This window comes from Streptomyces sp. PA03-1a (assembly GCF_033792805.1).
Classification (GTDB): domain Bacteria; phylum Actinomycetota; class Actinomycetes; order Streptomycetales; family Streptomycetaceae; genus Actinacidiphila.
This window is the reverse complement of sequence record NZ_JARAVO010000005.1, coordinates 1-82,727: the sequence shown is the minus strand read 5'-3', so window position 1 is coordinate 82,727 and position 82,727 is coordinate 1. Positions and strand designations below refer to the sequence as shown.

Genomic DNA, 82,727 nt, shown 5'->3' with positions numbered 1-82,727 from the left:
GCCCCAGCAGATGTCCGGCGGCGAACAGCAGCGCACCGCGATCGCCGTCGCGCTGGCCAACCACCCCTCGCTGGTACTGGCCGACGAACCCACCGGCCAACTGGACTCCGCCACCGGCGAGCAGGTCTTCAACTCCTTCCGCACCGCGAACAAGGAACTCGGCACCACCATCGTCGTCGTCACCCACGACCAGGCCGTGGCCACCGCCGTCGACCGCACCGTCGCCATCCGCGACGGCCGCACCGCCTCCGAAGTCGTCCGCCGCACCAGCGTCGACGACGAAGGCCGCACCACCGTCCACGCCAGCGAGTACGCCACCGTCGACCGCTCCGGACGCCTCCAGCTCCCCCGCGACTACACCCACGCCCTCGACATCCGCAACCGCGTCATGCTCGAACTCGAACCCGACCACATCGCCGTCCGCCCCGACCACGCTGCGGAGGAACAGTCCTAGTACGTCGGCTGGACGTCATGATCTGGCGGTTGGTTGTGCGACGGGTGCGCAGCGATGGCGGTGGTCGTGCCAACGGGCGCCGGCTTGGTGGCGTCGGCGCTGCAGCTTTCCTCGCTGCCAGAGCTCCCGCGACCACGTGAGTAGCGTGGCCTCGGCGCAGACGAGCGCCGAGGACGCCCCCCATCGCCTCGTAACGAGGCAGGTCACGCAGTCCGGCTGGAGTACTCGGTACTCCAGCCCAACTTGCCTCCTCGCGAGTAACCGCCTGCGGGATCGGTGATTGATGTCAGCGAGTCTTGATGTCGCTCGTCCGCCGGTCGAGCCCAGGGGACAGTCGAACTTCCCGGGCCTGCCACCGCCGGCGCAGCCAGCGGTCGTGGCTGGCGACCACGATGGCGCCAGGTCCGGTGCCGAGTGCCTCCTCCAGTTCGTCACACAGGCGGGGGGAGAGGTGGTTCGTGGGCTCGTCGAGCAGCAGCAGGTGGGGCGGGCGGGCCACCAACAGTGCCAGGGCCAGCCGCCGGCGCTGTCCCACCGACAGTTCCCCGACCGGTCTGTTCAGGTCGGCCGCGTGCATCAGGCCGAGCGAGCCGAGCGGCACCTTCACTGACCGGGCTTGGCCCACCGCCACTTCATAGGTGTCGCGGACGGTGCGCGCGGGCCGTTCGAAGACGGTGTCCTGGGTGAGCAGCCCCACCGTCACGTGGCGCCGCTTGCGCACCTCGCCCTCGGCCGGGAGCTGTCCGGCGAGGACGGCGAGCAGCGTCGACTTGCCGGCCCCGTTGCCGCCGGTGACCAGCAGCCGGTCGGTCGCCGCCACCTCCAGGCAGTCCAGTGCCAGCCGGCCCGGCACCCGCACGTCGCGTAGCCTCACCAGCGGCTCCGCGCTCTCCTCGGCCCCCCTGGCCAGGTCCCCGGCGGCGAAGCGCAGGGGGCGCGGTGGCTCGGCGACCTGGGTGCGCTCCAGCTCCTCCAGCCGCCGGGTGGCGTTGCGCACCCGGCGGGAGACGGAGTGCTGTACCCGGCCGGCCCGATGGCCGTAGCCCATCTTTTCGTTGTCGACGCGGCCGCGGTCCGGGGCGACCCGGTGTGCGGTCACACCCACCGACTCGCGCAGTTCTTCCAGTTCCTCCTGCTCCTCGGCGTACCGCCGCTCCCAGCGCTGCCGCTCCGCGTGCTTCGCAGAGAGGTAGGCGCTGTAGTTGCCGCCGTAGCGGACGGGTCCGTTGAGTGCCGGGTCGAGGTCGATCAGGTCGGTGCAGACGGCGTCGAGGAACGCCCGGTCGTGGCTGGCGACCACCACGGTTCCGGGCAGGGACCGGACCTGCGCCTCGAGGAAAGCGGCGGCGTCGTCGTCGAGGTGGTTGGTCGGTTCGTCAAGGAGCAGCGCGGAGGGCCGCCGGACCAGCAGCGCGGCCAGGGCCAGCCGGCCGCGCTGCCCGCCGGAGAGCGAGCGAAGGCTCCGGTCGTGGCCGAGGGCGCCCAGACCGAGGCCGTCCAGGACCAGCGCGGCGCGGCGGTCGGCGTCCCAGGACTCCCGGTCCTGGGCCTGTTCGAGACGTCTGCCGTAGGTGGCGAGGAGTTCCCGGTGGCCGGGGTCGTCCTCGGGGACGCGGGCCAGCTCCTCGCCGAGCCGGTCCAATTCGGCGAGGTCCTCACGGGCCTCGCGCAGCGCCTCGTCCAGTACGGCGCCGAGGGTGGAGTCCGCGTCGAACGGCATCTCCTGCTGGAGGAAACCGACGTCGCGGGGGCGGGAGACGCTTCCCGCGTCGGGTTCGTCCGCCCCTGCGAGCAGCCGCAGCAGGGTGGACTTGCCGACGCCGTTCTCCCCGATCAGGCCGATGCGGTGACCGGGGGAGGCGGTGAGGCAGACGCCGTCGAGGACGCGACGTCCGCCGAGGTCACGGACGAGGTCGTGGGCGAGCAGAGCGGGCTGGGGCACGGGGGATACCGTCCTGGCGTGATCGGTTCTCGGTCCGCCGGGCGCACGGCCTCGGACGCGGACCACGTCACACGTCGGCGGCTCACACCGCCGGTGCCCCCGTCTCCTTCAGCACCCCGTCGGCCAGCCGCAGCCAGCGGTTGATCCCGATCTCGGCGAGGAACCGCTCGTCATGGCTGACCACCATGAAGGCACCCTGGTAGGAGTTGAGCGCGCTCTCCAACTGGCCCGCGCTGACCAGGTCGAGGTTGTTGGTGGGCTCGTCGAGCAGCAGCAGGTGCGGGGCCGGCTCCGCGCACAGCACGCAGGCCAGGGTGGCGCGCAGCCGCTCGCCGCCGGAGAGCACACCCACCGGCAGATGGGCCCGCGCGCCCCGGAAGAGGAACCGTGCGAGCAGGTTCATCCGCTCCGCCTCGGGCCGCTCGGGCGCGAACGCGGCGAAGTTCTCCGCCACAGTGCGGTCCAGGTCCAGCAGATCCAGACGTTGCGACAGGTAGGCGATCCTCCCGTCGTTGCGCTTGATCTCCCCGCTGTCCGGGGCGAGACCACCGGTGACCAGCCGCATCAACGTGGTCTTTCCGGCGCCGTTGGGCCCGGTCAGCGCGATGCGCTCGGGGCCCCGGACGCTCAGGTCAACGCCGCCCGCCGCGAATACCTCCTGGTCGCCCAGGCGGACCTGCATGCCCTCGCCGAGGAACAGGTTCCGGCCGGCGGGCACTTGGGTGTCGGGCAGCTCCAGCGTGAGCCGTTGCTCCTCGCGCAGGGCCCGCCCGGCCTCGTCGAGGCGAGCCTTGGCATCGCTGACCCGGGAGGCGTGCATCGTGCCGGACCTGCCCGCGGCCTCCTGCGCGCCGCGCTTCATGTTGCCGGCGAAGATCTTGGGCAGCCCGGCGTTCTTCAGGTTCTTGGCGGCGTTGCTCGCCCGGCGCTCGGCGCGCTCGCGGGCCTGCTGAAGTTCCCGCTTCTCCCGCTTCAGTTCCTGCTCGGCGTTGCGGACGTTCTTCTCGGCGACCTCCTGCTCGGCACGGACGGTCTCCTCGTACTCGGTGAAAGTACCGCCGTACAGGCGCAGTTCGCCGCTGCCGAGTTCGGCGATGCGCTCCATGCGGTCCAGCAGCGCGCGGTCGTGGCTGACCAGGAGCAGACAGCCATTGAACTCCGACAGCACGTCGTAGAGCTTGTGCCGGGCCTGGAGGTCGAGGTTGTTGGTCGGCTCGTCGAGCAGGAGGACGTCGGGACGCTTGAGCAACTGTGCGGCGAGCCCGAGGGAGACCACCTGGCCTCCGCTGAGCGTGCTCAGGCTGCGGTCCAAGGTGAGGTCGGCCAGGCCCAGCCGGTCGAGCTGGGAGCGGGTGCGCTCCTCGATGTCCCAGTCGTCACCGATGGTGGCGAAGTGCTTCTCGTCGACGTCCCCGGACTCCACAGCGTCCAGGGCGCGGATCACCGCGGCGACGCCGAGCACCTCGGCGACGGTGAGGTCGCTGGTCAGGGGCAGGGTCTGCGGGAGGTAGCCGAGCGTACCGTGCACCGACACCGAGCCCGTGGCGGGCTTCAGCTCACCGGCGATCAGCTTGAGCAGGGTGCTCTTGCCGGAGCCGTTGGGCGCCACCAGGCCCGTACGGCCCGGGGTCACGGAGAAGGACAGCTCGTGGAAGACGGGGGTGTCGTCGGGCCAGGCGAAGGAGACGTTCGAGCAGACGACAGCGGCGTCGGACATGAAAATGACCTCGGAGGTACAAGGGCAGAGCGTAGACCTCTGCCCTGGGCAGACGTGGGAGAAGGAGGTACGACGAAACGGACCACCTCGGCAGCGCTCTTGAGCGCCGGCCGGTGGCCGTCAGATCCGGATCTCACCCGGAGATGTCGTCGTCACCCACCACGTCTGACTCCTCATTGCCGTCCTATGTCAGCCACCAGCATAACAACACGTCCCGGTCTCCGGCCCTTCCCATGATCGCGATCGGCGGCTCCCGCTGCCGACATGCCTTGCCGGCCGGTGACCCGTACTCCGTACCACTGCGGCACCACGGCAGGAGTCCATGCCCCAAGCCCCATCGGACGGAATGAGGAGCAGCGACCGCGGCGGGCAGATCTCCGCCGAACAGGAGCCCTCACCTACGAACGCTGCGCCCAGGCACTGCCCGCCTATGAGCCGTCCAAGCCGAAGAACAACCGGCTCGGTCCTGCCGCTGCCGAAGGCGGACGACGGAGCAGCCGGCACCCTGCTGTGCGCCTCTGCAGCGCGCCGCGATGCTTTGGGAAGCACCCACGGTGCCCCCTGCCAGCTGCTGCAGGCCGCTCAGCCGCGCCGTGCCGCCTGGACGGCGTGGCGCAGCATGTCCTTGAACGAGGCGCCGGCGGGGTCATCGCCCGGCGCGACGTGCATCGACTCGGCCTCGGACCGGTTGGACCAGCGGGTGAAGACCGATACCCCGGGGTCAACGGCCAGTCGCTGATCGACCTCTGTGACGGTCATGTCAGCCAGCCGCCCGGAGTGTGCTGTGGTCTTCCCTGTGTACGTATCGGCGACCGCGACCAAGAGATGCCGCGGCAGCAACACGGCCGCAGTCAGCCTTGCGCGCTGTGGGTCGCCCCCGAGCAAGCGCGCGAAGACGCCGGGACGGCGCCGGGGCACACTGCGGGTCTCCACGCCGGCGACCGCGGTCGACGCGGCATCACCAAGCAGTTCGGTCTCGGCGACGGCCAGAATCGCCGTACGCAACCGGGAGTCCAGATCCTCAAACGTGCAACCGCGGCTCGTGCGGTCGAACAACTGCTCAGGCATGGGCGCATCGTAGCGGGGGCACCGATGGCCGGCTCGCGGCCTGGCCGACGCTCTTTTACAGCCGGTCGGCGGGAGGGTCCACCGGGTGTACTCGTTCTCGTGACCATCGACCACAGCTCGGGTGGGACGCCTGCTGGAGTCGTGCGCATCTGCGGTCGGAACTCGGGTTCTGGCTCAGGTTCTGTGATCGGTGACGCTGGGTTATCCGGACAGGGCGCTGAGCACCCACCTCGCATCATGCCGAGCCTGAGACGACGGAGGACGGCCAGCGGCAGGTCAGTGCCCGGAGACCACGAGGTGGGCCCTTTCCCGGGGACGGGTCAGGGCCAGGTAGTGCTCCTCGGCCAGGCGCCAACGGGACTCCCAGTCGATCGGGCCGTGGTCGTCACCGCGCTCTCGCAGGCGGCGCATGGATTCCTCCCGCGGGGTGTCGACGTACACAAGGAGGTCGTAGTAGTCGGCGAGTTCGGGCCGGGCGGTGTACACGCCCTCCGCGATGACGATGCCGCAGGCGGAGACGCCATGGCTTTCGTCCGGGGCCAGATCACCGGTCGCCCAGTCGTAGCGCCGGTAGGTGGCGTCACGGCCGGCTGCGAGCGGGACAAGCACTTCCTCGCGCAGCCGCTGCCAGTCGAAGTAGCGGTGGTAGCCCTCTTCGGGATCCAGCCCGGCGCGCTCCTCCGGGTCCATGGGGCGGTAGAAGTCGTCACCGTGAACCACCGCAGCGCCGCGCAGCTCCGCCAGGGTTGTCGCCAAGGTCGACTTGCCGGAGCCACCCATGCCATCGATGGCGATCAGGAACACTCCTCGGCGGCTTCGGGCGTCGATAGCGGCGCCAACCTCTTCAGCACCGATGGAGATCGTCGTCATAGCGGCATTCTGATCACAGCAGGCGCCTCAAGAGAAGGGCAACGACTTCGCATCACGATCCCAGGACCCCGAACTGTCGGCCCGACACCCGGCCACTCTTCGTTGTCGGGCAACATACCAAGCCTCCCAACGACTCACAGTCGTCGCTCGACGCACACGCATCATAGAAGCCGAGCCAGAGCCGGCGGCTGACCGGCGGATCGAATCACGTTCAGCGGCACAGTTCCGCGCGGCTTCCGGCTTCCTGAGGCCGCGACTGGGACGTCGAGGCCCGCTCTGCCTGTCGGCGGGGCGTTCAGCGCCGTCTGAAAACCCGTTGCTCCCTGGTCTGCCTGCTTGGTGGGATGCAGGGGTTTCGGCGGCGGGAGGGGACAGCTTGGCGGTCTTCGGGTGTGCGGGCTGCGGTGCGGTCCTGACGGCGGCGGTGTCGCAGGTGGCGTTGCCGATCCACCTGGCCGACACCCACTGGGAGAAGCTGCACCCGCCACTGCTGGAGGCCGGGTCCTACGCCGTCGACCCTGCGCCGTACGGGCCGCCATGGCGGCAGTGGGACGAGGTCGGGGGGCGCGAGGCGGCGGAGCGGGGGCGCTTCGCGCCCTTCGGTGCGCTGTCCGACGGACCGTCGGGCACTGTCCTGCTCGCGCCCGGTGACATGCGCGGCACCAGGCTGATCCTCGAGCGGGCCGGGGGCTACTGCATGGGCATCGACGGGAGGGACGGGCCGAACCTTGCCTGTCTGGGCTGCGGTCTGCCGGTCGGAACGAGGATGGACGACTGCGGGTGCTGGCAGCTCGTCCGGCTCGTCCCGCAGGCAGTGGTGCGGCTGCCCGCCCCGGCGGAGCGGCCGGTCATGGATTGGGCGGAGCTGCTGGCCACCGGCGCGCTGTGGCACCGGCTGAGCAAGTACCGGGACATCCCCGCGGGCGTGGCCCTCGCCCAGGTGGTGGTGGCCGCCGGGGGCGCACCGGTCGAGGTGGCGCCCGGGCCGGTCGCTGAGCTCCTCGGTCGGGCACTCGGCGCGCTGCTGCCCGCCGGGGAAGGTGCGCAGCGGCTGGACCTGGCGGGACCGGGGTTCGGTGAGCCGGCCGCTGACCTGGTGCTGGTGCCGGTACATCCGCAGACCGGAGACATGTGGCAGCCGCTTGCCGGGGCGGTGCCGGTACCTATGGATGCCGCGCTCTGGGCCGAGCTCGCCTTCCCTCCACACCGGACCCGGCTGCCGGTGGTCGGCGGACTGCCGGCAGGGGTGGAGCGGGACGACCCGCTGCCGCCGCATGCGTGGTACCCGTTCCAGCCGTCGACGGAGGCGTTCCGGTACACGCTCGCGCGGATGCCCGCCGTCAGGGAACCGTGGCTGCGGGCGATCTACGACCGGGGCTGTTGACCCGTCAGGGGTGTTGAGAACCTGGACGTTGGGTTCGAGGTGGACGGCGTAGTCATGGGCCGAGCCGCAGCCGGGGCCAGGACGGCATCTGATCACACGTGGTCGACGGACATCACACGTTCAACTTCAGGAGCGTTCGGCGGACAGTAATCCAGCCCGGAAGTGGGACTACCGCTTCGGTCGAGTAACCTCCAACCCTCACAACGCCGCCAGGTCAGGGCATAGGGTGATTCGATTCTGCATTCAGCCATGCATGGGAAGCTGGTCAAGCGCTTTGGTGGCGTGCTCAGGACGTTGTACGCAGATGCGGAAAGATGAATTCCTAGGAGTGAAACGGGGATCCCTGCTGGCCGGGCCCCGTGGAGGCAGGCTGATCGGGACCTGCTGGTCGGAAAAAGACACCAGATGTGAACTGGCAACCATCATGATGAATGTGGGACTGGAATTGGAAAACCCAAACAAGGCCCAACCACGGGACCAGGCGTCGCCCCACCCGGCTGGCAGTGGAAGCAGCCTGTTCTACGTACCGGATGCTACACATTTTCTTGAGGCGTTTGGCGTTGCCCCGGTGTCGGTGGAGGGTGACGAGGGCGTGGAGGCCTTCGAAGTCTGGGTTAACAGGCATGAGACCCTCAAATTCTCCTTCGATGTCACAGTCAGGTCCTTCATGGTCCGCTGGTTGCGCGATAACCAAGAGATTCTCCGAATCTATCGAGAAGGCGCCAGTCAGATCACGATTGAAGAGAACTTTTGGGAAACGCATCTAATGGTGAGGTTCGAGCTGGGGGAATATGTGGGATATCTTGACGTCGGGGTGTATCCGTCAGTCTCCGTGAACGATCGCCTGCAAGAATGAAATAAAGGGGCTGCCTTCGATGCCGAGCCAGTTCTGGCGGTCATGCCTGTTTCTCGCCTTCGGCCGCTTGAGCCGCAAGACTGCGGCTCTGCACGCTCCGCAGCGTCGATAGCCGACTCGGCCCCAACATCCTCGGGCTTGCTCCACGCGGCTGCGCCGTCCAGCCGCCACCCGCCTCGGCACTCGGCTCTGCGCCGAGCCCGGCGACGTGGTCGCCGCTGACCGCATCCCAACGCTTGCCGGGGGCGCCGGCCTGACCACCCGAAGGGACACAACCCCTATGGCCCGTCTCAAGGTTCCGGGTGCCAGACTGGCCATCGTGGTGAATTCATGACGAAACCAGGCGCCCCCACACCTCGACGGGTCACAGCGGACTGGGCCGCCGCGCTTCCTGGGTTCGACGCCTGGAAGCCGCTGCACCTGCTCCGTCGCATCGGCCCGGTTGTCCAGGGTGTCTGTCTCGACCGTACGACGTCCGGCAACGCGTACATACCGACGGCGCATGTTCACGCGCTGACGCGGGACTTTCCGGTGATCTCCTTGATGTTGGGGCAGCGACTGGAAGGAGCCTCGGGGCAGCCGGAGCGAGTGCTCTTCGGGAACCACGACGGCGAGTATCCGGCAGCTGTCGATGCCCTCCGCGAGCAGAGCCTTCTGTCCCTGAGCGAGGAACCTCCGTCGCTGGAGCAGGTCGTCAGGGCCTACCTCTCGGCCGCTTCCGCGAGCCACGACAAGGGACTCCCGCCGGCCGTGCTGGAGGTGGAGGACAGCGTCCTCATCGCGGCGGCGGCTGGCCTGGCGGACCTCCTCCAGGGCGGCCTGGCACTCGCCGGTGAGCTGGCAGGCCTGTGGTCGAAATTCAGGCTCCCTCTCAACTGGCCGGGGACAGCGGCGTGGTTGGAGGGCTTGCGGGCCAAGGCGACTGATCCCGTGGCTCTGTCGACTACGGTCCACCACCAGGTCACCCAGCACAAGCTCGCCAGAGTCCGGAACGTCCTGGCGGCCTGAGGGACCGCTCGCCGACACCTTCGCGGAGCTGCGGCGGTGCCAGGGTCACGCACCCCGACGGCCCAGCCGCTCCGACACCCGCGGCCAGCGCGCCTGCGCTTACGGTTCCGCGACCGCGGCCGACCGGCTCGGCGCCGACATACAGGCTGCGCAGCAACGCCGTCACCGCCGGACTCACCCGCAGCCCTCAACGAGCAATGGGTGGCCGCGCATCGTTCACGCTTCTGCGGGTCCGGACCCGGACCCTCACCTCGCCATGACATGCGACGTCACCGACGCCCAGGGGGCCCAGTCAATGCCCTCCCAGACGACATGAGGCACCCCGAGTCCCGGCTCGTTGTCTGCCCTGGGTGCCATGCTGTGCCGCCATGGACATCGAACAGTTCTGGCACCTCATTGACCAAGCTCGGGGCAGAGCCGGCGACTCTGCGGATGTCGACGACATCGCAAGCCACGCTACGACGCTGCTGGCCGCCCATGACCCTCAACAGATCATCGCCGTACAGCAGATTCTCTGGAATCTCATGGCCGCCTCCTATCAAGCCCCTCTCTGGGCTGCTGCCTACCTCATCAACGGCGGATGCTCCGACGACGGCTTCGACTACTTTCGTGGATGGTTGATCGCCCAAGGCCGCACGGTATTCGAACAGATCACAGCGGATGCCGACCGCCTCGCTGACGTACCAGCTGTCCAGGCAGCAGCAGCCGTAGGCACCGACCTTGAGGGCGAGCGAACCCTGAGCATCGGCTGGAACGCCTATGAGAACGCAACCGGTACAGAACTCCCAGGCGATGCCTTCACCATCAACTACCCTGACCTCGACCCCGCCTGGAACTTCGACTTCGGCGACCACAAGGAGGTCGCCGCCCGACTGCCCCGGATCGCGGCGCTCTACCCGGAGTGATCGGCCCACCAGGAACCTGGTGCGAATCACAACCTGGCCATGTTGCGGGACGACGGCCCGAGCGAGCGATCCTTCGGCCTGGACACGCGATTCTGTTGTTCAGCTGAATGCCGGGGGGAGAGGTGGTGGCGGGCTGCTACGGCGGTGGTCAACGCTTCTCGCGTCGGCTGCGGATGCTGAGGGCGATGACGGAGACGAGGAACCAGAAGGCACCGAAGGCCGAGTACCCGGCGACGGTGGACAGGCTGCTCGTCGCCGAAGCGGACGAGGCGGCGATGGTGGCGCCGGCGAGTACGGACTGTGCACCGCTGATGACCATGGGCCACTGGGCGCCGACGGTGCGCCGGCGTCGGATCGCCACGACGAGCTGGATGGCACCGGAAAGCAGGGCCCAGACGCCGAACACGAGAAGGGCTGTCCCGACGGTGGAGAACACGGCGATGATCATTCCCGCGGTGGTGGCCAGGCCGAGACCCAGGTTGACGGTACCGACACGGTTCGTGGAGCCGGTGCCGGCCAGGCGACGCTCGAGGAGCGTGGCGACGGCGTCCCACAAGGGGTAGACGACGAGCAGCACGGCCGCGATCACCGTGGGCCTGTCCGCGGACACGAGCGAGGCGGAGGTCGTGAAGACGAGTGCCACCCAGATCAGGGAGAAAACGACTCGGATCAGGTGGAGCGATCGGAGCCCGGAAGGCGTCGTCGTCGCCGTGGTCGAAGTGGTCGAGGTTACGGTGGTCTGAGTCATCAGGTGTCCCGTGGTGATCGTGACGGTGTGAGACGGTCGCCTCGCTGACGAGTCTCAGGGGCCTCGGGAGGCGCCGTGTACTTCGAACGAAGTAGTTCTGCCATCCGCTTCGACGGCATGTGCTCTGCCGTCCCGATCGACCCAAGCAGCTGCGCGGTCTACTTCATTCGAAGTACACGACCGCCGCATACGTGAACGAGAATCGGCTCATGGTCATGGCGCAGAACAGTCAGGACGGGCTCGCGGCACCGCTGTGGGTCCGCCGCCCCGAGGTGCTGCACCGAGTCGCCTATGCACTGGCCGCGCTGGTGTTCACCGGTCAGATCGTGGCAGTGATCCTGAGAGGTTCGGACTGGCCGACGGCCCTGTCCGTGCTCCTCGCCGGCATCGGTGTCACCCTCTCGTGGTGGCAGCCGTGGGCGGGGCTGGTCGTGACGAGCGCGGCGTCCTTCGCCGTGACAGCGGTGGGAAACGACCCCCTGTCGGTGTGGATGATGGCGGTGCTCGTCCTGTTCTCGGTCACCCTCAGGGGAAAGCAGCCACTGGCCGGAACCGGCATTGTGGCGGCGTTCTTCCTCGGGGCGTTCATGACGGTCGGAGGATTCCGTGGCGGCGCTGTCGTGGGAGCGGCCGCCGTCTTCTCGGCTGTGGCGGGAGGTGCGACAGGGGCCGCGCTCCGCATCCACCGGGACCACTGGTGGACCCTGGAGGAACGGGCCGAAAGCGCCATCGCCACCCGCGAGATCGAAGCCACCCGACGAGTGACCGAGGAACGACTCCGCATCGCCCGGGACCTCCACGACGTCATCGGCCACCAGGTCGCGATGCTGAGCCTGCACCTCGGTGCAGCGGAAATCGGGCTGCCCGAAGACGCCGAGTCCTCCCGGCAGGCCCTCGTCTCAGCCAGGTCCAGCGCCCGCACCGTCGTCGTCGAAACGCAGCGCATCCTCGCGCTCCTCCGCCTCGGGGACGACATCTCCGACGACGAGGCGCTGCGGCCGACCCCGGCGCTCAGCGGCCTGGAAGGACTCATCGCCTCTTTCGAGAGCATCGGCCTCGACATCCGGCCCTCCATCGACATCCCCGTCGGCTTCGTGGAGCCCAGCGTCGGCGTGACGGTCTACCGGGTCGTTCAGGAAGCACTCACGAATGCCTACCGGCACGGAGAGGGGACGGCGACGGTGGATGTGCGCGAGTGCGACGGCAGGATCTGCGTCACGGTGGAGAACCGCGTCGGTCGCTCACCCCGCGGCTCCGACTCGGGTAGCGGACTCGGACTCGTGGGGATGCGCGAACGTGTGGAGTCCTCCAGCGGGCGGCTGACGATCGACAGTCACGACGGGCGATTCCGGGTCCACGCGGAGTTCAGCCCTCTGGGAGCCGTCGTCCGATGAGCCGGATTCTGATCGTCGACGACCAGGACGACATCAGGGCCGGGATCCGGGCGATGCTTCGGCTCGACCCGAGTCTCGTCGTCGTGGGTGATCTCTCCGATGGACTCCAGGTCGTCCCCTTCCTCCGGGAGCACCCCGTCGACCTGGTCCTGATGGACATCCGGATGCCCGGCATCGACGGTGTCGAAGCGACCCGCCGGATCCGCGCGGAGCATCCGCCCGAAAAGACGCGGGTGATCGTGCTGACCACTTTCGACCAGGACGACATCGTCCTCGCCGCCCTGCGCGCGGGCGCCAACGGTTTCCTGAGCAAGACGGTGAGCCCCGCTGAACTCGTCGCCGGGATCACCGAGGTCGTCGGCGGTGGCGGTGCGCTGTCGGCCGCCGCGACGGCGGCGCTCATCGGTCACATGACCGACAGACCGCCCCCGGTGATCGACCAGGAGCTGCTGCGGCGCTTCGGCGCTCTGACACCCAGGGAGCGGGACGTGGTCGTTCTCGTTGCCAGCGGCCTCGCCAACGACGAGATCGCGGCCCAGATGTCCGTGTCGCCGTTCACCGTGAAGACGCATGCGGTGCGGGCCATGACGAAGGTCGGCGCACGTGATCGGGCGCAGCTCGTCTCGTTCGCCTTCCGGGCCGGCCTCTACCCCTGAGCCGGGCGCGTGCAGCCGACTTCCGGGACCTTGGCCATGCGCGTACGGATGTGCGGGACGTCAGCCGATGTGGACCCGGACCCCGATCATGCCGTCGATGAGGGCCCCACGATGTGGACCCAGAAGCAGTCGCCGAAGGGGCCGGGCTGCGAACCTGGGAGGGGACGTCCTCCCCCCCAGCCGATGTCCCAGGCGAACAGCCGCGGGCCGCGCACCAGCCGGGATGCTAACTTAGGTGAGGCTAACCTAAGGAGCGCGTTGATGGCCATTACATTCGTCCCGGCGGCCTACCCCACCAACGCGGAGCGGATCTGTTCGGTCCTGGCACGTTCCGACTCCCTGAGTCTCACGACCGATGGCAACTGCTACGACCTGATCTCGATGCACACGGTCGACAGCAGTGGAACGCTACGACTGCACGTCCCCTCGGACAGCCTGCTTGTCGACGAAGCCGCGTTCACCCCGCGTGGCATTCTCGCGAGTCTGGTCGAGTTCACCGACCTTGCCCCGACGGCGGTCCGCGACCGGGTCCGGGCCCGCGTGTCCCTTGCCGGCTTCCTCACTCCAGCCGAGATCCAGGATGCGCCCGAGGTGCTTGTTCTCCGCCTCGATCTGGCCCGCGCCGCCATCGAACGGGACGGGACGACCGTCGGCGTCGACCTCGCCGAACTGGCTGCCGCGCGGACCGACCCGTTGGCCATCGAAGAGACGGCGCTGCTCACCCATCTCGACCGGGACCACAGCGATGTGATGGCCCAACTCGGCAGGCTCGTCAACCGGAACGTCCTGCAAGACGTCGTCGAACTGCGCCCGATCGCACTGGACCGCCACGGGCTCACCCTGCGGTGCGAGTACGCCCGCGGGTACCAGGACGTCCGGGTTGCCTTGCACTTTCCGGCCCGCAGCGCAGCCGACATCGGTCAACGGCTCGCACACCTCGTGGCCCTGGCCCGTGGCGGTTCCCGTCGGTGCCGCGCCGATCACCGGTGAACGGATCGATCACTGCCTGCGGCAAGGTGCCCGACATGCGCGCCGGAGGGCGATCTCCTCGCGGAGTTCGCGAACCCTCCGCGTTGCCCCAACGTCATGAGAGCGAGACGGCATTGCCCACGGCTGCGCCCGAGGTCACCGGCCGCCTCGGCCGTCCGGGCGCGGTGCGGACCGCCACACTTGCGGACACCTGGGCTCTGCATCAGCTGTCCTCGGCGTTCGTCCCCGGCGGCGCGCTGCGAGAGCGCCCGCTCGGTCACTATGCCCGTCATGCGGGCGACTTCCTCGTCGCCGAGAACGAGGCAGGGGAGGTTGAAGGCTGTGTCGCGGTGCACCGCTACCAGGAGCGATCGCCCGCGTACCGCAGCCTTCGGCAGGCAGGTCCTGCGGGAGCCGGTTGCGCCGCCGCGGTCCTCTACAACTTCTGCGTCGCACCCGGTAGCCAGGGCCGTGGCATCGGTTCGGGCCTGTTGCGGGCCGTGCTCTCCCGCACCGGAACGCAGCCCGTGTTCACCGCGACCACAGGCAACGGTGAACTGTTCCTAAGGCACGGCTTCCGCTACTGCGACGCGACCACCGCACCTGCCGCCTGGCTGGCCACGCTGGACCCACGTCGAGGGTCGAGGATCCTGACCCGATCGGCCGGGTCCCTTTGCCGGTGACGGCCGCTGGCACCGTTAGGCCTTCTATGGCCAGGTCCGCACCCTCAGCGGATTGCGACCTGTCGAATCCGGCCGAACCGAATGGGGCGGGCGGGAAATTCCGAATTCCGGACAGATTCCTTACGAGGACGGGGAGAGCGCTGCCGACCCTCGTGCGCGGGTGACCGGCTCCCAATGTCTCGCTGCATGCATCACGGCAGGTGGCACGCCGTCTGTGCCTGTCTTGCCGGACAGCGGATGCATTGGGGGCGAAAAGTGCGCTAATGCCGGGCGAAATCCACCAGTTGGTGACCGGTTTACCGGCTCGCCATCCAAGATCAACCCATTGACACCCTCTCGACGCTGGTGCTTCGCTGTGCGGCGCACCCCAAGTCCGCCGTGAAACTCACGTGTTGGCGCGGGGTGAATGAACGAGAGGAAACCGTGAAATTCACGTCCAAGAGACCTGCGATCGGCACGGTCTTGGGAATCAGCTTGCTGCTGGTCGCCGCTACCCCGTCGGTGTCCGTGGCACTCTCCGCGCCCACCGGCACGGCATCGTCGGCCACGCCGTTCTCGGCCTCGGCCTTCGGAACGGGCCCCGAGGTCAAGGGGGCTGCGGCCGGGACCGGCGTGCACCGGTGGATTCCACTGATCACCGGTGACCGGATCGCGGTGAACGCGAAGGGCGAGATCGTCGCCGCGCGTCCCGCCAAGGGCCGCGAGGACATACCCATCCGGGTGGAGACCCGTGACGGCCACACCTACGCCATGCCTGATGACGCCCGGGACCTCGTACAGAGCGGCCGGGTGGACCGGCAGTTGTTCGACGTCACCACGCTGAGCGGGCCGGCCTATGAACAGCGTCATGACCTGCGGCTCATCGTGATGTACGACGCGGCCCGTCCGGCGGCCAGGACGGCCCTGCGCTCCACCGGCGGCGCCGAGGTCCGGCGCACCCTGTCGAGCGTCAACGCCGACGCCGTCACCGCGCCCGCGAACGGCACCGCGGAACTGTGGTCCGCGGTCACCAGCGGGTCCGCCGACGCGATGAAGCGCACCGTCGCACCGGGTATCGCCTCGGTGTGGCTGGACAGCGTCGTCCAGGCGAGCCTGGACAAGAGCGTCCCGCAGATCGGCGGCCCCGAGGCGTGGGCGGCCGGTTTCGACGGCACCGGTACGCGTATCGCCGTCCTCGACACGGGTGTCGACACCACGCATCCCGATCTGGCCGGGCAGGTCGTCGAGGAGCGGAACTTCTCCGACTCGCCGGACACCGAGGACCGGTTCGGTCACGGCACGCATGTCGCATCCATCACGGCCGGCACCGGAGCCAAGTCCGGTGGCACGTACAAGGGTGTGGCGCCAGGGGCCCGCATCCTCAGCGGCAAGGTCCTCGGCGACAGCGGCAGCGGCAGCATGTCGCAGATCATCGCGGGCATGGAGTGGGCCGTCGGCGAGAAGGCCGACGTTGTCAACCTCAGCCTCGGCGCCTACGACTCCCCGGAGATCGATCCGGCGGAGGAGGCGGTCAACAGGCTGTCGGCCGAGAGCGGAACCCTCTTCGTCATCGCGGCGGGCAACAACGGCGAGCAGGGATCCGGAACGGTCGGCTCGCCGGGCAGCGCCGACGCCGCCCTCACCGTCGGCGCGGTCGACAAGCAGGACAAGCTGGCCCCGTTCTCCAGCACCGGCCCGCGCGTCGGTGACGGCGGCATCAAGCCGGATCTGACGGCGCCCGGCGTGGCCATCGGGGCCGCGGCCGCGCACGACAGCTACCTGGCCAGCGTCGCCCCCTCCGTCGCAGACGGCTACATCGCCCTCAATGGCACGTCCATGGCCACCCCGCACGTCGCCGGCGCCGCCGCCATCCTCATCCAGCAGCACCCCGACTGGAGCGGCGACGACATCAAGGACGCGCTGGTCTCCTCGACGACTCCTCTCGGCTACACGCCCTTTGAGCAGGGCTCGGGCCGGGTCGACCTGCGGAAGGCGATCAAGCAGACCGTCGTCGCCCGCGAGACGTCGCTCTCGTACGGTGTCGCGCAGTGGCCGCACACCGACGACCAGCCGCTCACGAAGAACCTCACCTACCGGAACACGGGCAGTGCCCCGGTCACCCTGAAGCTGACCGTGGACGCCACCGGGCCGGACGGAAGCGCCGCGCCCGGCGGGATGTTCACCGCGGACGACCAGGTCACCGTCCCGGCGCACGGCGAGGCGACGGTGAAGGTCACCGCCGACACCCGCCTCGGCGGCGACACGACCGGTGCCTTCACCGGACGCGTCACGGCCACCGGCGACGGGCAGACCGTCGGCACCGCGCTGGCCGTGGACCGCGAGTCGGAGATGTACACCGTCACGGTCAAGGCCCTGGACCGCAAGGGCGAGCCCGCACCCGCCCCCGCCTGGGACGCCCAGCTGCAGGGCCTGGAAGGACCGGCCAAGGGCGCCAACACCGTGCTGAGCGGCGACACGCACTCGGTACGCGTCCCCAAGGGCCGGTACTTCCTCAACAGCATGGTCCGGGTCGACCCGGCGGGTTCGTACGACCAGGGCGGTGACTGGTTCAACCAGCCCAACCTCGACGTCACCCAGGACACCACGGTGACGGTGGACGCGCGCACCGCCAAGCCGCTCGACATCACCGTCCCCGACCGCTCGGCCCAGCCGGTCCTCGGCTTCTTCAGCGCGGGCATCGAACTGGCCGACGGATACAGCACCCGCTACGGGGTCTTCACCAACTCCCTCGCGCAGTACCGCACCGGCCACCTGGGCCCCAAGGCCGCCGCGGGCGACCAGCTGACGCAGCAGCTCATGACCACCTTCTCCACCGGCGTCAACGGGCACGACGAGTACCACCTGGTGTACCAGCCGACCGGCGACAGGTACCTCACCGGCTTCACCCACCACGCCAAGTCCAGAGAGTTCGCCAAGGTCGAGGCGAAGCTCGGAGCACCCGCCAAGGGCAAGTTCGGATTCATCACGCCGATCACCGAGGGCGGCGCCGGACTCGGGACCGTGCACGCCCTGCCCTACACCGGCACCCTGCACCTGCTCTCGGGGAACACCTCGTGGCAGCTGGGCTTCATGCAGGTCGACGCGAACGACTCGTACGAGTCCACCTATGACGCACTTCCGAGGACGTTCAAGCCCGGACGCTCCTACCAGCACGTGTTCAACGTCGGTGTCTTCGGGCCGGATCTCCCGGAGGGCGCCGGACTCATCGGGCTGCTCCGGGCGGATGAGGCGATCGACGGACGGCTTCCGCTCTTCTCGGACAGCGAGGGGAACATCAGCGACAACAACTCGCCGATCGAGAGCGCGCGAACATCCCTCTACCGCAACGGTGAGCTCGTCAACACCAGCATCTACCCGATGGACGTCTTCTACATCGCGGAGAACGAGCGGGCCGACTACCGGCTGACCGTCTCGGTCAAGCGCGGCACGGTCGCCGACGTCTCCACGAGCATGACCACGAGCTGGACGTTCTCCTCCGAGTACGCTCCGGGGATCACCAAGCTCCCCACCTCCGCCGTGCGCTTCACCCCCGCCCTGTCCCTCGACAACACGGGCAAGGCACGGGCGAAGGTGTGGGTCCCGGTGACCGTCCGCGGCACCGCCGCGGGCAGGAACCTCAAGTCCCTGAGCGTGTGGGCCTCCTACGACAAGGGAGCCCACTGGCAGAAGCTGAGCGTGTGCGACGGCCGGGTCCAGGTCACCAACCCCAAGGCCGGCGGCAGCGTGTCGTTCAAGGCCCAGGCCGTGGACAAGCAGGGCAACACCGTCGACGAGACCATCGTCGACGCCTACCTGACGAAGTAGCCCACGCGCGGGCCGGAACCGCGGTCCAGGGCTCGCACCCACCGCGGTTCCGGCCGGACGCTCGGCTGGGGTTTCCCAGCCGAGCGTCTGCGTGGACGGCTGTTGAGTTCAGCGGCGACGGCGGCGCCACGCCCCGGTCAGCGACGAGCGGCTCTGTTTCACGAGAAGGGGTTGCCGCGGGACACAAACGCCTGATCAGGTGGGCCGTCGACGGCACCGAGGCACGGATTCTCGCCGCCGTCCTGGCCACGGCCGACACGGATGACGACGTGAGTGGACGGTCCCCCACCATCTGCCGGGCCCATCGGCACGCGGCTGGGCTTCCGAAAAGGGGGGCTGCGCGACGGGGGCGTGTGAGGTGGCGTCGCCGACGACAGCGGGCTCACGCCAGCCCGCCCTTCCGTCAGCCCGACGCGACGACCAGGTCGACACCCTGGACCAGGGTGCGCGCCGCGGACCGGGAGTCGCCGAGGCAGCCCGCGACCATTGCCCCGTCACGTAGGGCGACCACCAGGTCGGCGGACTGCCGGGGGTCCGCGACGCCCATGGTCGCGAAGGCGTCCTCCAGTACCTGGTGGAACCACTCGCGGTGCCTCAGCACGGCTTGGTGGATCGAACACTCCCGATCCGGGTACTCCGCGGCCGCGTTGATGAACGGGCAGCCCCGAAACCCCTTACCGCAGATCTCCTCGCCGATGCCGTGCGCGACGACGCCGAGCAACGCGGTACCTCCCCCCGTCTTCTCGGCCGCCACTGCCACCCGGGTCCGGATGTCGTGATCGGTGGCGTCCAGGTAGCCGCGCACCAGGTCGTCCTTGCCCTCGAAGTGCCGGTAGAAGGTGCCGCGTGCGACGTCGGCCTCCGCCATCACCCGGTCGACGCCGACAGCGCGAATCCCCTCGGTGTAGAAGAGCCTGCTCGCCGTGGTCAGCAGCCGCTCCCTCGCCGCCGACTTGCGGTACGCCAAGGCCGACCAGTACCGCAACCTCTTCCTCAGCAACCGCGTCAGCAGCAAGGCCGCCGCCGAACTCGCCGCCACCCAGAGCCCCGCCGCCCCCGAGGCACTCGGCGAAGCCTCCGGCGCCCCCGCCTGGAAGACCATCCAGTCCTGGTACCTCGTCTCCAAGGACGACCACGTGATCCCGCCCGCCACCGAGCGCTTCATGGCCGAGCGCGCCCACGCCCACACCGTCGAGGCCGACACCCCGCACGCCGCACAGGTGACCAACCCGGGCATCGTCACCGACCTCATCGAGAAGGCCGCCGGGTCCGTCCACTGACAGCAAGCGGGCCCCGGCATCGCCCGGCGGCCCGGCCGACCCCGCACGACGGCCCAGGCCGTCGTGCGGGGAGGGGGCGTGGACGGCGCGTCCGCCGAACGGCGCGCAGCCCGTCCCGCACACGAAGGAAGGGGCATGGACATGTCCGATGAGCACGGCATGTCGGTGACCGACAAGGTCCTGGCGTTGCTCGGCGCCTTCTCCCACGAAGACCCCGCGCTCACCCTCACCGAGTTGTCCAGGCGAACGGGCCTGGCGCTGCCGACGGTTCATCGTCGTGCTGCCGAACTCGTCGCCTGGGGAGCCCTGGAGCGTGGACCCGACCGGCGCTACCGGGTGGGCCTGCGGCTGTGGGAGGTGGCCACCCTCGCGCCTCGCGGCTTCCCGCTGCGCGACGCGGCCCTGCCGGTCCTGTACGACCTGTACGACGTGTACGACGTGACCAAGGAGCAGCACATCCATCTCTCCGTGCGGGACCACCTGGACGTTGTCTTCCTCGAGCGTCTGAGCGCGCCGGGCGCCCCGCAGGCCGACAGCCGGGTGGGAGGCCGCTTCGGAGCGTTCGCCACGGGAGCGGGACTCGTCCTGCTCGCCCACGCGCCTGACGACGTTCGAGAGGAATAGAGTGCGGAAGGTCAGTAGTCGCTCACCCTGTCCGGTCCGGCGGCATCCCGAGGATTTCAGCCCAGGGCGGGATAGTCGCCGGCAGCGAGGTCGTCGATCAGGCGTGGGTGGGTGGGCTTCCAGCCGAACCGTTCCCGGGTCAGTGCACTCGACGATGGCATGTCAAGGGCGAACACGTGACCGATGGGGCCGAAGCCCTCAGCCGGCGCCGACTCGACCGGGACCGCGAGAACGCCGCCGATGGCCTCGGCCAGCGACCTCATGGTGTCGCCCTCGTCGGTCACCGCGTGCAGGACCGTGCCCGGCGCAGCGTCCTCGAGTGCGATGCGGAACAGCCGGGCCGCGTCAAGCAGGTTGACCGCCGGCCACCGCTGTGTGCCGTCGCCGACGTACGCTGACACGCCCGTCTTCTGCGCGGCGGCGATGAGCACCGAGCAGAAGCCGAATGTCGACCCGCGTTGGTGCACGGAGCGCGGCAGCCGCACGACAGAGGATCGGACGCCCTGGGCGGCCAGGGTCAACACCGCGTCGGAAGTGCGGCCGCGGCCACCGACCGGACCGTTGGTGGTGTCGCGGTCCTCCTCGGTGGAGGTGTGGCCCGGCACCATCGGCGTGAGGCCGGCATGCACGAACGGCTTGCCACTGCCTTCGAGTGCGGCCGCGAGGGTCTGCACGGCGCGCGCTTCCTCGTCGATGCCCTGTTCCAAGTTGCTCCAGTCGTTGCTGAAGGCCAGGTTGATGACACCGTCGGCCTGCGTGGCGCCGGCACGGAGGCTGTCGAGGTCGGTGAGGTCGCCGCGGAGCGGCGTCCCGCCGGCGGCGGCGACGGCCGTAGCCGCGGCATCGGAGCGGACGAGGCCGAGGACCTCGTGACCAGCCGTGATGAGTTCGGGAACGACAGCGGAGCCGATGCTGCCGCTGGCGCCAGTGACGAAAACGCGCATGGGAGGCTCCAGATGACTGCTGCGACACTGCGTCGCAGGATGGGTAGGGGTCAGGCGTGGCGGTCGTAAGTGTGTGGATCCACGGGTCGCTTGGACTTGGGAAGCCCGCCGACCACGAGACGGTAGGAGTCGGTGACGAGTTCCTTCACCAGCTTGTCGTCGATGGCGTCTCCGCCTTCCACCGTGATCCAGTGCCTCTTGTCCATGTGGTAGCCGGGGGTGATGCCCGCGTATTGCTCACGCAGGGCTGTGGCGTCGTCAGGATCGGCTTTCAGGATCAGGACGGGGCGTCCAGGCATATCGGTCATGAGCATGAAGACCTTGCCGCCCACCTTGTGGAGCTCCCAGTCGGGGCCGAAACGACGCTCCTGGTCGGTGCCGGGTAGTTCCGCGGTGTAGTCGCGCGCGATCTTCTGCAGTTCCTGTCCGTCCAAGGTGATTGACTCCTCTGTCGGTTCGGGTCCTTGCGCCGGTCGGTGACCGATGGCCGTGGCGTGGATCGGGACCATGACCTGCCGCTCGGACGGTGGCCGTCCACCACCTACGGGAGGACGCGGATGACGGTCTTCCCGAGGCGCCGGGTGGTCGGATTGAGGGCGCCGATGGCATCGTCGAGGCTCGCGACGTCGCCGATGTTGGTCCGCAGCCGTCCGTCCCGCACCCGCTGCACGATCTCGCCGAGTGCGAGGCGATCGGCTTCGACGACGAAGTCGACGGCCAGGCCGTCGGCGGGCCGTGCTTCGACGGGGCCGACGATGGACACCAGTGTTCCTCCGGCCCTGATGAGGGCGGCGGACTGCTTTTGGACGTCGCCACCGATGACATCGAAGACCAGGTCGACGCCGCCGACGTCCTTCAGCGTGTCGTTCTCGAGGTCGACGAACTCGTGCGCGCCGAAGTCGAGGGCCTTGTCGCGGTCGGCGGAGCGTCCGGTGCCGATGACGTAGGCGCCGGCTTCACGCGCGAGCTGGGTCACCATCGTCCCGACTGCCCCGGCTGCGCCGTGGGCGAGGACGGTCTGACCGGCCTGGAGGCGGCCGTGCTGGAACAGGCCCTGCCACGCGGTCAGACCTGAGATCGGCAGGGACGCGCCTACCGTGAAGTCGACGTCGCCTGGCAGCGGTGCGAGGTTGCGTGCTTCGATCGCCACGTACTCCGCGAGGGTGCCGTCGCGGTGCCAGTCGGCGAGGCCGAACACCCGCTGCCCGACCGAGAGCCCCGTCGTGCCGTAGCCGAGAGCACTGACCACTCCGGCCAGCTCGTGGCCGGGGATCGACGGGGTCTTGTCACGGCCGGCGCGATCGGCCCAGGTGGACGGCCACTCCATCTCTGTGGGGACGAAGCCCGACGCATGGATCCGAACGATGACGTCGTTGATCGCTGCGAGCGGCTCAGGCCGCTCCGTCAGCGTCATTCCGGCCGTTCCGGCGGCCGGGTCGGTGACCACAATGGCTTTCATCGAAATGGCTCTTCCTGGTAGGTGTGGTGGGTTTTGGTTTCCGGGCGGCCTTTTAGACGAAGGTGAACAGCTGGTCCGGGTCGAAGCGTGAGATCGGGGTGGTGTACACCCTTTCCGGGTCGGGGTAGCCGAGGGCCAGCAGCACCGTCGTGGTGTGTCCCCTCTCGCGGATCTTGAAGGCCTTGTCGACACTGGTCGGGTCGAACCCCTCCAGCGGCGTGGCCTCGACGCCGAGTTCGGCGGCCGCCATCATGGTCAGGCCCACCGCCATGTAGGTCTGCTTCTCCATCCAGTGGTTCAGGTCCTTGTAGCCGTAGTTGCGAAGGTTGAGGAAGTCCCGGGTCATGGATTCCCACAGCTCCTGCTTGGATGGATCAGGGAACCGGCCATCGGCCCTCTCCTTTGCGAACACCGCCTCGAGGTGGGTGTCGGGCAGATCTGCCCGGGTGGTGAGGATGATGGTGTGCGACGCGTTGAGGATCTTCTCGCCGTTGTCCCGGAATCGTTCGCCCAGGTTGTCGGCGAGCCGCTCCTTGCCTTCGGGCGTGGCGAGGACATAGAAGTGGTTGGGCTGTACGTTCACCGATGACGGCGCGGAGCGCAGGAACCGCAGCAGCTGCTGAAGGGTTTCCCCCGGAATGGTCTTGCTGGGATCGAAATACCTGGTGAGATGCTTGTTCATGAGCTTATCGAGGTTCATGGGAATATGCCTTTTTCTTGCGATGAGTGGGTGAGGAGCGGTGATTCGCAGGGTCTGGGCTAGTTCGATCCGCGGGAGATTAGTTCGCCGATGCGGTCGAAGCTGGTTCCTGTCGTCGCGGTGCTGAGGTCACCCGCGACGAGAGCCGTAATGGCCTGGTCGAGTGCCTCCATTGCGTGGGTGTAGAGCGCTGGACCCACGCTGATGCGCTTGACCCCGGCCTTCTGCAGTTCGGCGACGGTCAGCACCTTGTCCGCCGGCGAGACGAGGACGTTCACCGGCGTCGGCGCGACGGCGGTGACGATCGCGACGAGCGCGTCGAGGTCGGGTGGGTAGGGGGCGTAGAGCACATCCGCGCCGGCCTCCGCGAAGGCCGTCAGACGCCGGATGGTGTCGTCGAGATCGGGCCGCCCCTGGATGAAGTTGTCGGTGCGGCCGGTGACGACGATGCGCCCCTTGGCAGCCTCGACGGCGCTCCGTATGCGGTCGACGGCTTCGTCGAAGTCGCGGATCGGTTGATCGGGATTGCCCGAGGTGTCCTCGATCCCGATACCGGCCAGGCCGGACTCGACGGCGGCTTCCACGGTGGCAGCGACGTCCTCGGGCGTGTCGCCGTAGCCGTCCTCGAAGTCCCCGTTGACGGGCAGCCCGGTGAGACGGCCGAGCAGCCGCGCATGCTCAAGGTGCTCACCACAGGTGACTTCGTGACGCCCGTCGGACCGGCCGAGTGTGGTGGCGAGCGCCGCCGATGACGTCGCGATCGCCTCGAAGCCGGCATCGGCCAGCATCAGCGCCGACAGGCCGTCCCATGCGTTCGGCATGACGAGGCCGCCGTCGCGGGTGTGCAGCGCCATGAATTTCTCGTAGAGGTCGGAGCCCGGCATATCGAACCTTTCCCGAGTGATCGCTTTGGGGCGGTGAGGGGTTCACCGGCTGTGTGCGCAGCCTCGACGGGGTCCCGGCAATCAGCCGGGCGTACCGGCCGAGTTGGCAGCGGGGATGTCGCTGTGCCTCGGCTGGCCGGCTCCGGCCTCGCCCCCCTCTTTGTGCAGCCGGACTGGGCCGAGCACTGAGAAGTCGACGCCTGCATGCATGGTGCCTACCGCCCTGGAGATCCTCGTGAGGCCACGCTGCTTGGCTGTCCGCAGGGAACCGCCTTCTCCAAACGTACCGCAGATCGGCGACTTTTTCGGACCAGATAGTCCTCTCATCCTGGCGAGGCATCTGGCTTCTGTGCGGCTAGTCCCCATCTGTGGCGGGTGAGGCCCTGGAATCAGTGGACGAAAACGTCCTCTCGTGGTCACGCATCGCTGGGCCGCCTTCGCCCGTCGGGGAAGCGTGGTCACGTACGGAAACCGCGGCGGAACCCCGTGTGACGCAGCACCGGGACTTCTTGGTGCCGCCTCGCCGTCAGGGGCAGCTCAGCTCCGGTGCGGCTATGGCTTTCGGCGCGCATGAGCGTCGTGCGGAACCGGTTCAGGGCGGGGGATCCGTCGTGGCGCCACCGTAGGAGGTGGTCTTCGATGGGGTCTCAGATGCGTTCGGGGCCGCCTTGGCGGACCCGCCAGGCGTGCGGACCGGGCTGGAGCAGGGCCCGGCTCCCGGCGGCGGTGTCCACGAGCAGCTGGCCTTGGGTGCCGAGGTCGAGCCGTTGTGCCCCGGGTGCTGTGGTCTCGGCCACGAACCGGGCAGCCCAGTCGTCCAGGATGCTGGCGTCGATGACGGTGCCGCCGTCGGTGACGGGGAGCATGCCCAGGTGCGGGCGAGCATGCAGGAAACCTGCCCGTTCAGGAGCCGTCCGGTCGCACTGCCGTCGTCGTGGACGGTGAGGCGGGCCAGTTCCGAGGAGTGCATCCACCCGCCCAGGGCGGCCAGGATCTGGCCGCCCTGGGCGGGTCTGGGAGCCACCGCTCTGGGATGGTGAGGGCGCCGCAGGTGGCGATGACCCGGTCGTGCGGGGCGGCGTCCTTGTGTCCGGCCAGGCCGTCGCCGGTGATCAGGCCGGGGGCGTGGCCGAGGGTGGCCGGCGTGGTTGCGGCCGCGCCCGCAACCGCTGGGTCCATTTCGACAGAGGTGACCAGGTCGTCTCACAGGCGGTGACACAGCAGCGCGGAGGAGTAGCCGGTGCCGGTGCCGTCGCATGACCAGATACGACCTCGCCTTGTCGAGGCAACGTTGCCACGGGGGACCCGGAAGGCCTCTTCCGGCGCGGTTGCGCGGCAGCCAGTCCTTGAACGTTGGCCAAGGTGCCGCGTCGTCTTGGCTGGTGGGCGGTGGTGGCCGGTTGCCGCTCGCAGGCGAACGGTGCTAGCTGTCCGTTCGGCGAGCGGCGTCGGCCGGATGTTGGAGAGGTCGGTCCGGCGGAAGACCGTCAGCTCACCGCACGCGGGTACCGGCGCGGAAGACCGCCTGTACGTCGAGGACGGCTGCGGGATCATGCGCAAGGTCGCCGCCCACGACGAGAAGGTCCGCGTCGGCACCGGCGGAGATGCGGCCCTTGCGGCCCTCGACGCGGCACAGGCGGGCCGCCAAGCTGGTCATGGACCTGAGCGCGTCCAGCGGCGCGACGCCCAGCCGGGCGAGGTCGGCCACGCCGTGGGGGAGGACGTTGTGGGGCTTCCAGGGCCCGATGCCGGCGTCCGATCCGATGACGACATGCGTGCCGTGCTTGTGCAGGTTGCGGTACGTGTCCAAGACGCTGTTGACATGTGCGGACATGGCATGTGCGGTCATGGCCTTGGGCGGCTGCACGGCTTGTCCGGGGGCCAGGCCCAGCGTCAGGCTGACGAAGGTGCCCTTCCTCGCGATGGTGTCGATGAGGTCAGGGTCGGTGGCGACGCCGTCGGCGCTGAGGAAGGAGACGTGTTCCAGGCTGTCGACGCCCGCTTCAACGGCGTCCCTGATGGCCTGGATGCCGTGGGCGTGGGCAGCCACCGGCAGCCCGAGGCGGTGTGCTTCGTCCACGACGGCACGCAGGTCGTCCAGGCTGTACTGGGATGCGTGCGGCGGTACCGAACCGGGTGTCATGTGGCCGCCGCTGGCCATGATCTTGACGACGGAACAGCCGCGGGTGTGACGCTCGCGGACGGCGGCACGGAGCGCTTCGGCGCCCTCGACCTCGCCGCCGAGGAAGTGGCAGTGGCCGCCGGGCGTGGTCAGCGGGGGGCCGGCGGCCAGGATCTCCGGACCCTGCTCCGGGTGTTCGGTCAACTCCTCCACGAGAGTCAGCGAGAGGTAGCCGCGGTCGCCGAGGTCGCGCATCGTGGTGATGCCAGCCAGTAGGGCGGACTGGGCGGCGGCCCGCATGTGTGCGAGCAGGTCACTGTCGGAGGCGGAGACCAGGGACGTCACGGGGTCCGGTCCGGCGTCGAAGGCGAGATGGACGTGAGTGTCGATCAGGCCGGGCAGCAGACAGGCCGAGACGCCGAAGTCGATGACCTCGCTGCCGTCGGCGGGCAGCGCGCCGGTTCGGTCGACGCGCACGATACGGTCCCCCGAAACATGCACAGTGGCCGGACCCGACAGGGTGTATCCGTCGAACATCGAACCGGCATGCAGGGCAAAGGAATTCAACAGTATTTCTCCGATCGGAAGGCGTGGGTCGCTCGGCGCCTCGGCACATGCGGGATTCGACTCCTGCCAGGTCGACGAAGGGGTTCGCACGGGAGCCCCGCCGACGGCCCCTATTCGGCAGTGCGGGGGCCGCTCCTTGACCAGGCGATGCTTCGCCGCCCGGGACGCATGGTCGGTGAGGACTGCCGCCTGTGAGGCTGGTGCCGCCGTGCCCGATGCCCTCGCAAGGTCTGCGCCTCGTCAAGAAGACGACGTTGCCCCCACTGGTGTGGCAATGCGCCGTGAGCGTGGGGGGCGTCAGCCGAAGAACTTCTCCAGCTCGGCGGCGAGCGCCGCAGGCTGCTCCTCGGCGATGTAGTGGCCGCTGTCGGCGATGGTGGCGTAGCGGATGTCGGTGGCCTTGCCCTCCATCATCGCCTGCACCACGGCGACGTACTGGCCACCCAGCCCCAGGACCGGCATCGTCAGCGGCGGGTAGGAGTTGTTGTCGGCCAGGTCCTGGTGGAACGTCCGGTACACGCCGAAGGCCGCGGCCACCGCTTCGGGCGCGTCGTAAGCCGCGGCGTATACGGCACGGCTTTCCTCGCTGATCCGCTCCGGGTGGAGCGCCAGGTGCTCGGTCGACCAGTCGATGATGTGCCGGAACCGTCCCGCCAGCAGCTTGACGGGCAGGCCGTCGACCTGGCTCAGCGGATACCACCAGGCGTTCGGCTGTTCCGGGGTGGGGAAGGGACTGATGACGTCGAGGAATATCTGGGAGAAGGGTCCGCCCTCCCAGATGGCGAGCTTCTTCGTGGCCTGGGGGTGGTTCGCGGCGAAGCTGTAGGCGACCATCGCCCCGATGTCCCCGCCGGCGATGTTGACCTGCTCGTGGCCCAGGCCGCGGATCAGTTCGTGGACGTCCTGCGCCATGTTCTTCTTGTCGTAGCCGCCGGCGGGCTTCTCCGACGCGCCTTGCCCGCGGTAGTCCACGGCGATGACGCGGAAGCGCTGCGCCAGTGGGGGGAGGAGTTCGCGCAGAGCGTGCACGGTGCGCGGCCACCCGTCCATGAGGACGAGCGGCTCGCCCTCGCCTCCGGTGACGTAGTGCAGCCGGGTGCCGTTCACGTCGGCGTAGCCGTGTTCGAATCCTTCGAGCATGCTTGGTTCTCCTGTGTGCGATGGCGGTCACTTGCCCGGAGGTCGGGCCATGACCGGTTGAACGCCGGCCTTGCCGGCGGATGCCCCCGTGCATGACGAGCACCCGGCCCTCGTTTGCCGCAACGCGGTCGGGCCGTGGGTGGTGTGGAGTCAGGAGGGTTCCGGAAGGATGATCGACTTCGCCAGCCCGGCCATGATGTCGAACCGGGCGAGCTGGTCGTCGTCGATGACCGACGGAGGCCCCTCACCGGGCCGGGCGGGGAGGGCGTGATCGACGAAAATCTGTTCCAGGCCCGGAGGCGTGAAGATGAAAATCATCCTTGCGGCGTGGCTGCCCTTGTTCTTGAAGCGGTGACGGACCCCCCGGGGGATGTGAATGAAGTCGCCCGCGACCGCGGTGAAGAGATGGTCCCCGTCGAGGAACTCCAACTCCCCGTCGAGGATGTAGAACGTCTCCTCCTGCTCGGGGTGCGCGTGAGGAACGGGTCCGCCGCCGGCCGGAACCGTGGCCTCGATGAAGCCCATCCCGCCGTTGGTCTGCGCACCCGTGGCCTTGATCGTGTAGACGTCACCCGCGGCCCACACCGTCGGGCCCTTGCCTGACGGCACATGGAGCGCGCCGCGCTTGTTCCAGTGCGGGTCGTGTGAGTCGAGATCGGCCAAGGAAAAGGTCATCGGTTCCTCGAAGTCTGGCTGGGATTGACATGGAAGGCGTCACAGCCGTCCGTCCGGGCCTGTGACGCATCGCGAAACCGGGCATGTCGCCGGCCGGGAAGGCGGAGCGTCAGGCGCTTCGGTGGAGGGGAGTGCCTTCGACCCGCCAACAGCCCTGTTCCGCGGGGGGATGCACGGAGTGATCACATCTGGATCGCGGAGGGAAACCCCGTGTCCGGAGTCCCCGGGATCAAGGCATTCCCGCAACGGTCGCGGGCGGCCGTGATGGGTCACGCGTCACGAGCAATCTCGCACCGAGTTCCGTCCCATGAAGCAGGTATGACCCCGTAACTGATCGCAAAGTCGCACAGGAGCCCGGCAACGCCCCAACCGACCCTAACAATTACCTTACGGAGTTCCATTCGCGGCCTTTCGGTTCATTGTGATTGCGAGGCGGATGACTCGGAGCGCTGCCCGGCGCCTTCGTCACCCCTCCGCGGACACGGCGTGGGCCGTGCAAAGGCGCGACAGCCCGCCGTCCGCCGCGAAGCGGCCGTGCTGGTCGCAGTCATGAGCGAAGGGTGTGATCGGCGCTGCGACCCGGCAGGGAGCGGCGAGCGACCGAGCTCAGTCCGTGGAGGGCCGGCCTTCGACAGGAAGGGACCGCTTGCCCAGGTTCCGCCAGGCTATGGCGCCCAGGAGCGGGGTCAGGACCATGATGACGACCCAGCCCGCCTTGGGCAGTATGCGAATGCGGGCTTCGGGGGTCCTTATGCAGTCAACCAGAGCATAGATGTACAACACCGCGATTATCCCGTATATCGCGCATTCCAGCACTGCCGTCACGGGGTTATCTCCTGTGCCGCAGCAGTGATTACCGCAGGCAGTCCGGCAGATCCCCTGTCATGCCCGGTAGTTGTGGTCACGATGATTCCGCCCTTCCTGTGATCGTTACGGTTGGCTCGGTGCGCAGCCAGGCAACTTCGTTGCCCCTGAGCGAATACGGTCAGGAGTTGGCCGGGCGGCGCGATCCGCCGGCTCGCTCCGCTGCCACTTCCTCAGGTGGACGAGACAGCCACCGCCAATGTGACGGGTGCGGCGGGGCTTGCTGACGAAGGAGCGCTTGCGTGCCATCGGCCAAGCGCGGCGCCCGGCAGGAGACGGAGCATCCCTGGGGCCCCACGCCCTGGCCAACTCGTGGGCGCCGAAGCGAACGTGGCCGGCGATGCGGCCCTTCGGGCCGGGGTGCCGGGGAGTCGTCCGCCGGCCCGCCGTCGCAGACGCCGACCGGCCGGATCGTGTCGCCACCGCGCCGCCCCGTGGCCATGTCGTCGTTGGGACATGTCGCTTCCGCGACATGCGGATACCAGTGACATGTGCTGGGACACCACTGATTCTGTCGTGCAGCTCACGAACTGGCTCTGAATGAAAGGTGTCTGACGGATGTCATGGTTCCGTCTATCGACGGCGATATCGACCGTACTGGTGGTGACGGTCGGCGGTGTGGCGTCCGCCTCCGCCGGTACGGGTGCGGAAGGAAAGGCGCGATTCGTCGAGCGCGCGAAGGCGGATTCCGCCACCGTGCGACTGCTCACCGGCGACCTGGTGACCGTGACCTCGTTGCCCGACGGAAGGCGTACCGCCTCGGTGCGGCGCGGGCCCGGGCGCGAGCACGTCTCCTTCAGGACGCTGGAGGGGGACGACAAGGCGCTCACGGTGGTGCCGTCCGACGCCGAGGCGCTGCTGACCGCCGGCACGCTGGACCGCCGGCTGTTCGACGTGACGGCGTTGATCGCCCAGGGCTACGACCAGGCCCACGCCTCCGCATTGCCGCTGATCGTCGCCTCCCGGCCCGCAGCGGACGGGACCAGAGGGACCGCGCGTGCGGCCAAGGCCGCCGCGGACACCGCCGACCGGCTGGTGGCGTTCCACGCGCCCACCACGCCCGCCCGGAACCTGCCCAGCATCGGCGCCCGCTCGCTGCGGGTCGCCGGCGACGACCTGGGTGCGTTCTGGAAGACGCTGAACCCTGGTGGGCCCTCCGACGCCGCCCGCGCCGCGGTCGCTCCGCGGATCTCGCTGGACGGCAAGGTCAAGGCCGTTCTGGACCGCAGTACCGCGCAGATCAACGCGCCCACCGCCTGGAAGGCCGGTTACGAGGGCCAAGGCGTGAGGGTGGCGGTCCTGGACACCGGTGTGGACGCGGCCCACCCCGACCTGGCCGGGCGCATCGCCCAGGCCAAGGACTTCTCCGGCAGCGGCAACACCGACGACCGCTTCGGTCACGGCACGCATGTCGCCTCGACCGTCGGCGGCACCGGCGCCGCGTCCGCCGGGACGCGGCGCGGCGTGGCGCCCAAGGCCGACCTGCTGGTCGGCAAGGTACTGGGCGACAACGGTTACGGCACCGAGTCGCAGGTCATCGACGGCATGGAATGGGCGGCCGACGAGCACGCCGAGGTCGTCAACATGAGCCTCGGCTCGGAGAGCGCCTCCGACGGCACCGACCCGATGAGCCAGGCCGTCAACACCCTCACCGCCTCCACCGGCACGCTGTTCGTCATCGCCGCCGGAAACGCGGGCCCGAGTCCGGGCACGGTCGGTTCCCCGGGTGCGGCCGACGCGGCGCTGACCGTCGGGGCCGTCGACCGCGACGACTCGCTGGCCCCCTTCTCCAGCCGCGGCCCTCGCGCCGGCGACGGGGCGGTCAAGCCCGACGTGACCGCTCCCGGTGTCGGCATCGTGGCCGCCCGCGCCTCAGGCACCACCATGGGCACCCCGGTCGACGCCGACTACACCTCCGCGTCCGGCACGTCGATGGCTACCCCGCACGTCGCCGGCGCCGCCGCGCTGCTGGCCCAGCAGCACCCGGACTGGGGGGCGCAGCAGATCAAGGACGCCCTGGTCAGCACCTCGCACACGGTGGCCGGCACCAAGGTGACCGAGCAGGGCGGCGGCCGCATCGACCTGGCCACCGCGATGGGCCCGGTCACCGCCACCGGCACCGTCATGCTCCCGGAACTGCAGGCCGGAGCGACCCGCAGCAACCGGCGGGCCGCGACCGTGCGCTACACCAACACCGGCGACAAGCCGGTGACGCTCTCCCTGGCCGTCGATCTGGCCACCACCACCGGGCGCGCCCTCGCGGACGGCGCGGTCACCCTGGGCTCCAAGACCGTGCAGTTGGACCCCGGCGCCACGGCCGAGGTGCCGCTGAGCACCGACGCCGCCCGCGCGACCGCCCGCGGTACCTACTACGGCTACGTCACCGCGAAGTCCACGGACGGCACCGTTCTCGCCCACACCACCGTCTCCCTCAAGGTGCGGGGCAAGACGCACCGGCTGACCGTGGTCTACCGCGACCGGCAGGGCCGGGTCGTGCCCGGCACGCTGCCGAACATCTGGGGTCCTTCCTACGGGTCCGGCGACGGGTTCGTGCCGTACACGGACAGGGACACGGCGACCGCCGAGGTGGAAGAGGGCACCTACCAGATCAGCGGTAGCTTCTTCGAACAGGTCGAGGACGGCTTCGAGGCGGGCGAGCTCGTCAACCCCGAGGTGAAGGTCACCAAGGACATGACAGCGACGCTTGACGCCTCCAAGGTCACCGAGGTGAAGATCCGCACCCCCCGGCCCGCCGAGCAGCGCGGCATCATCGGCACCACGTTCCACCGCGTGATCGACGGCAACGGCCTGATCCAGGGCCACATGATGTTCGACATCGTCAAGCGGCTCTACGTCAGCACGACCGCGCCGGTCACCGACGGAACCTTCGAGTTCAACTCGCGCTGGCAGATGGTGGCCCCGCAACTGCGGGTCAAGGTCACCGGCAGCTCCCTGGATTTCATCCCCTACTACGAACTGGACTCCAAGGTCTTCGGGGACAAGGGCGCCCGGTTGACCGCCGTGGACGCCGGCACGTCCGCGGCTCCGGACTTCCGTGGCGCGCGCGGCAAGGTGGCCGTCGTACAGGTCCTCTCCATCGCCGACGACACGAGGACGCTGGCCCGGGCCGCGGAGACCGCAGGCGCGAAGGCACTGCTGCTGGCGTGGCCGGAGGGCGAGCTCTCCTGGACACGGTGGCGTCCGGACGGTGAGCGGATGGCACTGCCCACCGTACGGATCTCCTTCAAGGAGGGGGCGGCCCTGCTGAAGCTCGTCAAGCAGCGGACCACCACCGTGGAGTTCTCCGGTACGGTGCGCAGCCCGTATCTGTACGACGTGATGCAGGTGTCCAAGGGCTTCGTTCCCAAGAACCTGGTGCACACCGTCTCCGCGCGCGAGAGCGCCGTGGTCCGCAGCACCTACACCCGCACGGGTGCCTCGACCTGGGCGAGCGAGCAGCGCTTCGGGTGGCGTCCGTACCAGGACACCGCCTGGAACCAGTACAGCCGCTACGTCCCCAACGGCCGGGAGCGCGTGGAGTACGTGACCGGCGGGGACACGCTGTGGCGCCATGTCGTGCACCACAACGTGGTCGACAACCCCGACAACACGCTCTCGGTCGGCATGCGCGACCTGCCACGCACCTACCGGCCCGGTCAGCGGGCGGCGGAGCGGTGGTTCGGGGCCGTGGTCCGTCCGTCGATCCCGCGTGGTGCGCCCTGGCCGTCGGTGCGCAAGGGCAACACCATGTCCGTCTTCGTTCCGGAGTTCAACGACTCCGGCACCGGCCACTGGTCGCTCTACGAGCTCAACGTCATCGATTGGGGCAGAGGAGCGGGCGCCCGCGGCGCCGGAGCGGACCCGGTGGACGACACCGCCACTGCGGTCCTCTACCGCGACGGACAGCAGATCGCCGAGTCGAGCCAGGGCGCGTGGGGCGACATCGAGGTGCCCGCGGGCGACGCCGAGTACCGGCTGGACCTGGAGACCACCCGGGTGTCGGACGACTGGCGCTTCGGCGCCGGCACCCGCACCTCGTGGACGTTCCGCTCCGGTGCCGCCGCCGACACGACGCTGCTGCCGCTGCTGCAGGTCGACTACGCCGTGCCGGTCGACGCCCGCAACGCGGTCGGCTCGCAGCGCACGCACAACCTGGGACTCAACGTCCGGATGCAGGACGGAATGGCGGCGCCGCGCGGCGTGCGGCTGTTGGTCGAGACCTCCTACGACGACGGGAAGACCTGGACCACGGCACGTACGGCCCCCAAGGGCAGCGGCTTCACCGCCACCGTGCAGCGGCCGGCCAAGGTGCACGGCGACGCGTACGTGACGCTGCGCGTGACTGCGAAGGACGCGGCAGGCAACTCCGTCCGGCAGACGGTCGACCGCGCCTACCTGCACAGCGGCGCACGGTGACAGGGACTGCAACGCTGACCAGTACCTCGTGACGTCGCGGCGGGTGCCGGTGTATGTGAGCCCCGGCACCCGCACCCCGTCAGAAGCGCATGCGGCCCCGCGGGACATCGACCACGCGACAGACGGTCCAGGTCGCCCTTGCGGCGCCTACCTGCGGTTCCTCGCCGCGGCGGTGGCGCGGTAGGGGGCCAGGAAAGCGGTGAGTGCCGCCAGCAGTTCCTGCGGGGCCTCCTCGGCAACCCAGTGGCCGCTGCCCGGGATGACCAGGGACTGCACGTCGTCTGCCGCGAGCTTCATGGTGGTCGTCACTCCCTCTCCGACGCTTTGCGCTCCACCGATGGCGAGGACGGGGATGGTCAGGCGTCGCTTCACGCGGTCGGCGTTCTGCGCGAAGGTGGTGTCGAGGTCGCGGTACCAGCCGAAGCTGCCGCCCAGCGCGTGACGGTGCGAGGTGAGGGACTCGATGTAGTACCGGATGGCGTAGTCGGGCAGCTTTCGCGCGGCCTTGGTGTCGAGCTGCCAGCCGAAGTAGACGTCCTCCCGGCCTGCCACCAGGAGCTCGTTGACGTCGTCGAGCCGGTTGAAGGGGAAGTGCCAGAGCATGTTGTTGGCCTGGGCGGGGCCGAGCAGAGGCGGCGAGGGCGTCACACCGGGAATGACGGCTTCCGCGACGGCGAGACGGTCGACGCGGTGAGGGTGGTCCGCTGCGAGCGCGTAGCCGATCGGCATGCCCGTGTCATGGCCGACCACCGCGAAGCGTTCGTGGCCGAGGGTGTCCATCAGCGCGGCCAGATCGTTCGCGAGGGTGGCGGTGTCGTAGCCGTCGCGGGGCTTGTCGGTCAGCCCGATGCCGCGCTGGTCCACGGCGATGACCGTGTGGTTCCGCGCCAGCACCGGCATGACCAGGCGCCAGGCGTACCAGTTCTGCGGCCAGCCGTGTATCAGGAGCAGGGGCGGCCCGTCGCCGCCGACGACGGCGTGCTGACGTATGCCACCGGCCTGGATGAGCCGGCTGGTGAACGTCCGACGGAACCCTGCCGGGAGCCCGGGAACACCGGACACGGATCCGAAGCCCTTCGGGGTCTGCCGCGGAGCGGCCGTGGCGGGCAGAGCGGAGACACCGGTGAGCGCGAGACCGGCAGTGACGGCTGCCGCGCCGCCGACGAAAGCGCGCCGGGAGACCTGGCGCGGCGGCTGGTCCGGGCGCGATGACGACATGCCGGGGCCAACTGGGCCGGGCGGTTCGATGGGAGAGGGGTTCACACTCGGTTCCTTTTGCGGTGGTGATCAGACGACGCCGGCGGGGCAAGGCGCCCGGCGACGGGGTGGGGTGCCGGCAGTGCCCGATGGCGTGACGTTGCGCCGGTACGAGCCCCCTTGCGTCCCTGCATGCGGCACGCCTGGCATACGAGGAACATGTAAGAGCATATGCTCCTATGTTCGGAAGGGCGATGCGGTGTGCTCTGGCTCATTCCGGAGGAGGGGCCCGGCCCCGCATCGGCACGGGTGGTGGACCTTCCCAATTAAGAGTAGATGCTCGTATAGTGCACGGGAAGCCTGTGGAGGACGCAATGACAAGTGCTACGTCGAAAGCGGACCTGTGCAACAACCTGGCGCTGCGGAAAGCGTCACGGTACCTCGGCGCGACGTACGACAAGGCGCTGGCCCCGCTCGGCCTTCGGGCGACGCAGTTCAGCATCCTGCAGCAGCTCAGCGTCCACGAAGAGATGACGATCACCGCCCTCGCCGACGTGATCGCCATGGACCGCACGACCATGGCCTCCAGCCTCAAGCCCCTCGCTCGCGAGGGGCTCGTCACCGTCGAGACGTCGGCAACCGACCGCCGGGCACGCATCGTCGCCGTCACGCCCGCCGGCCTGGCCCGGATGGGGGCGGCACTCCCGCGGTGGGAGGGGGTGCAGGCGGAATTCGAGAAGAAGTTCGGTGCCGAGAACGCGGCCAGGATGCGCGCCTTCCTCGATGCCGTCCTCGACACCGGCTTCGATCCCTGGGCTGAGTGAACACTGCGACTGCGCCGTGCTGGGCGGTCGCGCGGCTGTCCATGGGGCCGTCGCCCACAGGCGAGGTCTTTCCGCGCTGAGGACCTCGGATCCGCCGCGGTGCGTGAAGGCCGGCAAGGGCGTGTTGGCGCCTTGCCCTTCCGTAAATAGGAGCATATGCTCTTATTTGTGAGATGGTGGCCCGGCGCGGCCGCCTGCAGAACTGGTCAGCGCGCAGCTCGGCGCCTTCCCCGACTCCAGGCCCCTTGAAGAGGCCGGTTCCCGTGCCGACTGAGCCCCGCCTCCGGTCACCGCAACCGCCGAGAGATCGCTGACCCCGCATCGCGAGAAGGAACCACGTCATGACCCTTGTGAAGGCAGCTGCCGTCCAGATCAGCCCCGTGCTCTACAGCCGTGCGGGCACGGTCGGGAAGGTGGTGGAGAAGATCCGTGAGCTGGGACGGAAAGGTGTCAGGTTCGCGGTCTTCCCGGAGACCGTTGTCCCGTACTACCCCTACTTCTCCTTCGTCCAGCCGCCCTACACCATGGCCAAGGAGCACCTGCGGCTGATGGAGGAGGCGGTGACCGTGCCGTCCGCCGACACGGATGCGATCGGCGCGGCGGCCCGCGAAGCCGGCGTGGTCGTCTCGATCGGCGTCAACGAACGTGATGGCGACTCCCTGTACAACACGCAGCTGCTCTTCGACGCAGACGGCACGCTGCTCCAGCGCCGCCGCAAGATCACGCCGACGTACCACGAGCGCATGGTCTGGGGGCAGGGCGACGGCTCCGGGCTGCGTGCCGTGGACAGCGCCGTCGGCCGCGTCGGCCAGCTCGCCTGCTGGGAGCACTACCAGCCCCTCGCCCGCTACGCCCTGATCGCCGACGGTGAGCAGATCCACGCCGCCATGTTCCCCGGCGCGTTCGGGGGCCCCTTGTTCGCGCCGCAGATGGAGGTGGCCATCCGTCAGCACGCGCTGGAGGCAGCCGCCTTCGTCGTCAACGCCACCGCCTGGCTCGACGCCGACCAGCGGGCGCAGCTCGCGGCGGACACCGGTGCCCCGGCCGGGGTGTTCTCCCAAGGGTTCTTCACCGCCATCGTCGACCCCGAAGGGGGCATCATCGGCGAACCGCTCACCTCGGGTGAGGGAGAGGTGATCGCCGACCTGGACCTCACGATGATCGACCGGCGCAAGCGCCTGATGGACGCCCGGGGTCACTACAGCCGCCCCGAATTCCTCAGCCTGCAGATCGACCGCACACCCACCGCACCGCTGCTCGACCGCAGCACGCACACGCCGGTCCAGCGCGTCCACATACCCAACGACGGCCTGCACTCGGAAGTCTGAGGCCACCCCGCGTCAGGAGGCGTTGCCGCTGGTGGGCACGCCTCCTTTCCGGTGCCACGGCGCGTCCGGACCGGCCGGCCTCGCGGAGAACGCTGGTCGAGCGGAGCACCGTGTGTCCTCGGAGGGCACGTGCGCAAGCTTGTCCGGGTTGAGGACCCTGCGGTACGCGGTGATCAGGCCGTCCTTGATCTCCACCGTGTCTACGGAGACGGCTCGCCCGTCCCTGCGGAGGAGGAGCGCTGGCTCGCCTCCGACCTCGATGGCCTCAATACTGTCCGCGCGCAACAGGCGCCCCGCCCGCATCATCACCATGGCGATGCGCGCGCCGCCCCGGATGAGCTTGCGCGCCGCGACGACCCTGCCGCCACCGTCGGTGACATATACGGCATCGGGATGCAGCAGACGCACCAGGCCGGCCATGTCCCCCGCTTCGTAGGCGCTGCGGAAGGCGGCGATGAGGCGCTCGCGCTCCGCCCGGGAGGCGCCCACGGTGCGCTGCCTGGCCCCGGCCACCTTCCGCCGTGCTCGTGAGGCGAGTTGTCGGGCGGCCGCCACGGAGATGCCGAGCACGTCGGCGATGCGGCTGAACTCGAGACCGAACACGTCATGGAGGATGAAGGCCACACGCTCGGGCGGCTTCAGTTCTTCCATCACCACGAGCATCGCGGATCCGACGGATTCGTCGACCAACACCGGCTCGGAGGCGTCCGGCCCCGTCAGCAGGGGCGCCGGCAACCACGGCCCGACATAGGTTTCCCTGCGGGCGCGGGCGGACTTGAGGATGTCATACGACCGTCGCGCTGCCACCGTGACCAGCCAGGCCCGCAGGTCACGGACGTCGCGTAGGTCGGCTGTGGCTGCCCGCAGCCATACGTCCTGGGCCACGTCCTCGGCATCGGCGACGCTGCCGAGCAAGCGGTACGCCGCTCCGAAGACGGCGGGCCGGAGGGTTTCCCACTCGTTCTCGAGCATCCCAGGTGGCCTGGGTGCATGACTCGCGTCCATCGACGTGGCCTCCTTCGCCCCGGTGTTCAGGTGGGCACCTCCCTGCACGGGGAGTACATGTTGGGAGAGGCCCATGTCGTGCAGACCTGTCGGTCGCGCTCCAGGGTTCGGCGCACATGTCGCCTCGGCGGCAGCGTGCGCTTGCGCCGGTGCCGGCACGTCCAGCGACATGTGGCCAGCGGTTTCGCCGGGCCTCAGCAATAGGAGCATATACTCTCAGTGTCGAGGTCCCTGACGGGCCTCACCCCGCGCGGGCCGGATCGGCAGGGTTGCCCTCGGCCAGGTGAGAGCATCTGCTCCTATCTCTCGCCGGAATCACCGGCAACCGATCGATACGCAAGCCCGCTCCGGCCGGATCTTCGAAGGAGACACGACATGGCGAACGCGGAAAGCAGTGACACCGACCGCCAGGGACTCAGCTACTACCCGTGGTGGCTGGACAACCTGGCCGACGACGTCACGCTGGAAGGCGCCGCCATGAACGGCACCGCGCGTGGCGCGGAAGCGGTTCGCGCCATCGTGGTCAAGGCCCGCGAACTGTACGAGTTCCAGGACTTCAGCTTCACCGGAGACTTCGGTGACAACGGTTTCCTCGAGATCTACGACGCCGCGGTCCTCGGCGAGCCCATGAAGGTCGTCGTCACGGTCACCTGCAACGCCGACGGGCAGGCCCAGGAACTCGCGGTGCTCCATCGGCCGCGCAACACGCTGCTGCTCTTCTCCCGCGAGATGAACAAGAAGTTCGCCGGCACCCCCCTCGCCGAGCACTTCCTCGCCGACGAGTCCTGAGCCGATGGTTGGGCCGTCCGGCCCCGTCGGCTACGAGGGGGTGGATCCGATGTTCGTTGCGCGCGCCCGCCAGTCGTGCTTGGCTCACCGGATGGACTTTCTCTTGACGGCAAGTGGCCTGCGCAACGAGACGCTGCGAGATGCGCTGCGGGACATGCTGGGAAAGCCGTTCGGATCGGCGAACGTCGTGTTCGTTCCCACGGCTTCGGTCGCCGAGCCCGGGGACCACGGGTGGGTTGTCAAGGACGTGAACCGCCTGCACGGCCTCGGCTGGCGGGAGTTCAACGTCCTGGAGCTGAACGGCCTGCCCCGGCAGATGGTGCTCGACCGGCTGCTCCACGCCGACGTCATCTATGTCGAGGGCGGCAGCCACTACCACCTTGCGCGCAGCATCACCGGCAACGGTCTGGCCGACGGCTTCCTTGAGGCGCTGGAGAGCCGGGTCTATGTGGGGGTCAGCGCCGGATCAATGATCTTCAGTCGTCATCTCACCGGGCATTCCGCCGACGTCATCGGGGACACTGCGGACCTCCACGTACTCGGCGCGACGAACGTGGAGCCGCCGTTCGGCCTCTTCGACTGGTATCTCAAGCCCCACCTGTACTCGCCGGATTTTCCCGAGCGGGATGACGCCTGGGCTGATCGCATCGTTGCGCGGGCGGACTTTCCGATCTACTTCATCGACGACGAGACAGCCGTTCGCGTCAGGGACGGCAAGGAGGATGTCGTCTCCGAAGGCCGGTGGCGGTTCCATCCGTGACTCAGCTCCTGGTGGAGAGTCCCGGGCAGGGCAGTGCGGCGCCCACGGGCCGCGCTGATGCGGAGCCGATGCGGGACTCGGGCGTCCTGGAGGCACAGGAAATGGGACGCAAACCGGGCCACACCTATCCGGTGAACGTGCGCGGGCGCTTCGAGGCCCGCTACAGCACCCGCCGGGACGGCAATTCGGGGCGACCGCAGGAAGTCTTCGCCTTCGGTGAGTTCGCCTGTCATCGCCTACGCCGACACGCGCCAGCCCTTTTCGACGTCGCCGTACGGGCCGCGGGGTTGACGCCCTCCTACGTGAGTGGCCGATCTCCAGCGGCACCGCACCATCGGGCAAGAAGAACGCGTCGTACCACCGCACCCGCCGGGCAGTGACTCCTAGGGGTATTGGACGACATGTGGGCTGAGGCCTTCGGCAACGTACTGTGCCGGACCGATGGGTGGCTTCACCGTACCCACACGTCTGGTACTCCAGCAGGATTTCGCTGTCTGACCTGCGGGTTTCACTGGGCGGCTGGAGTGTAGCGGGCCGCGGAAAGGTCAAGGGTGGCTTTCGGTAGGCCGCCCCTCGATCATGCGAGAGCGACGTAAGTAGTGGCAATGGCGGGCGACTGCTTGGCGTTGTCGGCGCCAGTCCGACCAGCTCAGCGCGTGGTGTCGTCCTCGGTGTCCAGGCAGCTGCGGGGATCGGGGGGAGACAAGCTGCCAGGAGTCGCCGAATCTCCGCCACTGTGAGCGCAATGGTCCTGGCCGCCTCATCGGTTCCGCCCCCTTTTCCCGGACCTGGTGCGCCGTGACGGCCAGGAAAGCGTGCGCGAGCATGGCGAGGGTGATGTGCCGGTACCAGCCGGTGTAGCGGCGGACTTCGTACTGGTCCAGGCCGCATTCGTTCTTCGCGGCCAGGAAGCACTCCTCGATCGCCCAGCGCGTCCCGGCGATCCGCACCAACTCCTGGACGGTGGTGCCCAGGGGAGCGTAGGCGAGGTAGTAGGCGATCTCGTCGGGCTTGCGGATACTGCGCCGGGCCATAGCCCACCGCATCCAGTGGGGGATCTCGCCTTGGTAGTCGAACTCGGCAACGGCCGGCAGCCGTACTGCTGCCCAGTGGTAGACACGTGGTCCACGTGGCCGCGCCGTGGTCGGGGCAGTCTCCTGGCGTGATCGACGACTTTGCGGGTGCTTCTTGGGACCCGGAACTCGACGAGCTCTTCCTCCGTATTGGCCATCGTTTCGGCCGCGCTGACCTGCGCCGCAGGATGCGTGACGACACCCGTGGCCTGCTCGGTCCGGTCAGCCGAAAGAACGGCTGGCAACTGGCCGAGTTCGCCGGCCATCGGACACCCGACGGCTTCCAGCGGCTGTTGAACAGGGCTATCTGGGAAGCCGACGAAGTCCGCGACGACCTGCAGGCATACGTTGCCGAACAGCTCGGAGACGCCGAGGGCGTCTTGATCATCGACGACACCGGCTTCGTCAAGAAGGGCACCACCTCCGCAGGCGTGCAGCGGCAATACTCCGGCACCGCCGGCCGCACCGAGAATTGCCAGATCGGAGTGTTCGCCGCCTACGCCACCACCCGCGGCCGGGCCCTGGTGGACTGGGAACTGTATCTGCCCAGGTCATGGACCGACGACTCCCAGCGCTGCCGCGCTGCGAAGGTCCCCGAAGACCGGGCCTTCGCCACCAAGGGCGAACTGGCCAAGACCATGGTTTGCGGGCCCTTGCCTCACCGCTGCCGATCGCCTGGGTGACCGCCGATTCCGCCTACGGTCAGGAATGGCGCTTTCGCCGTCTGCTGGAGGAAGCCGCCGTCGGCTACGTGCTTGCCGTTCCGAAATCTCAGCACGTGCCTCGCTTCGGCCGCATCGACTACCTGTTCTCACAGGCTCCGCGGGAGGCGTGGGAGAAGCGCTCGTGTGGCAACGGCGCCAAGGGTCCTCGCTTTTACCACTGGGCGGCCGTCCAAATCCCAGCGATCGAGGACTTCGACGGTGACACGCCCACACATCAGCGTTGGGCGCTGGCGCGGCGCAGCATCACCAAGCCCGATGAGATCGCCTACTACCTCGGCTATGCCCCGGTGGGTACCGGCATCGACCAACTCGTTACGGTCGCAGGACGCCGGTGGGCCATCGAGGAATGCTTCCAGGCCGCGAAGAACGAATGCGGCCTGGACCAGTACGAAGTCCGCCGCTACACCGGCTGGTACCGGCACATCACCTTGGCCATGCTCGCCCACGCGTTTCTCGCGGCCACCGCAGCTCAAGCGGCGGCAAAGGGGGATGCAGAAACGGTTCCGGCACCCTGGTCCCACTCACCGTGGCAGAAGTCCGCCGGCTCCTGGCAACTCGCTGCCCGCCCCAACCCGGCCGGCAGCTTCGCATCCACACGGTGAGCTGGTCGCTCTGGCGGCGCAGACACCAGGCCATCGCCCGCCACTGCCACTACAGGCGACGACTCCACTCGATGGAGGGGCGGTCCGGCAAGACCGCCCCCGACACACAACCCCCGCCCTACACTCCGAACGGCGCCTGTCACCAGGCCACATAGCGAAACGCTGCTGGAGTACTAGTACTCCAGCCGTAGTTCGTGATCTCGATCGTGAGGGGCGCCGAGGAGGCAGCTGGCAGCGTCGATCATCTGGCCGAGACCGACCACCCCGTCGCGGGCGTTCGTTTCCTTCTCCGCCTACCCGAGTCCACCGAGACGGAGGGCGTTCCTTATCTCGCTGAGCTTCGCGGTCGTCGCCGGGGTCCACTCCTTCGCCTGCTCACCGAGACGGAGGGCGTTCTCAATCTCGCTGAGTTTCGCGGAGGACAGGGCGCCCGCCCGCTCGATCAGGTCGTCCCGGGACACGGTGGTCAGCCACGTGCAAGGGGTAAAGCCCGGACGCGGGAACGCGAACCGAAGCACGCCTTCAAAGGGCAGTCCTTCCACGGCGCCCACTGCCACTTCGACGCCCAGACCGGTGATGTCGACACCCGCCCGAGCGACGACCTGCATCACCCGGATCCCGGACGCGTCGTCTCCCGACAGCAGCACGACCGGCCGCCGCTCATCGAACTTCACCCACCAGAGTTCGCCACGTTGCACATGTCCTCCTGACACAGGACGGCCGGACGCTGCGCGACCCCGACGCGCTGTGGAGACGAGTGCGGCCACCCGTTGATCATCGGTGTGTGAAGACAAACGATCACGCGGTGGCCCGAGGCCACAGCATAGACCCTGCCCGCTGGCAGGAGGCGTTCGAGGGCCTGATGAGCCGGATAGCGGGACGGTTCGCACGGGTCGAACCCCGGTTCCGGGTCCGGAAGTTGGTGCTCGGACTGCTGTCGGACCTGCCGCGCAAGAACTGCTGGACCATCGCCGAATGGGCCGGGGAGAGTACCCCGGACGGCATGCAGCATCTGCTGGGGCGGGCCAAGTGGGACGCCGACCGGGTCCGCGACGATGTGTGTGACTACGTGGTGGACCACCTGCACGACGACCAGGCGGTACTGGTGGTCGACGAGACGAGCACACCCGCCCCGCACCCGATGCCCTCATTCCGCTCACCTGCAACGAGATCCAGCGCCTGTTCATCACACTCGTTGTCCGACCCGTCCACGATGCCGCCCACCGGCTCGGTGGGTCCGACTGGCGGCGCCGCCACCAGGCCCGATCCCAGGCCAGCCACTACCGTCGACAAGCCACTCGGTGATTTCGAAGGTCATGGCACCTACTCGTAGAGATTCCCGGAAGGCAGTCCGGTCGGGCTGCCATAGGAGGCCGCGCAACCCGTACAGGCCGCTGCGGAAGAGGTCATGGTTTTGCGACGAGGATCGTTGAGGTTCAGCAGTCGGAGATCGCCGCGCGCCGCGCTCTGCCGCAGCCCGGCGACCACGCCTCCGCGCCGGTCACCCGGGGCGGCCGGATGACGGGGTGCAGCTCACTCCGGCGGCGGACAGGCGCCGGCGCCGCACCCATCGACCGGCCCCGGTCCGCGGGGGAGGCCGCCGTCACGGAGCCGTGATGTCCAACCCGGTGAGGTCGGCGGAACGGTTCCAGAGCCGACGGGCGAGGTCGGAATCGTCCGCCTGCGGGTTGGTGCGTCGAGCGGGCCTGCCGTTCTCGTAGTACGTACCGGAGTGCCAGTCCACGCCGGGAGTGGTCTCGGCGAGCCATACCAGCTGGCGGGCGCCCTTCTCGGGGCTGACCATGGCCAGCCGGCTGAGCGGACTGCTGTAGATGGGGCGCATGAAGCTCTTGCTGCCGGTGGCGAAGTTGGTGGCGACGGCTCCGGGATGGAAGGCGGCAGCGGACAGACCGTGGGACGCGTATCGGGCGTGCAGTTCCTTGGTGAAAAGAATGTTCTCCAGCTTGGCCGTGCCGTACGCCCGGTGCGCGGAGTAGCCGTGGTCGTGGTCGAGGTCGTCGATGTCGAGCTTTCCGAACAGACGAGCCCCCGCGCTGGATGTCTGGATGACCGATGCTTTGCCGGCCAGGAGCTTGTCCATGAGGAGATTGGTGAGCAGGAACGGCGCCAGATGATTGATCTGGAAGGTCTTCTCGAAGCCGTCGACGGTCTTTTCGCGATCGCCGAAGATTCCCCCGGCATTGTTCACCAGGACATCCACACGCGGGTATGCGGCGTCCAGGTCCGCGGCGAGTTTCCTGACGTCGGCCAAGCTGGTGAAGTCGGCGAGGAAGCGGTCCGCTCCGAGTTCGTCGGCGATCTTCGAGGTCTTCTCGGGTGAGCGGCCGACGATGACGACTCGGTGGCCGTCCCGGTGCAGCCGGCGGGCGCCCGCGGCTCCGATACCGTCGCTGGCTCCGGTGACAACGATGGTTTTCGGCATGGAAGGTCTCCGTTTCTCTGGCTGCATGCGTGGCGCATGTCCGTGAAGGTGTAACTTCTGATTGCCGCGGCGTGTGAACATCGACGTGTCGCAAGGGCGCGGTCGCGGGGTGACCAAGTGGTTGCTTCCGCTGCCGGCACAGCCGATGGGAAGGCGCATGTACCGATGGACTGCAGCTGCGTCCGCACCGGCGCTGAGCGATTGGAGCGAGGCGTTCTCCGGTCTGCACGGGGCGAGCCGCATCACGGTCATGGACCGCGAGGCGCCATGGAGGGGACTCCTGGAAGCCCAGCAGTCCCGGACGTACGCCATCGCCTTGTGCAGCGGCGGCCAGGAGACGGTCGTCCGGGACGCCCGGCACATCGCCGCTGACCCCCGCGGCACCCACGAACTGCTCGTCCCCCTGGCCGGGACTGCCTGGGTGGAGCAAGGGACGTCCTCGGGGGAGCTCCAGCCGGGCCGTATGGCACTGTGCGACATGGACCGGCCGGTGACCTTCGCACACGACGACGACTTCCGGTCGATCGCGCTGATCGTGCCCGGGCATGAGGTCGCCCACCGCAACCCGGCCCTGGCCCGTGAGCCGCGGACCCTCAAGGGGACAAGCGGCCTGGGCCGGGTGATCCGCACGATGGTGGCCACGCTGCAGGAGGAGCGGGAACAGTTCTCGGAGGCGACCTTCGACGTCGCCTGCGAGCGGCTGCTCGACCTGGTGTGCCTCGCCGCGGAAGGCGCGACCGATTCGGCGCCGACGGGGCAGCGGGCCACAGTCGAGGCCGAGATCAGGCGCTACGTCCGCCGCCACGCGGGCGACGACGACCTCGACGTCGCCGACATCGCACGGGCGCTCGGCTGGTCGACCCGCTACATCCAGCAGGTGCTGCGTGCAGCCGGTACGACCCCGCGCGATCTCGTGCGCCGTGAACGGCTGCACCTGGCCCGGACCCGACTGACCGACGCGAGCTGGGCCGGGCATTCCATCGGGCAGATCGCTCACTCCTGTGGGTTCGGCAGCCATGCGTCGTTCAGTACCGCGTTTCGGCAGGAGTTCGGCATGGCGCCCCGTGATGCCAGACACGGCGTCTTCGCCCCTACGGCAGACCTGGGGTGAGCCTGTTTCCACCTCGGCGGGTCAGTCGCCCGGGGCGGTGAAGTAGCGGCGCGGATTGTCGACCAGCATGGTACTGAGCTGCTGCTCGGTGACGCCGGCCTGGCGGAGTGCGGGCAGGACGGTGTCGTGAAGATGGGTGTGGTGCCAGTCCGGCGCGATCTGTTCGCGCACGCCCGGCGGGAACCAGTCGATGTGGCACGACGCGTCGTGCGACAGCACCATGCGGTCCGCCAGACCTTCCCGTGCAAGCGCGGCGACGGTCGCAACCCGCTGGTCGCCCGGCAGCAGGATGTCGAGGCCGAAGCGGTCCATGCCGACGTACGAGCCGTTGTCGATCAGCTGGTGCAGGTAGCCCAGGTCGTCGGTGTCGCCGCTGTGGCCGATGACGACGGCGCCGAGGCCCACGCCCTCGCTCCGCAGGATTTCCTGGGCGACCAGGCCGGTGCGGGCGGTCGCGTTGGTGTGCACGGTGATCGGCGCGCCGGTGCGCAGGTGTGCCTGCGCCACCGCCCGCATCACCCGCTCCACGCCCGGGGTGAGCTCCTCCTCGATAGCGCACTTCAGGAAGGCGGCCCTGATCCCCGTCTCGGCGATGCCCTCGGTGAGCTCCCGGACGAACAGCTCGGTCATCCCCTCGGCGCCACCCAGTAGCGTTCCCGGGCCGTGGAAGCGGAAGAAGTGGGGGATGTCGCCCAGGGTGTAGATGCCCGTTGCGGCGATGATGTTGATGTCGACCCGCTCGTTCACGGCCGCGACCCGGGTGACGTCACGCCCCAGCCCGATCACGGTGGGGTCCACGAGCGTGGTGACGCCCGTGGCCGCCAGGGCCTTCAGCCGGTTGACCGCGTCGCCGACGCGCTCCGCCTCGTCCCAGGTCTCCGGGAGGTTCTGCCGGAACTCCTCACTCAGGACGAAGACATGCTCGTGCATCAGGACGGTCCCGAGGTCGCTGGCCGCCACAGGGCCGCGGACGGTGTGCACTTGGGAGGGCGGAGTCATGGAAGTCAGTCCTTCGGGCTCATGCTGTCGCACGATCGGCATCGGCTGGACGTGTGCGAGACGGGGTCGCGGTCGTGGTGGGTCCTGCCGGCCGCACCGCTGACCCGGGCACAGCCCGCCCGTCGGCACACCGTCCACTCTGGGGCATCCCGCCGGAGAGGTCTTTCGCGGCGGCGCACACTTCTTTCCCGTGGACGCACAGTCCGGACGGCCCGGGCGTAACGGCCCGGGCTGGGGCGGCGGCTCCTCGGTGCGGCGGCCCGGACCTCTTGGAGCGCCGCGACGATGGGTCCCGAACGGTCAGGAACGGCGGGACGCCGTCTCGTGGACCGGAGTCGTGCCGACGTTGAGGAGAGTGGGGCGTTCGAATGGGGCGAGAAGGCCACCGGGATGATGTGGCGCATCAAGGAACTCGCCGACCCGTACGGCGTCCTCGCCCCCGACGTCGTCCTCACCCGCGACGACACCATCCATCTCAAGTCCTTCAAGTCGACCCCTGACATCGAGGACGTCGCGACCCACTGCATCGAGTGCGGGTACTGCGAGGCCGTCTGCCCCAGCCGGAACGTCACGACGACGCCCCGCCAGCGCATCGTGCTGCGCAGGGAGATGGCCCGGCAGGCGGAAGGGTCCCCGCTGCTGGCCCAGTTGCAGGCGGAGTACGAGTACGACGCCATCGAGACCTGCGCTGTCGACGGCACCTGCGCGCTCCCGTGCCCCGTCCACATCAACACCGGCGCGCTGAGCAAGGAATTCCGGCGGGACGAATCGACTGAGCAGCGCGATGAGGTCGCGCTGAAGATCGCCCAGCGATGGGCGACCGTGGAGGAGTTCGCCCGTACCGCCATGGGCGCCGCCGACATCGTGCAGCGAACCGTCGGTTCGAAGGCCCTCACGGGCCTCACGGCCGGCGCGCGGCTCGCCATCAGCAACGAACTCATGCCGGCCGTCCCGGGACCGATGCCGCGCGCCGCGGTGGGCAAGCCACCGCCGACATCCCGCCATGGAGCGGCGGCCGTGTACTTCCCGGCCTGCGTCAACCGCATCTTCGGCCGCGACCCCGGAATGCCGCGGCACCCGTCCCTGCAGCACGCACTGGTCGAGGTCTCGGCACGAGCCGGCAAACCGCTGTGGATCCCCGACGACGTGGCCGGCAAGTGCTGCTCGACCCCATGGAGCAGCAAGGGCTACAGCCGCGGACACGCATGGATGGCCGCGACCACCTGCGACGCCCTGTGGTCCTGGAGCGGACACGGCACGCTTCCCGTGGTCATCGACGCCGCCTCGTGCACCAACGGCCTGCTCGACGACGTCAAGAACTACCTCGACGACGAACACCGGGCCCGGCTCGAGCGCATCACCCTTCTCGATGCGATCACCTGGTGCTCCGACCTGCTCCCGCATTTGACCGTCACCGGGCAGGTGGACCGGGTGGCCGTGCACCCCACCTGCTCGACGGCGCACCTGGGCCTGAGCAAGACCCTGGAAGCCATCGCCGGACAACTCGCCGCCGAAGTCCTCGTACCGGTCGGCACCACCTGCTGCGGCACGGCCGGCGACAGAGGACTCCTCCACCCCGAACTCGTCCGATCCGCGACACGGGACGAGAAGGCCGCCCTGGACCGGACCCCCGCCGACGCCTACCTGTCGGCCAACCGCACGTGCGAGATGGGACTGCGGCACGCCACCGGCCGCCCGTACGAATCCTTCGTCTTCCTCCTGGAAGAAATGACCCGCCCCCCAGCCGATGCGCCGAGCGATGGATCCCCTGCGCATGGCGAGCCAGGCGGTGCCGGGCCGGACGACTGATCTTCGGACCCGCCCGCCATCGTGGCCTTTGTCAGGTGCCCGGCGGTGCGGGTCGCGCCAGGTGCCCCTGACCGCAGGTACCGCCCTTCGGCCCGCGAGGCCGGCAGGTCAAGGCGGGCCCCTTGAGCGCGGCGAACCTGGAGCTGCTGCGCCGGGAGATCCAGCAGGTAGCCTGCGGCCGACCGACCTCTGGCCGACACCCCCGGCCGCCTCGAACCCGACGGACGGAGTCGGTACGGATCCGACCGCATGATCAGGTGAGGCCCCTCCAACGCTCCGGAGAGGCCTCATCGATATCCAGAACCACCGGTACACGCCCCGGTCACGGCCTCGAATTCCTGAAGCCGAAAAACTCGGGTGGGCGGTCAGGACCGTCTTCGCCTGCGACTATCTCGCTGATGAGCACCTTCACCGCGAGGTCAACAGCGGACTGCAGGTCGTCGAGGAGTGAAACTCCGCCAACGACAAGATCTTCTACGGCCGCGAGAGCGTCCTCACCGGCGCAGACACGCGAGCACGCCGAGGTCTCCATGCTCACACCCCATCTCCGGCAATCCAGCATGGTCCTGATCAACACCCAGCTTCTCCATGCAGCCTTCCACGACCCGCAGTGGGCCGGGAAGCTCACCACCGCAGACGGGCGCGGGCTGTCCCCGCTGTTCTGGTCCCACACCGACCCGTACGGGAGATGTCACCTCGATATGGACAGCAGGCTCGACATCACCAGAGCGGTAGGTCTACCTCGCATACCTGGATTCCGCTTACTGCCCGTCGCCGTCAGGCATGAAGATCACGATCTACGGCTGGAGTACTAGTGTGGAATGACGAGGTAGCGACTCCGAGTAGGTGCATCAATGAGCATCGGAATGGGAAAGACCGACAGGCTCATCACGGCATTGAAGACCCTCCTGGAAATCTCCGTCACCTCGGGTTCCGAAGGGTGGGGAGAAAGCCGCCGGCATAGTTCGATGGTGGAGCCGTCGCCATCGACTTACCCGCAATCCCAACCACCCGATGGTTTTCGGTCCGAGTACGCGGAAGTGAACGGCTTCCGTATGCACTACATGCAGGGCGGCAAAGGCTCGCCCGTGGTGATGATCCACGGGTTCCCCCAGACATGGGCCGAGTGGCGGCAGCAGATGGGCCCGCTCTCCATGACTCACACCGTGATCGCCGTCGACCTTCGTGGTACTGGCAACTCACAGGTCACGAAGAGTGGTTACCAGGCCGCACAATTGGCTGAGGACGTGCATCAGTTGCTGGAGCAGCTGGGACTCAACAACGGCATCCAGGTGGTCAGCCACGATGTCGGCGTGTGGGTCGCCTACGCCTACGCGGCGCAGTGGCCGTCGGAGGTGCGCCGCATGGCCGTGATGGAAGCCCCCATCGCACCTGGGCCCAACGGCCGCGATCCTTCCCGAGCCGGCACCTCCTAGGTGCGCCGGATGACCAGCACGGCCACGTCATCGAGGTGGTCTACGGCGACCACGGCGTTGAGGATGAGATCTGCCGTCGCCTCGATGTCGAGCCGGTCGTGCAGGGCGCGGCCGGCCAGCGTTCCCGCTCGCTCCAGTCCGGCTTCCAGCGTCAGTCCCGGCCCTTCGACCAGGCCGTCGGTGACCATGACCAGCGCGGTGCCTTCTTCCAAGGTGAAGGTCTCCTCGGGGTAGTCGACATCGGGCAGGACTCCCAGGACGGGTCCTCCGGGAAGTGTGCGGATGCAGTGGCTGCCGTCGTCGCGTGCGTGGAGCAGCGGAACATGGCCTGCGCTGGTGCCGATGACCTGACCGTCACGCGGATCGACGTGCAGCATGGTGCAGCTGGCGAAGCGTGGTGCGCCCATCGTGGTGAGCAACTCGTTGGTGCGTGTCAGCACCGTTCCTGGCTCGGGCTCGTGGGCGGCGATCGCACGCATGGACGAGCGCACCTGTCCCATGAAAACCGCGGCATCGACGTCGTGCCCCTGGGCGTCGCCGATCTCGAGTGCGACCGCACCGTCGGGCAAGAAGAACGCGTCGTACCAGTCTCCGCCGATATCGAGCCCGTCCCGGCTGGGCTGATAGCGGACGGCGACCTCCAGGCCCGGGAGGTGCTCGGGCAGCGTGGGGAGCATGCTCTGCTGGACCGCCGTGGACAGCTCGACGTGGGCCTGCTGCAACCTGATGCGCCTCAGGGCCTGGCCTGCCAGATCGGCCAGAGTGGTCATGAAGGCGAGCTTCTCCAGGGAAGGAGGGCGCTTGCTGTCGTACGTCACTGCCCAGGCCCCGAGTGGTCGGTCGCCCGGTGGGCTGAGGGGGGTGATCGACATGGCGACATCGGGGCCAGGCGGTGCCTGGGCCGTACTTGAATCACTCAGCCAACACCGCGCGAGCTCCTCCCGGCTGGCGATGAATTGCGGCTGACCGGTACGGATCGCACAGGGCAACGGCCGGTCCTCATCCAGCGACAGACCGAGCAGGGCATCGGTCTGCCATGTGGGGATCCCGGCATCCGAGGAGACCCGCAGGCGCCCGTCGTCGACGAGCGCGAAGAGGGCGCCGAAACCGCCGTAAGCCGCGGCGAGCCGAGTCAGGACCACCTGCTGCAACTCCTGCTCGGTGGCGGCAGTGAACAGGGCGGAGGAGAACGCGGCGATCTCATCGGCGCGCCGCCGCTCAGCACTCACCGCAGCCAGCATGTCCTTTCGGTGCGCCTCCACGGTGGACTCGTCGCGGATCACCCCGAAGACCCGTTCGGGACCGCCGTATCCCAGCGTGATCCGGCGGGCTTGGCTGGCCAGCATGCGCCAGCCGTCATGCTCGGTATGGAACCGCGACCTGATCCACGGGGACTGGGCGACGGACGAGCGCACGAGCCGCTGCACGTCCTTTCGGTCATCGGGGTGCACTCGCCGGATCACCATGGGCAGGGACATGGACGCCTGCGGGAAGAGCGTGGCCAGAGCGGGCTCGCCACCCAGCCACTCGATCTGGTGCTCATCGGGTGAACACATGTATAGGCCAAGGCCGGCGGCCTTGGCTGCAAGGTCAAACGGGATCAGCAGGGCGCCCAGGTCATGTCGCGCGTCCAACGAGTGCACCCACACAAGCCGCTTGCCATCTGCGGGGTCCGTCACCGGCCGCGCCTCGACCAGGCAGACCACAGACGCTTCGCCCGTCCCAGGGAATTCCAGCACCCGCATTGCGAGCCGCTTCGTCGTCGCCCCGTGCGCCAGCAGGCTCCGGGCCGAGATCCGCTGATCTTCGGAGAGCAGGTCACTGAAGCCGCGACCCACGCACCGTTCCTCTGGCCTGCCAAGCGCTGAGGCCATTGCGGTGTTGAGGCGGCGGATGACACCGTCCAGGGCCAAAAGAGCCGACGGTGTGGCCCTCTGCAGGAGTTCGTCCGAGGCGTCCATCTGCCGCTCCCTGACCATCATCGAGTGATATCACCCCGATAGGCGTAATAATCCTATCTGTCGCCGCAGGGCAGGTCGCGTCCGCTGGGAGCCGGGCGCGAAGCCGGTCGGTAGCCCAGCCGACAGATGGTCTACCTGTGAGGAGATTGCCGCCGGGGTGGAATTCGTGAACGGCCCTTGGGGCGTCGTCGAGAGCGGCATGACCGCGGTCTGCGTGCCCGCCATGGCCGGCGGCTCGGTAGAGCGGCCTCTGCGTGCCATCGATGGGGTGTCCGGTGCCGCTCCGCGCAGGATCCGGAGGGGTGACCCCTCCTCGGGGTGCAGCCGTCCTTCGCGGGTCGCAGCTGCGCCGACGGGATGCCGACTCGTACTCAGACTGGACTACTTCGTCCACTTCGCTTAGGCTGAATCGCGCTGCGCGACAGCCAGGGTGGGCGGTCTCTACAGCAACTCGTCCAGAGGCTGAACCTCCTCACGGCAGCCGCCGATCGACTTCTGGCAACTTTCCCACTATGGGGCTTTCGCGATGGGCTGGAGGGCTGAGATGTCTGACGGTCTTTTTTCAGACGCGGAATCGTCTGTGGTGGTGAGCGACAACGAGAGGGAGTATCGCTACGAGATCTCCGTAGCGGGTGAGACGGTCGGTCACATGGGCTATCGATCGATCGGCAATCGACGCGTGTTGATGCACACTGTCATCTATCACGCATTCCGCGGGCAAGGTCTCTCCAACGTTCTCATCAAGAGCACCCTGGACTTCTTGCACATCCACGGAAACACCATTTCAAATTATTGTCCAGTCGTCGACAGGTTCATACGCAAGAATCCCGAATACCTCAGCCTGGTCGACGCGAAACATTCGGGCACCTGGGTCTCGCCTTCATCGGGCTGACCAGCCGGCCGGCCGTCAACTGCCCGCCTGCGTGGCAAAGCATCGAGCCGAGGATCCGGCTCAGTCCACGAGGTAGGAGCGGACGTAGCTCAACGCCATCTGCATGGAGACGCGCATCGGCTCGACGTCCTGGGCGGTCTGGGCCAGCAAATAGCCACCCTGCAAGGCGGCCATGACAGCGGTGGCGAGCTGCTCCGGGTCTGCTTCTTGGCGGAGCGAGCCGTTTTCCTGCATGCGCTTCAAGCCTGCCGAGATGAGCTGCTGCCAGTCAGCGAACGTCTCGGCAAGCTTGCTCCTCGACGTCGGGTCCTGCGCCGCCCGCGCGCTGACGAGCGAGCCCAACGCGCACCCGTAGGCACCGTTCTGCAAAGAGTTGAGATGGATGACCTTGTCGCTCCATCGCTCCAGGGCGCGAAGGGAATTCATCCGCTCCAGCATTTGGCGATCACGGTTCAGGACTTGACCGGCCCGCAGTTCGATGACGCTGTGGACAAGCTGGTCTTTGTCCGCGAAGTGGCGATACAGCTGAGATTTGCTCGTCCCGCTCGTCGCTCGTACGTCGTCGAGTGAGACCGCGTTGACGCCCCTCACGTAGAAAAGGTCGGCAGCGGCCTGAATGATGCGGTCACGGGTGACAGCCCCACGCGAGGTCAGGCGCCGCTCTTGCCTAGGAGCATCATCTACGGACATGTGCCCGATATTACTACGAGCGATCACCGGGTCCGCGGAAGAGTCTGAGAGTGCTGCCGACCCACGCTGGGGGGTACCGGTCGGCTGCTCCGTGCCCACCGGGGCGTCGAGCGCATGAGGTGCGGCCTTCGCAGGTGCGCGTGACTTTCGTGACTTGCCTGTCACATGGACCACCTCTGCCTCTCACTGGATGCGAACCGTGGGAACGCTCGAATGTGGGCCTCACTTCCCCTCGCGATGACTTCTGGGCAGCAGCCCGCGCCGGCACGCATCAGGTTCCCGTGAGCGCGGTCAGAACCCCGACGATGGCGACATTCGCAGGCACGTCACTAGATGGACTGCATGGTCCTCTCGCTTGCGTCATAAGGGAAGAGGGCGGTGGGCTCCACGTCTTATGGAGCTGATAACCGGCGATTATCGGTGGCGTTCCGGGCGGAGTGGCAACTCTGGTTGCAGTGGTCGAGGGGCTGCGCAGTCCAACCGGCGGCTGTTGCTCCGCACCAACACGACTCTGTTCCGTGGTCGATGGTAGCGCTGTGTGATCACTGGCGAAGGGTGCGGATGCGGAGCAGGGCGGACCCGGCTCGACATGGAAGGCCGCCGCACGCCCCTCGCCGGCATTCTCCGCTCGGAGGCCAGCCGATACGCACGATCGCTCCCGCAGGCACCACCTGAAAGAGGAGCATCACTGATGCGCGCAGCACTCATGCACGGCGCTGGCGACCCCAGCACCGGCCTCGACGGCGTCCCGACCGGCTACCAGGGCATGGCGGACCGCAGGAGCCTGAAGGTGCTCATCAAACCCTGACCCCGGACACGCGTGGGGTATGGCGCAGTCCCCGTCCCACCTGCTGCGAGTCGAGCAGCGCAAGATTCCGCGTCGGCCCCGGTGACCAGCCGCCCGCTCATCGCCGCCAGGGCGCTTTGGTGGCCGGCCGCGGAGACCGGTGACGCGTAGAGGCGATCCGTCGGCTGCCAGCGGCACCGTCCGTATGGGCGGCGGGTCGGTCCCCAGGGCTGTCCTTCGTCGCCATCGTCCCGGAGACCCGGCTGCAGGCGTCAGCGGGGCTGACCCGGTCTCCTTGGAACGGGACCATCTCGACCAGTCATCGACTTGAGCATGCTGTTAGAGTTCAGATCGGACCAATGTTGTGGACCTTTTAGTTCACTTTCCTTTGTGGATGGGCGTGCGTGGCGCGCGGACGGCGACGGGATGCAGGGAGTACCCGATGAAGGCGATTGTGGTGACCGATCAGGCCGCGGGTGGGACGGCCGGAATGAGGCTGGTGGAGCGCCCCACGCCCGAGGCGGCAGGGAACGATGTGCTTGTTGAGGTTCATGCGTCCGGATTCACCCCAGGGGAGCTGACGTGGCCTTCGAACTGGACGGACCGCCTGGGCCGCGACCGCACACCATCGATCCCCGGTCATGAGCTCGCCGGAGTGGTCAGTGCCCTCGGCTATGGCACGACGGGGCTGTCCGTGGGACAGCGAGTCTTCGGCCTCACGGACTGGACCCGCGACGGCACGCTGGCGGAGTATGCGGCCGTCGAAGCACGTAACCTCGCGCCGCTGCCCGGCGATGTTGGCTTCACGGTGGGCGCGAGCCTGCCGATCTCGGGCCTGACGGCGTGGCAGGGCCTGTTCGAGCTTGGGCGTCTTCAGCCGGGGCAGAGCGTCCTCGTGCACGGTGCGGCCGGCGGAGTCGGATCGATGGTCACGCAACTAGCGCGCGAGGCGGGTGCTTACGTCATCGGCACCGGACGTGCCGCCGATCGTCAGACGGTGCTCGACTTCGGCGCGACGGAGTTCGTCGACCTGGACAACGACACACTCGAAGACGTCGGCGCAGTTGATCTGGTCTTCGACGTCATCGGTGGCGACGTAGGGAAGCGATCCGCGAGCCTGGTTCGAGCCGGAGGAACGCTGGTGACCATCGCCGGCCCGCCGGAGGCGCGACCTGCGGACGGCCTGGCCATCGACTTCGTTGTCGAGCCTGATCGCCTCCAGCTGCGTGAGGTGGTCCAGCGGGTGCGGGACGGACGGCTGCGTACGGTCATCAGCAACGTCGCGACCCTCGATGATGCCGTCGCGGCCTTCAATCCGACCGAGCGGGTCAGGGGAAAGACCATCATCCGCGTCCGCTGAAGGCTCATCAACCCTCCAAGAGGACGATCTAGTCCATTAGGTGATCGACAGGCCCCGTCATCCAGGCGGAGCCAGCACAGATACAGGAACAGCGATGGCCAAGGTGCTGTGGACTGACGTGAGCGGCTCGATCCGAGTCCTCAAGGACGAAGACAACAGGTTCTACGAGGTTCAAGAGAACGGCAACTATGCAGGGCTGCTCGCCTACGAGCGCAAGGGCGGCCAGTACAGCCTGACGCACACGTACGTCCAGGAGGGTTACCGCGGCCGCGGCCTGGGGACCGCGTTGATCCACGAGGCGCTGTCCGACCTGGTGAGGGAACACGCGGCAGTCACCAACCGGTGCCCCGTCGTGGATCGCTTCATCGAGAAGCACCCGCAGTTCCGCGAGATCCTCGATCCCGGGTCGCAGGCCGTCGACGATGCCCGCAACTGAGGCGCCCGCCCGCGGCGGAACGAGATGCGGCGGCGCAAGCCTGGCTGCCGAGCAGGCGGTGACGTCGGCGAGCGGTGGGCCGAGGGAGGCCGCCGGCAAGCCGGTGTCGGTGAGGAAGTCACCCATGGCCGGCAAGGCAGGAGATGGGACCGGGTGCCGCATGGCTTCGATGGCCGGCGCCAGCGGTACGCCCCGGACTGCGCCCTCACGCGTCGCCATCGATTCCACATCTCTCAGAAGGGGCAGAGAATGGCGATCACCAGCGGAGCCATAGCGCGTGTTCGCATGATCCAGGCCGCTGCAGACCTCTTTTACGTCAAGGGTGTCCACTCGGTGACCCTGGATGACGTGCGAGCGGTGAGCAGGACCAGCAAGTCCCAGTTCTACCGTCATTTTCCGGACAAGGACGAGCTTGTACGCAGTGTGATCGAGTTGCGTGCCCAGCAGATCCTCGATCGCGACCGACAGCACTTGGCACGGATGAGCTCCTTCCAGGCCCTGGAACACTGGAACGAATCGATCATCCGCCTCAACTCTCTCCAGGACGGAGCCTACGGGTGCGCTCTGGGTGCACTCGTCGGATCCCGCGCGCCTCACGATCCCGCGGCCCGACACCTGCTCGCTGAGAAGTTCGGCGAATGGCAGGAGCTGATCACGGCAGGCCTGCGCCGGATGCAGGAGAACGGCTCGCTCAAGGAGGAGGCCGATCCTGAAAAGCTCGCTGTGTCCGTGATGGCCGCACTGCAGGGAAGCTACTTGCTCGCCCAGATGACACGCGACGTCGAACCGATGCGCATCGCCATGGATATGGCGCTAGCCCACGTGAAGACGTACACCGTGGGCTGACACGCGGTGCACGAGGCAGTACGAGAGCTGCTCGGCCTGGACGTGCGGGCTTGCTGCCCGTGCACGCCACAGGTCGTGACCAGTACGGACGGCACACGCGCCGTCCGGTCCTCCCCCCCTCTCTCCGCAAGAAGGCCTTGCGGTTTCTCGCAACATGGACTGATTACTCCCTTGGGGTGGAGTGCAAAACGAGCAGTGCCGCCACAACCGGGGGGCGGCGCCGACCGGGCAACCACCCGGCAGACCGCAAAGGAGCGATGACATGAGCGACAACGAAGAGCCCTACGACATGGTCGTTTTCGGGGCCGGCAGCGCCGGGTATGCAGCCGCATTGCGCGGAGCCCAACTCGGGCTCAGCGTCGCCCTGGTCGAACGCCACAAGCTCGGGGGCACATGCCTCCACAACGGCTGCATCCCGACCAAAGCCATGCTGCACGCGGCAGAACTGGCCGATCAGGCCCGCCGGGCGCGCGACGTGGGGGTGCGCTCGTCCTTTCAAGGCATCGACATGGACGCCCTGCACGCCTACAAGAACAGCGTCGTCTCAAGCCTCTGCAATGGGCTCACCGGTCTTGTCGACGCACGCGGCATCACCTATGTGGAAGGAGAGGGCCGACTGTCATCGGCGACCTCCGTCGATGTCGGAGGCCGCCGACTCACGGGCCGCCACGTCGTACTCGCCACCGGGTCCGTTCCAAGAACCCTGCCCGGACTGGAGATCGACGGACGGCGAGTGATCTCGTCGGACCACGCTCTCACCCTCGACCACGTCCCCAAGTCCGTGATCGTGCTCGGCGGCGGAGTGATCGGCGTCGAGTTCGCCTCCGCGTGGTCGTCGTTCGGAGCCCAGGTCACCGTTGTCGAGGCCCTGCCACACCTCGTCCCGACGGAGGACGAGACCGTCTCCAGCCGGTTGGAGACGGAGTTCCTCAAGCGGGGTATCTCCCTCCACATCGGTGTCCCCTTCGTCGGCAGCGAGTACACACGGGACGGCATCCGCGTCCGTCTGGCGGACGGCAAAGCGCTGGAAGCCGACCTCCTGCTCGTGGCCGTCGGACGAGGCCCTGTTTCCCAAGGCCTGGGTTTCGAGGAGGCCGGCGTCGTCATGGACAAGGGGCACGTGCTGGTTGACGAGTACATGCGCACCAGCGTCCCCACCATCTCCGCCATCGGAGACCTGGTCCCCACCCCGCAGCTTGCACACGTCGGCTTCGCTGAGGGCATCCTCGTCGCCGAACGAGTGGCCAAGAAGGCTGCTGTGCCGATCGACTACGACGGCGTCCCGCGCGTCACGTTCTCCCGCCCTGAGATCGCGTCGGTCGGCCTGACGGAGGCCAAGGCCAAGCAGGCGTACGGGGCCGAGAACGTCGACTTCGTCGTCTACGACCTCGCGACCAACGCCCGTAGCCGCACGTTGAGAACGGAAGGGCACGTCAAGGTGGTCCGGAGGAAGGGCGGGGCAGTCGTCGGTGTGCACATGATCGGCGACCGGATCAGTGAGCAGATCGGGGAAGCCCAGCTCATCTACAACTGGGAAGCGCGTCCTCAGGACGTCGCCGGCCTCGTCCACGCCTACCCGACACAGGGTGAGGCGCTCGGTGAGGCGGCTCTCGCGCTCACAGGCAAACCGCTGCACTCGCACGTCTGACCCTGCGAAAGTGCTGCCCGGCGACCGCGATGCGCAACAGTCGTGGTCCCAGTACTGCACAGGGTCCGGGCCGACCGCAGGCCGCCAGACCGTGCCGTCCACGGTCGCCACCTCTACGAAGAGCTACATGGTCCATACTCCACGACGCTGCTCTCGGGCGAGATGCCTCTGAGCTGCATATTTCTTGGTCCGTGATCGGCAATCCTAGAACTAAGAGGACTTGACAGTCCCGTTTCGTCTTTGCGAAGCTTGAGGAAAGTGCAAGGCCCGGGCGCCGAAGGGGCCGCGGCGCGCGAGAGGCGTCTGTCTCCGCATCCGGACCGCGACGGCTGCATTCCATGGCGAACGCGAGGCATTCCCCTTTGCGGTGGTCTCCCTGACGGCCTCGTTCGCCGCGTCGACCAGCACGTGATCGACAGACCGCAACCGTGCGCGCCGGCACGGCGTACACGGCACCGAAACAACAGCCCACCTGCAGCGACGCCGCAACACGCAGGGAAGGAACAAGAAAGTGAACGACACCAACACCAAGCAGTCCATCGAAGATCTTGCGATCCTCGAGCAGCTCAACAACGACTACGTCCACTCCGACCAGTTCAACGACGTCCAGCGTTTCAGCGAGCTGCTCGCCGAGGACTTCGTCGTGCAGACTCCGGGTGTCACGCGCAACCGTGCCGAGTTCCTCGAATACATCGCCGAGCCGCGGCCCTTCAAGGATCTCGCTGTGCACGACGTCAAGGTCCGCATCCTCAGTGACGTTGCCCTGGTCCACGGCCGCGCCACCTACACCATGCTCGCCGACGGAGCGGCTCAGGAAGCCCTGTACACGGACACGTACCAGAAGCGTGAGGGTGGCTGGGTCTGCGTCTCGGCCTGTGCGATCGCCCCGGGCACCTGACCCGACCACCCGGTCGAGGCTGCTGGTCGCGCTCCAGGTGGGGGCCATGCGCGCAGGCACGTCACGACACGGCAATGGGCCGAGACGACGCGACCTCACTCCAGCGCTCACGCACGTCGGCACAGGTTGCGAACACCACCAGTGGAATCGGCGCCGGTGTGGCCGCCAACGCAGGCCACGCCGACGCTGTCCGTGTGCGAACAGTCCACGACCCCGTCATCCTCTCCCGCACACCCGGCCGCAGCAGACGAATAGCGCCCGAGGACTTCGGTCGGGTCGGGACCCGACTCACCGACTCATGGAAAGGCACTGCTCGATGCAGGACGTGGCACCAGTGATCAACCTGACCCGCCGGGGCAGATCGCTCCACCTGGCTTTCTCCTCTGCAGTGGTCTCCCTGGTGGCCTCGTTTGCCGCGTCGGCCGCACCGATCCCCTTGTTCAACACCTACCGGGCCGAGGACGGGTTCACCAACGCCGGCATCTCACTGGCCGTCGTCAGCAACTCCGTCGGCACCATCGCCGGACTGCTGGTGCTGGGACGACTGTCCGGTCATCTGGGCCGACGGCCCACCGCGATCGCCAGTCTCGGCCTGCTCCTGCTGGGCTGTCTGCTCCTGCTGAACGTGCACGACATCGTGACCCTGCTGTCCGGCCGGCTCCTGATGGGTGTGGGTACAGGGGTGGCCAGTAGCAGCCTCACCTCCTACATCGTCGACGCCGCACCCACCAGACCGGAATGGTTGGCCTCCGTCGCCTCCAGCCAGGGGCCCATGCTCGGCCTCACCCTCGGCGCCATCGCTTCCGGCGCCCTGGTCCAGTTCGGCCCCTGGCCACGCCACCTCATCTACCTGGTCTGCGCCGGATTCCTCGTACTGTCTGCCGCACTCATCGTCATCAGTCCGGAAACCGCGAAGCCGACGCCGGGCGCTCGGCAATCACTGCTACCCCGGGTCCGCATACCGGTCCGAGTCAGGCATCTGCTGCCTGTCGCCGCCGCGGTGTTCCTCGCGACCTGGGCGACCGGGGCCTTCTACCAGGCCTTCGTGCCCGCACTGGTCGCAGATCAGTTCCACACCCACAGCCCGCTCATCCTCGGCCTGTTGTTCGCCTTTTACATGGCCCCCAGCGTTCTCGGCGCTCCCATCGGCGGCCGGTTCACCTCCGCGGCGGCCCAGCGAATCGGCATGGTCATCTTCCTGGCCGGATGGATCGGCATCATCACAGCGATCGCCGTAGGCACACTGGCGTTGTTCATCGCCGCGACCATCATCGCCGGCACCGGTCAAGGCATCGCCATCAGCTCCGCCACCCGCGGCCTGCTGCACGGCAGCACCCTCGCCGACCGGGCACCGATCTTCAGCGCCATCTACCTCCTCTGCTACAGCGGAGCCGCCTTCCCCAGCCTCATCTCCGGCCAGCTCTCGAACGCCTTCTCACTACCGCAGATCGCCCTCGGATACGCCGTACTCGCCATCGTCGCCACCTTCTTCAGCGTCCTCGCTGCACGCGACCCGCACACCGACATGACCGGGATCAGCCGTCGTGGTGGGTGATCACGACGAACCTCGCCGCCATCCCGGCGTCACCCGGTCATGAGCAGGCAATGAGGTGGGCTCGCCGCATGACTGCGAGGGCAACCGGGAACTTGCCACCGGAAATGCGGTTTCCCACCCCTACGGGCGGTAGCGCGCCTACGCGTTGGGTGCCATGCCCCCATCGAGCGAAGCCTGTACGGTTCGTGGTCCCGACGCGATCACGGCCCGCCAGGGTCGACGTACCGGGCCGGATCCTGACAAGGTCAGGACCGGTATTCACGGCGCAGGGGAGCACAAGTGGCAGAGGTGACCGAGGGCAAGGCGCGCGGGAAGGAGGGCTCGGAAGGCATTCCTTCGGACGTTGCGCGCGATGCGCGGGTCCGGAACCACCGGCCCGGCGGCGCCGAACAGGGCCCGGAGGTGGCGCAGTTCGGCCTGGTCGCCAGAGAACCCTGATGGCGGCCGGCCGCCTGAGGCTCTTCGCCTCCCGTGTCCGTCAGCCGCTCACCAGTCCCTGGACGGTGGACGCGGGGCTGATGCTGCTCGTGCAGGCAGCCGAGACCATCCCGTTCGTCGTGCCGCGCGCGCCGTCACTGCCGCCCGCCACCTGGGCGTCGTACGGCCTCACGACGCTCGGCGTGCTGCCCCTGCTATGGCGGCGCCGGGCACCGGTGACCGCGCTCGCCGCGGTCCTTGCCGCGCAGGTGCTCTACCGGTTCACGCTCGACGGACCGGGGCAGCCCTTGCCGTACAACGCGCTGGTGGCGCTCTACACGGTCGCCGAGCTGACCCCGGCCAGGTGGCGCATCCCCGTGGCTGCGGGAACGCTTGCGCTGATCTTCCCTTCGGTGGCGCTCAACTCCGGTGAGGCCAGGGAACTGCTGTTCTCGTTGTTCCTCTTCGGCGCGGCGTACGGGTTCGGCCGCCTCACGCACACCCGGAAGGCCTACACGGCCGCTCTGGAGGACCGGGCGACTCAGCTGGAGCGGGCGAACCGCATCGAGGTGGAGCAGGCGGCAGCGGCCGAACGGGCGCGGATCGCGCGGGAGATGCATGACATCCTCTCGCACGCGGTGAGCTTGATGGTGGTGCAGGCGGAGGCCGGCCCCGTCACGGTCCGTACGGCGCCGGAGCGTGCCGAGGCGGCGTTCGAGGCCATCTCCGAGACGGGGCGGGACGCGATGACGCAGCTCCGCAGGATGCTGGGGGTGCTCAGGCAGGACACGCAGGCCCCGGAGCCAGCGTCCCGCAAACCCCTGCCCGCTCTGGCCGATCTTCCGCTGCTCGTGGAGCAGGTGGCCTCGGGCGGCCTCGCCGTGGAGTACGTGACCGTGGGTTTTCCGGGGTCCCTGCCACCGGCCACGGAAGCGACCGTCTACCGGATCGTGCAGGAGTCGCTGACCAACGTGGTCAGACATGCCTCCGCGGAATCCGCGACGGTGTGCGTGGAGCTGGGCGCCGAGTCCGTGGAGATCACGGTCACCGACGACGGCAGGGGGGCCGCTGTCGGCACCGGCGGCAGGCCGGGTGGGGGCACGGGGCACGGGCTGATCGGGCTGCGGGAGCGGGCCGCGGCGCACGGCGGGACCGTCCAGACGGGCCCGGGCCCGGACGGCACGGGGTTCCGGGTGAGAGTGCGGTTTCCGCTGGCTGATGTCTTCATGGAGGTGGACGGGTGACCATTCGGGTGGTGGTGGCCGACGACCAGGAGCTCGTACGCAGCGGCTTCGCCATGATCCTCGACGCCCAGCCCGGCATCGAGGTGGTCGCGGAGGCGGCTGACGGGGCCGAGGCGGCGGAGGCCGTGCGGCTCCACGGCGCGGACGTGGCGCTCCTGGACGTCAGGATGCCGGGCACGGACGGGATCGAGGCGTGTCGCGCCATCAGTGCGGCAACCGACTGCCGAACGATCATGCTCACCACCTTCGACTCCGACGAGTACGTGTACGAGGCGCTGCATGCGGGAGCGAGCGGCTTCCTCCTCAAGGACGTCAGGCGCGACGATCTGGTCCACGCGGTGCGGGTGGTGGCCGAGGGCGATTCCCTGCTCGCCCCCACGGTGGCGCGCCGGCTGGTCGAGGAGTACAGGAGCCGGCCCCGGCCGGCCAGGGCGCCTGCGTCGGACCGGCTCGACGCGCTGACCGCACGCGAGCGCGAGACCCTGCTGCACCTCGCCCGGGGACTGTCCAACGCCGAGATCGCGGCCGCGCTGACGGTCAGCGAGCACACCGTGAAGACCCATGTCGGCAACGTGCTGGCGAAGCTCGGACTCAGGGACCGCATCCAGGCGGTCATCTGCGCGTACGAGACCGGACTGGTGACTGCGGGGGGACCGGCCGGCGCCGGTCTCCCGGTGCGTGATCCCTCTCCCGGAGGAGGCGGGCCCGCCGGCTCCGCCGCGGGGGCGAGTCGACGTCCGCACCAAGACCGCTCGCCCGGGCGATCCGCTCGGGGGCTGTGATCAACAGGATGGCAGGCAACGGTTCGCGCCGTTTCCCGTCGTCAGGAGATCACAAGATGAATGCCCGTGCCCGTACCGCCCTGCCCGCTCTCCTCGCCCTGACTGCCGTGGCCTTCCCGGCGGCCCAGGCGGCTGTGGCCACTCCGCCCCCGTCGCCGTCCTCGTGTACTTCCGCCGCGCACACGGGCGGGCTCGACACCGAGGCGTTGTGCACGGCGCTCGGCTCCCTGCCCGACTCCGACACCACCGCCGCGCTCGTACGCGTCGGCGGCACGGACGGTACGTGGCGCGGCAGCGCGGGCGTGCACGACCTGGACAGCGGACGCCCAGCCGATCCGCAAGGCCGTTTCCGGGCCGGCTCGGTGACCAAAGTGTTCACGGCAGCGGTGGTCCTGCAGCTCGCCGCCGCGCGGGAGGTGGACCTGAGCGCGCCCGCACGCCGCTACCTGCCGGAACTGATCCCCGCGGCGTACAGGCACGTCACCGTGCGGCAGCTGCTCAACCACACGAGCGGCATCCCGGCGGCCGACATGCCGGGCGACACCCTCGAGGAGGCCTACGCCCACCGGTTCGATCTCTACTCGCCCGAGGACATGGTGGAGAACGCGACCGCGAAGCCGACCGAGTTCGCGCCCGGCACCCAGCAGCACTACCTCAACATCAACTACACCGTGCTCGGTCTGCTGATCGAGAGGATCACCGGACGTGCCTACGAAGAGGAGGTCGGCCGGCGCATTCTGAGGCCGCTGCGGCTTCAGAACACCTTCTACCCCGGCACCGACCCGCGCATCGAAGGACCCCACAACCACGGCTACCAGGCCTTTCCGCGCCCCGACGGCTCGACCGAGCTCCGCGACGTGACGGTGTGGGGCCAGACGCAGGGCTACGCGGCGGGCGACATCATCTCCACCACCGCCGACTTGGAACGGTTCCAACGGGCGCTGTTCACAGGTCGTGTGGTGCCTCGGCCGCAGCTGGAGGAGATGTTCACCCTGCCCGAGGCGCCGGTGCGTGAGTACGGCTCGGGCGCCCCGGCCTCCTACAGCGCAGGGCTGTCCAAGATCAATCTCGGCGACCGCGAGGTGTGGGGCAAGACGGGCAGCCGGTACGGCTACACCAGCGTCATCGCCGCCACCCGCGACCTGTCCCGCACGATGGTGATGAACGTCGGTGCCACGGACGCGAAGGGCGAGGACATGAACTCCACCGAACTGGCCTTGATAGTGGCTGCGTTCGGGGCTCCGTCCGCCTGAGCCCGGTGGCGCTCCGCGCCCCGGAGTCATCGCGATCGTGCCTGCGCAGGACACCCGGGCATACCCTGCCTCGACGGTCATCACCTACGGGGCCGGCCCGTGCCAGGTCCTCGACCTGGCACGGGCCGCGGTAGCGTCCGGAGGCGGCCGGGCGGCCGTCTGCTTCCCACCATTGGACGCCCGCCACGTGCGCGCCCACGCCCTGCCGGGAACGCTGTCGCGGTCGGTCGGCCTCGGCGCGACGCTGCCACACGCCCTCACCGCCCCGGCCGGCCACCGGCCTGCGGACCGCGCATCACGGTCCTGGCCCGCGGCCGCATCCAAGCCGCACGATCGACTCCGCCACGACCCTGTACCTCAGCGGTGCACCGGGCCTCCGCCGCGGCGCCTCTGCTCGAAGCGACGATGTCGTCCGACCGGTGCTCCCAGCGGACGTCTACCTGGCGGCAGGTGCGGGGCACACGACGAACCGGCCCCATCACGCCTTCTAGCGGCGTGTCGGGGCCGGTTCCGGTTCGGGTCGCCGCCACCCCTACGGGCGGGTGCCGGCGTCAGCTACGGGGTCAGCGGTGGCACTCGTGATGGGCGGGGCGCCAGACGCGGGTCCACTTGCCGGGGTGCCAGCGGTGGTGCCGGTCCCGGAACCCCGGGTGCCACTGCCGTGCCCAGTGGCCCGCCACCTTCGCGCAGTGGTGCGACGCTTTCGGCGGCCGGTGGTCCTGCGGGGCGGCCGACGCGGTGCCGACCGTGCCGACGAGCGCGCCCGCGGCCAGGGCCACCGTTGCCGCGCCCAGGGCCGCGGCCCTCTTCAACCCGTTGATCATGTTCAGGCCTTTCCGTACGAACGGGGGCTGACGGCCCCGGGACTGCCCGGACCGTTCGGCCGGGCATGCGCTGATCCTCGCCCTCCGGCGTCGCCAAAACACCGCAGAACACTGCTTCTCACGAAATGCAATTCAATTTCTCATCGGGCTTAAATAGTCATATATTCGCGTAGTTATTCGTGTGTTGCCGCCCCGGACATGCAGCGCTGCTCCCGGGTCACGGCGCAGGTGCCCCACCTTGATGCGATCGGTCGGCGTCGAGAACCACACGAACCGGGCTTCGGAGTCCCAGCTGTCCAGCGTCTGACAGTGCGGGCGTGCCGAACTGCTGCTTGCCGAGCAGCGCGGAGATTACGGAATCGCTCGTCAACGATCTCCAGGGAGGGCGGCTCAACGGCGGCCGCGCGCAACACCGTGCGCCACTATGCGATCATGCATCGGCCCCTCGCTCCAGGGGTGAGACCCGGCCGCTCGCCGAGCACTACGTGAGGGAATCGCCATGAGGCGAACGATCGCTACTGGTGTCGCCCTCGTGGCGATCGCAGGCGCTGGTGGGTGTACCGAAACCGCCACGTACACCGAAGGCAAGGCAGCGCCGTCGGTGCCGGCTCGGACCATGGGTCCGAGGGCTTGCGTCAACGGAACGTACCAGTGGTTCAACGTCGAGCGGCCTGTTCGGCTCTCCGCCCTCTCCGAGGTGGAGACCTTCGGCAAGGGCGGCGGCACGTTCACGAAGGCACCCAAGCACCGGGTCTCGTGGCCCGAGACATCCGTATTGGCGAGCGGTCCAGCCTTGCCGTCGCGTGACGTGCTGTTTTCCCTTGCGCAATTGGTAGGCGAGGCCCAGGAGGATGACACTTCCGCCGACATGCCTTTCACCGAGGTCGGCAGAAGACCGGGCGATCCCAATCTGAGCCGGGCCGTCTCGACGCCCGGGGCAGGCCGATTTGTGTTGTACAACGAGACACGCGTCGTCGAGGCGGACTTCCGGTACACGTGCCCAGGCACGAAAACCGTGACCATCGGGCATGCGAAGAGCTGGACGGCGGAGGCTTCGGGCACCCTTGAGTGCGGCACCCGGACCGGTCCCGGCAGCGAAGCCGACCTGGCCGTTGCACGAGAAGCCGCCCGACTTTCATGCGGCCCCAAGTCGATCGCCGCGCAGGGCACGCCGACCTCCGGGCAGTGACTACCTGCGGCCCGTTCGATTCCGCCGAGGTTGTACGTGCAGTTGGAGTCACGCGTGCGTGGGCTCACCCGATGAGGGGCGGGCCCCGTGCGGCAGGTCACGCAGCTGATCTCCCAACCCACGAAGCGGGCCAGGCAACTGTCCACAGGTGGCGACCTTTGGCCGGCCCCGGTGAGGTGGTCTCACCTGTGAAGGCCCCGGCGACAAGCGCCGTCACGGCGGGTTGGCCGCTGCCCGGCAGGCCCCGGTGGCGGCGCCGCCCGGTACGCCGGCCCCGGTCAGGCCGCTCACACAGCCCTTCAGGTCACCGTGTACCCCCAGGGTGCACGCCGTTGTGACGGCGTCGGAAACCTCGACGCCCGTTTGCCGGACCATGTTCGTGCAGGACGGGATGTCCGCGTGGGCGGCGGGGACGGGGAAAGCCGCGCCGCCGAGTGCGACGGTCAGACCGGTGAGGACACTGGCGATTCGGATCGACGTGCGCATGGGAGGCACCTGCTCTCCGGGGCCGGTCGGGAACTCAAGGCGCCGAGCAGCGGACACGACCGGTGCATGACCGTGGAAGCGGGCCTCGCAGCGGTCGGCTCGGCAGACCACCCCTTTTTCCGACACTAGAGCAGCGCGCCACCGTGCGCACTCCGGCTCAGCGCCGCTGGCATCCTCTGGCCACGTGGTCCCTCCGCAGACCACTCGTCTTCACCCTGCGAACCAACCCTGCCGCACAGGATCAGCGATCGTCTCTTCAGAGATGCATCAACGCATCCACCCCAGGCAACCAGGGGCTCAGGCACAATTGGAGTCGTGCCGACACCTCCTGACCCCGCTGTCCTGTACCCCGACGTCGCGGCCTGTGGCAGCCTTGCCGCAGCGCTCCGGACCGCGGCGGAAGGTCGCCTCGACGCCGTTCCGGTCCGGTCCTCGGACCTGGTCCATGCGGTTGTGCCCAGCACCTTGCCGCATCGCGAACCGCTGAAGATCAGTGCTTGGTCGTACGAACGAGTCTGGTCGATCCGGGGCACGGAACCGTTCCAGAGCCTGGCCCTCATCGACGGTAGGACAGACGACCTGGCAGAAATCGCCAGTGCCGCCCTGGCGTGGCACGACGGGGCGTCCCTGAACGACATCCGCCGAGCGGCACCCTTCGTGCATGTGACCGGACGATTTGAGGTGCCGGACCACGATCCCGCACGGCTGACGGAATCCGAGTGGCAGAGCCTGCGCCTGGAGGCGGCCGAAATGGAGTACGACTGGCACGAGACGTACCAGGCCCTGATCGAGGCCGCGTACGCCGAGCCGGTCCTGCGCGCCCTCTACCCGTTCACCAGCCACTGGGCGCTGCGCTTCTCGACCACAACCCGCCCGCGCCTGACCGTCGTCGGACCGTACCTGGCCGCGAAAAGCGATGGCACGTACGGAGCGGGCGGGAGCATCGCCAACGAGGACCTCGGCGTCTTCACCACGGCGAAGGAGGCTGTGGCACTGGCCGTGCACCATCTGCCTTCCGGCCTGGCGCCAGTCGCGCTGGGCGGATGAACCTAGCCGCGGTGCTGGAACGCGACCACCGTCTCATCCGCACCGCACAGGCGGCCCCTCGCCGACAAGGGCTTCGCGGGCCGGGAGTTCGAGGCGATGCTCACCGAGCGTTTCGACGTCCACCGGGTCCTACCCGACCGCAAGGAGGAGGCCGCCGGCATGGACGTCGTGCCCGTGTGCCGCCAGTGGATCGAGGCCGTCTCCGACCCCTTCAGGTCGGCTCAGTCCGGAACAACACGGTGGCAGAACCCTGGCCGGATTCTTCGCACGCACCGGGCAACGCCCCCTCGCCCCGCAGCCGGCATCCGGCACAACCGGAGTGGCGACGCCAAGAACCAACGATCCCTGACCGCCCACGACCACTGAGAACAGCGGACCCAGTCGTCTAGGCTGTCGCCGTGCTCCTGATCCACGACGGGGAAGCCGCCCCCGACGCGCCCGTCCTTCGTACCGGCGGAGTCCCGCTCGTCCCGGAGGGCTTCGTGTGGCCGACCTGCCGGAACTGTGCCGGGGCGCTGCAGTTCCTCGCGCACCTGCCCGTCGACGGCGGGGCGGTCGCCGTCTTCTTCTGCCAGAACGACCCGGGCATGTGCGACGACTGGGACGCCGCCGCGGGTGGCAACCGCGCCTACCTGTTCACCGGCCCGCTCGGTCCGGCCGCCGTCCCCGCCGAGGGCGAGACGCTGCTCGGCGCCGTCACCGCGCTGCGCCCGCAGCCCGTCGACGTCGCCACGACGGCGCCCGTCCTCGGACGGCTGGGCGGCGAGCCGGACTGGCTGCAGAACGACGAGACGCCGTCCTGCCCTTCCTGCGCCGCGCCCATGGCGTTCGTGGCGGAACTGGAGGAAGGCCACGACCACGCCACCTCCGCGAACTTCGGTGGTGGTGGCCTGGGTTACACCTTCGTCTGCCGGCCCTGCGAGCGGGCCGCGTTCCTCTGGCAGCGCTGACCGCGTCCCCGCCGCCACTCTAGGCATCCTCGTGTGCCTCTCGTGGTGACCGTCCCGGCCCGTGGAGTTCGTAACGCGATCTTGAGTGTTGGGAGGGGTGTCAGGAGCCCGTGCGCCGTGGTCTCGGATGCGGGCGTGTTTCGTCGGTCTTGCCGAGCCAGCGGCGATGCAGATCGCGCCAACGCCCCGGGGGACCGCGCCCGGGGGCCGCCCGGAATGGGAGGGGCACGCTGCCATCCGCGCGATGTCGGAAGGTGCGCAGAGGTGCCGTGGCGTGCATGGATGAGGCTTTGACAATTGCCGCAGGCACCAATGCGAACGCAGAGATTTCTGCTGGTCATCGCCGTGTTTTTACGGCAGTTGAGGCATCAATCATGCGCCATTAGGCCATAAGTGGACACCGCACGCATCGCTCGATACGGTCGAAACACAGGCGCCACAATTGCAGCTGTAATCCAATTACGCACGCGAGGAAGTTGGCGTCGCAAGCCGGAAGCCACCGGCCCTCATGGTGCCCAGCGCATCGCGGTGTGGATACCGCTCCCGGGATGTGTCCTGGCCAGGTTCAGGCGCCATGCGCACGTAATGTCTTGAAGAAAGAGGATAGCTATGCGCGCGAAGCGAAGCATCGCGATCATGGCGAGCCCCGTCGCCGCGGCAGCACTGGCGTTCTCGCCCGCGCTGATGACGCAGGCGGCGGCCGACACCACAAACATCTCGGCAACGACTACCTCGCGAGCCGCGCACCTTCCTGCGGACGATGCCTCCGAGGGCAAGACGAAGGGTGCGAAGGACGGCAAGCGCGACGGACTCAACTTCAAGTGCGACTACCGGCACTCGTACGCTCCGGCAAAGGCCACGGAGGACTACAAGGACGCGTACGACCTGGCATACCGCTCCAGCTACGACAACTACTGTCGTGGTGAGGCGGCTCCCAATACGCCTGCAGGCGCCAACGACGCCTCCGAGGGCAAGACGAAGGGTGCGAAGGACGGCAAGCGCGACGCCCTCACCCTCAAGTGCGACTACCGGCACTCGTACGCTCCGGCAAAGGCCACGGAAGACTACAAGGACGCGTACGACCTCGCATACCGCACCAGCTACGACAACTACTGCTAGGTGCCCGGGTCGGTGACAGGCAAGCAGACCGATGACTGTGACCAGTGTGGGCCGGTCACGGCCATCGGGCCGGCCCCGACAGGATGAAGTTCCGGTGCCTGCACACAGGGCCGCTGCACGGGCCAGCGCCCCGACGATGGCTTTGCGGCGGCGGTGGACGGCGACCCGACTGGCCGGTGTCGGTGCAGAACGTGGCGGCATATGATCGCCCGGAGAATGAGGCCGTCTTACTCCGTCGGGGCGCATGGCCATCCGCTCCTGCCCTCATACTCCGTCCTTGGTCCATGGAGGATGTGGCCCCGTCAGGGCCATGCCCGGCTGACCGACCCGCGCGGGGACCTGCAAGGACGCGGCGGTGAGTTACGACCTGGCGGTGTGGGAAGGCGCGCGCCCGCTCGATGACGATGACGCGGGCGCGATCTACGACGAGCTCTACGGGCGCTACTTGGAATCGGAGGACGCGGTCGTACCACCGTCGCCACGCATATCGATGCCTACGTCGAGGCGCTCGTCGAGCGATACCCCGATGACATGCCACGAAGCCCGTGGGCGTCACCACCGGTCGTCAACGAAGCCTCGGGCCCGATCCTGTACCTGGTCATGACGTACAGCAGGGCCGAGGAAGTGTCCTCATACGCCGCTGCGCTGGCGCGCGAACATGGACTGATCTTCGATCCCCAAGCAGAGACCCTACGGCACTGAACAGCCTCGCCCGGACGGTGGCCGGGGGAGACGAGGAAGCCCCCTGACACCTTTCCGGACGCCCTGCTGCAGGCCGCGGCCAAGAACTCCGCAACCGCCAACCACGTCGTGGTCTGCCTGGACCGCAAGCCACTGGCCCTGCTCCGGCGCGGGTCGGCCCTCATCAAGCGGCTCGAGCCCCCAACGCTGGGAGTGTCCGCCCCGCTCCACGAGACGCTGATCCGGACACTGGATGCGCCGGGCCGTGCCGGCGCGCGAACCGGAGCGCACCGATCAGGCGCCGGCAGCGCGACGTGAGCCCACGCCGGCCGAACTCGCCGCACAGCGAACGCAGTCCTGCGGTGGGACTGTCAGGGGGTGTGGTGTTCGAGCCAGGGGACGATGTGGTTGACGTAGCTGTCGACGTTGGACAGAGGTTTGCCCGGCAGGACGGCGATCAGGTGCTCGATGCCGAAGGTCTGGTCCCAGATGCGGGCGCGTTGGTAGGTGGCGTGGTCGACGGCGTTGCGGATGGTGTCCCAGCCGTGCCAGGCCATGCAGGCGGCGTCGATGGCGGGGTCGAAGGGCAGGGCGAGGTCCCAGTCCAGGACGCCGATGAGTTTGCCGTCGGGGCTCCAGTGGACGTTGGAGCCGGCGAGGTCGCCGTGGACGAGCGCGTCGGGTACGGGGTCCAGGGCGATCGCGTCGTCGAGGCGGCGCCGGCCTTCCTCGCGCCACCGCGCGGGCAGGCGGGGGATGACGTCCTCGGCCAGGATGCCGGCCCAGCCCCGTGTGGGGATTGGGTCCTGGGCGGCGGCCAGGGCCTGGCGGAGGTCCACTGTGAGGGGGACTTCCCGCAGGGCCCGCAGGAGTTCCCCGATCTGCTCCGGGTCCCCTCCATCCTCAGGCAGTGCGACGCCGTCGATCCAGGACACGGCAACGGCGGCACGGCCGTCGAAGACCGCGACCGGCGTGAGCGGCTCCGGTACGGCGAAGGGCAGACCGGCGGCGCCGATCGCCCGTAGCAGTTCCATCCGGCGGGGCAGCGCCTCCGCTGCCGACGGACGCTTGCTGATCCGCACGGCCGCGATGCCCGGCAGCAGCACGACATGATGGACATTGCCATCGGCAGCCAGACGCACCCGATCCAGGGGAGCGCCCGGCAGCAGCGCATCGACAATCTCCAGCAAGTCCGCGGGTACTTCGCTGCCCATGATCAATGCTTTCCCGTGTCGCCGAGGCCCGGCCCCTGTCCCGTCGTCATGAAGGCTAGTCACTCACTTGCGTACAGCTGACCTGCGTCGAATGCCGCGGGGGGAAGGGGGATGAGCCGGGTCGACCTCGGTGCCCCGCAGGGGCCAGGATGAACTCTCACGGTGGCGGTTACCGGCACAGTCGATTCGGTACCGCCTGCGTACGGGTTGGCTTCGCCTCCTGGCTCCGCCCTCCCAGGACAGCCGTACAAAGCACCAGCGTCTGTCGGCCGGCCTGCAAGAGTGCTCAGACGAGCGTCTTGAGCACGTGGCTGTAGCCATCCTCGACAGCGAGCCGCTTCCCACTCGGGAACACGATCAGTTCCAGGGCGTGCTGCTGCGCGGACGCCCCGGACCGTGGCCCGGCGTCACGGTCCCTACCGGCGGTGCGGGGCTCAGGTGGTCACCGGGCTGGTTCACCGTGCCCGGGGCCTGCGCGAGTCCGCCGGCCCACAGCTGGTCGACACGCGAGCGCTCGGTGGCGTCCGGGTAGCGGTTGGTGCAGGACGGGCCGGGGCCGCCGCCCGACATCAGCTCACTGCACGGACCGCTGTAGTTGTCCGGCAGGCCCAGCACGTGCCCGGTCTCGTGGGTGACGACGCGGATCGAGTCGTCCTGCTGGTTCTGGGTGTAGTCGAGGAAGATGTAGCCGCTTCCGTGGCCGTTGGTGGAGGCGTAGGACCCGCGTGAGTCGTTGCCCTCGTAGTAGGAGAAGTCGGCACCGCTCGACGCCTCTTGGAGCTTGACGTTGGACTCGGAGCTGTTCCAGATCGAGGCCGCGCTCGCTATCTGCGAACGGAAGGTCGGTGCCTTGGAGGCGTCGTAGTAGACGGTCACCGCCTGCGCGTTGGGCTGGGCGGCGCGCTTCTCGGCGACCGACTTGAGCACAGCCTTGAAGAACACCGTGTTGTTCGTGGCCTCCGCAACCGACCCGTCGTACCGCGCCACGGAGGTACCTGCGGAAGCGGACGGGGCGGCTGCCGTCTGGGCGCTCGCCGGCACCGCCACGCCCAGCGCGCTGGAGGCCAGACCCAGGCCGAGAGCGAGGGCGAGGAGCCTCGCGGAGGTGCGGGACGACTTCATGTGAGGGCTCCTTCTCACTCGGTGACGCCGAGCGCCCGGTGCGCGGTCGACTCCGCGTGAACACCGGTTCCGAACTGCAGCGACGTCCTGTGGGGGGTCATTGTTAGAACGGCTCGACAGGGAGCGCAAAGGGTCCCGCCACTACGTCGCCTCGTAGGTCCCAGGACCTCGCCGGGGGGAGTGCGCGGGTCTGCAGTCCGCACATGGCGGCGCGAGAGAAAGCTGTCGCGACGTCAGAAGCCTTGCACCGCGGGGCAGCGGGCGTGCGGGTCGGCCGGGCGGAACTCCGGGACGTGCGGCGGGATCCGCATTCCGGCAAATAGGGACAAACCCTCAGGTATCCGCCACGCCGCGTCTACTAAGTGCGCCAGTTGGTCGGCGGAGCGCTGTGACCGACATCATAAAATATGGGCTTCCGTCTGTTTCACGCCCCACTGGCCCCGAGTCGCTCCCAGGGAGTCGCCCTCGGTGCTGGGCGGCATCCCTCACCGCTGAGCCGCCGCCGCTCAGTCCTGATCAGGATGGAAGCCGGGCCCGCCGTACAGCGGCGGCGCCGCCGGCGACCGGTGGGCATCGACCGGCGTCCCGGTCGACCACGAGGCGATGGGCCGCGGTCTGGGCAGTTGGTGCACTTCTGGGTGGACACGTACGAATATCGAGCCGCGAATTGAGTCGCCGACCCCCGCGACGGCCTCCATGACCGCGTGATGTCGCTGCTCGACCGCGCTCAACTCCACCGGCATGGCCCCGGCCCTGCCTGCGCACGCCTGTCAGACGCGCACAGCCAAGCCAGGCAAGCGGTGTCGGCGGCGGCCAGCTCAGTGGCCGGTGACGGCGTTCACCGTCAGGGCGACGATCCCCGTGGCGCCCATGAAGGCCCAGAAGGCTCCGAAGGCACGGGCGAAGCCGCGTGGGAGGACATCGTTGGGCCTGCCGTCGAGCAGGATGCTCCAGAAGTCCAGGAACCTGTGGACTGAATCGCGGTAGTCCGCCGCCAACACTGCGCCCGCGATGAACATGATCGCGAAGACGACAACCGCGCCCATGATCCTCCTCCAGGGAAGTCCGTGGGGCGAGGCCGCAGAGCCAAGGCCCCGACTCGATTTCCGGCCTGATGGTTGGGCGTAGGGCGTCAGATGTCAACTGCACTTAGGCAGAGATCACGTGCTTGCCGTCGTGGCTGTGGACATGTGGGCCAGCGTCGTCTATTGCGTCCAGGAGCCGGATCGATAAGAGCCGGGAAATGCGCTGTGCGACTTCTTCGGGCGTGAGCCAGTCGAACGCGCCGGACTTCCCGGAGGTGCGCGATGTCGTCCGGTGTGAGCCGGTCGATGGTGTCCTTCGACCCTCCCGGCCACACGTTGGCACCGGGGTCCGTGACCTGGTGGGAATTCCGTCACGTCATCGAGCCACTACATTCCGATGGCTGGTTCGTCGTGGCTCCCGATTATCGGGGGTCAGCGGATCGTCGAAGCCTGAGAGCGAGTGGGACAAACAAACAATGGCGGGTGACATCAAAGCGTTGCTCGACCATCTCGGTGCGAGAAGCCCCATCACCCTTGTCCGTCACGACCCGGAATGTCGGTCGGCTACGCCTACGCCACCCTCTACCCCCGTCACGTCAAGCGCCTCGTGCTCGTGGAGGCTCCGATACCGGGCACCGAAGCCGAGACGCTCATCGCCAGCAGCGAGTTTCCCATACCTACGCAACGATGACATCTCAATATCGACGCGGAGCTTTACGTCGCCGACTGCATTGCTCCGGGAGCCATGCAGTCGGGCCTCAAGCCTTATCGGACTTTCGAGAAGGACGCAGACGGCAATCGGCGCATCCTCTCAGAAAAGGGCAAGCTCAAAATGCCCGTGCTCGGACTCGGAGCCGCTTCTGCAGCGCCTGCATGAATTTATTTGAGAAACGCCAGCTACTGATTCGACGGAATTCGTAGGCCGCACGTAAGGGGCGGCCACTCGCCGATCGGAGGTTCCTTCTCGGCCGATCGGGGGGAACCGCTCCTTTCACGGTTCCTGCCGCGGCTGAGGGCTCTGTGGCGTCAGGCCGGGGGCGGAGTGGGGCGAATCGGCCTGTGATCAGGGGCGGGTGCGTTCCAGGACTCGAGCAGGCGCAGTGCCTGTTCGGTTGGTGAGCCCGGTTCCACGTTGTAGACGTACAGGGTCTGTTCCGCGTCCCCGGGGACTGGGAAGGACTCGAAGACGAAGTGCAGGTCACCGACGACGGGGTGATGATGAGCCCTGGCGCCGTGGGTGCAACGCAGCACCCGGTGATCGTTCCACCAGGTCGTGAACTCAGGAGACCGCAGCATGAGTTCGCCCACCAGGTCGGCCAGTTGCCGGTCATGGGGCCGGCGCCCGGCCTCGAGGCGGAGTATGCCCACGGTTTCGGCAGCGATGCGTTCCCAGCCGCCGACGGTCTGCCGGGCGGAGGGGTCCAGCAGGTAGTAGCGAGCCAGGTTCCGCGCCGGTACGGGCAGGGCGTCGAAATCGGTGAGGACGGCTCGCGCCAGTCGGTTCGATGCCAGGACGTCGGTCCGCCGACCCAGGACGTACGCCGGCACGTGCTGCAGCGTCTCCAGCATCAGGAGCAGACCCGGGCGGATCCGCTGCGGGCCGGTGGGGGCGCGACGAGTGGCCGCGCTCGGCCGGGCCAGCAGATCCTTCAGGTGTTCCCTCTCGGTCGCGTCCAGGTGCAGGGCCCCGCCCAAGGCCTCAAGGACCTCCGGTGACGGGTTCCCGGCTCGACCCTGTTCGAGCCGTATGTAGTACTCGGTGCTCACCCCGGCGAGTCGGGCGACCTCCTCCCGACGCAGTCCCGGAACCCGGCGTGTGCGGCCGTCCTCGGGCACCCCTGCCTGGTCAGGGGTCAATCGGCTGCGCCGGGTACGCAGGAAGTCGGCGAGCTCGCTTCGCGTGTCCATACACCCAGTGTGGCGCCCTGTGTGTGCCGGATACCCGGTTTGGGTGGTCCTGTCGGTACCAGCCTCGGCAGGGTGCCGCACGCGGTCCTGGCAGGGGGTCTGGTGGTGGTGTGCTGGATGAGCGGCCCGGATGAGCGACCGCCCCCCCCCGAAGGTTCCACGGAAGGTAATCCCTCAATGACCTCGCAGACCTCTGTTACTCCGCTCGTCGGCCGAGTGGCCGTCGTCACAGGCGCCTCCAGCGGTATCGGCGAAGCGTCCGCTGAACACCTGGCATCGCTGGGAGCCAAGGTCGCCGTGCTGGCCCGGCGCGGGGATCGGCTCGCCGAGCTGGTCTCCCGCATCGAAAAGAACGGCGGCACCGCACTGGCGATCGCCACGGACGTGACCGACGCCCAGGCCGTGGGTGCCGCCGCCGACCAGGTCAAGAACGACCTCGGTGGCGCGGATCTGCTGTTCAACAACGCCGGCGTCATGCTGCCCGCGCCCGTCGAGGAGCTGCGCGCCGACCAGTGGCAGCGCCAGATCGACCTGAACATCTCCGGACTGATGAACGTCATCGGCGCGTTCACGCCGCAGCTGGTCGAGGCGGCCACCGAGCGCGGCGTCGCCGACCTGATCAACACCTCGTCGAGCGCCGCACAGAACCTCTACCCGACCTTCGCCGTCTACGCCGGCACCAAGGCGTTCGTCTCGCACCTGTCGAAGCACCTCCGGGTGGAGCTGGGCCCGAAGCGTGTGCGGGTTTCCGCAATCGAGCCCGGGATCGTGGGCACGGAGCTGCAGGAGCACGTCACTGACCCCGGCGCCAGCGCGTGGCTGGAGGGGTCGAAGGAGACCATGGACTGGCTCCAGTCGGACGACATCGCGCAGACGGTTGGCTTCATCGCCTCCATGCCGCTGAGGGTCAATCTCCCGCAGGTCTTCATCATGCCGACGGCCCAGCCCAGCTGACATCAGGCCGGTCACGTCGACGCTGCGCAGGACGGGTACGGACACCACACCAGTGAGACCTGCTACGCACTGCCGGCTGGGTCGTTCCCGGATGGCGACCGCCCCTTCACCGTCCGGGCCGGCAACCTGATGCACGTACATGGCATCCGGTACGGGATGGCCAACCGGGGGCATCGATGCGCGCTGTGGCCGCCCTTGCACCCGGCCCGCCAGCCGAGCGGTTCATGACCTCGGGCCGGGACGCACACCGGGCGTGCCGCCGTCCCCGACGCCGGAGGAGAGCACGCACCGCCGTCGCCGAGGTACTGGCCGCGTTTGACCTCGTACCGTTCCCCGACCTGGAGAAATGAACGGGGGCGGGAATCGAACGAAACCTCCAACCGCTGGACATGATGTGAAGAAAATCGGATTCCTCTCCTTCGGCCACTGGTCGCCCAGCGAGCATTCCCGGGCCCGGTCGGCCGCGGATGTCCTGCACCAGTCGATCGATCTCGCGGTCGCCGCCGAGGAGCTCGGCGTGGACGGTGCGTACTTCCGCGTGCACCACTTCGCCCGGCAGGCGGCCAGCCCGTTCCCGCTGCTCGCGGCGATCGGCGCGCGGACCTCGAAGATCGAGATCGGCACCGGCGTGATCGACATGCGCTACGAGAACCCGCTGTACATGGCCGAGGACGCGGGCGCCGCCGACCTCATATCGGCCGGTCGGCTGCAACTGGGCATCAGCCGCGGCTCACCGGAACAGGTGGTGGAGGGTTGGCGCCTGTTCGGCTACCACCCCACGCCGGGCGAGTCGGACGCCGACATGGCCCGCCGGCACACCGAGGCGTTCCTCACGGTCCTCGGCGGCGAGGGTTTCGCCACCCCCAACCCGCGCCCGATGTTCCCCAACCCGCCCGGGCTGCTGCGGATCGAACCGCACTCCGAGGGGCTGCGCGACCGGATCTGGTGGGGCTCGGCATCGAACGCGACCGCCGTCTGGGCCGCCGAGCTGGGGATGAACCTGCAGAGCTCGACGCTGAAGAACGACGAGACGGGCGAGCCGCTGCACGTCCAGCAGCGCAAGCAGATCGAGGCGTACCGCGAGGCGTACCGGAAGGCGGGCCACACCCGGGAGCCCCGGGTGTCGGTCAGCCGCAGCATCTTCGCCCTGACCAACGACCTCGACCGGGCCTACTTCGGCCGCGACCGCGGTTCCCGGGACCAGGTCGGCATGATCGACGACACGACCCGGGCCGTCTTCGGGCGCTCCTACGCCGCGGAGCCGGAGGAACTGGTGAAGCTGCTGCGGGACGACGAGGCGATCCAGGCCGCGGACACCCTGCTGCTGACCATCCCGAACCAGCTCGGGGTCGACTACAACGCCCATGTGCTGGACAGCATCCTCACCCACGTGGCACCGGAACTCGGCTGGCGCTGAGCATCGTTCGATGGGGCGGTCCGAATCGACGGGCCGCCCCGTCCGGCACCCCTCACCTCTATCCGCATGGGGGCGAGCGTCTCGTGCTCATGGAGGCCCCGATCCCGGGTGCCGAAGCGTAGGGGAGCACTCTGGCGACGACCACCACGGCGCGGCTGACGACCTCTTGGGCCAGGAGCGGATCGTCCTTCTGGAACGGTGTCGGATTCTCGGTGCGGACGAACGAGGCCAGCCCCGGCGGTACGCGCCGCGCACGGATGGGCACGACCATCACCGAGAGGATCCCGGTCTCCCGGACCCTTTGCGCCATCTCCGGCGTCTGACGACCCATGAGCCCGCAGAGGTGTCCGGTTTCGGTACGAGCCGGGACTCGCCGGTCGGGCGGACCGATGCCACGCCGGCCCGCTGAAGAACGGGGAAGCGTTCGCCGATCGAGCCGATGCACGCCGGGGGCCCCTGGCCCAATGGAACCGAGTGCTCCAGGTTCACGGCTACGAAGTCGGCGAGGGGCACGGCAAGATCGGCTAGTTCTTGACCGGTCTGCATCAGATCCAGGGTGCTGCCCAAACGCGTGCCCGCCCCACCGAGAACCGCCAGGCGCTCCCGCTCCCGCCGGCTCTCGGTGAGATCGGCGTTGATGGTGCAGACCCCCAGCGTTCAGCCATCGGGGCGCCATGGGAGACGGGAGAACGAAACCGCATAGTGCTGCCGTTCCTCAGCGCGTGGCACGTTCCGCGAGCTTCTTGTAGCAGGTCAGGGCGGGCGGTCATGGCCAGGCCTCGGCTCTGCCAGTCGTCGCGGACCACGTACGGGATCTTGAGACCACGAGCAGCCCATGGCAGGCTCATGCCGCATGATCGATGAATTCGCGAAAGACAACCTGTTCGGGAGACTACGGCGGGACCGCAAGGCGCTTCTCTGGAAACTCGACGGCTTGTCCGAATACGACGCCCGCCGACCTTTGACAGCGACCGGGACCAACCTCCTCGGCCTGGTCAAACACGTGGCCACCGTCGAGGCCAGGTACTTTGGCGAGGTATTCGACCGCCCTTCCCCGGAACCGCTGCCCCGGTGGCAGGACTCCAACGGCAGCGATCTGTGGGCGACCGAGGACGAGACCCGCGATCAGATCATCGGGTTCTACCGGCGCACGTGGGAACACTCGGACGCGACGATCAACGAGCTTCCCCTCGACGCCCCCGGCCACGTGCCGTGGTGGCCGGAGCCTTATGCCGACACGAACCTGTTCGCCATCATGGTCCACGTCCTCGGCGAGTCCATCCGGCATGCCGGGCACGCCGATATCCTGCGCGAGGGCCTCGACGGCCGGACCGGGTTGCGCGCCGAACACGAGCAGCAGATCGACGAGGAAGCCCGTGCAGCCCACTGCGCGAAGATCGAGCAGGCCGCCAGGTCGGCCGCACCAGTCAAGGCTTAGAGGTTGTCTCACGTGACGTGATGTTCGTGCGGTGCGATGCCGGTCGTGGGCGCTGATCCATCGAAGCGTCTGGTTCCTGATGAACTCTGTGAGCCGCCCACCCCGTTGCTGCCGTCGTTCGTTGGCCTGTCCGGGGTGCGCCCGGCCGGGGCATGCGCGGCCTCGTAGGATCCGGGACCGGTTCGGTGCGGGGCTGACGTGCGCGGGGCTGGAGATGGCCGCCGGCGGCTGGGGGCACCGCCGGATCGCCGCCGAACTGGGGCGTCCCGCGGACACGGTCGGTCGCTGTTCACGACAGTGCTGGTGGCCTTGACCGATGATCCGGTGCCGCCGCCACCTGCCGGGTGACGGATCGCGGACGCGGTGGTGGCGGTTGCCGTGGCGGCGGAGGTGGCCAGGCGCCGTTGGAGCCAGGAGGGCCTGGTGACCGGGCGTTTCGCATGCCGGGTCAGCCGCGCCGCCCTGCCGGCACCAGCGGCCGACCCCAGGTAGCCGGCACCGGGTCCGCGGGAGCGGGAAACTCGCTTGCCGCCCGTCCGCGGGGTCGGTCAGGATCTGCGGCATGATCTCTCGCCTCTGCAGCCACCGTCCGCACACCACCACGCCTGCAGAGGATCACGACCGTGAACTACACCGTCCGCGAGTACACGCCCGCCGATGAGACCGCCTGGCTGCACTGCCGGGTGCTGGCCTTCTTGACCACCGCCTACTTCGACGACGTCCTGCAGGCCAGGCCCGGCACGTCGGGCCCGGGCCTGGACCTGGTCGCGGTCGACGAGCACGACCGCATCGTCGGGATCATGGACACCAGCGTCGAGGGCCATCTGGCCACCATCGACACCGTCGCAGTCCACCCCGACCACCAGCACCGCGGCATCGGCCGCAGACTGCTGGAGAAGACCCGCTCGCGGGCCCGGGCCGCCGGGGCTTCCACGCTGGACGCCTGGACACGCGACGACGCGGACACCCTGGCCTGGTATCGGGCGATGGGCTTCGCCGAGAGCGACCACTACCTGCACGTCTACGCCAATCACTGCACCTCGTCCGGTGAACCCGGCCACGCGATCGAGGCTGCCCGAGCAGGCCTGCGGCCCATCGCACTGTTCCTGCACGCCACGCTCGCCGACGAAGAGCGACTGCGGGGCGAGTTCGCCCGGGTCCACGTCTGCCGCCGCTTCTCCACGCCGGTCTGAGTCCGGCTCGCCCGCCGTCCCGCAGCCGCCCGGAGCCGGCCGCAGGACGGCGGGCGTCCGTGGGCGTGATGGCGCGCCGCCCCGGCCGTGCCGGGGCCGCGGGCGGGGCCTGGTCCGGGCCGGTCCGGTCGTCACACGAGCGGACCTCCCTTCGGGCGTGGCACAGCGGCCCGGAACCCCACCAAGAGGGTGCGGCCGAGGGTCGTCTCCCCGAGGGCCTCGGAGGCTGCTCAGCGGTGGGACGGGCGCCGATGGCGCGACATGCGTCGCAGCAGGGCGACATTGGCGATCGCGGCGCAGGTCAACAGGGCCACGTTCAGAGTTGCGCTGCCGAGGCTCAGCCAGCCGGCCTCCGTCCCGTCCGGGCCGGCGGCAGGAGCCCAGATCGAGCCGATCGCCGAGATCGCCGCATAACCCCCGTACATCGCCGGAAGGGCGACGGCGCCCGAGGGGAGGGTCAACGCGACGGCGGCCAGGTAGAAGGCAGCTCGTTCGTCGACGGCTCCCGCTACGGCCAGACCTCCGGTCAACACCACGTAAGCCGCTTCCGTGCATCTTCCGACCAAGCGCTTCATCTTCGCCCCCAACGCGCGCGCTTCGCCCCCTGGGACCAGGGTAGTGCGGGCTTTCCGGCGACTGCCGGCACCTCACTTACCTTCCCTGCTTGGCCCGCTCCGCGGCGGAGCACGGAGGCCCGGAAGCCCACCGACTGCGGTGTCCCGCCACCGCGATGCCGGGACTTCCGCAACCAGCCTCCTGCCGAGGCGGAGCGCGGACAGTTTGTCCGTCGGCCAGTCCGATCGGTCGTTCATGAGCCTTCGTTCTTGCCCTATCCATGGAGGGACGGGGCTATGGGAGCATTCCCGCCGACGATGCAGCAGCGGCTCGGCCGGGAACTCCCAGCCGAGCCGCTGCTTGCGCTCCTAGCCGCACACGCCAGTGATCAGGTGTTGCGGCGATCCCGGGAATCCGCCGAGACGACGTCCGCCGGGCCCTCGCTCGGGGGTCAGCCGGCGGGGGTGGGCTCCGCCGGAGCCGGAGCCGGAGCCGGAGCGGGAGCCGGAGCCGGAGCCGGAGCCGGAGCGGGAGCCGGAGCCGGCACAGCACCCGGGGCCTGTCTCTTAAAACCAACATCCACGGCGACAGCAACGGCGGGT

Annotated in this window: 71 protein-coding genes and 4 pseudogenes; 43 read left to right on the top strand and 32 right to left on the bottom strand. The window is 68.6% G+C overall.

Annotated elements, in window-relative coordinates:
• Window positions 1-454 (top strand): ATP-binding cassette domain-containing protein (locus tag PV341_RS02170; protein ID WP_500356535.1); only part of this gene is annotated, 454 nt, incomplete at its 5' end.
• A 286-nt stretch (window positions 455-740) separates the two neighbouring features.
• Here PV341_RS02170 and PV341_RS02165 read toward each other — a convergent pair.
• The 4 genes from PV341_RS02165 to PV341_RS02150 all read right to left on the bottom strand — a co-directional run bounded on the left by PV341_RS02165 (window position 741) and on the right by PV341_RS02150 (window position 6,051).
• Window positions 741-2,396 (bottom strand): ABC-F family ATP-binding cassette domain-containing protein, encoded by a 1,656-nt coding sequence (locus PV341_RS02165; protein ID WP_500356533.1) that lies wholly within the window; start codon window positions 2,394-2,396, stop codon window positions 741-743.
• 82 nt (window positions 2,397-2,478) lie between these two features.
• The gene (gene abc-f, locus PV341_RS02160) at window positions 2,479-4,113 is read right to left on the bottom strand and encodes a ribosomal protection-like ABC-F family protein (RefSeq protein WP_500331989.1); all 1,635 of its coding nucleotides are present in this window, start codon (window positions 4,111-4,113) and stop codon (window positions 2,479-2,481) included.
• A gap of 582 nt (window positions 4,114-4,695) precedes the next feature.
• Window positions 4,696-5,181 carry a hypothetical protein gene (locus PV341_RS02155; RefSeq protein ID WP_500356532.1) on the bottom strand — a complete coding sequence of 162 codons (486 nt, stop codon included), beginning with the start codon at window positions 5,179-5,181 and terminating at the stop codon, window positions 4,696-4,698.
• A gap of 276 nt (window positions 5,182-5,457) precedes the next feature.
• The gene (locus PV341_RS02150; protein WP_500331987.1) at window positions 5,458-6,051 is read right to left on the bottom strand and encodes a uridine kinase family protein; all 594 of its coding nucleotides are present in this window, start codon (window positions 6,049-6,051) and stop codon (window positions 5,458-5,460) included.
• A gap of 376 nt (window positions 6,052-6,427) precedes the next feature.
• On the opposite strand from PV341_RS02150, the gene PV341_RS02145 reads away from it, so the two are divergent.
• The 4 genes from PV341_RS02145 (at window position 6,428) to PV341_RS02130 (ending at window position 10,204) form a co-directional block, all read left to right on the top strand.
• Window positions 6,428-7,435 carry a hypothetical protein gene (locus tag PV341_RS02145; protein WP_500331986.1) on the top strand — a complete coding sequence of 336 codons (1,008 nt, stop codon included), beginning with the start codon at window positions 6,428-6,430 and terminating at the stop codon, window positions 7,433-7,435.
• A gap of 304 nt (window positions 7,436-7,739) precedes the next feature.
• The gene (locus tag PV341_RS02140; RefSeq protein ID WP_500356531.1) at window positions 7,740-8,291 is read left to right on the top strand and encodes a hypothetical protein; all 552 of its coding nucleotides are present in this window, start codon (window positions 7,740-7,742) and stop codon (window positions 8,289-8,291) included.
• Window positions 8,292-8,621: 330 nt separating this feature from the next.
• The gene (locus PV341_RS02135; RefSeq protein ID WP_500331984.1) at window positions 8,622-9,299 is read left to right on the top strand and encodes a hypothetical protein; all 678 of its coding nucleotides are present in this window, start codon (window positions 8,622-8,624) and stop codon (window positions 9,297-9,299) included.
• 368 nt (window positions 9,300-9,667) lie between these two features.
• Window positions 9,668-10,204, top strand: coding sequence for a DUF4240 domain-containing protein (locus tag PV341_RS02130; RefSeq protein WP_500331983.1), 537 nt, complete (start codon window positions 9,668-9,670; stop codon window positions 10,202-10,204).
• A 148-nt stretch (window positions 10,205-10,352) separates the two neighbouring features.
• On the opposite strand, the gene PV341_RS02125 is transcribed toward PV341_RS02130, so the two are convergent.
• Window positions 10,353-10,847, bottom strand: coding sequence for a DUF308 domain-containing protein (locus PV341_RS02125; protein ID WP_500356529.1), 495 nt, complete (start codon window positions 10,845-10,847; stop codon window positions 10,353-10,355).
• Window positions 10,848-11,167: 320 nt separating this feature from the next.
• Here PV341_RS02125 and PV341_RS02120 point away from each other — a divergent pair, with 320 nt between their 5' ends.
• The 6 genes and pseudogenes from PV341_RS02120 to PV341_RS02095 all read left to right on the top strand — a co-directional run.
• Complete coding sequence (locus PV341_RS02120; protein ID WP_500331981.1) at window positions 11,168-12,346, top strand: sensor histidine kinase; 1,179 nt, start codon at window positions 11,168-11,170, stop codon at window positions 12,344-12,346.
• Window positions 12,343-13,002, top strand: coding sequence for a response regulator transcription factor (locus PV341_RS02115; RefSeq protein ID WP_500331980.1), 660 nt, complete (start codon window positions 12,343-12,345; stop codon window positions 13,000-13,002). Before PV341_RS02120 ends, PV341_RS02115 begins: the two co-directional genes overlap by 4 nt.
• A gap of 261 nt (window positions 13,003-13,263) precedes the next feature.
• Complete coding sequence (locus PV341_RS02110; RefSeq protein ID WP_500356528.1) at window positions 13,264-13,992, top strand: DUF2470 domain-containing protein; 729 nt, start codon at window positions 13,264-13,266, stop codon at window positions 13,990-13,992.
• Window positions 13,989-14,654, top strand: coding sequence for a GNAT family N-acetyltransferase (locus PV341_RS02105; RefSeq protein WP_500356526.1), 666 nt, complete (start codon window positions 13,989-13,991; stop codon window positions 14,652-14,654). Before PV341_RS02110 ends, PV341_RS02105 begins: the two co-directional genes overlap by 4 nt.
• 462 nt (window positions 14,655-15,116) lie before the next feature.
• On the top strand, window positions 15,117-18,458 hold the full coding sequence (locus tag PV341_RS02100; RefSeq protein WP_500356524.1) for a S8 family peptidase: 3,342 nt from the start codon (window positions 15,117-15,119) through the stop codon (window positions 18,456-18,458).
• Between the two features lie 182 nt (window positions 18,459-18,640).
• A pseudogene (locus tag PV341_RS02095) lies at window positions 18,641-18,796 on the top strand (IS5/IS1182 family transposase); the annotation flags it as partial.
• A 65-nt stretch (window positions 18,797-18,861) separates the two neighbouring features.
• Here PV341_RS02095 and PV341_RS02090 read toward each other — a convergent pair.
• Window positions 18,862-19,425, bottom strand: coding sequence for a TetR/AcrR family transcriptional regulator (locus tag PV341_RS02090; RefSeq protein ID WP_500356522.1), 564 nt, complete (start codon window positions 19,423-19,425; stop codon window positions 18,862-18,864).
• On the opposite strand from PV341_RS02090, the gene PV341_RS02085 reads away from it, so the two are divergent.
• Entirely contained in the window at window positions 19,382-19,738 is a 357-nt protein-coding gene (locus tag PV341_RS02085; protein WP_500331975.1) for an alpha/beta fold hydrolase, read from the top strand. The two genes, PV341_RS02090 and PV341_RS02085, sit on opposite strands and share 44 nt — an antisense overlap.
• Before the next feature lie 135 nt (window positions 19,739-19,873).
• Window positions 19,874-20,362: an IclR family transcriptional regulator gene (locus tag PV341_RS02080; protein WP_500356521.1), complete on the top strand. Its 489-nt coding sequence runs from the start codon at window positions 19,874-19,876 to the stop codon at window positions 20,360-20,362.
• A 56-nt stretch (window positions 20,363-20,418) separates the two neighbouring features.
• Here the strand turns inward: PV341_RS02080 and PV341_RS02075 are convergent, their stop codons facing one another.
• From PV341_RS02075 to PV341_RS02030, 10 genes are all read right to left on the bottom strand, one after another.
• Entirely contained in the window at window positions 20,419-21,306 is an 888-nt protein-coding gene (locus PV341_RS02075; protein WP_500356519.1) for an SDR family oxidoreductase, read from the bottom strand.
• 50 nt (window positions 21,307-21,356) lie between these two features.
• Window positions 21,357-21,740: an MmcQ/YjbR family DNA-binding protein gene (locus PV341_RS02070; RefSeq protein ID WP_500331972.1), complete on the bottom strand. Its 384-nt coding sequence runs from the start codon at window positions 21,738-21,740 to the stop codon at window positions 21,357-21,359.
• Window positions 21,741-21,847: 107 nt separating this feature from the next.
• Entirely contained in the window at window positions 21,848-22,765 is a 918-nt protein-coding gene (locus tag PV341_RS02065; protein ID WP_500356517.1) for an NADP-dependent oxidoreductase, read from the bottom strand.
• A gap of 52 nt (window positions 22,766-22,817) precedes the next feature.
• Entirely contained in the window at window positions 22,818-23,465 is a 648-nt protein-coding gene (locus PV341_RS02060; protein WP_500331970.1) for a nitroreductase family protein, read from the bottom strand.
• A gap of 59 nt (window positions 23,466-23,524) precedes the next feature.
• The gene (locus PV341_RS02055; protein WP_500331969.1) at window positions 23,525-24,349 is read right to left on the bottom strand and encodes an isocitrate lyase/PEP mutase family protein; all 825 of its coding nucleotides are present in this window, start codon (window positions 24,347-24,349) and stop codon (window positions 23,525-23,527) included.
• A gap of 647 nt (window positions 24,350-24,996) precedes the next feature.
• Entirely contained in the window at window positions 24,997-25,215 is a 219-nt protein-coding gene (locus PV341_RS02050) for a hypothetical protein (RefSeq protein ID WP_500356515.1), read from the bottom strand.
• A 626-nt stretch (window positions 25,216-25,841) separates the two neighbouring features.
• Complete coding sequence (locus tag PV341_RS02045) at window positions 25,842-26,948, bottom strand: metal-dependent hydrolase family protein (RefSeq protein WP_500356513.1); 1,107 nt, start codon at window positions 26,946-26,948, stop codon at window positions 25,842-25,844.
• Between the two features lie 387 nt (window positions 26,949-27,335).
• Window positions 27,336-28,178 (bottom strand): alpha/beta fold hydrolase, encoded by an 843-nt coding sequence (locus PV341_RS02040; protein ID WP_500356512.1) that lies wholly within the window; start codon window positions 28,176-28,178, stop codon window positions 27,336-27,338.
• Between the two features lie 150 nt (window positions 28,179-28,328).
• Window positions 28,329-28,853: a cupin domain-containing protein gene (locus tag PV341_RS02035; RefSeq protein ID WP_500356510.1), complete on the bottom strand. Its 525-nt coding sequence runs from the start codon at window positions 28,851-28,853 to the stop codon at window positions 28,329-28,331.
• 606 nt (window positions 28,854-29,459) lie between these two features.
• A complete protein-coding gene (locus PV341_RS02030; RefSeq protein WP_500356509.1) occupies window positions 29,460-29,678 on the bottom strand; it encodes a PLD nuclease N-terminal domain-containing protein in 219 nt (72 codons plus the stop codon).
• Between the two features lie 597 nt (window positions 29,679-30,275).
• On the opposite strand from PV341_RS02030, the gene PV341_RS02025 reads away from it, so the two are divergent.
• Window positions 30,276-34,133 (top strand): S8 family peptidase, encoded by a 3,858-nt coding sequence (locus tag PV341_RS02025; protein WP_500356508.1) that lies wholly within the window; start codon window positions 30,276-30,278, stop codon window positions 34,131-34,133.
• A gap of 147 nt (window positions 34,134-34,280) precedes the next feature.
• On the opposite strand, the gene PV341_RS02020 is transcribed toward PV341_RS02025, so the two are convergent.
• On the bottom strand, window positions 34,281-35,351 hold the full coding sequence (locus PV341_RS02020; protein WP_500356506.1) for an alpha/beta fold hydrolase: 1,071 nt from the start codon (window positions 35,349-35,351) through the stop codon (window positions 34,281-34,283).
• Window positions 35,352-35,704: 353 nt separating this feature from the next.
• Here PV341_RS02020 and PV341_RS02015 point away from each other — a divergent pair, with 353 nt between their 5' ends.
• Complete coding sequence (locus PV341_RS02015; protein ID WP_500356504.1) at window positions 35,705-36,154, top strand: MarR family winged helix-turn-helix transcriptional regulator; 450 nt, start codon at window positions 35,705-35,707, stop codon at window positions 36,152-36,154.
• Between the two features lie 341 nt (window positions 36,155-36,495).
• Entirely contained in the window at window positions 36,496-37,482 is a 987-nt protein-coding gene (locus tag PV341_RS02010; protein ID WP_500331961.1) for a nitrilase-related carbon-nitrogen hydrolase, read from the top strand.
• 12 nt (window positions 37,483-37,494) lie between these two features.
• Here PV341_RS02010 and sigJ read toward each other — a convergent pair whose 3' ends face one another.
• Window positions 37,495-38,454, bottom strand: coding sequence for an RNA polymerase sigma factor SigJ (sigJ, locus tag PV341_RS02005; protein WP_500331960.1), 960 nt, complete (start codon window positions 38,452-38,454; stop codon window positions 37,495-37,497).
• Window positions 38,455-38,862: 408 nt separating this feature from the next.
• Here sigJ and PV341_RS02000 point away from each other — a divergent pair, with 408 nt between their 5' ends.
• Together PV341_RS02000 and PV341_RS01995 are read left to right on the top strand one after the other, a co-directional pair.
• Window positions 38,863-39,276 (top strand): hypothetical protein, encoded by a 414-nt coding sequence (locus tag PV341_RS02000; RefSeq protein WP_500330824.1) that lies wholly within the window; start codon window positions 38,863-38,865, stop codon window positions 39,274-39,276.
• Between the two features lie 91 nt (window positions 39,277-39,367).
• The gene (locus PV341_RS01995; protein WP_500331958.1) at window positions 39,368-40,036 is read left to right on the top strand and encodes a Type 1 glutamine amidotransferase-like domain-containing protein; all 669 of its coding nucleotides are present in this window, start codon (window positions 39,368-39,370) and stop codon (window positions 40,034-40,036) included.
• Between the two features lie 545 nt (window positions 40,037-40,581).
• Here PV341_RS01995 and PV341_RS01990 read toward each other — a convergent pair.
• Window positions 40,582-40,989: pseudogene (locus tag PV341_RS01990) on the bottom strand (IS701 family transposase); the annotation flags it as partial.
• A 209-nt stretch (window positions 40,990-41,198) separates the two neighbouring features.
• Between PV341_RS01990 and PV341_RS01985 the strand changes: the two are divergent.
• Window positions 41,199-42,436 (top strand): annotated as a pseudogene (locus PV341_RS01985) (IS701 family transposase).
• A 293-nt stretch (window positions 42,437-42,729) separates the two neighbouring features.
• Here PV341_RS01985 and PV341_RS01980 read toward each other — a convergent pair.
• Window positions 42,730-43,134, bottom strand: a complete 405-nt coding sequence (locus PV341_RS01980; protein ID WP_500356502.1) for a type II toxin-antitoxin system PemK/MazF family toxin — start codon at window positions 43,132-43,134, stop codon at window positions 42,730-42,732.
• A 164-nt stretch (window positions 43,135-43,298) separates the two neighbouring features.
• Here PV341_RS01980 and PV341_RS01975 point away from each other — a divergent pair.
• Window positions 43,299-43,556: pseudogene (locus PV341_RS01975) on the top strand (transposase); the annotation flags it as partial.
• A 483-nt stretch (window positions 43,557-44,039) separates the two neighbouring features.
• Here PV341_RS01975 and PV341_RS01970 read toward each other — a convergent pair.
• On the bottom strand, window positions 44,040-44,879 hold the full coding sequence (locus tag PV341_RS01970) for an SDR family NAD(P)-dependent oxidoreductase (protein ID WP_500356501.1): 840 nt from the start codon (window positions 44,877-44,879) through the stop codon (window positions 44,040-44,042).
• 157 nt (window positions 44,880-45,036) lie between these two features.
• On the opposite strand from PV341_RS01970, the gene PV341_RS01965 reads away from it, so the two are divergent.
• Complete coding sequence (locus tag PV341_RS01965; protein ID WP_500356499.1) at window positions 45,037-45,990, top strand: AraC family transcriptional regulator; 954 nt, start codon at window positions 45,037-45,039, stop codon at window positions 45,988-45,990.
• 21 nt (window positions 45,991-46,011) lie between these two features.
• On the opposite strand, the gene PV341_RS01960 is transcribed toward PV341_RS01965, so the two are convergent.
• A complete protein-coding gene (locus PV341_RS01960) occupies window positions 46,012-46,989 on the bottom strand; it encodes a phosphotriesterase family protein (protein ID WP_500356497.1) in 978 nt (325 codons plus the stop codon).
• A gap of 324 nt (window positions 46,990-47,313) precedes the next feature.
• Here PV341_RS01960 and PV341_RS01955 point away from each other — a divergent pair, with 324 nt between their 5' ends.
• Window positions 47,314-48,798 carry a (Fe-S)-binding protein gene (locus PV341_RS01955; RefSeq protein ID WP_500356495.1) on the top strand — a complete coding sequence of 495 codons (1,485 nt, stop codon included), beginning with the start codon at window positions 47,314-47,316 and terminating at the stop codon, window positions 48,796-48,798.
• A 322-nt stretch (window positions 48,799-49,120) separates the two neighbouring features.
• Here the strand turns inward: PV341_RS01955 and PV341_RS01950 are convergent, their stop codons facing one another.
• The gene (locus PV341_RS01950) at window positions 49,121-49,336 is read right to left on the bottom strand and encodes a hypothetical protein (protein ID WP_500356494.1); all 216 of its coding nucleotides are present in this window, start codon (window positions 49,334-49,336) and stop codon (window positions 49,121-49,123) included.
• Between PV341_RS01950 and PV341_RS01945 the strand changes: the two genes are divergently transcribed.
• Both PV341_RS01945 and PV341_RS01940 read left to right on the top strand, forming a co-directional pair.
• Window positions 49,329-49,613, top strand: coding sequence for a Tn3 family transposase (locus tag PV341_RS01945; protein WP_500356492.1), 285 nt, complete (start codon window positions 49,329-49,331; stop codon window positions 49,611-49,613). The genes PV341_RS01950 and PV341_RS01945 overlap by 8 nt on opposite strands.
• 39 nt (window positions 49,614-49,652) lie before the next feature.
• The gene (locus PV341_RS01940) at window positions 49,653-50,234 is read left to right on the top strand and encodes an alpha/beta fold hydrolase (RefSeq protein WP_500356491.1); all 582 of its coding nucleotides are present in this window, start codon (window positions 49,653-49,655) and stop codon (window positions 50,232-50,234) included.
• Here PV341_RS01940 and PV341_RS01935 read toward each other — a convergent pair.
• The gene (locus tag PV341_RS01935; RefSeq protein WP_500356490.1) at window positions 50,231-52,195 is read right to left on the bottom strand and encodes a SpoIIE family protein phosphatase; all 1,965 of its coding nucleotides are present in this window, start codon (window positions 52,193-52,195) and stop codon (window positions 50,231-50,233) included. The genes PV341_RS01940 and PV341_RS01935 overlap by 4 nt on opposite strands.
• A 586-nt stretch (window positions 52,196-52,781) precedes the next feature.
• On the opposite strand from PV341_RS01935, the gene PV341_RS01930 reads away from it, so the two are divergent.
• Complete coding sequence (locus tag PV341_RS01930; RefSeq protein WP_500356488.1) at window positions 52,782-53,087, top strand: GNAT family N-acetyltransferase; 306 nt, start codon at window positions 52,782-52,784, stop codon at window positions 53,085-53,087.
• Window positions 53,088-53,147: 60 nt separating this feature from the next.
• On the opposite strand, the gene PV341_RS01925 is transcribed toward PV341_RS01930, so the two are convergent.
• Window positions 53,148-53,777 (bottom strand): TetR/AcrR family transcriptional regulator, encoded by a 630-nt coding sequence (locus PV341_RS01925; RefSeq protein ID WP_500326192.1) that lies wholly within the window; start codon window positions 53,775-53,777, stop codon window positions 53,148-53,150.
• A gap of 1,229 nt (window positions 53,778-55,006) precedes the next feature.
• On the opposite strand from PV341_RS01925, the gene PV341_RS01920 reads away from it, so the two are divergent.
• The 10 genes from PV341_RS01920 (at window position 55,007) to PV341_RS01875 (ending at window position 65,003) form a co-directional block, all read left to right on the top strand.
• Entirely contained in the window at window positions 55,007-55,924 is a 918-nt protein-coding gene (locus tag PV341_RS01920; RefSeq protein WP_500326190.1) for an NADP-dependent oxidoreductase, read from the top strand.
• Between the two features lie 94 nt (window positions 55,925-56,018).
• A complete protein-coding gene (locus PV341_RS01915) occupies window positions 56,019-56,360 on the top strand; it encodes a GNAT family N-acetyltransferase (protein ID WP_500356486.1) in 342 nt (113 codons plus the stop codon).
• 249 nt (window positions 56,361-56,609) lie between these two features.
• Window positions 56,610-57,206, top strand: coding sequence for a TetR/AcrR family transcriptional regulator (locus PV341_RS01910; RefSeq protein WP_500356485.1), 597 nt, complete (start codon window positions 56,610-56,612; stop codon window positions 57,204-57,206).
• A gap of 262 nt (window positions 57,207-57,468) precedes the next feature.
• A complete protein-coding gene (lpdA, locus tag PV341_RS01905; RefSeq protein ID WP_500356484.1) occupies window positions 57,469-58,854 on the top strand; it encodes a dihydrolipoyl dehydrogenase in 1,386 nt (461 codons plus the stop codon).
• Between the two features lie 511 nt (window positions 58,855-59,365).
• On the top strand, window positions 59,366-59,752 hold the full coding sequence (locus PV341_RS01900) for a nuclear transport factor 2 family protein (protein ID WP_500326184.1): 387 nt from the start codon (window positions 59,366-59,368) through the stop codon (window positions 59,750-59,752).
• A 316-nt stretch (window positions 59,753-60,068) separates the two neighbouring features.
• Window positions 60,069-61,307, top strand: a complete 1,239-nt coding sequence (locus PV341_RS01895) for an MFS transporter (RefSeq protein ID WP_500326182.1) — start codon at window positions 60,069-60,071, stop codon at window positions 61,305-61,307.
• 279 nt (window positions 61,308-61,586) lie between these two features.
• Entirely contained in the window at window positions 61,587-61,745 is a 159-nt protein-coding gene (locus PV341_RS01890) for a hypothetical protein (RefSeq protein WP_500356482.1), read from the top strand.
• On the top strand, window positions 61,745-62,968 hold the full coding sequence (locus tag PV341_RS01885; protein ID WP_500326178.1) for a sensor histidine kinase: 1,224 nt from the start codon (window positions 61,745-61,747) through the stop codon (window positions 62,966-62,968). Before PV341_RS01890 ends, PV341_RS01885 begins: the two co-directional genes overlap by 1 nt.
• Complete coding sequence (locus PV341_RS01880; RefSeq protein WP_500326177.1) at window positions 62,965-63,750, top strand: response regulator; 786 nt, start codon at window positions 62,965-62,967, stop codon at window positions 63,748-63,750. Before PV341_RS01885 ends, PV341_RS01880 begins: the two co-directional genes overlap by 4 nt.
• A gap of 56 nt (window positions 63,751-63,806) precedes the next feature.
• Window positions 63,807-65,003 (top strand): serine hydrolase domain-containing protein, encoded by a 1,197-nt coding sequence (locus PV341_RS01875; RefSeq protein WP_500326175.1) that lies wholly within the window; start codon window positions 63,807-63,809, stop codon window positions 65,001-65,003.
• A 563-nt stretch (window positions 65,004-65,566) separates the two neighbouring features.
• Here the strand turns inward: PV341_RS01875 and PV341_RS01870 are convergent.
• A complete protein-coding gene (locus tag PV341_RS01870; RefSeq protein ID WP_500326173.1) occupies window positions 65,567-65,827 on the bottom strand; it encodes a hypothetical protein in 261 nt (86 codons plus the stop codon).
• Between the two features lie 499 nt (window positions 65,828-66,326).
• Between PV341_RS01870 and PV341_RS01865 the strand changes: the two genes are divergently transcribed.
• Window positions 66,327-67,016 (top strand): hypothetical protein, encoded by a 690-nt coding sequence (locus tag PV341_RS01865; protein WP_500356480.1) that lies wholly within the window; start codon window positions 66,327-66,329, stop codon window positions 67,014-67,016.
• A 213-nt stretch (window positions 67,017-67,229) separates the two neighbouring features.
• Here PV341_RS01865 and PV341_RS01860 read toward each other — a convergent pair whose 3' ends face one another.
• Complete coding sequence (locus tag PV341_RS01860) at window positions 67,230-67,502, bottom strand: hypothetical protein (protein WP_500326169.1); 273 nt, start codon at window positions 67,500-67,502, stop codon at window positions 67,230-67,232.
• Between the two features lie 315 nt (window positions 67,503-67,817).
• On the opposite strand from PV341_RS01860, the gene PV341_RS01855 reads away from it, so the two are divergent.
• The 3 genes from PV341_RS01855 to PV341_RS01845 all read left to right on the top strand — a co-directional run bounded on the left by PV341_RS01855 (window position 67,818) and on the right by PV341_RS01845 (window position 70,618).
• Window positions 67,818-68,549 (top strand): DUF6193 family natural product biosynthesis protein, encoded by a 732-nt coding sequence (locus PV341_RS01855; protein ID WP_500326168.1) that lies wholly within the window; start codon window positions 67,818-67,820, stop codon window positions 68,547-68,549.
• A 398-nt stretch (window positions 68,550-68,947) separates the two neighbouring features.
• A complete protein-coding gene (locus tag PV341_RS01850) occupies window positions 68,948-69,499 on the top strand; it encodes a hypothetical protein (protein ID WP_500326167.1) in 552 nt (183 codons plus the stop codon).
• A gap of 609 nt (window positions 69,500-70,108) precedes the next feature.
• Complete coding sequence (locus tag PV341_RS01845) at window positions 70,109-70,618, top strand: hypothetical protein (protein WP_500326165.1); 510 nt, start codon at window positions 70,109-70,111, stop codon at window positions 70,616-70,618.
• Window positions 70,619-71,670: 1,052 nt separating this feature from the next.
• Here PV341_RS01845 and PV341_RS01840 read toward each other — a convergent pair.
• The 4 genes from PV341_RS01840 to PV341_RS01825 all read right to left on the bottom strand — a co-directional run bounded on the left by PV341_RS01840 (window position 71,671) and on the right by PV341_RS01825 (window position 76,568).
• Entirely contained in the window at window positions 71,671-72,513 is an 843-nt protein-coding gene (locus tag PV341_RS01840) for a phosphotransferase family protein (protein WP_500326161.1), read from the bottom strand.
• Window positions 72,514-72,870: 357 nt separating this feature from the next.
• Window positions 72,871-73,635, bottom strand: a complete 765-nt coding sequence (snpA, locus tag PV341_RS01835; protein ID WP_500326160.1) for a snapalysin — start codon at window positions 73,633-73,635, stop codon at window positions 72,871-72,873.
• A gap of 818 nt (window positions 73,636-74,453) precedes the next feature.
• Entirely contained in the window at window positions 74,454-74,681 is a 228-nt protein-coding gene (locus tag PV341_RS01830) for a hypothetical protein (protein ID WP_500356478.1), read from the bottom strand.
• Between the two features lie 1,005 nt (window positions 74,682-75,686).
• Window positions 75,687-76,568, bottom strand: a complete 882-nt coding sequence (locus PV341_RS01825) for a helix-turn-helix transcriptional regulator (RefSeq protein WP_500356476.1) — start codon at window positions 76,566-76,568, stop codon at window positions 75,687-75,689.
• 177 nt (window positions 76,569-76,745) lie between these two features.
• Between PV341_RS01825 and PV341_RS01820 the strand changes: the two genes are divergently transcribed.
• From PV341_RS01820 to PV341_RS01805, 4 genes are all read left to right on the top strand, one after another.
• Complete coding sequence (locus PV341_RS01820) at window positions 76,746-77,522, top strand: SDR family oxidoreductase (protein WP_500356474.1); 777 nt, start codon at window positions 76,746-76,748, stop codon at window positions 77,520-77,522.
• Window positions 77,523-77,916: 394 nt separating this feature from the next.
• On the top strand, window positions 77,917-78,939 hold the full coding sequence (locus PV341_RS01815; protein ID WP_500356472.1) for an LLM class flavin-dependent oxidoreductase: 1,023 nt from the start codon (window positions 77,917-77,919) through the stop codon (window positions 78,937-78,939).
• 853 nt (window positions 78,940-79,792) lie between these two features.
• Window positions 79,793-80,377 carry a DinB family protein gene (locus PV341_RS01810; protein WP_500326152.1) on the top strand — a complete coding sequence of 195 codons (585 nt, stop codon included), beginning with the start codon at window positions 79,793-79,795 and terminating at the stop codon, window positions 80,375-80,377.
• A gap of 623 nt (window positions 80,378-81,000) precedes the next feature.
• Window positions 81,001-81,570, top strand: a complete 570-nt coding sequence (locus PV341_RS01805) for a GNAT family N-acetyltransferase (RefSeq protein WP_500326150.1) — start codon at window positions 81,001-81,003, stop codon at window positions 81,568-81,570.
• Window positions 81,571-81,800: 230 nt separating this feature from the next.
• Here PV341_RS01805 and PV341_RS01800 read toward each other — a convergent pair whose 3' ends face one another.
• Window positions 81,801-82,106: a hypothetical protein gene (locus PV341_RS01800; protein ID WP_500326148.1), complete on the bottom strand. Its 306-nt coding sequence runs from the start codon at window positions 82,104-82,106 to the stop codon at window positions 81,801-81,803.
• Window positions 82,107-82,727 lie beyond the last annotated feature (621 nt).

Bases quoted from the DNA above. Each gene is read 5' to 3' on its own strand.
- PV341_RS01915 (WP_500356486.1), top strand. From the start codon at position 56,019: ATGGCCAAGGTGCTGTGGACTGACGTGAGCGGCTCGATCCGAGTCCTC.
- PV341_RS02130 (WP_500331983.1), top strand. From the start codon at position 9,668: ATGGACATCGAACAGTTCTGGCACCTCATTGACCAAGCTCGGGGCAGA.
- PV341_RS01865 (WP_500356480.1), top strand. From the start codon at position 66,327: ATGAGGCGAACGATCGCTACTGGTGTCGCCCTCGTGGCGATCGCAGGC.
- snpA (WP_500326160.1), bottom strand. From the start codon at position 73,635: ATGAAGTCGTCCCGCACCTCCGCGAGGCTCCTCGCCCTCGCTCTCGGC.
- PV341_RS01995 (WP_500331958.1), top strand. From the start codon at position 39,368: ATGGACTTTCTCTTGACGGCAAGTGGCCTGCGCAACGAGACGCTGCGA.
- PV341_RS02115 (WP_500331980.1), top strand. From the start codon at position 12,343: ATGAGCCGGATTCTGATCGTCGACGACCAGGACGACATCAGGGCCGGG.
- PV341_RS01920 (WP_500326190.1), top strand. From the start codon at position 55,007: ATGAAGGCGATTGTGGTGACCGATCAGGCCGCGGGTGGGACGGCCGGA.
- PV341_RS01935 (WP_500356490.1), bottom strand. From the start codon at position 52,195: ATGGACGCCTCGGACGAACTCCTGCAGAGGGCCACACCGTCGGCTCTT.
- sigJ (WP_500331960.1), bottom strand. From the start codon at position 38,454: ATGCTCGAGAACGAGTGGGAAACCCTCCGGCCCGCCGTCTTCGGAGCG.
- PV341_RS02015 (WP_500356504.1), top strand. From the start codon at position 35,705: ATGACAAGTGCTACGTCGAAAGCGGACCTGTGCAACAACCTGGCGCTG.
- PV341_RS02020 (WP_500356506.1), bottom strand. From the start codon at position 35,351: ATGTCGTCATCGCGCCCGGACCAGCCGCCGCGCCAGGTCTCCCGGCGC.
- PV341_RS01810 (WP_500326152.1), top strand. From the start codon at position 79,793: ATGATCGATGAATTCGCGAAAGACAACCTGTTCGGGAGACTACGGCGG.
- PV341_RS02135 (WP_500331984.1), top strand. From the start codon at position 8,622: ATGACGAAACCAGGCGCCCCCACACCTCGACGGGTCACAGCGGACTGG.
- PV341_RS02025 (WP_500356508.1), top strand. From the start codon at position 30,276: ATGTCATGGTTCCGTCTATCGACGGCGATATCGACCGTACTGGTGGTG.
- PV341_RS02150 (WP_500331987.1), bottom strand. From the start codon at position 6,051: ATGACGACGATCTCCATCGGTGCTGAAGAGGTTGGCGCCGCTATCGAC.
- PV341_RS01840 (WP_500326161.1), bottom strand. From the start codon at position 72,513: ATGGGCAGCGAAGTACCCGCGGACTTGCTGGAGATTGTCGATGCGCTG.
- PV341_RS01885 (WP_500326178.1), top strand. From the start codon at position 61,745: ATGGCGGCCGGCCGCCTGAGGCTCTTCGCCTCCCGTGTCCGTCAGCCG.
- PV341_RS02075 (WP_500356519.1), bottom strand. From the start codon at position 21,306: ATGCGCGTTTTCGTCACTGGCGCCAGCGGCAGCATCGGCTCCGCTGTC.
- PV341_RS02060 (WP_500331970.1), bottom strand. From the start codon at position 23,465: ATGAACCTCGATAAGCTCATGAACAAGCATCTCACCAGGTATTTCGAT.
- PV341_RS02155 (WP_500356532.1), bottom strand. From the start codon at position 5,181: ATGCCTGAGCAGTTGTTCGACCGCACGAGCCGCGGTTGCACGTTTGAG.
- PV341_RS01875 (WP_500326175.1), top strand. From the start codon at position 63,807: ATGAATGCCCGTGCCCGTACCGCCCTGCCCGCTCTCCTCGCCCTGACT.
- PV341_RS01945 (WP_500356492.1), top strand. From the start codon at position 49,329: ATGCTCACACCCCATCTCCGGCAATCCAGCATGGTCCTGATCAACACC.
- PV341_RS02010 (WP_500331961.1), top strand. From the start codon at position 36,496: ATGACCCTTGTGAAGGCAGCTGCCGTCCAGATCAGCCCCGTGCTCTAC.
- PV341_RS02080 (WP_500356521.1), top strand. From the start codon at position 19,874: ATGGACATGTCCGATGAGCACGGCATGTCGGTGACCGACAAGGTCCTG.
- abc-f (WP_500331989.1), bottom strand. From the start codon at position 4,113: ATGTCCGACGCCGCTGTCGTCTGCTCGAACGTCTCCTTCGCCTGGCCC.
- PV341_RS02035 (WP_500356510.1), bottom strand. From the start codon at position 28,853: ATGACCTTTTCCTTGGCCGATCTCGACTCACACGACCCGCACTGGAAC.
- PV341_RS01970 (WP_500356501.1), bottom strand. From the start codon at position 44,879: ATGCCGAAAACCATCGTTGTCACCGGAGCCAGCGACGGTATCGGAGCC.
- PV341_RS01845 (WP_500326165.1), top strand. From the start codon at position 70,109: ATGCGCGCGAAGCGAAGCATCGCGATCATGGCGAGCCCCGTCGCCGCG.
- PV341_RS01925 (WP_500326192.1), bottom strand. From the start codon at position 53,777: ATGTCCGTAGATGATGCTCCTAGGCAAGAGCGGCGCCTGACCTCGCGT.
- PV341_RS02000 (WP_500330824.1), top strand. From the start codon at position 38,863: ATGGCGAACGCGGAAAGCAGTGACACCGACCGCCAGGGACTCAGCTAC.
- PV341_RS02040 (WP_500356512.1), bottom strand. From the start codon at position 28,178: ATGCTCGAAGGATTCGAACACGGCTACGCCGACGTGAACGGCACCCGG.
- PV341_RS01870 (WP_500326173.1), bottom strand. From the start codon at position 65,827: ATGATCAACGGGTTGAAGAGGGCCGCGGCCCTGGGCGCGGCAACGGTG.
- PV341_RS02050 (WP_500356515.1), bottom strand. From the start codon at position 25,215: ATGCTCCCCGTCACCGACGGCGGCACCGTCATCGACGCCAGCATCCTG.
- PV341_RS02065 (WP_500356517.1), bottom strand. From the start codon at position 22,765: ATGAAAGCCATTGTGGTCACCGACCCGGCCGCCGGAACGGCCGGAATG.
- PV341_RS02120 (WP_500331981.1), top strand. From the start codon at position 11,168: ATGGCGCAGAACAGTCAGGACGGGCTCGCGGCACCGCTGTGGGTCCGC.
- PV341_RS01940 (WP_500356491.1), top strand. From the start codon at position 49,653: ATGAGCATCGGAATGGGAAAGACCGACAGGCTCATCACGGCATTGAAG.
- PV341_RS01960 (WP_500356497.1), bottom strand. From the start codon at position 46,989: ATGACTCCGCCCTCCCAAGTGCACACCGTCCGCGGCCCTGTGGCGGCC.
- PV341_RS01830 (WP_500356478.1), bottom strand. From the start codon at position 74,681: ATGGGCGCGGTTGTCGTCTTCGCGATCATGTTCATCGCGGGCGCAGTG.
- PV341_RS02140 (WP_500356531.1), top strand. From the start codon at position 7,740: ATGCGGAAAGATGAATTCCTAGGAGTGAAACGGGGATCCCTGCTGGCC.
- lpdA (WP_500356484.1), top strand. From the start codon at position 57,469: ATGAGCGACAACGAAGAGCCCTACGACATGGTCGTTTTCGGGGCCGGC.
- PV341_RS01965 (WP_500356499.1), top strand. From the start codon at position 45,037: ATGTACCGATGGACTGCAGCTGCGTCCGCACCGGCGCTGAGCGATTGG.
- PV341_RS02055 (WP_500331969.1), bottom strand. From the start codon at position 24,349: ATGCCGGGCTCCGACCTCTACGAGAAATTCATGGCGCTGCACACCCGC.
- PV341_RS01825 (WP_500356476.1), bottom strand. From the start codon at position 76,568: ATGGACACGCGAAGCGAGCTCGCCGACTTCCTGCGTACCCGGCGCAGC.
- PV341_RS01910 (WP_500356485.1), top strand. From the start codon at position 56,610: ATGGCGATCACCAGCGGAGCCATAGCGCGTGTTCGCATGATCCAGGCC.
- PV341_RS01820 (WP_500356474.1), top strand. From the start codon at position 76,746: ATGACCTCGCAGACCTCTGTTACTCCGCTCGTCGGCCGAGTGGCCGTC.
- PV341_RS01895 (WP_500326182.1), top strand. From the start codon at position 60,069: ATGCAGGACGTGGCACCAGTGATCAACCTGACCCGCCGGGGCAGATCG.
- PV341_RS02110 (WP_500356528.1), top strand. From the start codon at position 13,264: ATGGCCATTACATTCGTCCCGGCGGCCTACCCCACCAACGCGGAGCGG.
- PV341_RS01860 (WP_500326169.1), bottom strand. From the start codon at position 67,502: ATGCGCACGTCGATCCGAATCGCCAGTGTCCTCACCGGTCTGACCGTC.